Source organism: Aeromonas sp. sif2416, assembly GCF_019218665.1.
GTDB classification, from domain to species: domain Bacteria; phylum Pseudomonadota; class Gammaproteobacteria; order Enterobacterales; family Aeromonadaceae; genus Aeromonas; species Aeromonas encheleia.
Genome location: NZ_JAHUXC010000002.1, coordinates 228,411 through 342,790 on the forward strand (window position 1 = coordinate 228,411; position 114,380 = coordinate 342,790).

Below are 114,380 nucleotides of genomic sequence, written 5' to 3' on the forward strand. Positions count from 1 at the left end.
TTTAGCAGATTGCCCGGCCCCCTTCACCGGGCAAGCTCCCCTCTTCGTCTCTCCCCTGTGCCTGCCGGCACGGGCCCGCTACAATGAGTCTCCGTTTGCCCAAGACTCAGCACCATGACCAAGCCAGCCCCCGCCGTCCACGACCATCCCCTGATCGAACCCTTCCTCGATGCCCTCTGGCTGGAGCGGGGACTGTCTGACAACACGGTCGGCTCCTATCGCAGCGATCTGGAGAAGTTTGCGCTCTGGCTGGACGGGCAGGGCGGCTCCCTGCTGCTGGCCGGCATGGACGACATCCAGCACTACCTCGCCTGGCGGGTGGATCAGCAGTTTGCCCCCAGCAGCACCGCCCGCTTCCTGTCGGCCCTGCGCCGCTTCTACCAGTATCTCAACCGCGAAAAATTGCGCAGCGACGATCCTACCGTGCTGCTGGAGGGGCCCAAGCTGCCCAAGAAGCTGCCCTCCGATCTGAGCGAGGCCGAGGTCGATGCGTTGCTCACGGCGCCCCTGGTGGACGATCCGCTGGAATTGCGAGACAAGGCGATGCTGGAGCTGCTCTATGCCACCGGGCTGCGGGTCTCCGAGCTGGTGGGGCTCACCGCCGAGCATGTCAGCCTGCGCCAGGGGCTGGTGCGAGTGGTGGGCAAGGGCAACAAGGAGCGGCTGGTGCCCATGGGGGAGGAGGCCATCCACTGGCTGGAGCGTTACTACCGGGAGTCACGCACCCTGCTGCTCGGCGGCACCAGCTCGGATGTGGTGTTCCCCTCCAAGCGGGCGCAGATGATGACCCGTCAGACCTTCTGGCACCGCATCAAGCTCTACGCCACGCGGGCGGGTATCGCCGGGGAGCTCTCCCCCCACACCCTGCGCCACGCCTTCGCCACCCATCTGCTCAACCATGGCGCCGACTTGCGGGTGGTGCAGATGCTGCTGGGTCATGCGGATCTCTCCACCACCCAGATCTACACCCATGTGGCGAACGAGCGCCTCAAGACGCTGCACGGCGAGCACCATCCCCGCGCCTGAACCGGACTGCCGCCTCCTTGTGCCCGTGATGCCTGCTCGGCCACCCCGTTATCGCCGTCATAAAAAAGCCGCCCTATGTTGACCATGGGGCGGCTTTTTCAATCACAAGGCAGGATGAGCGGTTACTTGCCCTGCTGGGACTTGAGCAGATCGCGGATCTCGCTCAGCAGCTCCTGATCCTTGGTGGGACCGGCCGGGGCAGGGGCTTCCTCTTCCTGCTTCTTCTGCAGGGTGTTGACGGCCTTGAGCCCCATGAAGATGGCGAAGGCGATGATCAGGAAGTCGATGACGGTCTGGATGAATTTGCCGTAGGCGATGACCACGGCGGGCACCTCGCCTTCGGCGGCCTTCAGGGTCACGGCGAGATCGCTGAAATCCACGCCACCCAGGATGAGGCCGATGGGCGGCATGATGACGTCACCCACGAAGGAGGAGACTATCTTGCCGAAGGCGGCACCTATGATGATACCGACCGCCATGTCGATGACGTTGCCTCTGGCCGCAAAGGCCTTGAACTCTTTAATCAGACTCATGTTCCCCTCCAAAAATGGGTTCTGAGCGGCCGCTACCGCTCCTTTGATTTGAATAATAAATCAGCAGGAGAGCAGAGGGCTGGCCGTCGTGTCTCCTGTCGTCCCGATTAGCTTGCTGGGCCTCGGCCCAATTGGCAACCTGCATGAATGGGAATTTTTTACATCTGGCGCTATTAACTCATCGATAACTAAGCGGATTCTGGGGGGATTGGCCGGGAGATCTGGCTGGGCCTGGCGCCCTCCCTGGGAGGCGGCGGGGCAATCCGGCGGCTCGAGCAGATGCCCAGGATGCCGGTCAAGATCGAAGCCTCAGGGGAGAGCGGCGGCCTGCCGCGGCCATGAAAAGGGGCCATATATCATGGCCCCTGTGGTTAAACCTCGTTAGTTCCCGTTAGGGTGAAGGGGTTGGGCAATCCGGACAGGTCGGGCAGAGCGGACAGGTGGCGGTTGCCGAGTCTGTGTCACTGCCAAAGCCTAGCGGTGCTGTCCCCGTGGCGGTCACGGTATCGCTGAAGGCGATGGAGCCCGGGCTCTCCGAGCCAGCGCTGGCGGGCGTGTAGGAACCTGAATAGTCCTTGCAGTCGGCCGCAACCAGGGTGCCTATGTTATGCACATTGCCGCTGGGATCGTCGGTGACGGTGACATTGTTCAGGCTGAGAGGCGGTACGCCGCCCACCCCTGTGGTGTTGCAGACCTGGCCACTGTATTCGACCCTGACCACCAGTTGGTCACCCGTATCCACGACCTTGGTGCTGCAGGCCTTGGTGACGCGGATCCCTGGCTCTCTGTCGACGGTGGGGCAGGCGGCCGTGGTGGCATCGGTGATCGACTGCAGGCCACCATCGCTGGAGGCTGCCTTGACGCTGATGCCGTTGGTCGGCCCGTTACCGGCGGAGTCAAAGCTGCCGGTGTAGTTCTCCGATCCCCCTTTCGGTATTGAATCGAAGTTTGCGACCACGAAGTCATCGCTGGTATCGGCCGGGGTGCCGTTATCGTCGGTGACGACGACGTCATGGATGGTGCCAAAGCCTTCGTTGGTGACTGTGCCCTCGAAGCTGAAGGTAAAGCCGGTTTCAGCACTGTTGATATCACCGCTGGTACAGACTTTGGTGATCTCGACCTTGCACAGCTCGAAGTTATCCAGCACGAAGTCTTTCAGTGCCGCGGTGAAGGAGCTGGAGGAGCGGGTCTCGGCCATGAAGCTGCTGAAGCAGCCGTCGCTGCCCCCCACGATCTGGCTGAGGTTGATCCCCCCCTCGAAGAAGCTCTCGAAGGGGAAGGTTCCCTTGGTGCCACTCTTGGGGGTGTAGTCGCTCCACAGGCCGCTGACACCATTCGCCAGCGTGCTGGCGGGGACGGGCACGTTGCCCGTGTTGGTCAGGGCGCAGGCGAGGTTGGCGCCGCCCTGATTGGCGCAGACGACGTCGTTGGCGCCCGAGCCTTGCAGCCTGAGTCGCAGGTTGGTGGCGGCGCACTGCCCCGGCTGCGGGCTGTTGTTGGCGGCCTTGCTACAGGTCGGGTCCCAGGTCACCACGGCCAGGTAGGGAAACGCGTTGCTCGCCTGCGGGAAGTTGATGAGAACCAGGGTGTCCCCCACTGTGTGTTTACCGCTGAAACTGCCGTTGGGCAGGGCGGTGACCTTCTGTTTGAAGAACCAGAAGCCCATGAAGGCATCACCGGCATTGGCGATGCGATCGGCGCCAAAGTAGAGCAACAGATCGCTATTCTCGTTGTAGGCGGCGGCATAGGCGTGGGTCAGGTCATCCTTGTCGGGGACGGAGCCATCCTTCCAACTCCACTTGTCGATGTCCAGGATGTCTTTATCACCCCCGCCGAAGATGGTTCTGGGGGCTGTGTCCTGGATGATGCCGGTGAACTTGGTGGCTCCTCCGCTGTCGGGCGGGGTGTCCCAGTCATCGCTCATGACGGCACCGGTGTCGATGTTATCCTGCGGATTTGCATCCAGTTCGAACGGCGATTCTGCCGTGGCGGCCATGGTCAGTGCCGGTGCACAGAGCACCAGCAACAGGGCCATGAACTTTAGACCATGCTGCCAACAGCGCGGCCAAAGATTCATTGCTCGGGTATCCATGTTGCATTCCTCTTGCTTGTTGTTGTCCGTGTCGTCCGGCTCTCTTGGGCAGACGGATCGGCGCTGCATTGGTGCAGGCTTCGTTCCAAGATTTCAACCCATTGAAATTAAAATGAAAATGCTTGAGATGGGATGAGGGGAAGCGGGATCGTTGTTAGCGGAATGAAGCGGATTTTCATGCACGTTTGGCGCCGGTGCAGACTGAGCGCAAAAGGGGGTCTGTTGAGGCTGTCTCAGGGATGGAACAGAGGATGACGCCAGTTGGCGTGGTTCGCTGCCGCAGAGGCGGTGAAACTATGTAATTGGTTGATTTTGTTTTGTTTGTATTCATTTCATGAGATCGTCAGCCGTTCGTCCTGTTGTTCCATAAGCGCTAATAGGCTACTCGCTCGGCTAACATTCTTGGCCAGCATGGTTGATCTCACAGTAGCAGGGCGTCTTCAGCGCTCGTGCACCACTGGCGTCCAGCGGGCATAGTGCGGCGAGCATCCCCACGCAGCCGACCCAATAAAAGGGCGACGGCTCAGCCATCGCCCTCGAACCGACCGGTACTCTGGTCGCCATTATCAACTCATTACTCCACTGTCTGGATGGTGACCTCCACTTCGGCCTTGACCTCGTTGTCTTCGTCATCCTTCAAGGTGACCACCAGCGGATCCGGGTTGGTCGCCTGCAGGTTGATGTTGCCAAGATCGGCCAGACCAGGCTCGAGCTCCAGGATGAAGGCGCAGTCATAGTGCGCGCCGGGCAGGATAGTGCCGCCTGCGGTGCAGAGCGAGAAGGGTCCGAAGCCATCGGCGTCGGCCTCATGGGTGCTCACCCCGGGCTCATCGTAGAGGGTGAAGCTGCCCGAGACCCCGTTCCCATCCGCCACATTGACCCCCTTGAAGGTCAAGGCGGTGATGGTCAGGGTGTCTACCCCATTGTTGCTGATGCGGACAAAGCCGGCGGCCTTGAGGGCGAACAGCCTGGTGATGTCGGGTTCCTCATCGGTGAACGCCACAGTGGCATCGTCGCTGTCAGTCACTGTTACATCGTCCTCATCCTTGCCTGAGATGGTGGCCGTGTTGGTGTGACTGTCGCCAGCATTCCCCTGCAGTTCTTTGGATATGGTACAGCTGGCGTTGTGCCCCGGGCTGAGTACGAAGCCGACGAGAGTGGTGGGCGTGATCCCTACCCCGTCCTTCTTATTCACCATGCACAGGTTGGTCAGACTGCCGAATATGTCGTCCTCCAGGGTACTGAAGGTGACATTGTCCACGCCGCCGGCATCGACGGAGAAGGTGAAGGTATAGGCCACGGTGCGAGTCTCGGCGGAATCGCCGGTTTCGAGGACGCTGACGGGCAAGGCATCTTTTAGCAGCGTGATGGTCGACGCCACGTCATTGATGTTGACGGTGGCGCTGTCAGCCGCCGTCGCCTCGTCTCCTTCGTCGTCCAGGGCCTTGGCGGTCGCCTCGTTGGTATGCACATTGCCTTGGTTGCCACCCACAAACTGGGTGAAGCTGCACTCGAATGGAGTGGCCTTGGCCAATACCACGCCGCCGCTGCCCAGGTCGCAGGTGCCCTGTCCATCCAGATCGCCGAATTTGTCGTCCATCAGGCTGGTCAGGGTGAGCGGATCGTCATGATCGCCCGAGGTGTTGGTGACCTTGACGGTGTAGGTCACGTTGGCTCCCGGTTCCAGCACCTCGTCGGTGGAGGCCGTTTTCTCCACCGCTATGGTCGGCGGGAGGTTGGTGATCTCGACCGTTTTCGCCGGGCTGCAGTTGTTACCCGCCGCCTGGAAGCCAGCCGGGCAGGTACTGCCGCTGCCGACCGTGCCGCCATTCTTGTCCTTGAACAGGGCCACTATGTTGTCGACGTACTTCTCGGGGCTCTGATCGTCGGGCAGGTTGCGATCCTTGATATGCAGGGTGAACTGGCAACTGTAAGTGGCGCTGGGCAACACCTCCTTGGTCGTCGAGCCCGCGGCGGGTTTCGCGCAGGTGGTGCTGAGCAGGTAGATGCCGTCCGCAGCCCCGACGCTCTCGATGGATCCCCAGAGGTCCACGCTCTTGTCGTAGGTGCCATCCCCGCCAATGTCTATCTCATCCTTCAGGCTGGCGATATACAGGGAGGCGGCACTCGAGTTGGTAAAGCTCAGGTTGTAGGTGAACACGCCACCCGGCTCGGGCAGGCTGGCGGGGGTGACCGTCTTGGTGATCGCAGCCGGCTCAGGCCTGATGAACACGTTGATGGCGAAACTGTCGCAGTTACACTTGGATTTGGTGCCGGGCACAGCGCCGGGAGGGTTGGTGTCCGCACTGCAACTCAAGGTCTTCGATTGGTCCCAGGCCGCACAGTAGGTGAACAGGGCCCTGTTGGGATCGGTAGGGCTGGGCTGGCAGAGCATGGTGACGGGTTGATTCATGAGGGTGTACGAGTCGGTGCCGTTGGCCTTGGTGATATCGCCACAGGTATCCAGGAAATCGGTGGCTTTCACTTTTGGTTCCAGGTTCACATAGGCCACCTGGCCATTTTCCCCGGCGTCACTCGCCTTGGGCAGCAACAGGCTGCAGTTTGGTGCGCCGCCTTGAAGCTCCATCGGGCTCTTGGTTGTTCTCGGCAGGTAGAAGGTGGTGTCATACCGCACGCTGGCGTTGGTTTTGACGGTCACGTTGGCGTTGAAGGTGAACACCTGGCCGTTGACGCACTCCTGGTTCGGATTGACCGGAACCACTTGCGAGACCTCAATGTCTTTGGCCGTACAGTTGAGGCTTCCGCCGAAGGCGTCAGCCATGCATTTTTCCTGCTCCAGACCCGGGAAGATACCGGCCCAGGCCGGGGTGAGACTGGAGAGTCCCCCCAGCGAGGCCACCCCGAGCAAGGGGATCGCCAGCGATCTGAGCAGGCGATTGTGCGTACTTGGTTTCATAGCATTTTCCTCTTCCTATCCTTTGGTTTTTTGTTCCATTCCATTCGGCCGCGACTGCCTGAACCGAGGGGCTTGACTATGAGCAGAGGGGCGGTCCTATGCCCTGTGCGCGAAATCGTGGATAGGGGGCCACTTTGGTGAGGCTGGCATAGATCGACAGCCCAACCCCGAGAGGGGGAAATAACGTATCCATGTTGCATTCCTTTTGCTTCTTGCTTGTTGTTGTCTGTGTCGTCCGGCTCTGTTGAGCAGCCGGCTCGGCGCAGCATCGGTGCAGGCTTTGTTCCAAGAATTCAATTTATTGAAAAGTAAGGAAAAAGCAGAGGAAGGGGATGAGCGGAGGCAGGAGGGTTGTTAGCGGAATGGAGCGGATTTTCATACCGGCCCGGCGCCGGGGCAGACTGAGCACAAAAGGGGGGCTTTTGACGCTGTCTCAGGGATGGAACAGAGTGGGTCATGTCCCTTGCCTTGGCGGCTGGTTAATTCACTGGCGGTTCAAGGTATGTATTTGATTTTATTTTGTTTATTTTATTTTTTAAGCAAAGGGACTCGCTTTCTCCCCCTGTCTCATCGAGTGGCGTAAGTACGCCATCTATCCAATACTTTGCACATTGTTCAGCCGCCGCGTGGCGAGGTGTATTAGATGGAGATGCGTACGCTACTGTGTGTCAACACGAGTGGGGTGTGGTGCCCTTCGTCACAGGCATCCTCGCTCGGCTGGCGCTTCTGCTCGGCCTCGTCGCCGCAGGAAGCCTTCGGTCACTATGCACAACATGCGCCCAGGGTGGGCCTGGTGCTGCTGAATGAAGGCGCCACCGAGGCGCTGGAGGCGCTCTTTCGCCAGACCTGCGGCACCATGGTCTGGGTGGCGCTTGCCCCCCCTCATCTGCTCGCCCAGCCCAGGATGCAGGAGCTGCTCCTCAACTACTGCTTCGACTATCACAGCCTGCCGGTGGGGGATGAGCGCCTGCTGGCCGTGCTGGGACACGCGTTCGGCATCGCCTGCCTGAGGGGGAGCGTTCACCATCCTTGCCGTCATGGCAAGGAGACGGGGGGGCTGATCGGTGCCAGCCCGGTCATGCAGCAGATCATGAGTCGGGTGGAGCGGCTGGCCAAGGTCGACTCGTCGGTGATCCTGCAAGGGGAGAGCGGCACGGGCAAGGAGCTGGTGGCCCGCCAGATCCACCGCCACTCCCTGCGGGCGGATGGCCCCTTCGTCGCCATCAACTGCGGCGCCATTCCGCCCTCCCTGATCCAGTCAGAACTCTTTGGTCATGAGAAGGGGGCCTTCACCGGCGCCTGTCGGCGTCACATCGGCTGCGTGGAGATGGCGCACCATGGCATCCTGTTTCTCGATGAGATAGGGGATCTCCCCCTGCCGATGCAGGTCAACCTGCTGCGGTTCCTGCAAGAGCGCACCATAGTGCGAGTCGGTGGTGCTGGGCCCATCGAGGTGGACATCAGGGTGATAGCCGCGACCAACAGGGTGCTGGATCAGGAGATGGAGCAGGGACATTTTCGGAGCGACCTCTTCTACCGGCTCTGCGTGCTGGATCTGACGCTGCCCCCCTTGCGTGAGCGGGGGGAGGACATCATGCTGCTTGCCCAGTATTTTCTGACCAAGATGGGCGGCATCTTGAATCCGCGGGTACAGGGGTTCACCGCCGGCGCCATGCGCCAGATGTTGCAATATCACTGGCCTGGCAATGTGCGGGAGCTCAAGAACCGGCTGGAGCGGGCGCTGGTCCTGTGCGAAGGGCAGCGCATCGATCATCAGGATCTGGGGCTGGCCCTGCCGCAGGCAGAGGGAGGCATACGCCCCCTGAACCTGGTCAGGGCCGAGGCGGAGTGCGAGGCCGTGCGCCGGGCCCTGGTGCTCTGTGGCAACAATGTGACCGAGGCCGCCCGTCATCTCGGGATCTCCCGGCTTACCCTCTACCGGGTGCTGGAGCGCTCCACTCCCACTCTGCCGTCCGAGCCCCAGCTCTCCTGAGCAGGGGCGCGAGCCTCCTCGCCGTCCCTGCCGCTATGACCCGCTCGTCTCGGGCGTGTATGATACCGCCTTGCCATCGGCTCACCGTATTAGAAGACAGGATCGAATTCATGCCCCTGCAAATCCGTCGTCGTCCCCGAGTGGATGACGCTCACCTGCCCGATACCCTGCATCCTCTGCTGCGCCAGATCTTCGCCAGTCGCGGAGTCCTGGACTCCGCTCTGCTGGAGCGCAGCGCCAGCCAGCTGCTGCCGCCCCAGCGCCTGTTTGGCATGGAGCAGGCGGTGCCGCTGCTGGCCGCCGCCCTGATTGCCCAGAAGCGCATCCTCATCGTCGGCGACTTCGACTGTGACGGCGCCACCAGCTCGGCCCTGTGCGTGCTGGCGCTGCGGGCCATGGGGGGGAAGAGCATCGACTTTCTGGTGCCCAACCGCTTCGAGTTCGGCTACGGCCTCACCCCGGAGATCGTCGAGCTGGCGGTGGCCCGTGGCGCCGAGTTCCTGATCACCGTGGATAACGGCATCTCCAGCATCGCCGGGGTGGCCGCCGCCAAGGCCGCCGGCATGCAGGTGCTGGTCACCGATCATCACCTGCCGGGTCATGAACTGCCCGTTGCCGATGCGATAGTGAACCCTAACCAGCGTGGCTGCGACTTCCCCTCCAAGTCCCTGGCCGGGGTCGGGGTCGCCTTCTACCTGATGGCGGCGCTCAACACCCATCTGCGGCAGGCCGGCTGGTATGAGCGTCAGGGCATTCGCGCCCCCAATGTGGCGGATTACCTGGATCTGGTGGCGCTCGGCACCGTCGCCGACGTGGTGGCGCTCGATGGCAACAACCGCATCCTGGTCCATCAGGGGCTGCAGCGGATCCGGGCCGGCCGCTGCCGCCCCGGCATCCAGGCGCTGGTGGATGTGTCGGGCCGCGACGGTCGCCGCTTGTGCGCCGCCGATCTCGGCTTCGCGCTGGGCCCCAGGCTCAATGCGGTCGGCCGGCTGGATGACATGTCCCTCGGGGTCGCCTGCCTGCTGTGCGATGACATCAATCTGGCGCGCCAGCTGGCGGCGGAGATGGACAGCCTCAATCAGGAGCGCAAGGAGATAGAGCAGGGCATGCAGCAGGAGGCGCTCGCCACCCTGGAGCAGATCCGTTTTCGCGATGGCGAGGTGCCAAGTGGCATAGTGCTGCACAGAGACGAGTGGCATCAGGGGGTGGTGGGGCTGGTGGCCTCCAAGATCAAGGAGAAGTACTACAGACCCGTAATCGCCTTCGCCGAGAGCAGCGACACCGAGCTCAAGGGCTCCGGGCGCTCCATCCCCGGCGTGCACCTGCGCGATGCGCTGGAGCTGCTCGATACCCGCCATCCCGGTCTGATGGGCAAGTTCGGCGGTCACGCCATGGCGGCGGGGCTGACCCTGCCCAAGGCAAACATAGAGGCGTTCGGCCGGGCGTTTGAAGCCGTCATCGCCGAGCTGGTGACGCCGGAGCTGCTGACCGGGGTGCTGCTCACCGACGGCGAGCTGCTGCCGGACGAGCTGAGCCTGGAGCTGGCGGAGCTGATCCGCGCCTCCGGCCCCTGGGGTCAGGCCTTCCCCGAGCCGCTGTTCGACGGCGAGTTCGTGCTGGTACAGCAGCGGCTGGTGGGGGAGAAGCACCTCAAGATGATGCTGACCACGGACTCGGGCCGCGCGGTGGATGCCATCGCCTTCGGGGTCGATCTCAAGCGCTGGCCCGATGCCTCGGTGAAGCGGGTGAGACTGGTCTATCGGCTCGATGTCAACGAGTGGCGCGGCAACCGCAGCGTCCAGCTGCTGGTGGAGCATCTGGAAGCCGCCGGCGCCTAAGCCTCGTCTCTTCGTGTGCCACGCGAGCCAACGGCCACCCCAGGGTGGCCGTTGGCGCTCTGTATGCTCATATCTTGATGCCAGATTAACCGATAAAAAGGGTGTTAAGCATCAAGCCAAGCTAACCAATGGCAACGAAAGCCCAATAATGGCATGAGTTATGATATATTCGACTCATCTCGTTATTTGCCTTTTCAAGGTGCTGATCTCTTGCCACCCCTCGGCCGATTACCGACAGGGCTGATGGCCCTCGCCGTCGCCTGCCTGCTGTGGCTTGCCGCGTTCGCGGCAGGCGGGGTCGGTGCATCCGGTCAATCGGCAGCGAGCGAGCTGGCTGCCTCGATGCAGCTGCATCAGCCATCTGACTCCGGCCTCGTCGACAGCGTCAGCCTGCTGCCGGGCGGCCAGTGGCGGCTCGGTGTCGAGCAGGGGCGACGGCTGGAGAGTGGCGCCGCCCCTGAGCGTTACCAGATGCTGCTGGCCTGGTTCCAGCACGACATCCTCGGCCTGCTCTGCGGCCTGCTGTTCTTCCTCCCCCTCATCTACCTCAGGCGGCGGCCCGACTACTTCGGCCATCTGCACCAGCGGCGGCTGCTCTGCCATCACCTGCAATTTCGCTTCTGCCACGGCGACTCGCGCCCGGTTTGTCGTTAAGCGCGCGTTCGACCCCACATAGCTCTGATCTGAGTCATCGCAAGATGTCGGCACATGGCCGCTGTGCGTCGGCGCGCGTTGTGATCCCGTCCCCACCGGCATGATGGTCGCCCGGGACGGGCCTTGCCTGCGCAACCTGTGAGCCTGCCCGATGGAATATTATGTAACCCTGTTCATTCATTCGATTTTTGTCGAAAACCTGGCCCTGGCCTTCTTTCTCGGCATGTGTACCTTCCTGGCCGTGTCCAAGAACATCAACACCGCCTTCGGCCTCGGCATGACGGTGCTGGTGGTGATGGTGATCGCCATTCCCCTCAACAACCTGATCTACCGCCATATCCTGCGCCCGGAGAGCACCTTCCTCGGGGAGTTCGATCTCGGCTTTCTCGATTTCATCGTCTATATCGGGGTGCTGGCGGCGCTGGTGCAGGTGATGGAAATGGTGCTCGACAAGCACTTCCCGGCGCTCTATCACGCCCTGGGGATCTACCTGCCGCTCTTGACGGTGCACTGCGCCATCTTCGGCGGTGTGATGTTCATGGCCCAACGGGATTACGATTTTATCGAATCCGTAGTGTATGGGGCGGGTTCCGGGCTGGGCTGGCTGCTGGCCATCGTCGCCATCGCCGGCCTGCGCCAGAAGATGAAGTATTCGGATGTGCCCGAGGGGCTGCGGGGGATAGGCATCACCTTCATCGTGGCCGGCCTGATGTCGCTCGGCTTCATGTCCTTCTCCGGCATCTCGCTCTGAGTCATGCACCCGCTGACGGCCACTTTGCAGGCCGTCAGCCCAGATGCCTGACCATGTTGTAACCCGTGATGCTGAAGCCCAGCTCCTGATAGAGCGCCAGCGCCCGCGGGTTGTCATGGGCCACCCTCAGCTTGATCTGGTGGATGCCCAGCGCCTGCAAGCTGGCCTCCAGTGCCGCCATGGCGGCCTTGCCATAGCCCAGGCCGCGCCGGGACGGCGTCATGTAAAAGTCGCAGATAAAGGTTTCGCCCTGAGCGGTGTCGATGGCGTGCCAGAGGTAGCCGAGTGGCTGGGTATCTATGTCGAGCGCGCCGTCATCGGCCCTCGGCCCGCCTGCGGGCACTATGCAGAGCAGGTGGTGGTTTGGCGTGGCAACCCCCTGGGGCAGGGACTGGTGCAGGCTCTGTTCGGCCTTGTGGCGGGCGGTGGGCAGATCATGACCATGATTGCTGGCGAGATCTTGCGCGTAATCCTCGATGAAGTAGGCGCAATAGACGGGGTAGTGCTGCTCGCTCATGGGGAGCAAACGGACGAGGGGGGTCGGCATCCTGCGGATCACTCAAAGAGAAAATGAGCGGTCACGTTAACCCGCTAAGGGGGAGCAGGGCAAACAGTGTGGCCAAGACTGATGGCAATGGGAGTGATCGAAGAGCACCCATAAAAAAGAGCGCCCCAGGGCGCTCTTTTGTTGATGAAGGAGGGAGGCAGTCTGGCCTCTCTTCCTTGCGAGGTTATTTGACCTCTTCGCCCTTGGCTTGCAGATCCGCATGGTAGGAGGAGCGCACGAAGGGGCCGCAGGCGGCGTGGGAGAAGCCCAGCGCCATGGCGACGTCTTTGAGCTCGTCGAACTCTGCGGGCGGCACGTAGCGCTTCACCGGCAGGTGGTGGCGGCTCGGCTGCAGATACTGGCCCAGGGTCAGCATGTTGACGCCGTGCTCGCGCAGATCGGTGAGCACCTGCACGATTTCCTCGTTGGTCTCGCCCAGACCCATCATGACGCCGGACTTGGTCGGCACATGGGGGTGCATCTCCTTGATGCGGCGCAGCAGCTCCAGCGACCACTTGTAGTCGGCGCCGGGGCGGGCGACGCGGTACATGCGCGGGGCGGTTTCCAGGTTGTGGTTGAACACGTCCGGCGGGGTCTCGCGGAACACCTCCAGCGCCTGCTCCATCCGGCCACGGAAGTCCGGGGTCAGGATCTCGATGCGGGTCTGGGGGCTGTGCTCGCGGATCTGCTTGATGCAGTCGGCGAAGTGCTGGGCACCGCCGTCACGCAGGTCGTCGCGGTCCACCGAGGTGATGACCACGTATTTCAGCCCCATCTCCTTGATGGTGAGCGCCAGCTTGTGCGGCTCGTCGGGATCCAGCGCCAGCGGGCGGCCGTGGGCCACGTCGCAGAAGGGGCAACGACGAGTACAGATGGCACCCATGATCATGAAGGTGGCGGTACCGTGGTTGAAGCACTCCGCCAGGTTGGGGCAGGAGGCTTCCTCACAGACCGAGTGCAGCTTGTTCTTGCGCAGCGTGCTCTTGATGTGCTCGATCTTCTGGCTCGACGGCGGCAGCTTGATCCGCATCCAGTCCGGCTTGCGCAGCACTTCCTCGTTGGGATCCGGCATGAATTTCACCGGGATCAGGGCCATCTTGTCGCCATCGCGCAGCTTGACGCCCGGCTCCATACGAACGGGTTTGCTCATGATTCACTCTCGGTGTTTGTTATTGTCAGGTTGATAGCCGCAAGGGTCATTTTCATACCCTCGTGGCCGCATGCCACGGGCTCGCTCATGGGGCTTCGTCGACATGGCTGATGCTCTGATAACCAATCAGGCTGGCCAGTTCGGCCACCAGAATGGCTTGCGCCTCGGCCACGCTCTGCGGGCCGCCCAGGGCGCTGGTCTGGGTCATGGCCATGCCCGCATAGCCGCACGGATTGATGCGCAGGAAGGGGGTCATGTCCATGTTGATGTTCAGTGCCAGCCCGTGAAACGAGCAACCCTTGCGGATGCGCAGGCCCAGCGAGGCCAGTTTGGCCTCCATGCCCAGCTCGTTCTGCACGTAGACGCCGGGGGCATCGGCCTTGGCATAGGCTTCGATGTCGCTCCTGGCCAGGGTCTTGATGATGGCGGTCTCCAGACAGGTGACCAGCTCCCGTACCGAGAGCTTGCTGCGGCGCACATCCACCAGCACATAGAGCACCAGCTGGCCGGGGCCGTGATAGGTCACCTGGCCGCCGCGATCGCTCTGCACCACCGGGATGTCGCCGGGGGCGAGCAGGTGCTCGGCCTTGCCTGCCTGACCCTGGGTGTAGACGGGATCGTGCTCCACCACCCAGAACTCATCCGGGGTATCGCTGGTGCGACCGTCGGTGAAGGCCTTCATGGCATCCCATACCGGCTGGTAGGGGCGGCGGCCCAGCTGTCTGACTAGCAGCTGTGGCTGAGCGGGGATCTGGGGTGACATCTTTTCCTCACAGGCTGGCGCTTGAGTCGGCACCATGGGTCAGCTCTCGGGGGTGACGCAAAATCAATCGCCCCTGGCGGGGCGAGAGAGAAATTACAGTACGTATTTCACCAGCTCGATCTTGCCAAGGGCGTGGTACATGGCTTCGATGTGCTCTTTGCTCTGGGCGGTGACCGTCACTCGAACCGAGTGATACTTGCCCTTGGAGCTGGGTTGGACAACGGGACTGTAAGTACCGGGGGCGTGCTGCTGCAGCACTTCCACCACCTGGTCCGGCAGGGTCGGGTCGGCAATGCCGAGCACCTTGAACGGGAACTTGCAGGGGAACTCCAGCAGTTCATCAAACTTGGTATTCATTTACTCACCTTTTGGCGTCGTCGTGAAACGACTTCATCTTTAATCTTGTGTGGCCTGGTGGCCGATGGCCCATCGGGGCCGCCAGTACGAGTCAATATGGGCACGGCCCACGCCGGGATCAAGGCCCGGGCTGGTCGACAAGACATGGAGATGCTGCTTTTTACCACAAATCGACAGTCGGCGGAACCTGCAGTTTGCAGGGGTATTCGCTGGTTGAACCAGCCAATAACAGAGCGGCGCCATAAGCGCCGCTATCATGTCACTATTTTTCGCTGTGGCTTACTTGAACCAGCTGGAGACCAGCATCACCAGGTAATCCCACAGGCGGCTCATCAGCCCGCCTTCCTGCACTTCTTCCAGGGCGACCAGCGGGACCTGCTTGATCTCCTTGTCGCCTTGCTTCAGGTAGACGGTACCGACCCGTTGGCCCTTGGCCAGCGGTGCCTTCAGCTCGCTCTCGAGCTGGAAGTCGGCTTTCAGGTTGTTGCCTTGACCGCGGGTGACCAGCACGGATACGTCCTTGTCGACGCCGAGTTTCACTTCAGACTTGTCGCCCATCCAGATCTTCTGGGTGACCAGCTCGGTGCCGGCCTTGTAGGGGGTCAGGCTCTGGAAGAAACGGAAGCCGTAGGTCAGCAGCTTCTTGCTCTCGGCGGCGCGGGAGCCTTCGCTGCTGGCACCCAGCACCACGGCGATCAGGCGCATGCCTTCGTTGTTGGTGGCGGAGGAGACCAGGTTGTAGCCGACCTGGCTGACGTGGCCGGTCTTGATGCCATCCACTTGCAGGGATTGATCCCACAGCAGGCGGTTGCGGTTGTGCTGGGTGATGCCGTTGAACACGAACGACTTCTGGGAGTAGATCTTGTACTCCTCCGGCAGATCGCGGATCAGGGCCTGACCCAGGCGTGCCATGTCGTGGGCGGTACTGTAGTGGCCTTCCGCATCCAGACCGTGCGGGTTCTTGAACTGGCTATCGTTCATGCCGAGCTTGGCGGACCAGGAGTTCATCAGGCTGGCGAAGGAGTCGGTGCTGCCGGCCAGGAATTCGGCCATGGCGACGCAGGCGTCGTTGCCGGACTGGATGATGATGCCCTTGTTCAGATCATCGACCGAGACCTGCTTGCCCACCTCGATGAACATCTTGGAGGAGTCGGAGTAGTTCTTGGACCAGGCGTTCTGGCTGATGGTCACCATGTCGGTGCGCTTGATGTTCCCCTTCAGCAGCTCCTGGCCGATGATGTAGGAGGTCATCATCTTGGTCAGACTGGCGGGCGGCAGACGCTCTTCGGCGTTCTGCTCGGCCAGCACCTGACCCGAGTAGTAGTCGATCAGAATATGGGCCTTGGCGGAGATCTCAGGCGCGGCGGGAACGACCATGGGGGCGGCGTTTGGCGTCGGCAGGCCGGCCTGGGGGACGTCTCTGGTCGGTACTGGCTGGTTGGCGTCCGGCGTCGGCACCGGCTGGTTGGCCTGAGCGGTGGCGCTTAACAGGGAGGCCAGAATAACGGAACGGGCAAATTTGGACATCTTGGAATTCCTGGAGCCTGGATGGGTTGTACCCAAGTTAAAAAAAGCGGGTTTCACTATACCAGATGCGCTCGCCGGTCATAGCCCGGCATGCGATCTTGAACGGGTTTTTATCCATAACCCGTGCCGTCACGCCGGGATACGACGTGACGGCGCGGGCCATGGTGGCGCCGATGATCAGGGGACGATGAAGGCCTGCTCCAGCCCCCCCTGCCGGATCTGCTCCAGCAAGGTGCTCTGCTGATCGGCCGCGACCGGCCCCAGCAGCACGCGGAAGAGGGCGTCGTGCGCCACCACCTGGTAGGGCACGCCATAGCGCTGGGTCATCACCTTGCCCAGGGCCTCGGCCCTGGGTTGGGAGCCACTGGCCAGCACCTGGATCATCTTGCCCTGGCCGCTGGCGGCCTTGGGGGCAGAGAGGGTGCTGGTCGCCGTGGCGGCGGGCTTGGCGGGGGCTTCGGCCTGAGCGGTGGCCGAGGGAGCCGCAGGCTGGGGATCTCCCAGGAAGGCGCCCTGCTCGGCGGGCGCCGCCGGCTGCAGGGGCTGCATCGGCGTCATGGGCACCATCTCGACCATCTGATCCGGCCTGTCGTTGATGAGATCCAGTCGAACTCGCGCCTCACCCCCTTCTATCATCCCCAGCTGCTGGGCGGCGGCATGGGAGAGATCGATGAGGCGATCGCTGTCGAACGGGCCGCGATCGTTGACCCGCACTATGGTCTCCAGCCCGTTGTCCAGGTTGGTGACCCGCACATAGCTTGGCAGCGGCAGGTTGCGGTGGGCGGCGCTGAACAGCTTGCTGTCCAGCACGTCGCCGTTGGCGGTCTTGTTGCCATCGAGCTCCAGCGCCAGCCAGCTGGCGGTGCCTTCTTCTTGATAGTTCTTGATGTCGCGCCACACCTCGTACTTCTGCTTGCCGATCCAGTAGTCCCGGTTGCCGCTGGCGCTCATGGGTTCGGGGCGCGGGATGGCGCCGGTCGCCTGCGGGATCTCGATCACCGGCGGTTTTTCCTGCGAGGCGGGTTCCTGGGGCAGGGGCTGCTCCGGCTGGCTGCTACAGGCGGCCAGCAACAAGCTCAGGCTGAGCGGGAGAAGTTTGTGGCTGTAATGCATACGCTTCCTGGATTGCTTGACTGAGTTGATGCACCGCCATCGCATACAGAGGGCTGCGGTTATAGCGGGTGATCACATAAAAATTGTGGCGCGCGACCCAGTATTCCGGTCCGTCGGCCTGTTCCAACGCCAGCAGTTTGACCGGCGTGTCCGGTGCCAGCGGGGTGGCGAGCTCGATGCCCGCCGCGGCCAGCTCGGCCCACTGCTGCCTGAGCTCGGGCTCGGGCCGAAGCAGGGTACCTACTGGAGCCAGTCCGATCAAGGCGGGTTCGACGGCCGACTCCCCCCAGCGCCAGCGATGCTGGGCAAAATAGTTGGCCACGCTGCCGATGGCATCCACCGGGTTGGCAAACAGATCCCGCTTGCCATCCCCGTCAAAGTCCACCGCGTAGTGGCGGTAGCTGGACGGCATGAACTGGCCCATGCCCATGGCGCCGGCATAGGAGCCCTTGAGGCGGGTGAGCGGCCACTTCTCCTCTTTGGCCAGCAGCACCAGCTGGGCAAACTCCTTGGCGAAGAACTCCTCGCGCGCTGGGTAGTGAAAGCCCAGGGTGTAGAGGCTGTCGAGCACCGAGTGGCGGCCCATCTGGCGGCCATAGAAGGTCTCGATGCCGATGATGGCGACGATGAGGGCGGCGGGCACTCGATAGGTCTGCTCGGCCCGCGCCAGCACCTCGGCGTGACACTGCCAGAAGTCGACCCCGTTGCGGATCCTGTCCTCGGTCACGAACAGCGGGCGGTAGCGGTGCCAGGGCTTGGCCTCCCAGGGCCGGCCTATGGTATCGAGGATCTCCTGGCGCAACTGCGCCTGGGCGGCGGCGGCCTGCAGCTCGGCCAGCGGCACGGCTTGCTGCTCTGCCAGCCGCTCCAGTCGCTCGGACTCCGGGGCTGCACTCGTCGTCAGCGCCCAGCAGCAGAGCATCCAGCCCCATCTCATCAGGCGAGCAGCCTTCTATGGGTCTGAATGGACATCAAGATGCCGAAGCCGGCCATCAGGGTCACCATGGAGGTGCCGCCGTAGCTCACCAGCGGCAGGGGGCCTCCACGACAGGCAGAATATATCCACCTCATCAGGCCAGTAGCCTTCTATGGGTCTGAATGGACATCAAGATGCCGAAGCCGGCCATCAGGGTCACCATGGAAGTGCCGCCGTAGCTCACCAGCGGCAGGGGCACCCCCACCACCGGCAATATGCCGCTCACCATGCCCATGTTGACGAACACATAGACGAAGAAGGTGAGGGTCAGGGCGCCGCCGAGCAGGCGCTCGAAGCTGTTCTGGGCCTGCATGGAGATGAACAGGCAGCGGCTGATGATGTACAGATAGATCACCAGCAGCAGGGCCACGCCCACCAGGCCGAACTCCTCGCTGAACACCGCGAAGATGAAGTCGGTATGGCGCTCCGGCAGAAACTCCAGCTGGGACTGGGTGCCCTGCAGCCAGCCTTTGCCGAACACGCCGCCGGAGCCGATCGCTATTTTGGACTGGATGATGTGGTAGCCACGGCCGAGGGGATCCTTCTCCGGATCCAGCAGCATCAGCACCCGCTGGCGCTGATAGTCGTGCATCAGGAAGAACCAGAGCACCGGCATGAAGGCGGCGATGAGCAGCACCGCCAGGCCGATCAGCCACCAGCTGATCCCCGCCAGGAAGATGACGAAGAAGCCGGAGGCCGCCACCAGGATGGAGGTGCCGAGATCGGGCTGGGCCGCGATCAGCAGGGTCGGCAGCAGCACCATCACCAGGGCGATCAGCACATGGCTGAACTTGGGGGGCAGGGAGTGCCGGCTGAGCCAGGCGGCCACCATGATGGGCATGGAGAGCTTCATCACCTCGGAGGGCTGGAACTTCATGAAGCCGAGATCCAGCCAGCGCTGGGCCCCCTTGCCGATGTGGCCGAACACATCCACAGCGATGAGCAGCAGCACTACCACGACGAACAGCGGCACCGACCAGCGCGCATAGAGGGAGGGCGGCAGCTGGGCCAGGCCGATCATCAGGCCGAAGGCGAGGCCGCCGCGCACCAGCTGGCGCACTATGGAGTCGAGATCCTGGCCCGAGGCGGAGTAGAGCACCACCATGGAGAGGGTCATCAGCGCCAGCAGGCCGAGCAGCAACGGCAGGTCGATGTGCAGTCGGTACCAGAGGCTCTGTTGGCGAGCGGAGTTACTCATGATGGGAGAAGCCCTCGTGCTGCATGGATGGCCTGGGGTGGCAAGATGCTCTGCTGGTGTGCGGAGTTACTCATTGGGGGACGGCCTCGCTCTGATCCGGGCTAAGGGTGGGCGGCTTGCTGGGGGCGGGCGGCAGCTGGGGCTCCGGCGGCAGCAGGTAGGCATCCAGCATGTGACGGGCGACAGGCGCGCCCATGGAGCTACCACCACCGGCGTTCTCCAGCACCAGGGCGACCACCGCCTTGGGCGCCTCGAATGGCGCGAATGCGACGAACAGCGCGTTGTCGCGGTGCTCCACCTTGGTGGTGGCCGCGTTGTAGACCTGGTTCTCTTTCAGGCCCACCACCTGGGCGGTACCGGACTTGCCCGCCGCCTTGTAGGGGGTGTTGGCGAAGGCGCGACGGCCGGTGCCCTCATGGCCGTTGATGACGCGCCACATGCCGTCCTTGGCCACCTGCCAGTAGGTGTCGCTCTTGGCGGCGATGGCCACGTTCGGGTTGATGGGGGCGTTGACCACCCCGTCCGCCGAGGCGGTGCTCTTGAGCAGGTGCGGCGTCACGTCGTGACCGTTCTGGGTCAGTATGCTGATCGCCTTGGCCAGCTGGATCGGGGTGGAGCTCCAGTAGCCCTGGCCGATGCCGATGGAGATGGTGTCCCCCTGATACCAGGGCTGACGCCAGCGTGCCATCTTCCAGTCACGGGACGGCATGACGCCCTTGGTCTCCTCGTACAGATCGACGCCGCTGTACTGACCGAAGCCGAACTTGGTCATGTAGGCGTGGATCTTGTCGATGCCGACCCGGTAGGCGAGATCGTAGAAATAGGTATCCGCCGACACCTCGATGGCGCGGTAGACATCGAGCCAGCCATGGCCCCAACGGCGCCAGTCGCGGAACTTCTTGGTGGTGCCCGGGATGGAGAAGCTGGGGCCGCCGAAGTAACGGTAGTTGGGAGTGATGGCCCCCTCGTTCAGCCCCATCACCGCCATCATGGGTTTGACGGTGGAGGCGGGGGCATAGATGCCCTGAGTGGTGCGGTTCACTAGCGGGCGGGCAGGATCGTTGAGCAGCGCCGAATAGTTGGTGTTGGAGATGCCGGTCACGAACAGGTTGGGGTCGTAGCTCGGGCTCGACTCCATGGCCAGGATGGCGCCGGTGTTGGGATCCATCATGACGATGGCGCCCCGGCGACCGGCCAGCAGCTCCTGCGCCTTCAGTTGCAGGCGGATGTCGATGTTGAGGTAGATGTCCTTGCCGGGCTCGGGGGGCTGGAACTTGAGGGTGCGCACCACCCGGCCGCGGTTGTTGACCTCGACCTCCTGATAGCCCGCCACGCCGTGCAGCTGATCCTCGTAGAACTTCTCCACCCCCTGCTTGCCGATGTCTTTGGTGGCGGCATAGTTGGCGAGTTTTTCCTCTTTATCGAGGCGCTCCACGTCGCGGGTGTTGATCTTGGCCACATAGCCGAGCGCATGGGTCAGGGTATCGCCAAACGGATAGTAACGCTTGAGATAGGCCTCGATGCTGGCGCCCGGGTAGTTGTGCTGGTTGACCGAGAAAAGGGCGACCTGATACTCGGTCAGCTTCTCGAACAGGGGGACCGGCTTGAAGCGGCGCTGACGCTTGACCTCCGCCAGGAACTTTTCCTTGGTCCCCTCCGGCAGCGCCAGCAGGGTGATCAGCTCGTCGGCGGTCTTCTCCAGATCGCCGGTCTCTTCGGGCACGATTTCCAGGCTGTAGACAGGGCGGTTCTCCGCCAGCAGCACGCCGTTGGCGTCATAGATGAGGCCCCGTGGCGGCGCCACCGGTACCACCCGGATGCGGTTGTCGTTGGAACGGGTCTGATAGGTGTCGTAAGACTCTACTTGCAGGTAGTAGAGGTTCCCCAGCAGCACCAGCATGAGGATGACCATGCCGATGTAGGCGACCAGGGTGCGCCGGAAGAACAGCCGTCCCTCGGCACTGTGATCGCGCATCTCGATGCGATTCTTCAGCATGCCGTTACCTTATGGCCGATGAAGGGCAGCGACTGAAACCCGATGGGGCCGCTCCCTGTGACATGAATGAACATGGGGGGTGATGGACCAGAGACTCATGGCTCACTCCCTGTGATACGGATGATTGGTGGTGATGCTCCAGGCGCGATAGAGGCTCTCGGCCACCAGCACCCGCACCAGCGGATGGGGCAGGGTCAGCGGTGACAGCGACCAGCTCTGCTCGGCGGCGGCCTTGCACTCGGGGGAGAGACCCTCGGGCCCCCCCACCAGCAGTGCCACGTCGCGACCATCCAGCTTCCAGGCTTCCAGCGAAGCGGCGAGCTGCTCAGTGGTCCAGGGTTTGCCCGGGATGTCCAGGGTCACGAGGCGGGAGCGGCCGGCGGCGGCCAGCATGGCTTCCCCCTCCTTCTGCAGGATGCGGGGAATGTCGGCATTCTTGCCGCGTTTGCCTGCGCCTATCTCGACCAACTCGAATGGCATGTCTTTCGGGAAACGGCGACGGTACTCTTCGAAGCCACGCTCTACCCAGGCGGGCATCTTGGTGCCCACCGCAATCAACTGGATCTTCATCTTTTATTACACTTGCACCCTTTGTTACGCCTGCACACTCTATTGCGTTGGCACTTGGGCGCCGCCCCAGAGTTTTTCCAGTTGGTAGAAGTCGCGGTATTCGTCCTGCATCACGTGCACTATGACGACCCCCAGGTCTACCAGCGCCCATTCACCGGTGAGCTGGCCTTCCACGCTGAGCAGCGCGATCCCGGCGTGGCGGGCCTCGCTGGCCAGATGGTGGGCGATAGAGCTGACATGGCGACTGGAGTTGCCGGAGCAGATGATCATGGTGTCCGTGATGCTGGATTTGCCGCGTACATCCAGGGTGATGATGTCGCGACCTTTCATGTCATCGATCTTGTCGACGATAAAGGCGAGTAATTCTTGGCCTTGCAATGTCTTCTCCTATCTTCCGGCGCGCTTGTACAGCATGAGGGCGGCGGATTATATCATGGTCATTCCCGTTTCCCAGCTTGGTAAAGGGCAAGGAAGCCGGGGTCACGCCGACGGGCGGGGCCCTTGTTGATCACTATAGTGCGCAACCGGGCCAGACAATAGTCAGCCCGATGCCGGCTGCGCCTCAGGGTGTCGGCTCCGGAGCCAGGTGCCCGAGTGCGGGATTGTGGCATGGGCATGGCGACTCCTGTCTACGACATTCAGGGGGCGGGCTGGTAGAGCCCTTGCTGCCGTATGTAGCTGGCCACCGAGGCCGGCAACAGGTATCTGGGATCCTGACCCGCGGCCAGCAGGGCCCGCAGCCGGGTGGCCGACAGTTCTATGGGCAGGTTGTCCGCCAGCCAGATGTGGCCGTGGCGGTGGCGGTGCAGATCCGACAACTGCCTGCTCTGGTGGCGGGCCAGCAGACTGGCCACCTCGGCCGGGTAGTCAGGTTGCCAGCCCGGGCGCATGCTCACCACCAGGTGGGCATAGTCGAGCAGCTCCCGCCAGCGATGCCAGCCCGGCAGGCCGAGCAAGGAGTCCATCCCCATCAGGAAGCAGAGCGGGGTGTCCGGCAGCTCCCGTCGCAGTTCGATCAGCGTCTCTATGGTGTAGGAGGGGCTGTCTCGCCTGAGCTCCCGCTCATCCACCACGAAGCCCGGGGTCTCCGCCGCCGCCAGCCTGACCATGGCGAGGCGTTGCTCGCTGGTGCAGAACGGACTGGCTCTGTGGGGCGGGATATGGTTCGGCACCAGGCGCACCTCGGCCAGCCCGAGCGTGCCCTGGGCCTCGATGGCGGGTCTCAGATGGCCGATGTGGATGGGATCGAAGGTGCCGCCCAGGATGCCTATAGGCGCCTTCATCATGCTGAAGGCTCCAGCAGGGGCAGCGGCGCGCCATCGCGAAAACCGAGCGCCAGGGTCTGCAGCATCAGCCAGGCCCGCTCGGTATCGAAGCGGCGCTGGGCGTCGTCCAGCTGGGCCATCAGCTGCCACAGCTGCTGCAGCTTGGTGAAGGGCAGCCGGGTCAGGGCCTGCTGGATCAGCTGCTGGCGACTCTGCCAGATGCGCAACCGGGAGAAGTGCTCCACCAGCGGCTGACCGGCGCGGGCGGCCAGCGCCAGCTCGGTGAGCTGCTCCAGCTCGCGGCACAGGGCCCAGGCCAGCATGCCGGGCTCGGTGCCTTCGGCCCGCAGCGCCAGCAGGATGCGCTGGGCCCGGTTCACCTTGCCCTCCAGCAGGGTATCGATGAGCTGGAACGGCGTGAAATGGGCGTGACGTATGATGGTCTCTTGCAGATAGGCGACGCTGATGGGTTGGGGCGGCGCCAGCAGGGTCAGCTTCTCTATCTCCTGGCTCGCGGCCAGCAGGTTGCCCTCATAGGCGTGGCACATGAAGTTGATGGCGTCCGGCAGAGCCTTGAGGCCGAAACGCTGAAAACGAGCGCTCATCCAGCGTGGGAAGAAGCGGGGCTCGGGGTGGTTGACCGGCACATAGGTGCCGTTCTGGCTCAGCTTGTCGAACCAGGCTGCTTTCATCTGGGTCTGGTTGAGGCGATTGCCGCTCAGTACCAGCAGCAGGTCGGGATGCAGCTGCTTGCCGATCTCGGTGATGCGGGCGGCGAGATCCTTGTCGACCTTGGCGGGCAGTTCCAGCTCGATGATCTGGCGGGCCGAGAACAGGCTCATGGCCTGGCAGGCATCGTAGACCTGATTCCAGTCCAGCCCGGCTTCGACCACGAAGCTGTGGCGTTCATCGAAACCCTGCTTGCCGGCCACCTGCCGGATGGCGTCGATGGCCTCCAGCTTGAGCAGCGGCTCGTCACCAAAAACGAGATAGCAGGGCTTGAGCCCTGCTTTGAGATGGTCCGCAAACTGCTCGGGGTAGACTCTCATCAAGATACTCGCATCAGAACTTGACCTGGCTGAGCTGGCGGATCACCAGGTTCGCGGCCTGCTCCTGCATCTCCTTGCCGAGCTGCTCCTGCTCGCGAGACGAGGCGAGCGCCGCGTCCGGCTTGTTCAGGAAGCTGCGGTTGAAGGTGATGGGGAAGACCTGGGTCGGCTTGCCCGGCACTGTGATGCTGAACTGGGTGCTGTAACCCAGCAGGTACTCACGCTCCTGACCGATGGAGTCGACGGAGGCAACCTGACTGCTGCTGCGAACGCCTGCCAGGGTCAGCACCGGGATGCCTTCCTTGTCCGCCAGGGTCACTCCTGAGGCCTTGAGGCGGGTGGTCACCAGCCGGTAGAAATCGCTCTTGTTGTCACCGACCACCTTCATGGTCATCAGCTCGGGGGGGATAGCGGTGCCCCGCATCTGAAAACCGCAGGCCTGCAGCAGCAGGCCCGTCAGCGCGATGGCAATCCAGCGAGTAAGGGACATGCCCATGTGAATTCCTCTTTGAATGGCTGGAACGACGGCGGGCACCAGCCCGCCGCCGGATCATCAGTTGGCGACGATGTTGAGCAGCTTGCCCGGTACGTAGACCACCTTGCGCACGGTCAGGCCTTCGGTGAACTTCTGCACCGAGGCATCGGCCATGGCCAGCTTCTCGACTTCGGCCTGGCTGATCTCGGCCGGCACTGTCAGCTTGCCGCGCATCTTGCCGTTGATCTGCACCACCACCAGCTTCTCGGTCTCGACCATGGCGCTCTCGTCGGCCACCGGCCAGCTGGCTACGTCGATGTCCCCTTCTTTGCCCAGCATCTTCCACAGCTCGAAGCCGATGTGCGGGGTGATGGGGTAGAGCATGACCACGACCGCTTCCAGCGCTTCCTGCATCAGGGCGCGATCCTGCTCGCCGGTATCCAGCTTGGAGAGATTGTTCATCAGCTCCATGATGGCGGCGATGGCGGTGTTGAAGGTCTGGCGACGGCCCACATCATCGCTCACCTTGGCGATGGTCTTGTGCAGCTCGCGGCGCACCGCTTTCTGATCGCCGGTCAGGGCGGCCAGGTTCAGCGCGGGGGCGGCACCTGCACTGACGTGCTCGAAGGTCAGGCGCCACAGGCGACGCAGGAAGCGCTGGGCCCCTTCGACGCCGGAGTCGGACCACTCCAGGGTCATGTCGGCCGGGGAGGCGAACATCATGAACAGGCGCACGGTATCGGCGCCGTAACGCTCCACCATCAGTTGGGGATCGATGCCGTTGTTCTTGGACTTGGACATCTTGGTCATGCCGGAGTGGATCACCTCACGGCCCTCAAGGTCGGTGGCCTTGGTGATGCGACCCTTGTCGTCACGCGCCACCTTGACCTCGGTCGGGCTGACCCAGACGTTGCCGCCCTTCTCGTCCTTGTAGTAGAAGGCGTCGGCCAGCACCATGCCCTGGCAGAGCAGGCGCTTGAACGGCTCGTCGCTGTTGACCAGACCGGCGTCGCGCAGCAGCTTGTGGAAGAAGCGGGCGTAGAGCAGGTGCATACAGGCGTGCTCGATGCCGCCTATGTACTGATCCACCGGCAGCCAGTGGTTGGCGGCCGCGGGATCCAGCATGCCCTTGTCGTAGTCCGGGGAGCAGTAGCGGGCGTAATACCAGGAGGACTCCATAAAGGTGTCAAAGGTATCGGTCTCGCGGAACGCTTCCTGGCCGTTATAGGTGGTCTTGGCCCAGGCGGCATCGGCCTTGATCGGGCTCTGGATGCCATCCATCACCACATCTTCCGGCAGCAGCACCGGCAGTTGATCCTCCGGGGTCGGCACTACGGTGCCGTCGGCCAGGGTCAACATGGGGATGGGGGCGCCCCAGTAGCGCTGACGGGAGACGCCCCAGTCGCGCAGGCGGAAGTTGACGGTGCGCTTGCCCTTGCCGATCGCTTCCAGCTTGGTGGCGATGGCATCGAAGGCGGCCTGGAACTCGAGGCCGTCGAACTCGCCGGAGTTGAACAGCACACCCTTGTCGGTATAGGCGGCGGCAGCAACGTCCGGCACCTCACCCTCGGCGGGCTTGATGACGGCCTTGATCTCGAGGCCGTACTTGGTGGCGAACTCATGGTCGCGCAGATCGTGGCCGGGGACCGCCATCACGGCGCCGGTGCCATAGTTCATCAGCACGAAGTTGGCGACCCAGACCGGCACCTTGCGGCCATCCAGCGGGTGAATGGCGTAGAGGCCGGTGGCCATGCCCTTCTTCTCCATGGTCGCCATCTCAGCCTCGGCCACCTTGGTGTGCTTGCACTCCTCGATGAAGACGGCCAGCTCTGGATTGGTCGCGGCAGCCTGGGTGGCCAGCGGGTGACCGGCGGCGATGCCCACATAGGTCACGCCCATGAAGGTATCAGGACGGGTGGTGTAGACCTCGAGGTCGCCATCCTGATCGGCTATCTGGAAGTGGATGTTGACCCCTTCGGAGCGGCCAATCCAGTTGCGCTGCATGGTCTTGACCATCTCTGGCCAGCCGTCCAGGTTGTCGATGTCGTTGAGCAGCTCTTCGGCATAGTCGGTGATCTTGATGAACCACTGGGGGATCTCTTTCTGCTCCACCGGGGTGTCACAGCGCCAGCAGCAGTTGTCGATCACCTGCTCGTTGGCCAGCACCGTCATGTCGTTCGGGCACCAGTTGACGGAGGAGGTCTTCTTGTAGACCAGGCCCTTCTCGTGGAGCTTGGTGAAGAACCACTGCTCCCAGCGGTAGTAGTCCGGCTTGCAGGTCGCCAGCTCGCGATCCCAGTCGTAGCCGAGCCCCAGCATCTTGAGCTGGTTCTTCATGTATTCGATGTTTTCGTAGGTCCAGGGCGCCGGTGCCGTGTTGTTCTTGATGGCGGCGTTTTCTGCCGGCAGACCGAAGGCATCCCAGCCGATGGGTTGCAGCACGTTCTTGCCATTGAGCCGTTGATAACGGGAGATCACATCACCTATGGTGTAGTTACGCACGTGCCCCATGTGTAGACGACCAGACGGATAGGGGAACATGGAGAGGCAGTAGAACTTCTCTTTGTCTACTTTCTCCACGGCCTTGAAGGTTTTCTTGGCATCCCAGTGCTGTTGCACTGCTGGTTCTATGGATTGGGGAACGTATTGCTCTTGCATTGGTGACATCCGGATCTGTGAAATGAATAGATAAATCAGCTGGGAAATCCCGATAGAATACCCATATCCTGCGGCGGCAACAACCGCCAGCATCCGCCCCGCCTCGTGCCAGGCACGATCAGGGTTCAGCAGAGGAGTAACGACCATGGACAAACGTCGACAAGGGTACGAAGCCTTCATCGCTCAGCTTAAAAAGCAATGGCAGGAGACCGAAGAGTTCCAGGGGGAGCGCCTCAACCGGATGATCGACAAGGTGCAGGCCTATCTGGAGGCGGCCGGGGATCTGACCCAGGACGAATTGGCGCTGATCGCCGAGTATGTGAAGCGGGATCTTGGCAACTACGACGAGGGGCGGGCCGAGGCGCCGGAGTCCGCCTTCATGCTGGCGTTGAAGGATACCGCCTGGTCCTGGCTGGCGGACGTGACCGACCGGGCTCAGGTGGAGTGGAGTGAGCTGGCGGAGGAGCTGGAACACAAGGGCATCTACCGGGCCGGCGACTGGGTCGGGCTCGGGGTGCTGGTGTGCGATCACTGCGAATGGCGCCATACGGTGCTGCACCCGGAGCGACTCGGCACCTGCCCCGAGTGCGGCGCCAACGAGTATCACCGCGAGCCGCTGTCACCCTGAGTGCCGCCGCTATCCTTGCCAATGAAAAGAGGCGCCCCTGGAGGGCGCCTCTTTTATGGGCGAGCGTTGGCTCAGAGCTGACGCGCCCAGGGGTGGGCACGGGGGCGCAGCGTCAGTGCCAGCCCGAGCAGCAGGGCGGTCAGGCCGTACAGCGGCCAGCTGCCGAAGCGCAGATAGGGGGTCGAGCCGTGGGCCGGCCGCACCTCGGTGCGCAGCACCCCGGCCTCGAACTGCGGGATCTGGGCGATGATGCTGCCGTCGATCTCGGTGACTATGGTGATGCCGGTGTTGGTGTCGCGCAGCAGCGGGCGAGCCAGCTCCAGCGCGCGCATGCGGGCTATCTCCATGTGCTGCCAGGGGCCTATGCTGGTGCCGAACCAGGCATCGTTGGAGACCGTCAGCAGGAAGTCGGTATCCGGCTGGACGTTGCGGCGCACCTCGTCCGGGAAGATGATCTCGTAGCAGATGGCGGCGGCGAACTTGAGCCCCTTGGCGATCAGGTTCGGCTGCACCGCATCCCCCGGGCTGAAGGAGGACATGGGCAGGTTGAAGAAGGGGGCGATGGGACGCAGCCAATCTTCAAACGGCACATATTCCCCTATGGGCAGCAGGTGGTACTTGGAGTAGCGGTTCTTGTGCTCGTAGTGATAGGACTCCTTGCCGTCCAGATCCTGCACCCCCATGCCCAGCACTGTGTTGAAGAAGCGCTGCTGCACTGGATCGTAATGGATGATGCCCGCCAGCAGGCCGGTGTCGTTCACCTTCATCGCCTTGTCCAGGCTCTCCAGATAGCTGCCCATCTCCTTCTCGATGGCCGGGATCGCCGATTCGGGCCAGATGATGACGTCGGCATCCTGGTTCTCGCGGCTCAAGTCCTGATAGGTGCGCACCGTCGGCACCAGGGCCTCCGGATCCCACTTGAGGGACTGGGCTATGTTGCCCTGCACCAGCGCCACCTTGACCGGTTCGCCCCGGGTCACCCAGTTGAGCTGCATCAGCCCCTGGGCGGCGCCCACCAGGGCGACGGGCAACAGCAGCCAGGCCGGCTTGCGGCTCTGCCAGGTCAGCCAGAGCGCGGAGGTACACATCAGCAGCGCCAGCGTGATGCCCTGCACCCCGAGGATGGGGGCGAAGCCCTTGAGGGGGCCGTCGATCTGGGTATAGCCAAACCAGAGCCAGGGGTAGCCGGTCATCACCCAGCCCCGCAGCCAGTCGGCCACCAGCCAGAGCGCCGGGAAGGCGAGCAGCCAACGGCTCCAGTGGCGGCCGCTGAAGCAGCGGGCAAAGACCCAGCAGGCCAGGGTCGGGTAGAGAGAGAGATAAGCTGCCAGCCCCGCCAGCAACACGAAGGCCGCCGGCAGCGGTATGCCGCCGAACTCCGTCATGCTGACGTGGATCCACCACTGACCCGGCAGGAAGAGCCCCATGGCGTAACCAAAACCGCGCCAGGCGGCCTGTTTGGGGTTGGCCTTGTCCAGTAGTGCATAGAGGCCGAGCAGGGAGGGGATCACCAGAGGCCAGTAGCCGAAGGGGGAGAAGGCCAGCACGGCGAGTGCGCCACAAGCAAAGGCACATAGGCTTGTCAGAAGTTTCGATTTCACTGGGCTAGGGGCTCGAATTGGGCTGAATAAAAGTTAAGTGGCCGACATCTTAACCGCAAAGCGCGCCAACGGCGAGCCTCCCGACCATCGGGATTTCGACGCCGTATTGAGGCGGCGTTGATGGTGGCGAGCAGGCGAGACGGCAGTGCTGAAATGACAAGCGCCCCTGCAAGCAGGGGCGCTGAATCGTCAGATCATGATGACGCGGGATCAGGACTCGGGCTGGGCAGCCGCGTGATTCTCCGGGATCTTGACCTGAAGTTGCTGCAGGCGACGGCGGTCGGCATGCATGACCTTGAACAGGTAGCCGTCCAGCTCGATCTCCTCACCCTTCTTCGGCAGGTGGCTGAAGGCGTGCATCACCAGACCGCCGACCGTGTCCACCTCTTCATCGCTGAACTGGGTGCCGAAGAAGTCGTTGAAGTCTTCGATCTCGGTGAGGGCGCTGACCGAGAAGACCCGCTTGCTGATGCGGCGGATCTCTTCCTGTTCATCCTCGATGTCGTCAAATTCGTCGTCGATCTCGCCGACGATGAGCTCCAATATGTCCTCGATGGTCACCAGACCTGAGACCCCGCCGAACTCATCCACCACTATGGCCATGTGGTAGCGCTCCTCGCGGAACTCCTTGAGCAGCCGATCGACCCGCTTGCTTTCCGGCACTATCACAGTGGGGCGCAGGATCTGCTCGAGCTGCAGCGGCTCGCTGGCATGGTGGCCGCCGAAGCCGAATGGCAGCAGATCCTTGGCGAGCAGAATGCCTTCCACATGATCCTTGTCTTCGTTGATCACCGGGAAGCGGGAGTGGCCGGATTCGATGATGACCGGCAGGAACTGGTCCACCGGCTGGGACTTCTCTATGGTCACCATCTGGGAGCGGGGGATCATGATGTCACGCACGCGCAGCTCGGCTATTTCGAGCACGCCTTCGATCATGTCCTTGGTGTCCTGATCGATGAGGTCTCGCTCCTCGGCATCGGCGATCACGTCCACCAGATCGTTACGGTCTTTTGGCTCGCCCTGGAAGAGTTGGCTGAGTTTGTCGAGCCAGGTTTTCTTCGGCGAGCCGGTACTAGGGTGTTCGTCGGTCATTTTTTCTCTTGGTTACTCATTGAACATAGGGGTTCTTGGCTGTGCTAAGTGAGGATGGCCGCAGTCTGTTTCAATACTGTGACCCGCCTCCTCGGCACTCATTCTTCATCGTCAATATTAGGTGTTGGGAAGCCGAGTTTCTGCCGGATGTCGCGCGCCTGCGGTGCGCCATCGCCTCGGCTTTCCGTTCGCCTTCAGGCCTCGACCTCATCGTCAAGATAGGGGTCGGGGAAGCCGAGTTCCTGCATGATGTCGCGCTCCAGCGCCTCCATCTCTTCGGCTTCCTCATCCTCGATATGGTCATAACCTAGCAGATGCAGACTGCCGTGCACAACCATGTGAGCCCAGTGCGCGTCCAGGGTTTTACCCTGCTCTGCGGCCTCGGCCTCGACCACCTGGCGACAGATCACCAGATCGCCGAGCAGCGGCAGCTCCATGCCGGGAGGGGCTTCGAACGGGAAGGAGAGCACGTTGGTGGGCTTGTCCTTGCCACGGTAGGTGAGGTTGAGCTCGCGGCTCTCCGCCTCGTCCACCAGCCGTACCGTCACCTCGGCTTCATCCTGAAAGCCGAGGAGGGTGCCGTCGAGCCAGCCTTGCAGCTGGGCTTCGCTCGGCAGTCCTTGCTCGTCAGCACAGGCCAGTTGCAGATCCAGGGTCACGCTCATTGGGCACTCTCTTCTCTTGAATTGGTTTTATTGGACTTGGCCGGGAGGGACTCGGCCTGCGCGGCGTCGAACGCCTCGTAGGCTTGCACTATGCGGGCCACCACCGGGTGGCGCACCACGTCTTTGGATTCGAAGAAGTTGAACGACAGGCCATCGACCCCCTGCAGTACCTCCAGTGCGTGGCGCAGGCCGGACTTGGTGCTGCGTGGCAGATCCACCTGGGTGATGTCACCGGTCACCACCGCCTTGGAGTTGAAGCCGATGCGGGTCAGGAACATCTTCATCTGCTCGGTGGTGGTGTTCTGGGCCTCGTCGAGGATGATGAAGGCATCATTCAATGTTCTTCCGCGCATATAGGCGAGCGGCGCCACCTCGATGATGTTGCGCTCGATCAGCTTCTCCACCCGCTCGAAGCCCAGCATCTCGAACAGGGCGTCGTAGAGCGGACGCAGGTAGGGGTCCACCTTCTGGGAGAGATCCCCCGGCAGGAAGCCAAGCTTCTCCCCCGCCTCCACCGCCGGGCGGGTCAGCAGGATGCGGCGGATCTCCTGGCGCTCCAGGGCGTCCACCGCCGCGGCCACGGCGAGATAGGTCTTGCCGGTACCGGCCGGGCCTATGCCGAAGCTGATGTCGTGGCGCACTATGTTGGCGATGTACTGCGCCTGATTGGGGCTGCGGGGCTTGATGAGGCCGCGCTTGGTCTTGACCGTCACCTCCTTGCCATGGGGCTGGCTCGGCGCCTCGTCATCCTGCTCCAACTCTCTCTGTTCCAATACACGGGACTCCTGCACCGACAGGTGCACCATCTCGGGGGTGATGTCGGTCACCTTGCCGCCCTTGAGGGGCTGGGTTTCCACATAGAGGTGCTTGAGGATGACGGCGACGGCGTCCACCTGGGCCTGCTTGCCGAGCAGCTGGAAATGGTTGTCACGGTAGCTGATCTCTACGCCGAGACGGCGCTCCAGCTGCTTGAGATTGTCGTCGAAGGGACCGCACAGGCTGGCGAGGCGCAGGTTGTCGGCGGGCTCCAGGTGCAGGTTCAGGGTCGAGATGTGTCGGCTCAAAGTGTCCTCGTCTCAGCTGTTTCCCCCTCCGGCTGGCGGAGGGGGATCGGGAAATTAGTGGGGTCTGAAGGCCGCGACGCCCAGATCATCGGGCACGTTGTCGGGCCGGCGCGCCAGGATCTCGCTCGGCGCGGTGGCGATGCGCAGATTCATCTCGTCCTCACCACGGATGAAGAGACCGCGCAGGGAGTAGGGCCGCACGTCGGTGATCTCCACGTCGGCGAAGCCACCGATCAGGGTATGGGAGCCCTCGAAGTTGACCACCCGGTTGTTCTCTGTGCGGCCACTGAGCTGCATGGGATCCATCTTGGAGGGGCCCTCCACCAGGATGCGCTGCACCGAGCCCAGCATGGCGCGACCGATGAGCATCGACTGGTGATTGATCTGGTTCTGCAGCCGGGCCAGGCGGGCCTTCTTCACCTCCATGTCGACGTCATCCGGCAGATCGGCGGCCGGGGTGCCGGGGCGCGGGCTGTAGATGAAGCTGAAGCTCATGTCGTAGTTGATCTCCTCGATCAGCTTCATGGTGGCCTCGAAGTCTTCGTCTGTCTCGTTCGGGAAGCCGACGATGAAGTCGGAGCTCATGGTGATGTCGGGACGGACGCTGCGCAGGCGGCGGATCTTGGACTTGTACTCCAGCACCGTGTGCGGACGCTTCATCATGGTCAAGATACGGTCGGAGCCACTTTGCACCGGCAGGTGCAGGAAGCTGACCACTTCCGGCGTGTCCTTGTAGACCTCGATGATGTCGTCGGTGAATTCGATGGGGTGGCTGGTGGTGTAGCGAATGCGATCGATGCCGTCGATGGCGGCCACCAGTCGCAGCAGCTCGGCGAAGGTGCAGTGCTGGTCATCGAAGGTCGGGCCGCGGTAGGCGTTGACGTTCTGGCCGAGCAGGTTCACCTCGCGCACGCCCTGCTGGGCGAGCTGGGCGATTTCATAGAGCACATCGTCCAGCGGGCGGCTCACCTCCTCGCCACGGGTGTAGGGCACCACGCAGAAGGAGCAGTACTTGGAGCAGCCTTCCATGATGGAGACGAAGGCGGTGGGGCCCTCGGCGCGCGGCTCTGGCAGGTTGTCGAACTTCTCGATCTCGGGGAAGGCGATGTCTATCTGGGCGCCCCGGCCCTCCTGGACCTGCTTGATCATGGCGGGCAGACGATGCAGGGTCTGCGGGCCGAAGACGATGTCCACATAGGGGGCGCGCTGGCGCAGGCTCGCCCCTTCCTGAGAGGCGACGCAGCCACCCACACCTATCACCAGGCCTGGCTTTTTCAACTTGAGCTTCTTCCAGCGCCCGAGCTGGTGGAACACCTTCTCCTGCGCCTTCTCACGAATGGAACAGGTGTTGAGCAGCAAGACGTCGGCCTCTGCGGGCTCATCGGTCAGCTGATAACCATGGCTGGCGTCCAACAGGTCCGCCATCTTGGACGAGTCATACTCGTTCATCTGGCAGCCCCAGGTTTTAATGTGAAGTTTCTTGCTCATCGCTACTCTTGACTGTTTTTTGTAATCGACAGGGTCAAAGGACCGGGCATTTTACTCCGCAATCCGGGCACTGACTAGCGAATATCCAGCCCGCCAGTGGGGCCCTCCCTCCCGCCAGCACGGGCTTTGCCCCTGATTTGGCACGGCAATTCGCCGCCTGTCTCACTGTTTATCGCGCCCCCTTGCGGTATCATGCCCCCATTCGGTTTGGCCCCTCTATCCTTGTCCGGGGCGACCCCTTTCTCAGGAAACTCGCTATGCAACACTGTGATATCGCCATCGTCGGCGCCGGCATGGTCGGTGCCGCCACCGCCTGTCTGCTGGCGAGCCAGGGCCTCAACGTCCGGGTCATCGAGACCCAACTGCCGGCGCCGTTTTCCCCCGAGCAGCCGCTGGATCTGCGGGTCTCCGCCATCAGCCAGGCCTCGGTGGCCCTGCTGACCCAGGCCGGTGCCTGGCAAGGGCTGCAACAGATGCGGCTGTGCCCCTATCGCCGGCTGGAGACCTGGGAGCTGGACGGCTTCGCCACCCGCTTCGATGCCGCCGACCTCGGCCTGCCCCAGCTCGGCTACATCATCGAGAACCGGCTGGTGCAGCTCGCCCTGCTGAAGCGAATGGAAGATTTCCCCAACATCCAGACCCATACCCCGGCGGCGGTGACGCGGCTGCAGCAGAGCGCCGACCACGCCACCCTGCTGCTCGACGATGGTACCGAGCTGCAGGCGCGCTGGGTGCTGGCCTGCGACGGCGCCGAGTCGCTCACCCGCCGTCTCGCCGGGATCGGGGTGTCGCGCTTCGAGTATCGCCAGCACTGCATGCTGATCAACATAGATACCGACTTCGAGCAGGAAGACATCACCTGGCAGCAGTTCACCCCGAGCGGCCCGCGCGCCTTTCTGCCGCTGCCGGGCCGGCACGGCTCCCTGGTGTGGTACGACAGCCCGGCCCGCATCCGGGCCCTGTCCGCCATGAGCAATGAGGCCCTGACCGCCGAGGTGCGCCAGCACTTCCCGGCCCGGCTCGGCGGTTTCCTGGTGACCGGCAACGGCAGCTTCCCGCTGGTGCGCCGCCATGCCAACGACTATCACGCCGGGCGGGTGCTGCTGCTCGGCGACGCCGCCCACACCATCAACCCGCTGGCGGGGCAGGGGGTCAACCTCGGCTTCAAGGACGTGGCCTGCTGGGTCGAGTTGCTGCACAAGGCCGGCGGCGACTGGCACCAGCTCGCCCTGGCCGGGCGCTACGAGCGCCGGCGCCGTCCGGACAACCTGCTGATGCAGTCGGGGATGGATCTCTTCTACGGGGTGTTCAGCAACGAGATAGGGCCGCTCAGGCTCGCCCGCAATCTGGCGCTCACCCTGGCGGACAGGGCGGGCCCGCTCAAGGAGATGGCGCTACGCTACGCACTGGGGCTGGTATAAACAACGAGGGAGCTTGCACCATGAACAAGGCACTGCTGGTGATCGACTTTATCAACGATCTGGCCCACCCGGACGGGCGCATCGCCGCCTCGGCGGCCCATGTGCTGGAGCAGGATGCCATCACCCACGCCAATCAGGCGCTGGCCCATGCCCGCGCCCAGGGCTGGCTGGTGATCCTGATGAAGGTGGGCTTTGACGGAGGGTATCGGCTGCAGCCCAAGGGCTCCCCGATGTTTGGCCGGGCGCACCAGTTCGGCGCGCTGTCGCTGGCCGATAGCGGCACCGATTTTCATCCCGAGCTGGATGTGCAGCCCGGCGATCTGGTGCTGACCAAGCCCAGGGTCAGCCCCTTCTACGGCACCGCGCTGGAACCCGCCCTGCGGGCCAACCGGATTGATCATCTCTACCTGTGCGGGGTGAGCACCAGCTGGGCCATTCAGGCCGCCGCCCGGGATGGCCACGATCGGGACTACACCATCAGCATCCTGGAGGATGCCTGCGCCGCGGCAGATGCCATAGAGCACCACGGCTCGCTGCGGATGCTCGGCCGCATCGCCGAAATCATCAAGGTCGGCCAGCTGAGCTGAGCTCCCGCCGCCGCATTGCCCACGTCGCTCACATTTTATCCGCCAGCCCCTGTCGAGACGGGTCCGTTTCGAGGCATGATGGGACTTGGATCGGTGGCCACAAGGATGAGGGCATGGGTTATCAGGGCAGGATCGCGAGCTGGAACCCCCAGCGCGGCTTCGGGTTCATCAAACCGCAGCAGGGAGGGGCCGAGATCTTCGTGCATGTCTCCGCCCTGCACTTCGATGGCAGGGCCCCCGAGGTCGGGGAGCGGGTCTCCTACCATCTGGGGGTGGGCAAGGACGACAAGCCCCGCGCCCTGCAGGTGTACTTCCCCGATCGGCCCCTGTCGTTGGCGCAGGGAACCGGCCCCGCCAGCGAGCGGCCCTCGCCTGCGCGCAATGAATCTGTCGGCATGGCAAGCCGCTCTGATCGACCGGCGGCACCAAGACCCCGCCTCCTGCCCTCCTATAGGCGCAGGGGTGACTGGCGTGGCAAGTTGATTCCCCTGCTGGTGCTGGCAGGGCTGTTTTCCATCTACTCCCGCTTCTCGGCCGAGTCGGTCTCACCCTCCTCCGTTTCCTCTTTCAGTCAGGATGAGGTCAGCAGTTCCCATAGCACGCCACAGGCATCCACCTTTATCCGTCAGTGCGACGGCCGGGTCTACTGCTCCCAGATGACTTCCTGCGAGGAGGCGACCTGGTTCCTTGAAAATTGCCCTAACACCAAGATGGATGGCAAAGGGAGAGGGAATGGCATCCCTTGTGAACGTCAGTGGTGCGGCCATTGAGCCCTCGAGGTGGCAAGGGTCGCTCGGCTGAGCCGAGCGGCCCTTCTTTTGTTCGCCCCGTCGCCATCAGGGGGCGGTAATGGCCTCCGGGTGGGTCTCCCTGACCAGTTGCAGGAAGCGATCGCGGATGGGATCGGCGAAGGAGGGGTTCCACACCAGGCTGATTTCCCACTCCGAGTAAGGGCCAGACAGGGGGTAGAGGGTCACGTCCGGGCCGGCGATGAAGCTGACGCTGCGCGGCAGTATGGCATTGCCTATCCCGGCGGCCACCAGGGCCACCAGGGTCTGAATATCTTCCGCCTCCTGGATCATGCCGGTCAGCCGGTTGGCGCCGAGGAAGCTGGCGATCTGCTGGCTGAGGCCGGGGCAGCGATGGCCCACCATCTGCAGCAGCGGCTGATGGGTCAGCGCCCACTCCACATCGAAGCGGGCAGGATCCGGCCTGGTCATCTGGGTCGGCACGGCCAGCACCAGCCGATCGGTCAACAGCCGGTACTCCTGCAGCTGGGGCGCCTCTGGCCGCCGCATGAAGCCGAGCTGCAACTGCCCCGACAGCAGCCGCTCGTGCTGGATGGCCGAGGTCATGTCCTGCAGGTGCACCATCACATCGGGGGCTTGCTGCTTGAAGCGGGCCACCAGCGAGGGGGCCAGTGCGAAGCTCGACAGCCCGAAGCCCATCTTGAGCCGCCCGGCGACGCCGCTCGCCAGTGCCAGGGCATGGCGCTCGAAGCCCTTGCCGTGCTCGACCAGGGCGCTGGCCTGGGTGAGCAACTGGGCACCGATGGCGGTCAGCTCGGCGCCGTGACGGCCCCGGTTGAACAGGGTGGTGCCGAGCGTCAGCTCCAGCCCCTGGATCTGCTTGGTCAGCGCCGGCTGGGTGATGAACAGCCGGTGGGCGGCCTCCCGGTAGTTGGCCGTCTCGGCCAGCATCACGAATGCCTGCAGTTGCCTCAGGTCGAATTTCATTCCGTTTGGTTATCCAATGTGGCGATTTAGTGATTATAAATTATCTATCTGCCTTGTTCTAATGGTGTCGTAACGGGCCAACTGCTGGCTTGACCGGGAACGAGGAATCGCATCATGCACACCGAACGCTATCTGTTTTTGCTCAAGGGGAGGCTGATCATGGCCCAGCCGTTGGCCGCCCCGGAGACGGGCGAGCTGCTGATCAGCCTGTTGCAACAGGGCTTCGTGCTCGCCCCCTTGCAGGTGTGGGCGAGCGACACCGAGCAGGCGCTCGCCTGCTACGAGGCGGGGGCCCAGCGCCAGGCACTGGCCGCCTCCCTGTCCGGCGCCGAGTCCCTGCTGGCGGGGGCGACCCCATGAGCGCACAGATCTTGCGGGCCAGGGCGCTGCTGCTGGACATGGATGGCACCCTGATCCACTCCACCGGCGAGGTGGAAACCGTGTGGCGACTCTGGTGTCGTCGCCATCAGCTGGCGCCTGAACCCCTGTTGGCAATGTGCCATGGGGTGCGGGCGCGGGAGGTGCTCGGGGCCCTGGCGCCGCATCTGGACCTGGCGGTGGAGCTAGCCCTGCTCGACGAGTTGGAGATCCGCCACACGGGGGCGGCTGAGCCGATCGCCGGGGCCCGCACCCTGCTGGCGAGCCTGCCGGCCGCGCGCTGGGCACTGGTCACCTCGGCCAGTCAGCGGGTGGCGCGGCACCGGTTGGCCAGCGCCGGCTTGCCGCTGCCGAGGCTGTTGATTGGGGCCGAGGATGTGGTGCGGGGCAAGCCGGATCCCGAGCCCTATCTGCTTGGCGCGAGCCGGCTCGGCCTCGCCCCCGCCGATTGCCTGGTGTTTGAGGATGCGGCGGCGGGCATACAAAGCGCCCTGCAGGCTGGCTGCCAGGTGGTGCAGATCGGGGGCGATAAACTGCTCGATAGCCGGGTGAGGGCGCGGCTGCGAGACTGGCGGCAGATCCGGCTGAGCGAGGATGAGACCGGCCTGCAGCTCCATTTTCCGAACCGCCTGCTCGACTGAGGCCGGGCCCCGACTCTCGCCCTCATCCGCGCGGGTATCAGGGGGCGTGCGGCTCCGCGCCGGGGGAGGCCGCAGCCTCCCCCGGCTGGCCGTTCGGCGCCTCGTCCCTGTGCTGCTCCACCCGGTTGCGGCCGTTGTGCTTGGCCAGATAGAGCGCCCTGAGCGGTGGGTCCTGGGTAAAGAGGGCGGCGAGCAGATAGCCGATCAGGCCCCCAGCCAGCCAGGAGGCGAGGCCAGGGGCGGGTAACGCAGCATGATGCCGAGCAGGACGGCATTGGCAGGCCAGAAGGCCGCCAGCAGGTTGGGAGGGCGGGTGAAGATGCCGACGAGCGAAAACAGGAGGATGATGGTGGCGACGGACAGCAGGACAAACAAGGGGTTGAGAGTGGACAAGATGCGCTGGTGTGTGGCCTCTCCCATGCGGCTCTCCTGATGGCGGGTGGTTTGCCCTGAGTATGGGGGCAGCTGGGAAACTGTGCGCGGACGGGGTGAGAAAACGCCCCCTGGTTGAGGGGGCGTGGATACCTAGCCGAAGACCCGGAAGCGGACGTCGTCGTCGATGAAGGTCTTGTCACCGGCCGGTTGCTTGATGCTGCCGAAGGGCATCTGGGCGCGCAGCAGCCAGCTGGCGGGCAGATCCCACTCCTTGCGGACGGCCTCGTCGATCAGCGGGTTGTAGTGCTGCAGGGAGGCGCCGATCCCCTCCTGTGCCAGGGCGGTCCAGACCGCAAACTGGGCGATGCCGGTGGCATGCTCGGACCAGATCGGGAAGTTGTCGGCATAGAGGGCAAACTTTTGCTGCAGATCCTCAATGACGGCCCTGTCTTCGAAGAACAGCACTGTGCCGAAACCGGCACGGAAGCTGCCATCCACCTTGGCTTCGCTCTGGGGATAGGCTTCGGGCGGGACTATCTTCTTCAGTTCCGCCTTGACGATGTCCCACAGCTTGTGGTGCTCGGCCCCAAACAGGATGACGGCACGGGAGCTCTGGGAGTTGAAGGATGAAGGGCTGTGCTTGACGGCATCCTGGATCAGGGCGGTCAGCTTTGCCGGTGAATGAGGAACCTGGTCACCCAGGGCATAGATGGTACGACGTACTTTGATCTGTTCGATAAACGGACTGCTCATAACATCTCCTTGATGTGATAAATCATCATCGCCAGGGGTGGTCTTAGAGGCCATCTGGCTCCGATCTCTCGAGTCATGGACTATATCACCCTCTGCCCAAGAAACCCTCAACGCAGGGTGATGACTGTTTCTACTTTTTATTGATATGCATATGCAGAGAGTGGCATCGCCCATCTGCCATGGTTGATATGCTTTTAATCAATAAACTTGGTAGTTAATGATTTCAATCATTTTTTTTAAAACACTTTCCACCATAGAATCGCTCTCGTATGACATTTTATAGAGGGCGGCATGGCAGGAGAGATCATCAAACAGCGTTACTACTTCCTGACCCCGCTCTCGTTTCTCCTCGGCATACTGGTGCTGGTTGCCACCCTGCTGCTGGCCGTGGCCAGCTACCTGCGCAGCATCGACAAGACGGTGGCCGGCTACGGCCACATGATCAGCTCCATCGAGGCGGCCCTGCTCCACGAGCTGGTGCTGGCCAATCGGCGCCAGCTGGCTGTGCTGGAGGCCTCCCTGGACAAGGCCGCCATCGCCCGTGGCGAGCCGGCCGACAACCCTCTCTGGGCCATCGCCCATCAGATCAAGCGTGACAGCCACTACATCCACTTCTACAGCGTGCGATCCGACCGGATCAGCAGTTACCCCCGCCTGGATCTGCCGGCGGCATACCGGGCCGATCAGCGGCCCTGGTATAAGGTGCTCTCGATGCCGGGGGACGAGCTGGTCTGGTTCGGCCCCTACGCGGAATTTGGCACCCAGCAGCGGATCCTGACGCTGATCAAGCGAGTGAGGGACGCCGACGGCCTGCTGCTCGGCCTGCTGATGGTGGACATGTCGTTCAACAGCATCCAGCAGGCGCTGCGACGGGCCATGGGGGAAAACCAGGCGGCCATCTACCTCAGCCAGCGTGGGAGCGGGCGGCTGGTGGTGGGCCACAATCTGGCGTTGTTGCCGAGCGGGCTCTCGAGCAGACCTGAGCCCGACGGGATCGGTCTGGACGTGATCCAGCAGGGTAGCCATCTTAGGCTCGAGCTGGCCGACATCGACTGGGATCTCAACATCTATCTGCCCCCCGCCCTGTTTCACGACAGCCTCTACGAGGCGCTGCTGTTGGTGGTGTTGCCCCTGAGCCTGATGCTCGCCACCTGGTTTTGCAGCATCCATTTCCTGGTGCGGATCTTCCGCCAGGAGCAGGCGCTGGTGGCAGGCTCCCTGGATGGCATAGTGAGGGATCCGCTGAAGGTACGCCGACCGGCTCGCCGCAAGCCCTGGTTCGTGCACGGCAGCCTGGGGGAGATCGATCTGGTCAGGGCGAGTCTGCTGGAGGGGCAGGATGCCCTGCTGCACGATCCCCTCACCGGCATCATGAACAGGCGTGCCTTCGATCAGCACAGGCTCAGGCTGGAGCAGGAGCAGATCCCCCACTGGCTGGTGCTGCTGGATCTGGATTGCTTCAAGCAGATCAATGACAACTGGGGCCACGGGGTGGGGGATTCGGTCCTCTGCCGGGTGGCGAATACCCTGGCGGCTGAGCTGGGGGAGGGCCGGGTCTACCGCATCGGTGGCGATGAGTTCGCCGCCCTGCTGCCCTGGGAGCAGGGGGAGGTCGAGGGTCGTCTGACCTATCTGCTGGCCCGGGTGCGGGCGTTGCAATGGCGCGAATTCATGGGGCCCGTCACCCTGAGTGCGGGGGGCGCCCACTACCCGCAGGAGCAGGGCACCTTGTTCGAGCGCGCCGATGAACAGCTCTATCGGAGCAAGCGACAGGGACGGGACTGCTGGCATCTGTCACCCACTCAACCTGCCCCCAAAGGGGAGGTGGTGACAGTATCTGTCTGAGCGCCATCATGAGAAAGAGAGCCTGAATGCCTGAGAAAGGGGTCACAGCGGGGATGATTTCCCATGTGACCTTTTTTTTTAATTAATTTTCAGTCTGTTAGCTTGTTTGATTGCGTCATGTCGCGAAGGAGAGACAGTCTGCCTGCCGGCGGAGAGGCCGTTATTTCAGTAGCGGAGTCCGGGGCGCTTTGTATAGTGCAGGGAAAAATAATCAATCAGTCATCAGGTTTGACAGGAGTACCCCATGGAGATGAACAAGCACGGCATGAGCGCAATGGCGCTGTTGGGCGCGCTGCTGTTGGCGAGCGGCCCGGTGCTGGCCTCTGAAACCCTCAACACCATACTCGGTGGCGGTGCTGGTGGCGTCGCGGGCACCATGATCGGCAAGCAGTTGGGCGGTGATACCGGCGCTCTGGTCGGTGCCGCAGTCGGTGGTGCGGCTGGTGGTGCGGCCACGGCCAACAAGGGCAACAAGAACGAGGCCGCCCTGGGGGGCGCCGTCGGTGCCCTGGGTGGTGCCGCCATCGGCAAGAGCGTGGGCGGCAGCACCGGCCAGCTGATCGGTGCCGGCATCGGCGGGGCCGGTGGCTCTGCCATAGGTGCCAAGACAGGTGACGGCCACAAGAGCAACAACGATCGCTATTACGACGACGGGCACTCTCACAGGCACCACAAGAAATACAAGAAGCACAAGAAGCACAGATGGCACGACGACGACTGATCTCATCCGTGGGGTGAGCCAGTGGTTCGTGACAAGAATGCCAGTCAAGCCTGACTGGCATTTTTCGTTGCGGTATGGCTGCGGTATCCGGGCCGTAAAACATCCGGCACCTTGGTCCAAAGTCCCCGGTGGAAGACAGACGAACAAAGTAATGATCAAAACATCAATACTATTAATATTTTAGCAATATAAAGGAGTTAGGTTAGCCGGACCTCTTACTCAACAAGGTTATTCTCATGTCTATCCCAACACCTCGCCTCCTTAGCCTGGTGCTCTTTTCTCCCCTGTTACTCTCGGCCTGCAATGACAATGAGTCGACATCCCAGCCTGATACCCCACCACACCTGTTCAACGAGCCCAGGGCCTTCGATCTCGAGGCGCATCGTGGCGGCCTCGGCCTTGTCTCGGAAAGCACCCTGGCTGCCTTTACCAATGCCCTGGAGATGGGGGTCACCACATTGGAGATGGACACCCAGATCACCCGGGATGGCATAGCGGTCGTGACCCATGATCGCAAGATCTCGGACAAGAAGTGTCTGGATACCCGGCCCGCCAGCGAGGGGGATCCCCAGTACCCCTACGTGGGCAAATACATCAAGGATCTCACCCTGGCGCAGGTGAAGACCCTGGACTGCGGCTCCCTGCCGCTTGCCGATTTTCCCGAGCAGGTGCTGGTCCCCGGCGCCACCATGCCGACCCTGCAAGAGGTGTTCGCCCTGGTGAAGTCCTACCAGGCCGATCAGGTGCTGCTCAACATCGAGACCAAGGTCGAGGCGGCCGCACCGGAGGAGACGGCCCCCCGGGAGATCTTCGTCAAGACGGTGCTCAAGGATATCCGTGACGCCGGCCTGATGCGGCAGGCGACCATACAGAGCTTCGACTGGGGTGCGCTCATGCTGACAAGGGAGCTCGAACCCAGCCTGCCCATCATAGCCCTGACCAATGGCCAGCCATTCCTGCAGGTTGGCATGCCGGGCGCCTCTCCCTGGTTGGGGGGGATCGACATCGATGACTTCAATGGGGATCTGGTGCAGGCCGTGGCCTCTTTCGGTGCCAACGCCATCTCTCCGGTGCACGGGGATCCCCAGGGGGGTCGCTACGGGGATCCTGGCTATGTGGAGTACACCACCCCGGATCTGGTCGATGCGGCCCATGCCGAGGGCATCAAGGTGATCCCCTGGACGGTCGACGATGAGGGCACCATGAACCGCATGCTGGAGAACGGGGTCGACGGCATGATCACCGACTACCCGGATCGGCTGCGGGTGGTGATGGAGGTGCGGGGCATCCCGTTGCCACCCTCTGTCTCTCCGCGTTGAGGCGCGATGGAGGCCGTGCCAGCAGGCATGAGTTCGGCCATGTGCGGATAGTGCAGAGATAGGCGCAGAAATAAGCACAGAGACAAGTGCAAAGAGACGAGGTGCAACCGCAGCTTGGTCTCGACCCCGGCTCTGATCGGGAACAATAGAAGAGGGGAGGCATGGTGCCTCCCCTCTCTTTTTCGCTTCTATTTCGCCGCCATGTCACAGCCTTGGGATCCCATATCCCTTGGCTGGCCCCTGGCAGCCTGTTGATTCGCCTGAGTGCCCTGAGTCAGACCAGCCGGTGCTGGCGTCGGCCCTCGGCGAAGGCGTTGATGTTGTCGATCAGCTGATCCGCGAGGCGCTGCATCGACTCCTCGCTGGCCCAGGCTACGTGCGGGGTCAGGATGAAGTTCGGGTACTGCAGGGCCTGCATCAGCGGGTGGTCCGGGGGCGGCGGCTCCTGGCTCGCCACGTCGAAGCCGGCGCCACCGAGTCGGCCGTTGGCCAGCGCCATCAGCAGCGCCTGCTCGTCCACCAGGCCGCCGCGACCGACGTTGATGAGCAGGGCCCCCGGCTTCATCATGGCCAGTTCCCGCGGACCTATCAGGTGGCGGGTGTAGGGGGTGAGCGGGCAGTGCAGGCTGATGACGTCCGCGCTCTGCAGCAGTTCGTCCAGCGGCAGCCGATCCTCGTCTGCCGCCGCGCCGACCTGGCTCTGGGCGTAGCGCACCTCCATGCCGAGGGCGCTGGCCCGCTGCCCCAGGGCCTGCCCCAGGGTGCCCTTGCCGATGATGCCGAGCCGCTTGCCGTGCAGATCCGAGATGGGGTGATCGAAGAAGCAGAACTGGCCGCTCTGTTGCCAGCGCCCCTCCAGCAGGGACTGGCGCCAGGCGAACAGGTTGCGCGACAGGGCCAGCATCAGCGCCATGGCGTGCTCGGGGACCGAGGGGCCCGAGTAGTTGCGGATGTTGCACACGGCGACGTTGGCGGCGCGGCATGCCTCCAGATCCAGGTTGTCGCTGCCGGTGGCGGCCAGGGCGATCAAGCGCAGCTCCGGCAGCTGGGCCAGCTCGGCTTTGCCGATACGCACCTTGTTGATGATGGCGATGCTGGCGCACCTGAGCCGCTCCACCACCAGCTCAGGCGTGGTGTGCGGGTAACTTTGCCAGTGATGGGGAAAGTCGGGACGACGCAGGTTGATACCGGCGTCCAGGGTGTCGCTGTCGAGAAACACGATTTGCTGCATTAAGCCTCCTGCCATTCTCTGCCACTGCAGAGTCGCCATGATGCCAAAGATGGGGGGGCGGGGGCCAGCCCGATGAGCTGGGCTGGTGGCGGATGGCGCGTCGGAAGCCGCTCATCCCCCGGCCGGGGAATATCAGATCCAGCCGAGGTGGGTCAGCCAGCCCTGGATGCGGGCCGGTGTCTCGTCCAGCTCCATCAGGGCGTAGGGGCGGTAATTGAGCTTGTGGCTGCGCCGGCTCTCGCTGCGCCTGGCCTCGGCCGCCAGCAGCGGCCAGCGACCGCCGTCCTCCTGATAGAGATCCAGGGTGGGGACGCTGGCCTGGGCCACCTGTTTGGCCAAGGTCTGGTTGCTCAGCTGGTTGGGGAAGAAGCCATCCAGCAGCACCAGCGCATCGGGGGCGGGCAGTTGTTCGCTGGCGATGAGGTTGGCGGCCCAGGCCGCGCTGGTGCCCTGGGCCAGCAGCAGCTTGAAGCCCCCCTCCTGCCACTTGGCGTCACTCAGCTTGACGATGCGCTCGGCAAATTGCTGGCGAAACTGGTCGATGGCCTGCTGCTTCTTCTCGGCGGCCGGATCCAGCTCGGTCTGCTGGGGGGAGGGCAGCAGCAGCAGGGTGTCGAAACCGAGCCGGCCGAGGGCCCGAGTCAGCTGCCACAGCTGGCCGCTGCGCTGCCAGTCCGGCAGCAGGATCGCCAGTCCCAGGTAGTTGTCGCTGTCGTGCTTGGCAAACAGCACCCGCTGCTTGTCTATCTGGGCGCTGTCCGCCACCCCCTTCCAGTCGCTCTCCTGCCAGTGATCGAGCGGGGCTGGGGGCGAGATCTCGCTGGCCGGCGAGAGGGTGCTCGTCAGCAGGGTCAATATCAGCAGTGGTAAGGATAATCTGGCCATGATGCGCTCCCCGGTTGAGTGGGTTAGCGGCGCCGGGCCGGTTTTCTGAAGGAGGATCTGCGAGAGCAGGCTGGGAGAGGGAAGGGCTTGCCCCTCCCTCTCCGTTGGCTCAGCGGCGGGTAAGCCTCTCAAGCTGCCTGTCGTGCAGGGGGGAGAGCAGCAGCAGGGCGCTGATGGCGCCGATCAGGGCGAAGAACATGTCGGACTGGGTATCCCAGGGATCCCCCTGGGTGCCGAGGAACTCGTCGGCGCCCTGACCCAGCGCCAGTGCGGCGCCCCACTCGATCAGCTCGTAGCTGGCACTGATGGCGAGCACCACGCTGAGTACCAGGAACACCAGCATGCGCTTGCCCTGCACATGGTGGCCGCGCAGCAGTATCTCCCGGCAGGCCAGGGCGGGGATGAAGCCCTGGCAGAAGTGGCCAATCTTGTCATAGGGGTTGCGGCTGAGTTCGAACCACTGCTGCAGATCGAAGCCGAGCGGCACCCGGGCATAGGTGTAGGCCCCTCCCAGCATCAACACCGCCCCGTGCAGGAAGATGCCGAGGTAGAGCAAGGTGGTGAGCGGGAAGCGTTCATTGCTCAGCCACAGCAGCGGCACGACGATCAGCACGGGGGCGACCTCCAGCAGCCAGGTGACCCTGTCATAGGGTTGCCAGCCGGAGATCACCAGCAGCACCAGGGTGAGGGACAGCAGCAGGAGTTTTTGATGGGATGTCATAGCGGACCTGTGGTGAGGGAGAAACATGACTTCATTATTTAGCCGGATCCCGCGTCGGGCGAAAGGGGGCCGACTGAATTCTCCCCAATGTCCGGGGCCTTGTCACTGACCGGGGCTGAATGTGGTGCTTGCCCGCGCCATGGACAAAAAAAAGCGAGCCAGGGGCTCGCTTTTTTCAGCACGGGGTTCGAGCAGTCGGATCAGTTGACGCGACGCTTGAACTCGCCGGTACGGGTATCGATCTCGATCTTGTCACCGATCTCTACGAAGGCGGCCACGGCCAGCTCGTAGGTGGTGCCCTTCAGGCGGGCAGGCTTGGTCACTTTACCGGAGGTGTCGCCACGGGCGGCCGGCTCGGTGTACTCGACTTCACGGACTATGGTGGTCGGCAGTTCGACGGAGATGGCTTTCTCGTTGTAGAAAGTCACTTCGCAGATGTCTTCCATGCCGTCAACCATGTAGTTCAGCGCGTCACCCAGGTTGTCTTTCTCGACGTCGTGCTGGTTGAACTCGGTGTCCATGAAGACGTACAGCGGGTCGGAGAAGTAAGAGTAGGTGCACTCTTTACGCTCCAGCTGAACGACTTCCAGCTTGTCGTCGGCCTTGAATACGGTCTCGGTGGCGCTGCCGTTCAGCAGGCCTTTCAGCTTCATCTTGACCACGGCGGAGTTACGGCCGGATTTGTTGAATTCGGCTTTCTGGACCACCATCGGCTCGGTACCGATCATGACGACGTTACCAGCGCGGATTTCCTGTGCGGTTTTCATGTAAAAAATTCCTGTGCGTATACGGGCAGATAAAAACTGCCAGATTATATACGGCTTTCTAAAAATTTCACCAGCCGAGTGACGAGATCCCCATCGGCAAGCAACTTCTGTGACCAGGTTCGCGCATGTTGTTGCGAAATAGTGTCGTATTGCGGCCATTGAGCCCAGAGTTCGCGGACATCGTCGCCCTGGTTGAGGGCATGGTTGAAGGCGCGCAGCCACTGGGCTGCCTGGGGCGGCAAGTCGGCCAGATAGTGGTCGAGAAAGTCGTCCAGCTTGGTCAGGTGGGCGAGATCTTCCTGGGGGTAGATGTGCCACAGGAAGGGCCGGGCCGCCCACTGGGCGCGCACGAAGGAGTCCTCGCCGCGCACCAGGTTGAGATCGCAGCTCCACAGCAGCCGATCGTAACCGGCCTGATCCGTCATCGGCAGCAACTTGATGGCGAGCTGGCCCGAATGCAGCAGATCCCCGGCCTGGGCGGTGGGGAGGACGTGCTCCAACCCGGCGCCACGCAGCACATCCCCCAGTGAGCGCCCGAGCGGCAGCAGCAGGGTGACCGGGGTCGGGCCCTGGCACCAACGCTCGACCAAGCTGATGAGCGCCGCGCTCTCGTAGGTAAACAGGCTGACCCTTAGTTCGTCTGCCGCTTTGGGTGCCAGCCCCAGGCTGGCCCAGTAGGCGTCGAGCCCCGCCTGATCTTGCTGCCAGCGCTCCCGCTCGGCGATCAGCCCCCGCTCGCACAGCAGGCCGCCGGTCCTGGTGGTGAAGCCCGGGAAGAAGAAATACTTGTCGAGGCTCCGATTGCCGACCCGCTGCGGCGAGGCGAGGCCGTGGCACTCCTCGACCCAGCTCTCGGCACTGAGATACTCCAGATTGATCCAGCAGGGGGGCGGGGTCTGGCCGGCCATGGCATGGGCGAAGGCGGTGGGCAGCTCGCAGGCGAACGCCTCTATGACCACCCGGGCCGGGATCACGGATGGCGGCAGGCTGGGGCGCCAGTGCTGGATATAGATACCCTGCTGCCACTGGCCGTCCAGCTCGGGATCCAGCCCGGGGCAGATGCGGGCGAAGCTGGTCAGATCGTCCACCCAGAGCCGTACCTTACCCAGCCCCTCCTGCTCCAGCTGGCGGGCGAGCCGCCAGGTGACGCCGATGTCGCCGAAGTTGTCCACGACGCAGCAGAAGATGTCCCAGTCAAAGGGGGGCAGAGGGAGAGGCGAAGAGGTCGTCATGGGCGGGTCACCGGATACGCAGAAGAGATAAAAAAACCGGTGTGCAGGTTAGCACACCGGTGGATTGGCTTCTAACCGTCAGCGAGTGACGGATGCTAGAGGGCGGGTTTACTCCTTGCCGTAGACGTTATTTTCCTGCTCACGCACCCGGATGAAGGTGGTGCGCTTGGTCAGCTCCTTGAGCTGGCTGGCGCCCACATAGGTGCAGGTGGAGCGCACGCCGCCGAGGATGTCGCGCACCGTGTTCTCGACCGGGCCGCGATAGGGCAGCAGCACCATCTTGCCCTCGGAGGCGCGGTAGTCGGCGACGCCGCCGGCGTGCTTGTCCATGGCGCTGGACGAGCTCATGCCGTAGAACTTCATGAAGGGGGAGCCCTCCACGTCCACCACCTCGCCGCCGCACTCCTCGTGGGCCGCCAGCATGCCGCCCAGCATCACGAAGTCGGCACCGCCGCCGAAGGCCTTGGCCACGTCCCCCGGGCAGGTGCAGCCGCCGTCACCGACGATCTGGCCGCCGAGGCCGTGGGCCGCATCGGCGCACTCTATGATGGCGGAGAGCTGGGGATAGCCGACCCCGGTCTTGACGCGGGTGGTGCAGACCGAGCCCGGGCCTATGCCGACCTTGACGATGTCGGCGCCGGAGAGGATCAGCTCCTCCACCATCTCGCCGGTGACCACGTTGCCAGCCAGGATCACATGATCCGGGCAGGCCTCGCGGATCTTGCGCAGGAACTCGACGAAGTGCTGGGAGTAGCCGTTGGCCACGTCCACGCAGATGAAGCGCAGGGCCGCCGACATGGCCAGGATCTGGCGGGTCTTGATGAAGTCCTCTTCCGAGGTGCCTGTCGACACCATGACGTGGCCGAGCAAGGCCGGGTCTGTCTCGTTGACGAAGGTCTGCCACTGCGCGAGGCTGTAGTGCTTGTGTACTGCGGTCATCATCTCGAAGCCAGCCAGGGTCCTGGCCATGGCGAAGCTGCCGACGGTGTCCATGTTGGCGGCGATGACGGGCACGCCCTGCCATTGGGTCTGGGTATGTTTGAAGGTGAACTGACGGGTCAGGCTGACTTGGGAACGGCTCTTGAGAGTGGAGCGCTTGGGGCGGAACAGGACATCCTTGAAACCTAGCTTCAAGTCTTCTTCGATACGCATGACGAATTCCTTATTGAGCCTTGTTGAAAGTCACTTTTGCAGTGGGCAAATTTTCGGCAGGCGCAAAAAAACCGCAGGTTTTCGAGGCCTCCGGTTTACAACAGTCTAGGGAAAAATCGCCTCAGAACAAGACTGATAATTCACTCATCGTTGTGGTAGCCTTTGGCGTCACAACCTGAGCGCGGCAGCAGGGTCATCCAGCACCGCTGTGCCGCGTCGCTCCCCACCTCATCTCCCCCCTTAATATTCTCCCATGGTCAGCGATTGTTGCGCCCTGAGCCTGCGGCCTGTCTGGCTTCCCGACTTTATCCACGGCGTGCTTTTTGCCAGTTGACAGTCGCCAGCCTGCTGCCCACTCTGGCAGGGCGGACCATTGCCGGTCCGCGCCGACGAGGAAGACACCGTGCCCGGATCACATAAATTTCGCTGGTTGTTGCTGGCCAGCCTCTGCCTGTCGCCTGGCGTCTGGGCGGCCCCGACCGTCTATGGCTGGATCGAGAAGGGCTTGATCATGCCAGATGGAGTGGCGGTGAAGATGAAACTCGATACCGGCGCCCTCACCTCGTCCCTGGATGCGCGCTCGTTGCAGCACTTCAAGCGCGATGGCAAGCCCTGGGTGCGCTTCACCCTGGAGCTGACCGACGCCAACACGGACAAGGTGGTGCGTCAGACCCTGGAGCGCCCGGTGGAGCGCAGCGTGACGGTGCGTGGCGCCGGCGGCATGGAGCAGCGACCCACGGTCAGCATGTCCATCTGCCTCGGCGACAAGGTCTACAAGGAGTGGTTCACCCTGCGGGATCGCAGCGACATGATCTATCCGGTGCTATTGGGGCGGCGCCTGCTGGCCGAGCTGGGGCCGGTGGATGCGAGCCGCACCTTTACCGTCCAGCCCAGCTGCGACTAGGCGGTGCCGGCTTAGGGCGAAGGCCCATAGCGCAAGGTTGACGGCCCACACAGGGCCGTCGTCATTTGTGCTCGGCCGGCTGGGGCCGGGTCGCGAGCCAGATGCTCACCTCCAGCCCGCCATGGGGCCGGTTGTGCACATCCAGATCCGCGCCATGCAGCTCGGCGATGCGGCGGACTATGGCCATGCCGAGCCCCACCCCGTCCCCCTGCTGGGGATTGACCCGGAAGAAGCGCTCGCACAGCCGGGAGAGGGCGGCGGTGGGGATGCCGGGGCCGCTGTCCCTGATGTCGACCCTGACCCTGTTGCCTTCCGCGGTGATCACCACCGCGATCTCGCCCCCTGCCGGGGTGTAGCGCACCGCGTTGTCGATGAGGTTGCCAAACATCAGATCCAGCAACACCGCCTGTCCCATCACCTGCAGGTGCTCGGCCCCCTCCAGCGAGAGCTGCTGCCCCTTCTTCAGGGCGAGGGGGGCCAGGGCGGCCAGGGTGCCTTGCAACTGCTGGCTCAGATCCAGCTTGTGTAGCGCCAGCGCCTGCTGATTGTCGATGCGGGCCTGGGTCAGCAGCTGGCGGATCAGCCGATCGCTGCGATCGAGTGCCAGCAGCATCTTGCGCAGCGCCTGCTCGCGGCTGGCATCGTCCTCCGCCGCCATCAGGTTTTCGCTGTGGATGCGCAGCACCGCCAGCGGGGTGCGCAGCTCGTGGGCCGCCTCGTTGGTGAACTGTTTCTCCCGCTCTATGGTGTCGGCCAGGGTGTGCATCAGCCGGTTGATCTCCCCCACCAGCGGCGTCAGCTCCTCGGCCTTGATGGCCAGGTTGAGCGGGCTCAGGTTGGCGGGATGGCGTTCGCTGATGGCTTGTGCCACCTGGCGCAGCGGAGCCAGCCCCGCCGAGATCAGCCACCACAGCAGGCCGAGCAGGAAGGGCAGGGTGATGAACAGCGGCAGCATGGTCAGGGTGGCCATCTTGCTGGCCAGCTCGCCGCGCTCGTCATCCCGCTCCGCCACTATGAGCCAGGTGCGCTGCTCCTCGTTGTAGAGGGTGAAGGTGCGCCACTCGTGGTGATCCTTGGTCTCGCTGTTGAAACCGCGCTCCAGGGTGGTCAGCGGCTGGGTCGGCGCACTCGGCGAGCGCAGCAGGATGGCGCCTTGCTCGTTCAGCAGCTGGAAGTAGAGGTTATGCTCGAACTCGTGGCCGAAGGGGGTGAACTCGTTGTCCTCCCCCAGATGACTGAAACTGCGTTTTTCTTGATGCGGCTCGTCAGGAATGGCCTGTTCCCACTCTTCGTAGACGGCCCCATCGCTGGGCAGCTCGCCGCTCTGCTCCAGATAACGGCTGAGCAGCTGGTTGGTGATGCGGGCGGACTGGGCGAGACGGGCATCGAACAGCTCCTCCATCTCGTGGTTGGCTTCCAGGTAACCGATGAAGCCGCTGACCGCCAGGCTGACGCTGACCAGGGCCAGGACCCCGGCGAGCAGGAAACGGCGAATGGAACTGGGGCGTCTCATCGTGCGGGTATCCGTGTGGCCTGATCAAGCTGGGGGATGATGTAGCCGACGCCGCGGATGTTGCGGATAAGCTCCGAGTAGAGCTTTTTACGCAGGTGGTGGATGTGCACCTCCACCGCGTTGCTCTCGGCCCCCTCGTCCCAGCCGTAGAGGCTCTGTTGCAGCTGCTCCTTGCTCAGCACCCGGCCGCTCTGGCTGATGAGCTCCAGCAGCAGCTTGTATTCGTGGGGGGTGAGCCTGACGGGCTCGCCCTGATAGGTGACCTGTTGCGACTCGGGGTAGAGGAGGATGTCGCCATACTCCAGCGTGGCCTGCGCCTGGCCCTTGCTGCGCCGCGCCAGGGCGCGCAGCCGGGCATTGAGCTCCTGCAGGGCGAAGGGCTTGACCATGTAGTCGTCGGAGCCCGCATCCAGCCCGACCACCCTATCGTCGAGGGCATCGCGGGCGGTGAGGATCAGCACGGGCAGCTGGTGCCCCTCCCGGCGCAGCTTGCGTAGCAGGCTGATGCCATCGATATCGGGCAGGTTGAGATCCAGGATGAGGGCGGCAAACTCTTCACTCTTGAGCACCGACAGGGCGGGCAGTCCCTGCTGCAACCAGTCCACCGTATAACCACTGTGGCGAAGGGCATCCACCATGCCATCCCCCAGCATCACATCGTCTTCCACCAGCAGGATCCGCATTATTATTCTCCCTTAAACGACGCAGCCCACCAGCATGAGCATGCAAAATCTGCGACCACCAGGATCCGCATCGTCATTCTCTCTGAAACGACGCTGCCCACCAGTATGCAAGCGGGTGGGCAGAGTTGAAATAACTGTTTGGTTCAGCGTGTTTTTATAACTTGGCGAGGCGTTCGCGGATCTCCCCTCGTCGCCCTTCGTCAGCCACTTCACGGCCCGGGCGACTCGGCGCGGCCAGCGCCTTGTCGAGATAGGCCCTGGCTTCGGCCTTGCGGCCCTGATCGAGCAGGAAGTCGCCGTAGAAGTAGTTGGGGTCGATGCCGCTCGGGTTGATGGCCAGTGCCTGCTTGAGCAGTTGCTCGGCCTTCTCGTCATCGCCAAATCCTACCGGCCAGCCCGGCACCTGATAGTAGAGCGACCCCAGGCTGGTGTAGGCGGAGCCTTCCAGCGCCCTGGGATCCTGCTTGATGGCTATCTCCAGCTTCGCCTTGGCCTCTTTCACCAGGCTGAGGGCCCCCAGTCCGCCCTTGGCGCCGGCCCAGGTGCTCTTGACGATGGCCGACCAGATCAGCAGATCGGTACGAAAGGCCTCCTTGGCGCTGGCCTGATCGGCCTGGCTGCTCAACTGCTCCAGGCAGCTCTCCTTGGCCTTGCCGGTCTGTTGATACTGGCAGTGGGCCCACTGCTGCTGGATGCTGGGCAGGGTGTCGGCGGCCTGGGCCAGACCGCTCCCCAGGGTGAGTAGCAAGAGGGCATGGCGGCTAAACAGGGTGCGGGAAATGCTGTGCTTCATCTTAAGGTTCCTTCTCTGTCATGACGGCAGTGGGGCTGCCTGACTTGCCCGCGGCGGGCGGGACCGAGTGGCGGGCATAGCGCTCTATGATGGGTCTTTGCCTGGCCAGCGCCTTGTCGACGAGACCGGGCAGCAGGCCGTTGAGGCGCACGAACAACTTCTCCGGCCAGCCGAGCCAGCTGCGGCGAGTCTCGTTGCACAGGGCGATGACGGCAGCCTCGGCCACGTCCTGCGGGCTGTCGGTGCGGGTGCCGAGTGCGGCGTTCATCTCGTAGGCGGCTTCCGAATTGAGATGGGTACGGGTGGCGCGCGGAGCGAAGTGCAGCACCTTGACGCCGGTGCCTTCCAGCTCGCGTCCCAGCGCCTCGCTGAAGCCGCGCAGGGCGAACTTGCTGGCACAGTAGACGCTGTAACCCGCATAACCGATACCGCCAAAGCTGGAGCCGATGTTCATCACCACGGCGGGCTTGCGCAGCCTCGGCAGCAGGGCGCGGGTGAGCTGGATCGGCGCCTCTATGTTGAGCCGCAGTTGGCGTTCCACCTGTTCGATGCTCTGATCCTCCAGCCAGGCAAACTGGTTGCAACCGGCGTTGTTGATCAGCACATCCAGCCCTTCATCCAGTGCGGGGTGTTGCAGCAGGCGCGCCCGCTCCTCAGGGGAGCTCAGATCAGCGACCACGATCTGGTGACGTTCCGGATGGGTCAGCTCCTTGCAGAGGCGCTCCAGTGTGCTGGCCCTGCGTCCGTGCAACAACAGGTGTGCCCCCTGCGCCGCCAGCTCCTGGGCCAGCGCTTCGCCGATCCCGCCGCTGGCGCCCGTGAGCAGCACCTTTTTTCCTTCAAGCTTCATCGTGTCTCTGCATCCGTTAGTTGATAGAGCATGTCGGCGTAGAGGCGGTAGACCACCCTGGCCGAGTGAATGATGGCGGCCTGATCGGCGGGGTCTTCCAGCCGGTTCATCAGGGATTCGAAGAACTTGAGATGATCCTGATCCAGCGCACCGTGGGAGCTGAGGTAGCTCATCGCCTGGGGCGGCAGGCCGAGGCCGCTCTTGAGCTGGTCCGCCACTGTCAGGGCGATGGCGACGCTGGTGCCTTCCAGCACCTGCACCATGCCGAAGAATCCCATGGGGTTGCCGCGCTGGATCTGGTCATAGAGAAAGGCCACCATCAGCTCGATGGGCAGGCCCGGCTGGCCGTGGCGCACCGCCTCGGCATCACCACCGCAGGCGCGGATGTCATTGAGGATCCACTCTTGATGGCCGTATTCCTCGTCGATGTACTCCTTGATGGCCTCTCGTAGCCACTCATGCTCCTGCCCCAGCTTGCCGCCGGTGGCCATCAACAGCGGCACCGTGTGACGCACGTGGTAGTAAGCCTCTGCCAGGAAGGCGAGGTAGATCTCCCGGCTGATATCGCCACGGCGGCAGGCTTCGATGATGGGGGCGCGGAACAGATGCTCACGCTCCTGGGCGGTGGCTTGTTGCAGGGTCTGGTAGAAGCTCATGAGCGCTCTCCTGTGAGGCATTGGCTGATCTGCCGGGAAAAGTGGTGATAGATCCGTTCGCGACGGGGGCGACCGTTGGCGGTCAGCAGCTCCGGATGTTGATCCAGTGCCACCGGCAGCCAGTGGTGAATGCGGGCGTAATCGGGCAGGCGCTGGTTGAGCTGCTCGATCTGTTGCGCCAGTTGGGCATCTGCGCCGGGCAGCGGCTGGATCAGCGCCACGTTGGCGGGCTGGCCATCGCCGAAGATGACGATGCGGAGGATGGCGGGGCAGAGCTGAGCCTGGGCCTCGACCCATTCGGGGGAGAAGTTGCGGCCAAAGGCGGTGATCTGCAGGTTCTTCTTGCGCCCCGTGATGTGCAGGTAGCCCTGCTCATCCAGATGACCGAGATCGCCAGTGGCAATCTGGCTGGGGGGTGGCTCGTCCGTGCCCAGGTAGCCGAGCATGGCGGCCCCTTCCACCAGGATCTCGCCGTCGGCGGCGATCGCTATCCTGCAATGTGGCAGGGGCTGACCGACGCTGCCGAGGCGGTGTTCCTCCGGGCCATTGAGTGCCACGACGGAGCCGCATTCTGACAGACCGTAGCCTTCATAGACCGCCATCCCCAGCTCGCGGGCGTGGCGGATAAGCTCGGGGGCGACCTTGCCCCCGCCCACGGCGATGAAACGCAGGGTGGCGAGGCGCTCGGCGAGCGCCCCATTGGCGCCGCACAGTGCGAGCAGCAAACGCAGCAACTCGGGCACCAGCACCAGGCTGTGGCTGGGCCAGTGCAGCAGGGCCCGGCCCAGGGTGGCGGGATCCAGCTTGCTGGAGCCTTCGAACCCCAATTCCTTGAGTGAGGGGATCTGGCTGCAGGCACCGGTAAGCAAGGGCACATAGAGGCCGGTCAGGTTCTCCAGCAGGGTGGTCAGCGGCAGCAGGGTCAGGTGTTTCTCGACCCGCGCTGGCGCGACGCGTCTTGCCAGCGAATCGCAGACCGCCATCATCTGTTCAAGGGAGAGGCAGACCCCCTTGGGCTGCCCTGTGCTGCCGGAGGTGTAGGTGATCTTGGCGGTGCCGACTGGCAAGGGGGGCACCTGTGCCGGCTGCTTGCGCCACAGCGGCTGCTCGCCGACCGACAGGGTCAGGGGCTCGCAGGCCTGCCAGCCCGGATGCTGGGGTCCTACCAGGGCATCGGCCCCGCTGCTTGCCAGCAACCAGGCTTGTTGCTCCGGGCTGAAGAAGTGAGGCACCGGGATGACCACGATCCCGGCCCGGGTGCAGGCCAGATCGATCAGCGCCCAGGGCAAGCCGTTGTCGAGCTGCAGCGCCAACCGAGCGATGCCGGCCCGCTGCAACCGGTCGGCCAGGCGCTGGATCTGCTGCCACAGGGTCTGGTAATCCAGCACTCCCTGGCGGCCCTGCAGCGCTGGTTGCTGTGGCGTCAGGCTGGCGTGGCGGGCGATGGCGTCGAACAGGCTCATTGGGCGCACCTCTTGTCACCGTCATGGTCGGCATGGCTAAAGAGGATGGGCATGGGCCCCAGCAGGTTGAGCAGCAGGCTGCTCTGGGCGAGCACGTCTCGCCCATGGTTGATGTCCCCGGCCATCACCTTGGGCTGGCAGCGGTAGTATTCCCCCCAGGCGCTGGCGTCCTCACCCACCTGATGGGCCTGGGCGGGGGCCAGCTCCACCGGGTTGAGGCGCAGGCGGGCAAAGCTGTTGCGCAGCTTGGCGGTACCGGTGAACACCACGTAGTCGAGGGCGTTGTCACACAGCAGGCGGCACAGCGCCGCAAACATCAGGCGGGCATTGCCCGGTTCGCTGCAGGCCAGATTGCCCACCTCGATGATGCGGTTGCGGGCCGGACGTACCCCGAGGCGGGTTTCGATGGCGGCCTCGATGGGCTGCTCCAGATACTGCTCAAGATAGAGGGGGCATTCACTCCCCCCTGTGCTGGCGTGGTTGAGGCCGCAGGCGCCGACCAGCATGCCGTCTGCCCGATAGAGGCCGAGCAGGCAGGGCAGAAAATGGGGAATGTGGGCGTTGAATTCGAGGCCGTAGGCGGCCTGGATAAAAGCTTGCAGCGCCATGACCTGCGGCGGGGATTCGGCCAGGGTCAACCTGTAGGGGGCTTGGATCTCTATGGTCATGGTTGGCTCCTTCTCTTGCGATGGGTTGAGAGTAAGAGGGCAAACTTAAGAGACCCTTAAGGAGCAAAAAAAGTTGTCAGTAGGGCGGCGGGCAGGCAATCTGCGCGGCTGTCACCCATGAGGATCCGCCATGTCATCAAGCGCCAGCTGCCCCCTCTGCTTGGCTCGCCACAGCTACCCGCTGCCCGTCGCCGGCAAGCATTACCATCGCTGCCAAAGCTGCGAGCTGGTCTGGCTGGATCCGGCCTGCCATCTGGCGCCGGCGGCGGAGAAGGCGGTCTACGACGGGCACGACAACCAGGTGGACGATCCCCGCTACCGTGCCTTCCTGATGCGGGCCTTCGGCGAGGTGCTGGCCCGGGTGCCGGCGCCGGCCTCCGGCCTCGACTTCGGCTGTGGCCCCGGCCCCGCGCTGATCGCCATGGGGCGGGAGGCGGGCTACGAGATGGCGGGCTACGACAAGTTCTACGCCGACGAGCCTGAGCTGCTGACAAGGCAGTACGACTTCATCACCAGCACCGAGGTGATCGAGCACATCGCCGATCCGCGCAGCGCGCTGGACGGGCTCTGGGATTGCCTCAAGCCCGGCGGCATCCTGGTGTTGCAGACTCAGCGGGTGCTCGGTGACGAGCGCTTCAGGAGCTGGCGCTACCGCCACGATCCAACCCACATCGTCTTCTTCGCCGAGGCCTCGTTTCGTGCCCTGGCGGCTCGCTGGCAGGCGGCGGTCTGTTTCCCCCATGCCGATGTGGTCGTCATCACCAAACCCTGAGTGGGCCGTTTTCATTTGGCCATGAGTTGGGCATGCTGGGAGCCTGTTACCAAGGAGCTGGTATCCCCATGTCCATTCCCCATCTCTCGCTGCAAGACGCCCGTCATCTGCAGCTCGCGGCCCAGGGCCTGCTGACCCCGCCCAAACGCAAGGCGGGCCCCGCCGACCTGCTGGCCTGCATCCGCCGCATGGCGCTGCTGCAGATAGACACCATCCAGGTGGTGGCACGCAGCCCCTATCTGGTGCTGTTCAGCCGGCTCGGTCACTACGATCCCGCCTGGCTGGATCAGCTGCTGGCGCGGGGTGACATCTTCGAGTACTGGGCCCACGAGGCCTGCTTCATCCCCCGCGAGGATTACCGGCTGCTGCGTCATCGCATGCTGGATCCCGCCGCCATGGGCTGGAAGTTCTCGGCCCAGTGGCTCAAGACCCACGGCGACGAGATAGAGCGGATAGTCGAGCGCATTCGCCAGCAGGGCCCGGTGCGGGCCATCGACTTCGAGCGCAAGGGGCAGAAGGGCAACGGCTGGTGGGACTGGAAGCCGGAGAAGCGACACCTGGAGGTGTTGTTCACCGCCGGAAGGCTGATGGTGAGCGAGCGGCGCAACTTCCAGCGGGTCTACGATCTCGCCGAGCGGGTGCGCCCGGGCTGGGACGATGAGCGGGATCTGCCGAGCCCTGAGCTGGCCCGGCGCGACATGGTGCGCGCCAGCTGCCGTGCCCTCGGGCTGGTCAAGACCGGCTGGGTGGCGGACTACTACCGGCTGCGCCGTGGCAAGTACGATGCCCTGCTCCATCAGCTGGCGGACGAGGGGGAACTGCTGCCCGTGCGCGTCGAGGGGTGGCAGCACGGCGCCTTCGTCCACGCCTCCCTGGCCGATGAGCTGGTGCAGGTGCAGGCCGGCACCCTCAAGGCGACCCACAGCGCCGTGCTGTCACCCTTCGATCCCCTGGTCTGGGATCGCAAGCGGGCCAGCGAGCTGTTTGGCTTTGACTACCGCATCGAGTGCTACACCCCGGCGCCCAAGCGCCAGTACGGCTACTTCGTGTTGCCCTTGCTGCGCCGCGGCAAGCTGGTGGGGCGGCTGGATGCCAAGGCTCATCGCAAGGAGGGGCTGTTCGAGGTCAAGAGCCTCTATCTGGAGCAGGGGGTCAGGGTGAGCGCCAGCCTGGCGCAGGATCTGGCGAAGGCGCTGCAAAAGCTGGCGGATTGGCATCAGACGCCCGCCCTGCGCATCGGCAGCATGCCGGCCCCCCTGCGGGCCCTGTGGCCAGCGCCGCGCCCTTGGCCCGCAGGCTAAACGACGGCCAAACAAAAACCGGGCACTGGGCCCGGTTTTATCATGTGTTGCTGGCAACTGAAGGATTACTGGAGTACCAGCACCATCAGCAGGCCGACCGTGATGGCAGACACCAGGAAGGCGAAGCCATAGAACACATAGTGGTGCAGCTTGGTGGTGTGGATCCCAAGGTCGTGCAGGCCGTGATAGATGCGGTGCATGCCGTGCCAGATCGGCAGGGCGATGATCACCAGCAGGATACAGGCACCCCACCAGGAGCTGGCGAAGGCGAGCACGCGCTCGTAGCTCATGGTCTCCACGTCCATGATGCCCATGGGCACCAGCAGACCGGTAATGAGGACAATCACCGGCAGCAGCATGGCGACCACCATGCCACCGGCACCAAACAGACCCCAGTAAATAGGTTCGTCAGAACGTCTCATGGTTTTCTCCTCAGGCGACGATGATCAGGACAAGCAGGGATACCACTGCCAGCGCCACATACTGGACGATGACGATCGGCTTCTCCGGCACCAGGTCTTCGCCACGGAAGATGCGCATGGCCTTGGGCGCCAGGGCGAACCAGGTCTTGGCATGGAACAGGCAAGCTGCCAGGGCGATGACATGGAACAGGATGGCGATTGGGCTTTGCAGGGATTCCAGCCAGCCGTTAAACGCTTCCTGACCCTGTACCAGTCGCAGCAGACCCCACATCAGCACCACGGCGTAGATGGAGACGAAGATACTGGTGCCTTCACGGATCATGTAACCGGTGTAGAAGGCGTTCTTCAGCCACCAGTCTTTCTTCATTTCGCGCACGTAGGGCTTACGTTTGCTATTGGTGTTGTTCATGGTCTCACTCCTGGTCTCAATCCGGCTTGAACATGGCGATCATGTAGTCCTTGGCGCTCTCGACCTTGCCAAGCTGGATAGCGGCGGCCGGATCCACGCCCTTCGGACAGACATCGGAACAGTAGCCCACGAAGGTACAGCCCCAGACACCCTCGTCCTGGCTGATGATCTTCATCCGCTCCTTGGACGCGCCGTCGCGGTTGTCGGCGTTGTAGCGATAGGCCAGAGCCAGTGCCGCCGGACCGGTGAACTTCTTGTTGATGCCGTACTGCGGGCAGGCGGCGTAGCACAGACCACAGTTGATGCACATGGAGAACTGGTGATACTTCGCCATGTCGGCCGGGGTCTGGGTGTACTCGCCGTCACACAGGTTGCGCGGTTCGCTCGGGATGATGTAGGGCTTGATGCTCTCCAGCTTCTCGATGAAATCGGACATGTCGACCACCAGATCGCGCTCGATCGGGAAGTTGTTGAGCGGCTCGATCTTCATCTTGCCCGGCAGATAGTCGCGCAGGAAGGTCTTGCAACCCAGCTTCGGAATGCCGTTGACCATCATGCCGCAGGAGCCGCAGATCGCCATCCGGCAGGACCAGCGGAAGCTCAGGGTAGAGTCCAGCTGATCCTTGATGTACTGCAGCGCATCCAGCAGGGACATCTCTTTCAGGTAAGGCACCTGGAAGGTCTGCATCCAGGGCTCGTTGTCCTGCTCCGGTCGGTAGCGCAGGATCTCAATTTCGATCATCTCAGCCATTCTTCTTAGCCTCGTCTTGTTTCTCACCCTCGGAACCGTACACACGCTTGGCCGGTTGGGATTTAGTGATCTTCACATCGGAGTAATCGATGGTCGGGGCGCCTTCCTGGTTGTAGAAGGAGAGGGAGTGCTTGAGGTAGTTCACGTCATCCCGCTCTTCGTAACCGTCCAGACGCTGGTGGGAGCCACGAGACTCTTTGCGGTTGATGGCGGAGTGGGCCATGGCTTCGGCCACGTCCAGCATGTAGCCCAATTCGATGGCGTACAGCAGATCGGTGTTGAAGACAGAGGACTTGTCGTTGATCTTGACCTTCTTGTAACGGGCCTTCAGCTCGTTGATCTTGTCGATGGTGCCTTGCATCAGCTCTTCGGTACGGTAGATACCGACCCCGGCTTCCATGGACAGGCCCAACTCGTTGCGGATATCGGCCGGGTTTTCGGTGCCGTCGATGTCGAGCAAGGAGAGGTGCTGCTTGATCAGCTGCTGTGCCTTGGCGGCCAGCGCCTCGGTGTTGCCATGAGTCTGGGTCTTGGCAAACTCACCGGCGTGCTCACCGGCCACCTTGCCGAACACTACGATCTCGGACAGGGAGTTGGAGCCCAGACGGTTGGCACCGTGCAGACCGACGGAGGCACACTCGCCCAGGGCGTACAGACCCGGCATGCGAGTGGCGCACTGGCCGTTGGTCTCGATGCCACCCATGGTGTAGTGGGCGGTCGGACGAACCGGGATAGGCTCCTTGACCGGATCCACACCCACATAGGCCTTGGCCAGTTCGCAGATGAAGGGCAGACGCTCCTTCAGGTACTTCTCGCCGAGGTGGCGCAGGTCGAGGTGAACCACGTCGCCCATCGGGCCCTGGATCACGCGGCCTTTCTGCTGCTCTTGCCAGAATGCCTGGGAGAGGCGATCGCGGGGACCCAGCTCCATGTGTTTGTTCTTCGGCTGGCCGACCGGGGTTTCCGGGCCCAGGCCATAGTCTTGCAGGTAGCGGTAGCCATCCTTGTTGAGCAGGATGCCACCCTCACCACGACAACCTTCGGTCATCAGGATGCCGGTGCCCGGCAGGCCGGTCGGGTGATACTGGACGAACTCCATGTCGCGCAGCGGCACACCGTGGCGGTAGGCCAGGGCCATGCCGTCGCCGGTGACGATGCCACCGTTGGTGTTGTAGCGATACACGCGGCCGGCGCCACCGGTGGCCAGAATGACGGACTTGGCCTGGATGAAGCGGGTGATGCCGTTCTGGATGTCGAAGGTCAGGACGCCCTGGACGCGACCGTCTTCCACGATCAGATCCATACAGAAGTGCTCATCGAAGCGCTTGATGGTCGGATACTTGATGGAGGTCTGGAACAGGGTGTGCAGGATGTGGAAACCGGACTTGTCGGCGGCGAACCAGGTGCGGGGGATCTTCATCCCGCCGAAGCGGCGCACGTTGGCCTTGCCGTCCGGCTTGCGGCTCCAGGGGCAGCCCCAGTGTTCCAGCTGGATCATCTCGTTGGTGGCATTGTTGACGAAGTAGTCGACCACGTCCTGCTCACACAACCAGTCGCCACCGGACACGGTGTCGTTGAAGTGATTTTCGAGGGAGTCATCCTCACGGACGACGCCAGCGGCTCCGCCTTCTGCCGCCACCGTGTGGCTGCGCATCGGATAGACCTTGGAGATCAGGGCGATCTCCAGCTCCGGGTGTGCTTCTGCTATGGCGATAGCGGCACGCAGGCCACCACCACCGGCACCGATGATGGCGACATCGGTCTTGATAATATCCACATCTGCCTCCTTAGGGATAGATTTGCTGGGCACGATTTTGCTCTATGAAAAAAATTCAGGCTTGATGCAAGTCAAACTGCTTTGTTTTAGTGCTTGGCAATGGTGGTTTTTATTAAAACCACCCCATTCCTTGGATAAAAATGCCGTCATTATCGCCATCCATCAGTGATCTGGATCAGCCGTAATCATTGCTCGGATTATTTTAACTCCAAGATTGTACGTAGTTTTCTTTCAAAAAAATGAGAAATGCCTCTCTTTTTAGGTATTACCCCTAAAGTTTTTAAGTTTTTTATCAAAAATATTTAATAATAATTATTCTCACGAAGCAGGGGTCAAAAAGGCTTCAAAAAAGTAATGCGAATATAGTTGGAGAGGGACACGTATGCGTCAGGATGTTAACCGAAGGGAGAGGCAGATCACAGAGATGGGGGGAGTGAGGGGGGATTATAACTACTGAAACCAAAAGACTTTATATAAGAAGGGGCCTGTATGGCCCCTTTTTGTTTTAACGGTATCAGATGCGGAACATGCCCACCTGATTGTTGAGTTCACCTGAAATATTTTTGAGTTGGGCCGACAGGTTGCGGGAGCTGTCGGCATCCACGGCCAGCTCATCGGAGACGTCCTTGACCGCCTGGATGTTGCGGCTGACCTCGTCGGTCACCGCCCGCTGCTCCTCGGCGGCGCTGGAGATCTGGGTCGCCATGTCGGAGATCTGATTGATGGAGGTGGTGATCTGCTCCAGCGCCTGGGTGGCATCGTTCGCATCCTCCACGCTGTTCTGCGCCAACAGCTGGCCCTCGTGCATGGTGCTGACGGCGCCCTGGGTGTTGCGTTGCAGCGTCTCTATCATGCTGCGGATCTCGACGGTGGAGCTGTGGGTACGCTGGGACAGTACCCGCACCTCGTCGGCCACCACGGCGAAGCCGCGGCCCTGCTCACCGGCCCGGGCGGCCTCGATGGCGGCGTTCAGCGCCAGCAGGTTGGTCTGCTCGGCGATGCCCTGGATGGTGGAGAGGATGGTGTTGATCTCCTGCGCATTCTTCTCCAGCTCCTGGATGATACCGGAGGCCTGCTTGACCTGGGTGGCGAGATCCGTGATGGAGCGCTGGTTGCGGGCGATCACCTGCTTGCCGTGTTCACAGCTGCTGGAGGAGCTGCGGGCCGCATCCGCGGTCTGCTCGGCGTTGCTGGCCACCTCCACCGCGGTGGCGGACATCTCGTGCACCGCGGTGGCGATCTGGGAGATCTCGTTCTGCTGGCGCGCCAGACCCTGGTTGGACTTCTCCGCCATGTCGTGGGACGACCTGGCCTGCTGGTTCAGCTGCCCGGAGGAGTTGGAGATGTCCTGTACCATCACGTGGATCCGCTCGATGAAGGTGTTGACGTGTCTGGCGACCGTGCCCACCTCGTCTTCCCGCTCGATCTTGATGCGGCGGGTCAGGTCGCCGTTGCCGCGGGAGAGATCGGCAATCGCCTCGCCGAGGGTCTTCAGCGGTGCCAGGGAGCTGTTGATGGCGACGTAGGAGAAGCCCGCGACGATGAGAATGGTGAGCAGCCCCTGCAGCAGGGCGGAGCTGACCATGCGGGACACCGACTGATAGGCAACCGCCTCGTCCACCACTATGCCGAAGTACCAGTTGGTGTTGGGGATCTCGGTGAGATCGAACACGCTGGCCTTGCCGCTGATCTCCATCTCGGAGATGGTGTTGTCATGGGCCAGCTCGTTGACCTTGGCCGCCGTCAGCTCGGGGGAGAGGGCGGTGGCGGGCTTGAGGGTCAGCGCCTTGTCCGGGTGGGCTATGATGGTGCCGTTGCTGTCCACCAGGATGGCGTAGGTGCCCTCGGAGTTCATGGCCAGCACGTCGCGCACCAGCCCCTCGATGGAGACGTCACCGGCGATCACCCCCTGGGTGTTGCCACGGGTGAAGGGCTCGGCGATGGTGATGATGAGGTTGCCCGACGCGGCATCGGCGTAGGGGGCCGTGATGGCGAGCTTGCCCGCCGCCATGGCGTCCTTGTACCAGGGACGCTGGCGCGGATCATAGCCGGCCGGCAGGCTGGTCTGCTTGCTCTGGATCATCCGGCCATCCTGGGTGCCCACGTAGACCAGATCGAAGTTGCCCGCGTTCATGGACTGGGCCAGGTGGCTGATGGGCTCATCCTCCTTGGCGAAGGCCTCCTTGGTGGAGCTCACCATGCTGATGCGGGCGTCCAGCCAGCGGGAGATCCCCTTCACGTTGGAGGCCGAGCTGTCGTCGATGAAGCTCCAGATCAGCCGCTGGGTTTCGCTGCGCAGCTGGGAGGTGTTGTACCAGACCTGCAGGCCGGTGATGACCAGGATGATGGCCCCGATGGCGAGGACCAGCTTGTTCTTGATGGATAGATTCATGTGTACATCCTTGTGAGCGTCAATCTGAGATCTGGGTGTGGTCTGTTATTGTTATGAGCCAATACTGTATCGGCTGAAATTGGACTTTATGTATCCCGATGCGCACGAAATTTAGCATCTATTTTTGACGTTCTATGGCCCGCCAACCCGCGTCGATACTCAGCTGAATCGATCTGGTCGGTTGGTGAAGATGCCATCGACACCCATGGTCGCCAGCGCCCTGGCATCGGCCGGCTCGTCGACCGTGTAGACCAGCACCTTGAGCCCCCGTCGGTGCGCATCCGCCACCAGCCCGGCATCGACGAAGTCCACATCGCAGTTCAGTGACCAGGCCCCCAGCTGCTCGGCAAAGCGGGCATGTTGCAACGGCAGGTTGGCGGTCAGGGCGCCAAGGCGCAGCTCGGGCCGTAACCGGGCGAAGCGTGCCAGCTCGGGATGATGGAACGAAGAGACAACCCACTGGGCCGGGGTGAAACCGAGCTCGCGCTCTGCCCGCCGGGTCAGGGCCGCCACCGGCTCGGCGGTATGGGCGCCCTTGAGCTCGATGTGCAGCTCGCAGCGCCCCGCAATCAGGGTCATCACCTGCCACAGGGTCGGAATATGTTCCCCTTCGCCCGCATCCAGTCTTGCCAGATAGGCGCGAGATTGCTGGGCGAGCACGCCGTGGCCATCGGTGCAGCGCTCCAGCCGCCGATCGTGGAATACCCAGAGCTCGCCGTCTGCTTGCTGCACGTCGAGCTCGATGGCGCTTACCCCGAGTTCGATGGCCAGCGCCATCGCCTTGAGGGTGTTTTCCGGCGCCAGCCCGCTGGCGCCGCGATGGGCAATGATCTGCATGCTATGGCTCCTGTGTTGCCTGGATGACGCGCGGGCTCAGCCCCGGCTCATTCTGATATCGATCTGCTGGTGCGGCAATCCCGGCCCCTGCTGCCGCAGCTTCTCCAGCACCAGCGAGTGAACCTCATGGGTGCATGACGGACATGGGGTGATCCCGCTCATCCCCGACTCATCCTGATATCGATCTGCTGGTGCGGCAATCCCAGCCCCTGCTGCCGCAGCTTCTCCAACACCAGCGAGTGAACCTCATGGGTGATCGGCATGCGGTGATCCATGTTGTTGACGTAGAGGCGGATCTCGTAGATCAGCGCCGAGTCGGTGAACTCGACCAGGAATACCTCGGGAGTCGGGGTATCCAGCACCAGGCTGGACTCCTGCACGCACTGCTCCAGCAACTGCTGCACCCGTTTGGGCTCCTGGCTCAGGCCGATGCGGATACGCAGCTTGACCCGGGTGATGGCATCGGACAGGGACCAGTTGATGAACTGCTCGGTGATGAAGGCCTTGTTGGGGACGATGATCTCCTTGCGATCCCAGTCGACGATGGTGGTGGCGCGGGTCTTGATCTTGGTGACTGTGCCGGTCAGATCGCGAATGGTGACGGTGTCGCCGAGCCGGATCGGCTTCTCGAACAGGATGATGAGGCCCGAGACGAAGTTCGCGAAGATCTCCTGCAGGCCGAAGCCCAGGCCCACCGACAGCGCCGCCACCAGCCACTGGGTCTTGGACCAGTCGATGCCGAGCATGGAGAAACCGGTGAGGGCACCTATCAGGATCACCATATATTTGCTGACGGTGGTCAGCGCGAAGCCGGTGCCGGGGGAGAGGCTAAGGTGCTGGAGCAGGGTGAGCTCCATCAGCCCCGGCAGGCTGCGGGCGGTGACCACGGTCAGGATGAAGGCGAAGGCGGTCAGCATCAGATCCTGCAGGGTAATGGCGGAGAGCTGCTCTATGCCGGCCACCTTGCTGCTCACCTGCCACACCTCGATGCTGCTGAGGAAGCTGAAGGCCGAGTTGAGATCCGACCATTGCACCACCACCAGCATGGTGAAGCCCAGCATCAGCAGGGTGCGCACCAGCCCCAGCGACTGGGCGCTGATGGTGTCCAGATCCAGCTCGGGCTCCTCCACCACGTCCGGGATCTCGGAGCTGAGATCGTCCTCGTCACGTTCCCGCTGGGCCAGGATCTCGGCCCGCTTGCTCTTGGCGCGATCGAAGGCGAGGCGGCGGCGCTGGATCAGCATCCAGCGATGGGCCAGGTAGTAGACGAGCAGGCAGCCGAGCCCCAGCAGCAGGCTCAGTTCCAGCTGGCGCAGCAGGGTGCGGGAGGTATAGAAGTAGCCGAACAGGGAGCCCAGCACCGCCAGCAGGGGAGCCAGCATCAGGCTGTTCCAGATGAAGTGGTGCAGCAAATGGGGCTTGGTCATGTCGGCCTGACCCCAGGTCAGCGGCAGCTTCTCCCGGTTGAGGCGGGCGAAGAACAGCAGCAGCCAGAGCGCCCCGACGATGAAGGCCAGCCGGCCGAGGGAGTCGTAGAAGGCGTGCTCCTGATAGCTGTTGGCCATGCCCTGCACGAAGAAGCTCGGGATCAGCACCAGCAGCAGGGTGCGGAACTGGCCCCAGACCCGCTGCACCGGCTCTTTCGGCCAGCGAAAATGCAGGATCAGGATCCCCTTCTCCAGGGTCAGGTGGCGGACCACCAGCAGGGCCAGCAGCAGAAACCAGATCTCGCCGAGGCCACGGGCCACCGCGACCGCGAACGGATATTGCCAGGCGCCGTCCAGCAGGCCGCGCATCATCAGCGCCATGGCCGGCAGCGGCAGGGCGGCGAGCAGGGAGCGCACCAGCAGACGGCTGGTGAGGCTGAACTTGTCCTGGGTCACCTTGCCGATGCGCGGGGCTATGTACTGGCTGTACTCTGTCAGATGGCGGGCCAGCTTGGTCCAGCACCAGGCCAGCACCAGCAGGCCGAGCCCGGCCAGGGTGAGGTTCATGGGGTTGTTTTCCACTATGGCCCTGGGCAGCTGCAGCCAGTTGGCGGGATCGATCAGCAGGCTCAGCGCGGTGGGCACCCCGAGCAGCACGGTCGGGGTGAGCGGGCGCACATCCGGCATCCAGAACAGGTGGCTGGCGCTGATGTCCCGGATCTCGTCGATCTTGCTGTTCTGGCGGCTGTAGAGCAGCTTGAGCCGGGTCTGCTCCTGGATCAGGGTGTCGGAGGCGTCGTTGAGCCGGGTCAGCAGTTGCCGTCTGGCCTTGAGCAGGTTGTCGAGCACCGCCTGCTGGGCGCGATCCAGGGTGATGTCATCGCCGCTGAGCAGGTTGTCGCGGATCTGGTCGGGATCCTTGAGGGCATCCTGCTCGGTCTCGTACTGGTACTTCGCCATGCGCGCCTTGACGATGGCGGACTCCAGCTTCTCCAGCGGGAAGTAGTTGGGCAGATCGGCCAGCTTGCTGCGCAGGTTCTCGCCGTAGGCGTTGCTGATCTGCAGCCATTCCAGCTGCTCGCGCACCGAGTTGACCAGATCGTTGAGCCCGGACAGGGACTTGTCGATGTCCCGCTGTTCGTCCTGCACCCGTTCGATCTGCTCCTCCAGGGCGCCGAGTTGCAGGGAGAGCGCCTGATTCTGCTGTTGCTGCTCCTGCAGCAGGGGCAGATCCGAGGTGAGCTGCCGGCGCAACCGCTCGCTCTCCGCCAACGCCTGCTCCGTCTTCTCCCGCCGCAGCAGGTTCTGTTGCGTCAGCAGGCTGTTCTGCCACTCGTCCTCATCGGTGATGGCGAGGTTGAGCTCCTGCAGCTTCAGCTTGCCGAGATCGTTGCGCTGCTGGGCGGAGAGCTGCTCCAGCTCCAGCATCTGGATCCGGTCAGACAGGCTCTGCTCCTTGAGGCGGGTGGCCAGTTGATGGGCCTCCTGCAGGCGATCCGACTCGTTGCTGAAACTCAGGCGATCGAGCTGGGCGCGGGTCTGCAGCAACTGCTTGCGCAGCTCGTCGACCCGCAGGTGATACTCCTGGCCCGTGCTCTCCAGCTGATTGAGGCCATCCATCACCGCCTGGCGCTCCTTGCGCAGGTTGATCTGGCGGTTGCTGCTCAGGCTGATGGCCTGGCGCAGTGCCTCCTCCTTGAGGGAGGAGAGGGGCGGGCGGGACTGGGGCTGATAGTTGTGCAGGCTCTCCTTGAGGCGGGCCGACTCCTTGGGATAGTCGATCAGGATCTGCTGGTAGACCTTGCCCTGCTCCCGGTAGCGCTGGGCGTCCCTGGCGTATTGCAGCGCCTGCTGGTAGCTCTCCCGCAGCTGCTGGTTTTCCGGGGTGTCGGTCTTGGGCACGCCTTGCAGCAACTCTTCAACCTGAGTGATGGCGTCATCGGCCTGTGCGAGCGAGGGGAGAAGGCTGAAGCAGATCAGCAGACAGAGCAGGCGTTGCAACATGGCGCACGTTTCCGTTCATGAGAAGTCGCCTTAGCCTAAAGCAGGGGGTGGGGCGGGTAAAGTCTTCCATATTAATGATCTGTAACATAAATAACGGGTGATCCGGGTCTTGTTTGGCTATTATTCTGGCCGTTCCCCTCAGTTGAGCAGTTTATGTCCACAGTCGATCTGGGCACGGCCCCCCTTTCCCGCCTCTTCCTGCGTTATGTCACCCCGACCGTGGCGGCCATGCTGGTCACGGGTGTCTATGTCACCATAGATGGCATCTTCGTCGGCCATATCCTGGGTCAGGACGGCCTGGCCGGCATGATGCTGGCCTACCCCATCTGCGCCGTGCTCTATGCGGTAGGGGCGCTGATCGGCATGGGCTCCTCGTCGCTCGCCTCCTTCTACCTCGGCAAGGGGGAGCAGGCGAAGGCGCGCCACATCGTCGGCAATGCGCTGGTGATGGTGCTCATCGCCTCGGCCGTGCTCGCCTTTATCGGCATCAATTACGGGGATGAGATGCTGACCTGGATGGGGGCCGAGGGGGTCATCTTCGACGCAGGACTCGCCTATCTGCAGTGGTATGCCTGGCTCGGGACCTTCGCCGTGCTCTCCATGGCGTTCACCGCCCTGCTGCGCAACGACGGGCGACCCGGCCTCACCACCTGGATCCTGGTGGGCGGCGGCGTGCTCAACGTGCTGCTCGACTACCTGCTGATGGCGGTGATCCCCTGGGGGCTGGCGGGGGCGGCCATCGCCACCATGCTCTCCCAGGCGGTGACCGGCGGCCTCTGCCTGTGGCACTTCTTCACCCCGCGCAGCCAGCTGCGCATTCGCTGGGATACTTTGGTGCCGGACTGGCGGCTGATGGGGGAGACGCTGCGACTCGGGGTCTCGAGCTTCCTGATGTACCTCTACCTGTCGGTGGTGCTGGCGCTGCACAACAAGGCGCTGCTGTCGGTGGGGACCTCGCTGCACGTGGCCGCCTACGGGGTGATCAGCTACAGCGAGGCCTTCTTCTATCTCATCTTCGAGGGGATCGCCATGGGCATCCAGCCCATCGCCAGCTTCAACGCCGGGGCGGGCAACTGGCAGCGGGTGCTGCGGGTGCGCAACCTGGCGCTGGGGGTGACCCTGTTGGTGGCGCTGTGCGGCATGATCCCGCTCTATCTCTGGCCGGAAGGGGTGGTCTATCTGTTTGCCGGCGACAACGCGGCCCTGCTGCCGGTGGCAAGCCTCGGCATCTGGCTCTACTTCTGGGGACTGCCGATGGAAGGCCTGCTGCTGGTGGGGGCTACCTACTTCCAGGCCATCAATCGGGCCCGCATCGCCTCCCTGCTCACCGGGGGCAAGCTGGTGCTGATCGGCGGTTTCCTGTGGGGCTTCTCCTCCCTGTGGGGGGTGGCCGGGGTCTGGCTGGCGCTGCCCACCTGTAGCAGCCTGTTGGTGCTGGTGATGTGGCGGGCCATGCGCAAGGAGGCGGGCCTGCATGCCGGTGTGAGCTGAAGGCGACCGCCAGCGGACCCTGGGTGACGGATGTGAAAAAGAAGAGGCAGCCCAGGCTGCCTCTTCTTTTTTATGACGTGCTTATGACGTGAGCCGGCTCAGGGCTTGAAGGCCCCGATAAAGATGGCGGGATCGACACGGGCATCGTTGAGGCTGACGTTCCAGTGCATGTGGGGACCGGTGGCGCGACCGGTGGCGCCGACCCGGCCGACGATGCCACCCCTCGGCAGACTCTGGCCCAGCTTCACGTCGACCTTCGACATGTGGCAGAACATGCTGATCAGCCCCTGGCCGTGATCGACGAATACCGTATTGCCATTGAAGAAGTAGTTGCCGATCAGGATCACCTTGCCCGCGGCCGGCGCCTTGATCGGGGTGCCGGCACCGACCGCGAAGTCGAGGCCGGAGTGGGGGTTGCGCTCCTCGCCGTTGAAGAAGCGGCGCAGGCCGAAGGGGCTGGAGAGCGGCCCCTGCACCGGCTTGTCGAACAGCAGGTTGCTGGGCTGGGTAGGGCTGAAGGTCTGATAGGCCTGGGTTTGCTCCGCCAGCTCGCGGTTGATGCGCACCATGTCCTCGGCCAGCGGGTTGACCTGGCGGCCGTTCTTCAACTTGATGTGCTGCTCACGATAGTGCTTGGGCTGGACCAGGAAGCTGAGCCGGCGGCCATCGCCTACCACCAGGGACTGAGGGCCGGTGGCGCTCTTGAGCGGGATGCCGACTATGGCTATCCAGCGACGGCCCTCCTCACGCACGACCAGCACCGGCTTGTCCTGATAACGGACGCTGGGCGCCTCTGGCCCGTCCCCCAGTGCTACCACGGCCACGCCACCCGGCACCGGATGATTGAGCAGGCGGCTGATGAAGCCTGGATCGGCATAAAGATGAGTGCTGCCCAGCAGCAGGACAAGGAACAACAGGCGGCGCATGGCGGCTCCATCGAATGAGAGGGGTGGAATCAAAGGGGGAAAATGATGCCACATTCCCGCCGGGCTGTCCGCAGCGTCGGACGACGGGGACGAGCAGTGGCGTCATTTGTTGTCCGGATGTTGCCTGGAAGCGAGCAGGCTCGGCCAGCCTGTGCTATTTACTAATGCATCACTAGATATTGGTCGTTGAATGACACCTATTGTGACAAGGAAGACAGGCTCTGGCAGGGGAACGGTAGTCGCCAGCGGCATCCAGGGCTAGACGGAGGTTGTGATGAAGACGAATGCTCTCTTTGTGCTTGCACTCGCCATGGGCGGGCTGGTATCTGTCCCCGCCGCCGCCTTCAACGGCACTATTACCATCAATGGGGAAGTGACTGCCGGCACCTGCGCCATCGCCGTCAATGGCGGCAACGCATCGGCCACAGTGACCCTGCCCACCGTCAGCACCAACGCGCTCGGCAGCATAGGCCAGACCGCCGGTGCCACCGGTTTCAACCTCGCGCTCACCAGCTGCCCGACCACGGGCTCGGTGCGGGCCTACTTCGAAAACATCGGCGTGGCCCAGGCCACGGGCAACCTCAGCAACAAGGCCGTCGCGGCGGGCGGGAAAAACCCGGCTCAGAACGTGGAGGTCCAGATCCTCTCGGCCAACAGCACCCCCATCGACTTGAGGACCAATACCGGAAACAACGTGTTGGTCGACTTCAGCGCGACCGGCGGGGCGACGCTCTATTACAGCGCCCAGTACATCGCCACCGGCGCCGTGGGGGCCGGCCTGGTCTCGGCGGACCTCATCTACTCGCTGGATTACCACTGAGTATCGCCTCCATGAGTCTGCCCCGGGGCCTTGGATGGGCAAGGCTGTGGCGCTATGGCTGGGGCATGGTGTTGCTCGTTGCCTGGCAGGCCTGGGGCTATGTCCAGATCTCGGGTACCCGGGTCATCTACCCCGCCTCCGCTCGTGAAGTCACGCTGGAGCTGACCAACAAGGGCAACGTGCCCGCACTGGTGCAGGTCTGGATGGATGCCGGCGACCGCCGCATCCGGCCCGGTGTCGAATCGGTGCCATTTTTGATCACCCCCCCCATCACTCGGATTGATGCCCAGCGCGGCCAGTCGCTGCGCCTCACCTATGTGGGGCAGGGGCTGCCACAGGATCGCGAGTCGGTGTTCTGGCTGAATGTGCTGGAGGTTCCGCCCAGCGCCAAGTCCACCCAGGCAGGCCAGAATCTGGTGCAGCTCGCCTTTCGCTCCAGGATCAAGATGTTCTATCGCCCCGAGGGGTTGGCAGGCAACGTCGAGCACTCCGCCAATCACCTGAGCTGGCGCCTGATCCGGCAAGGGGAGGGCTATGCCTTGCGGGCCAGCAATCCAAGCCTGTATCACGTCAGCATCAGCAATCTCGAGCTGCAGACGACCCAGACCAGGCGCTACAGCAATCTCAGTGGCGGCATGGTGTCGCCGGGAGGCAGCGCCGATTTTCCCATAGATCGCCTGTCGGGTTCGGTCCATGCCAAGGCGGTGACCTTCTATTGGCTCAATGATTATGGGGCCCGCGAGGTGGGTCGATTCGTCTTCAACTGATCCCGTTTTGGCTCTTGAGGGGGAGGTGTGCCGTGTCAGCCAGTCATCATCCCCAGCATTCAATGTCTCGTGCCAGCGCCCCGGGGGCTGGAGTCCGGAGGGCGGTTAGTGGCGGGCTGCTTGCGCTGCTCTATCTCTGGTTCACTTGGGCCCAGGCCGGTGAGGTGGCGTCTGCCCCCATCACCGAGACGCCCGCCCCGGCGGCCGATGTCGAGTTCGACAGTCAGCTGCTCGACAGCCTGGGGGTGAACATCGATCTGGCGCGCTTCGCCAGTGCCGACTTCGTGCCCCTTGGCCTCTATCAGCTCGACATCATCATCAATGGCAAGGACAAGCTGAGCCAGCAGGTGGAGGTGCGGGCCGGCCCCGATCCCAAGACCCCGCGGTTTTGCTTCACACCCGGTCAGGTAACGCAATGGGGGCTGCTTGTCGACCAGTTGCCCAATCAGCCGTCGGTCAAGCTGCAGATGCAGAGTAACTGCATCCGGGTCGAATCCCTGGTGCCTGGTGCTAGCTTCAGCCTGGATCTGCCCAGCCTGAGCGGGGCGCTCAGCCTGCCGCAGGCCTATGTCGGCCGGGTCCGGCGTGACTATGTCGGGCCGGAGCAGTGGGTACAGGGGATCAATGCGGCCTTCATCGGCTACAACGCCAATCTTTATTACAGTGAGCTGAGCGGGACCGACGATCAGTTCAGCAACAGCGTCAATCTCAACACCGGCGTCAACCTGGGGGCCTGGCGTCTGCGCCATAACGGCTCCTGGCAGGGCAGTGACGGCGGCAGCTATCAGTCGCTCAACAGCTATGTGCAACGGGATGTCACCACACAGAGGGCTCAGCTCACCCTGGGTGAGTACTTCACCCCGGGGGACAGCTTCGACAGCGTGCCTTTCACCGGGGTGCAGCTTGCCAGTGACGATGCCATGCTGCCCGATTTTGAACGGGGCTTTGCCCCCGTGGTGCGCGGGGTGGCCCAGAGCAATGCCAGGGTCACCATCCGTCAGGGCAGCGCCCTCATCTATGAAACCCAGGTTGCTCCCGGCGCATTCGCCATCGACGATCTCTATGCCACCAGCTTCGCCGGCGATCTGGACGTGACCATCACTGAGGCGGATGGCAGCGAGCGCAGCTTTACCCTGCCATTCTCCTCCGTGGTGCAGATGCTGCGGGACGACACTTCCCGCTTCAGCCTGACCCTGGGCCGTTACCGCAACGAGGCCGGCCCGGATGGCCCCGACTTTCTGCAGGGCATCTATCGCCGCGGCTATTCCAACACCCTGACTCTGTACGGCGGCAACATAGCCGCCGAGGACTATGCGGCCCTGCTGGGGGGCGCCGCCATGGGCTCCGACTATGGCGCCCTGGCGCTCGACGTCACCGGCTCCTGGGCGCGGGATCTGCCCGCCGCCTCCGAGCTGCCCCCGTCGCTCTCCGGGCAGAGCTACCGCCTGACGTACAGCAAGCAGATGGATCTGACCCAGACCTACTTCACCCTGGCCGCCTACCGTTTCTCCAGCGAAGGCTATCTGGATCTCAACGATGTGGCGGCGGCCCAGAGCCAGACCCTCGATCAGCTGCAGCGGGAGCGCAATCGCTTCCAGCTCAACATCAACCAGCCAGTGGGGGAGTGGGGGGATCTCTATTTCAACGGCATCAGTCGCGACTACTGGGGGGCCGAGGCCGAGAGCAGCAGCTTCCAGCTCGGTTACAACCGGGGGTTTGACTGGGGCAACCTGACGCTCTCGGCCAGCCATTCGCTGGACGATGGGGTCGGCGATCAATACATGCTGAGTCTCAGCATCCCCATCGGAGATAGACTCGGTGCCCCGCGCCTGAGCAGCACCGTCTCCTATCAGGAGGGGCAGGGTTACAGCGCCAGGCTGGATCTCAACGGGGGCTCCCGGGACGGGCGTTTCTACTACGGGCTCTACGGCAGCCAGAGCCAGGGGGATGGGGCGGGCTATCAGGGCTATGGCGCCAATGCCCAGTATCAGACGGCGGCAACCCAGCTGGGGCTGAGCACCAGTCAGGGGGAGGGGTATTCCCAGTATGTGGCCTCGGCCAAGGGGACACTGCTGGTGCATGAAGAGGGCTGGGTGCTGGGACAAACTCAGGGGGAGACGATGGCGCTGGTGGAGGCCAAGGGCGCCCAGGGGGCCAGGGTCAGCCACGGGATTGGTAGCGAGGTGGATGGGGATGGTTACGCCGTGCTGGCCGGGCTCAACCCCTATCGCACCAACATCATCGGCCTGGATCCGAGCGGCCTGCCGCTGGATGTGGAGATAGATGGCAGCGCCCAGATGGTGGCCCCCCGCCGTGGCGCCATCGTCAAGCTGGCGTATGAGACCCATGTCGGTCAGCCGTTGCTGCTCAAAGTCCAGCGGACGGACGGCAGTGTCCTGCCATTCGGGGCCGAGGTGGTCGACGGCGCCGGTCGCTCGGTCGCCGTCGTCGGCCAGGGGGGGCTCATCTTCGTGCGCGGTGAGCAGGCTATCCTCTACGTCCAGTGGGGGAAGGAGCCAGATCAGCAGTGCCGGCTGGATTATCGCGTGCCCGAACCAGATCCTGCGGTGCCCTACCAACAGGTCGCCGCCCGCTGCCTCACCATGGAAACAAACTCATGAGACATTTCACTCTGTCATGTCTGGCGCTGGGCTCCCTGCTGTGGTGGCCTGGTTGCGAGGCCGCGCTCAACCTGATGCGCACCCGGCTTATCTATGCCGGTGGGGCCAGCGAGGCCAGCCTGATGGTTCACAACCAGGGGGAGGCACCGACCCTGCTGCAGGCCTGGGTCGATGGGGGCGACGAACAACAGGGGCCGGCCGACGTCTCGACCCCCTTTCTGGTGCTGCCTCCCATGATGCGGCTGGGGCCGGACAAAGGGCAGGCGCTGCGCGTGTTGGGTGCCGATCTGAGGGCGCTGCCCCGGGACAGGGAGTCGCTGTTCTGGCTGAATGTGCTGGGCTTGCCGCCCAAGGCCGCAAGCGCGGGCGGCAGCGTGCAGCTCGCCTATCGCACCCGCATCAAGCTGTTTTATCGCCCGGCCGGGCTCGCCGGCTCCGCTGCCGGGGCGGCGGAGCGGCTCATCTGGCACGAGCTGGCGGGCACCGGGCTGAGGGTGACCAATCCCACCCCCTTCCACGTCAGCCTGAGCGAGGTGCTGCTCGAGTCGAGGGGGCAGAGCTTCAGCTGGCACGAGGCCGGCGTGATCCCGCCCTACGGCATCTTGCCGATCCCTATGCCTGGGGCGGCACTCGCGGGTGCCAGGGGGCGGCTGCGCTGGATCGACGACGATGGCAACTATCACGAGCAGGGGTTTGTGCTGAACCAGCAGGGAGGGCAGTGATGGGCGAGCAGACGGAGAACAACAGCGTGGGTCGAGTAAAGAATAGTGGCCTGATGGCCGGTGTCTTGTTATTGGGTTGCCTGCTGTGGCTGCCCAAGGCTCATGCCGTCAACGGCCAATGCACCAGCCCCTTCGTGGCGACCGGGCCCATTACCACCACAGGGACTCTCTATCAGCCCGGAGATACCGGTATTGCCACCGCCTTCTCGACCACCAGCTCGGCTACCTGCGATTGCACCGGGATCTCGGTAGGATTGCTGGTGACTGTTTATTATCAGGCCACGACCAGTCTGCCCACCGTCTCCGATCCTCTGGGGACCCTGATCAAGCTCAACTCCTATTTTGGCCTCAAGGCCGAGTTCAATGCGGCTGGCACTTATCGGACGGTTCCTTTCAATGCCACTTCCAGCGGGTTGTTGGCCGTCTGCATCGGCAACGTGGTGAATCTGGCATTGGGTGGGATCGACGTCAACGGCGGCCGCTATACCCTGAAGCTGCTCAAGGGGGTCACGGGCACCCAGACCTTCAGCGGCACCGTCGCCTACCTCTTCGTGCGGCGCTCCAGTGCGCCCGATACCAGTCCGGCCAATGCGTTCAGCCAGCTGGCGATGAACATCAGCGTCACCTCGACCCCGAGCTGCCAGTTTCCGGCTGGCACCAGCATCCCCATCGATCTCGGCGCCGTGGCGCAGAGCGCCTTCATCGAGGGCGAGGTGCCCAGAGGCTACACGCCCCGCAGCGTCAATGTGAGCGTCACATGCAGCCAGATCCCGAGCGATTATGTGGTGCCGCTCAGCTACCGCTTCGGGGGGGCGCTCACCAGCCAGAATCGTTTCATCACCACCAGCCTGGCTGGGGTCGGGGTGGGCATGCTCGAGCAGGGCAGCCCAACCCCTATTCCATTTGATACCGCCATCGCGGTACCCTACTCGGCGGCTACCCACAACACCAATTATCAGGTGAGGCTGTACCCGACCCGGCTGCCGGGCCAGGTCGTGCGCACCGGCGCTTACACCGGGACCATCATGGTCACGGTGAGCGTGCCCTGAGGGAATAAGCTTTCGTTTTATTTTTGCAACGAGGTCGACGATGAACAGTGACAACCGCCTGCGCAGCGAACCCAAGCGTCACCCCATGGGGCGAGGCTGGATCTGGATCCGCACCGGGTTCGACATCTTCAACAAGGGCATGGGGGCCAGCGTGGCCATGATAGTGCTCTGGTTCCTGGTGGGCATGCTGTTGGAGCAGTTACCGGCGGGCAGTTTTATCTCCCAGTTGCTGTACATGGTGTGGGGCGCCGGCTGGGTGGCGGTGGCGCAGCGGGGCTATGGGGGGCAGCCCCTGCAGTTTGCCGACTTCTTTGCCGGTTTTCGTCACAAGCTGACGCCCCTGATCCTGGGGGGGCTGCTGGTGCTGTCGCTATTCTGCCTGCTGCTGCTTGCCTGCTTCGCCCTGCTGCACCTGTGGGATCTGACCGGCTTGCTGTCTCAGGATCCTGAGACGCTGACGGTGACACCCGAGCAGGCGCAGGGCTTCATGCTCTGCCTGCTGCTGTTCCTGGCCTTGCTGGTCCCCCTGCTGATGGCGATCACCTTCGCCCCCGCCCTCATCTTCTTCCACGAGGTGGGGGTCTGGCAGGCGGCCAAGCTCAGCTTCGCGGGCTGTCTGCGCAACATGTGGCCCTTCCTCTGGTGGGGGCTGCTCGGTGCCCTGTTGCTGCTGCTTGGGGCGGCGCTGTTTCTGGTCGGCCTGCTGGTGGTGCTGCCAGCCATCAACTACTCCATCTATGCGGCCTACCGTGACATCTATCTGGAGGAGCTGGATGCCGCTGATGCCGAGCCGCCCGCCAAGGCGTTCGGTTTCGAGGCATAAGCCAGCACAGCATGACAAGGGGCCCGCGGGCCCCTTTTTATTGTCTGTTTACTCTGATTGCCACAGGGGATCGTCCGCCATGCTGGCGATGAGAAAGTCGAGGAAGCTGCGCAGCAGGGGAGACATCTGCTTGCGGGTGCCGTAGACGGCATAGACCCCGAGTCGCTTGGGCTGCCACTGGGTCAGCAGCGGCACCAGGGCGCCGCTCGCCAGCTGGGCCTGCACCGAGTAGCTTGGCTGCAGGCTGATGCCCGCCCCATCCAGGGTCGCCGCCAGCAGCAGGTTGGAGATGTTGGCGCTGAGGTTGCCACTCACCGGCACGGATTCCGGGCCAGCGGGCCCCTGAAATTCCCACAGGCTCTTGCCGAAGTAGGTGTAGGTGAGGCAGTTGTGCAGCGCCAGATCCTGCACCTGCTGCAGAGGTGCGTGGCGCGCCAGGTAGGCCGGGCTGGCACAGACCACCGAATGGCAGGTGCCGAGGCGGCGCGCCACCAGGTTGGGATCCAGATCGTTGGTGATGCGCACGGCGAGATCGATCCGCTCCTCCACCAGATTGACTGTCCTGTCCAGCAACAGGATGTCGATGGCGGTGCCGGGATAACGGGCAAGGTAGTCGTTGGCGGTCTGGACCAGCAGGGCTTCCGCCAGGGAATAGCTGCTGGTGATGCGCAACTGCCCTTTGGGGGCCTCCTGGCTTTGCACCGCCAGCTGCTCCATCTCCTCGCCCAGGGCCAGCATGGTCCTGGCCCGGTTCAGCGCCTCCTCACCCGGCCCGGTGAGGCTCAGCCGGCGGGTGGTACGGTGCAGCAATCGGGCCCCCATCCAGCGCTCCAGCTCGGCCAGATAGCGCGACACCATGGCGCGCGACATCTCCAGCTTGTCCCCGGCACCGCTCAGGCTGCCCTGCTCGACCACTGCGACGAAGACCCGCAGTGCCGTCAGTCGATCCATGTTACGCCCTCCAATATGCTCGATTTGTGCAACAGTGATGTGCTCATTATGCGGTATTTGTACCGATAAAGTTTCAATAAACTGTGTTCATTCGATGACAAGCGACCTTATGAGGAATACCCGATGAACACAGCACTTCGTACCCTGACCCTGGCCAGCACCCTGCTCAGTGGCGCCGCCCTGGCGGGCCCGCTGACCGTGACCGTCTACAACCCGGGCGAGCAGGGCATTTTCCCGGTCTCCTCCGAGCTGGTGAGCGGTGATAAAGAGGCCATCCTGATCGACGCCCAGTTCGGGGTGAATGACGGCAAGGCCCTGGTGGATCTGATCAAGCAGAGCGGCAAGAAGCTGACCACCGTCTATATCAGCGGCGGGGATCCCGACTTCTATTTCGGGCTTGAGCCCATCAAGGCCGCCTTCCCCGACGTCAAGATCTTGGCCAGTCAGCACGTGGTCGACCATATCAGGCAGACCAAGGATGCCAAACTGGCCTATTGGGGCCCGATCCTGGCCGAGCAGGCGCCCAAACAGTTGATCGTGCCGGAAGTGATGACCGCTTCCCAGCTGACCCTGGAAGGGAAGACGATCGAGATCAAGGCGATGAACACCCCGAGTGCCTACCTCTGGGTCCCCTCCATCAAGACGGCGTTCGGCGGCGTGCCGGTATACAGCGGTACTCACGTGTGGATGGCAGACAGCCAGACCAAGGCGGCGCGGGCGCACTGGGTGCAGACCCTCAATGAGCTGCTGGCCCTGAAACCGGAGCGGGTCGTGCCGGGCCACTTCCTCGGGGCCGAGCCCAAGGGCGCCGAGGCGGTGACCTTCACCCGCGACTATGTGCAGCGCTTCGAGCAGGTGCTGGCCAAGTCCAAGGGGTCGGCCGAGCTTATCGACGGTTTGAAGCAGGCCTTCCCGGCCCTGCCGGTCGACGACGGCCTGGCCATCGGTGCCAAGGTCAATACCGGCGAGATGAAGTGGTAATGGCCTGAGTCCATTTCCCTGTGTTTTTTACCGGGCAGCAGCTGCCCGGTTTTTTCAATTGATGGCGCCGGAGTGAATCCATGAACGAAACCACCTTGCATTATGTGTACGACCCCCTCTGCGGCTGGTGCTATGGCGCAGCCCCCCTGCTCGCGGCCGCGGCCGGGATCCCCGGCCTTAGGATCGCGCTGCATGCCGGCGGCCTCTGGCTGGGCCCGCGTCGGCAGCCGATGGGAGAGGCGCTGCGCGACTATGTGCGCCCCCATGACGAGCGGATCCAGGCCCTGACCGGCCAGCCATTTGGGACACGCTACTTCGACGAGCTGCTGCTGAGCGAGGGCCTGTCCCTCGATTCCGAGCCGCCCATTCGCGCCATCCTGGCGATCGACGAGCTGGGGGGAGATGGCCTGATGCTGCTGCACCGCATCCAGCAGTGCCACTATCGCGACGGCCGCTGGGTGGGCTCCCTGGACAACCTGGGCGAACTCGCGGCGGAGCAGGGCATCACGAGAGGCGCGTTCGAGCTGGCCTGCCAGAGGGTGGATCTGGCCGGGCATCTGGCGGAGAGCCAGCGCTGGTTGCGCCGCCTCGGCGGTCAGGGGTATCCGACCCTGGGGTTGATGCAGGGCGAGCGGATCACCTCGTTGCCGACCGCCTCCTTCCTGGGGGATCCGGCCGCTTTTGCTGCCCATCTCGTTCAGGCGATCGGGCAGGGACACGCCTAGTCATGAGAGATCTGGTCTGAACAGTGCCTTTCAGAGCCATATTTGCTCATGCTTGGAGCCGTGCTGACGATATAGGATGACGCAGCTAAAAATATCCATTTATGGATAGTCATCATGTCGGGCATGAATGTCCCGAATGTGTCTCTTGTCGGCAAGGATCTTCACCATGTTCAAAAACATGTCTATTAGCCAGAAACTGAGCGGTGGGTTCGCCGTCTTGGGCGTCCTGATCGTCGCCCTTGCTTGGTTTTCCGTGTCCCAGTTGTCGGGTCTGTATCGTGACAGCACCGAGATCACCGGCAACCTGATCCCGAGCATGCAGGCCGCCAACCAGATGGAGATCGCCCTGCTGGATGCGCGACGGGCCGAGCTGAACATGGTGATAGCGGCGCGGGAAGATCTGCAGGAAATCGCGCTGCACGACAAGACCTACCAGGCGGCCAGGCAGGAGTTCGACGCCGCGGCCCAGTCCTATGGTGCCATGCCGTTCACCTCGGGGCAGGAGGAGCAGGAGTTCATGGCCCTCAAGGCGGCGGCCAGCCAGTACTTCACCTCCCATGAGCAGCTGATGGCGGCCCTGCACAAGGGGGATCTGGAACGGGTCATGTCCCTGCGCAAGGGGGAGACCCTGGTCGCGCTGGAGGCCGTCAGCAAGCAAGCTTTGCTGCTGCGCAGCATCAACGACAACGCCGCCCGTGACATGACCACCACCATCAAGGGGGTGTATGAAGATTCCCGGCTGCTCAACATCCTGGTCGGCTCGATCGCCGTGCTGTTCGTGGTGGTGGTGGCCTGGCTGCTGACTAGGCTCATCCGCAATCCGGTCATGCTGTTGCTGGCCCAGACCCAGAAGGTCTCGGCGGGGGATCTGGCGACCGAGCTGAGCCTGGCTCAGTTCAACAATGATGAGCTGGGGCAGCTGGCCAGGGGCTTTGGCGAGATGCAGGGACGCCTGCGGGACCTGGTCAGCGAGGTGTCCGGCTCTGTGGTGCAGCTCAGCTCGGCCGCCGAGGAGATCAGCGTGGTCGCCAGGCAGTCGGCATCCAGCATGAACAACCAGCAGCATGAGCTGAACCAGCTGGCGACGGCCATGAACGAGATGCAGGCCACGGTGCAGGAGGTCTCCCGCAACACCAACGACGCGGCGGGGGCGGCCACCCTGGCCAGCAGCACGGCCGAGCAGGGCGCTCATACCGTCAACGACTCCATAGTGCGGATCGAGCAGGTTGCGACCGCCATCGAGAGCACGGCCGAGGTGATCCGCCAGCTCGGCGACGACAGCCGCAACATCGGCATGGTGCTGGAGGTGATCCGCGGCATCGCCGAGCAGACCAACCTGCTGGCCCTGAACGCCGCCATCGAGGCGGCCCGGGCGGGTGAACAGGGGCGCGGATTTGCGGTGGTGGCCGATGAGGTGCGCACCCTGGCGAAGCGAACCCAGGATTCCACCGCCCAGATCAACACCATCATCTCCGAGCTGCAGCAGCGGGCGGAGCAGGCCGGCAGCACCATGGCGCAGAGCCAGGCGCTGATGCAGGCGACTGTCGGCACGGCGCGGGAGGCGGGGGCCTCCATCACCGAGATCAGCGGCTCGGTCGAGAGCATCTCCCACATGAACATCCAGATAGCGACGGCGACCGAGGAGCAGGGGGCGGTGAGCGAAGAGCTCAACCGCAACGTGGTCAACATCAGCCATGCCTCGGAGGAGGTGGTGGCCGGGGCGACCCAGATGGCAAATGCCTGTCAGGATCTCAATCTGCTGGCGACGCAGCTGCAGGAGATGGTGCGTCGTTTCCGGGTGTGAGCACCCGTTGATGATGGCCCTTAGCGCGGCCCGGATCTCGTATCCGGGCCCGTTTTGTTTTGCTGTGCCGGGCCGGATCTTCCCGTTTGATGCTCATCCCTTGTCCCCCTGCCCGTTCTTGGGCATCCTAATGGCCCCATTGATTGGCCGGATTCTGGATGTATGAACCTTCGCGATCTCGAGTATTTGGTAGCGCTGGAAGAGGAAAAACACTTTCGCAAGGCGGCGGAGCGCTGCTTCGTCAGTCAGCCGACCCTGAGCGGCCAGCTGCGCAAGCTGGAAGATGAGCTGGGGGTGATCCTGATCGAGCGCACCTCCCGCAAGGTCTTGTTCACCCCCGCCGGCGACGCCATGGCCCGGCAGGCCCGCAAGGTGCTCAAGGAGGTGCGCGAACTCAAGAGCATAGGCCAGCACTTTGCCGAACCCATGTCCGGTGAGATCCACATCGGCTTCATCCCCACCGTCGGTCCCTACCTGCTGCCCCACATCATTCAGGATCTGAGGGAGCACTTCCCCAAGCTGGAGTTCTACCTCTACGAGGAGCAGACCCAGGCGCTGCTCAAGCGGCTGGAGGAGGGGGGGCTGGATTGCATCATACTGGCCGAGCTGGAGGGGATGGAGGGATTCGGCTCTATACCGCTGTATCAGGAGCCCATGTGGCTCGCCGTGCCCCAGCAGCATCCCGAGGCGCAGGCTAAGGCGGTGCCGCTGCACAACCTTAAAGGCAAAAAATTGCTGATGCTGGCCGACGGCCACTGCCTGCGGGATCAGGCTATGGGGTTCTGTTTTGCCGCCGGGATCGGCGAGGATCAGCGCTTCAAGGGCACCAGTCTCGAGACCCTGCGCAACATGGTCGCGGCCGGCAGCGGCCTGACCCTGATCCCCCGCCTCGCCGTGCCGGCCAACCAGGAGGAGGGGGGCGTCAGCTACCGCCCCGTGGTGGATCCGGTGCCGGGCCGCACCATCTCGCTGCTCTATCGCCACTACTCGGTGCGCCGGCCCTGCTTCAATGAGCTGGCCACCCGCATCTCGTCACTGATACGGCCGCAACTCGGTTAAGCCGCCCAGCTCCCCATAAAAAAACCGGCGCCTTGGCGCCGGTTTTTGTCATCTAAGGGTTCTGCTTAGAAGATGTCGTCGGTCGAGACCGGGCCATCGCTGCTTGAGCCATCGCCACCATAGACCTGATTGCCATCGGAGAGCTGGCTCGCGTAGCGGGTCGGCTCAGTCCCTTCCTTGAAGAACTCCTCCATGGTGCTGCCATCGGTACGATTGGTCAGCAGGCCGGTCTCGCGATCGATGCGCACCTGCATGACCCCCTCCGGCACCGGCATCTTGCGCTCGGGCACCTGCTTCAGCGCCGTCTTCATGAAGTCGATCCAGATGGGCTGCGCCGCACCGCCGCCGAATTCGGCCCGGCCCAGACCGCGCTGGTGGTTGTCAAAACCGATCCAGGAGGTGGCGACCAGGTTCGGGGTGTAGCCGGAGAACCAGGCATCCCGCGATTCGTTGGTGGTCCCGGTCTTGCCCGAGATGTCGTGACGCTTGAGGTCACGGGCCGCACGCCAGCCGGTACCACGCCAGCCATTGCCACCCCAGATGGCGGTGGTCAGGGTGTCGGTGACCAGGAAGGCACTCTGGGCACTGATGGTCTGGGGAGCCATGTTGTTGGGCACCACAGGGTCGATCGGGCACTGGGCCTTCCAGTCAGGGACTGTATTGGCATAGGCGTCGGCGCTGTCGAGCCCGGCGGCGGCCAGCACGCCGCAATCACGGCAGGCGGCGGCCGGATTGGCCTGATACAGGGGGGTGCCAAAGCTGTCGGTCACTTCGGTGATGAAGTAAGGGGTCACCTGGAAGCCGCCGTTGGCCAGCACCGAATAGCCACGCACCACTTCCAGCGGGGTGAACTCGGCGGCGCCCAGCGCCAGGGATTCGTTGGCGGAGATGTGATCGCGCGCGAAGCCGAAGCGGGTCAGGCCATCGATGTAGGTATCCAGCCCGATGGCGCGCATCAGGCGCACCGACATCACGTTCTTGGACTTGGCGAGCCCCAGCCGCAGGGTGGTGGGGCCTTCATAGATGGCCGGGGAGTTCTTGGGCTGCCACATGGGGCCCTTGGCCGGATCCCACTGGTTGATGGGCGCATCGTTGATCAGGGAGGCCAGGGTGTAACCCTGCTCCAGCGCGGTGGCATAGAGGAAGGGCTTGATGTTGGAGCCGACTTGGCGGCGCGCCTGATCGACCCGGTTGAACTTGGACAGCTCGAAGCTGAAGCCGCCGACCAGCGCCTCTACGGCCCCGTCCTGCGGGTTCATGGCGACCAGGGCGGCGTTGACGTCGGGGATCTGGGAGAGCAGCAGCTCTTCCCCTTTCTCCCGCACCCAGATCTGGGCGCCGACTTTCAGCACGTCCCGTGCCGATTTCGGCGCGTAGCTCTGGCGATCATCGGTGATGAAGGTGCGCGCCCACTTGATGCCGTTCCAGCCGAGCTCGGCCTGCTTGCCATTCTTCAGCACCAGGGTGGCGCTCTTGTCGCCGACCTTGGTGACCACGGCCGCCATCAGCGGCTGGTAAGTCGGTTGCTTGGCCAGGTGGGCCATGATCTGGTCGTAGTCCCAGCCGGCTTCACCCGCCTTCCACAGCAGCGCGGTCGGGCCGCGATAGCCATGGCGGGTGTCGTAGTCGAAGACCCCGTCCAGCAGCGCCTGATGAGCGGCGCGCTGGCGTTTGGCGGTGACAGTGGTGTAGACGTGCAGCCCCATGGTGTAGGCATCCTCACCAAACTGCTCCACCATCTTCTGGCGCACCATCTCGCTCAGATAGGGGGCATTGAGGGTGGTCTCGGCACCGTGATAACGGGCCTTGATCGGCATCTTGGAGGCTTCGTCAAACTGGGCCTGGGTGATCTTGCCGGTCTCCAGCATGCGGCCCAGCACCACGTTGCGACGGGCGAAGGCGCGCTCGGGCGAACGGATGGGGTTGAGCATGGACGGCGCCTTGGGCAGACCGGCGATGATGGCGATCTCGTCAAGGGTCAGGTCTTTGACATCCTTACCGAAGTAGACCTGAGCGGCGGCCCCGACCCCGAAGGCGCGGTAGCCGAGCGGGATCTTGTTGAGATAGAGCGTCAGGATCTCGTCCTTGGAGAGATTCTGCTCGATGCGCCAGGCCAGGAACACTTCCTTGACCTTGCGCACCAGGGTCTTCTCGTTGCTCAGGAAGAAGTTGCGCGCCACCTGCTGGGTGATGGTACTGGCGCCCTGACGGGCCTGACCGGAGACGGCCCAGACGGTTGCGGCGCGGATGATGCCGATGGGGTCTATCCCGGGGTGCTCATAGAAGCGCGCATCCTCGGTGGCGAGGACGGCATCGATCATGGACTGGGGCATTTCGTCCAGGCGCAACGGGATGCGACGGATCTCGCCAAATTGGGAGATCAACTCACCGTCCCGGCTATACACCTTCATCGGGGTGGCCAGCTTGATATCGCGCAGTGCGCTCACATCCGGCAGCTGGGGCTTGATGTAGAAATAGATGCCGATGAGGCTGGCAACACCCAGCACAGCACCCAGCATCATCACAATAAACAGGCGAACGAGCCATTTCAGCATGGAAGAACTACCAATCGTCTTAAAATTAGCCAACGGGCGCAGAGTATAGCCTTTTTACCCCCGCAGATTCGAGGTTTTCCTGACCAAAGAGCCGGGCCTCGAGGAGAGGCGCGAGGGTAGCATTCCATGACGTAATTACCAAGGGGCGCTGGCCATGGCGGAAAGGAGAGGTGCATCAACTTTTGACATAAACTTTATGACATTGATAGATAGAGCATTATATTGAGGTAAGCCATCACCTTCTGATGAGCTGACCTACAATCAGTCCTAAACCCAATAACGCATGGATGTGTATATGTTTGGGCTATTCAGCAAAGGATCCCTCCTCTCCTTGGCGGGCATTGACTTTGGTAGTCAAACCATCAAGGCCGTCACCCTCACCGGACGTCCCGGCAAGGTGCATCTCGAATCGATCGCCGAGATCGCCATGCCCAAAGGCACCCTGGTCGATTACCAGTTGCAGGATATCGAGCGCGTCAGCCAGTCCCTCAAGTCACTCAAGCGACTCATTCAGGGGGAGTGCCAGCAGGTGGCGACCGCTGTGACCGGCTCCAATGTCATCACCAAAGTCATCCAGGTCGATGCCAACATCAACGACAGCGAACTCGAGAGCCAGGTTCAGATGGAGGCGGAGCAGATCATCCCGTTTCCGCTCGATGAGGTCAGCCTGGACTTTGAGATCCTCGGCCTGACGGCCGACGCGACCCGCCAGGAGGTGTTGCTGAGTGCGGCTCGCACCGAGAGCGTCAACGGCCGGGTCAGCGCCCTGACCGAGGCCGGCATGAGCACCAGGGTGGTGGATGTGGGGGCCCATGCGCTGGGGCGCGCCGTGCTGGCCTGCCTGCCCGAGTTGCAGACGGGGGACAAACCGGTCGGGATCGTCGACATCGGTGCCAGTGCCATGACCTTTGCCGCCCTGATCAGGGGCCAGGTGATCTACTCCCGCTTGCAAAACTTCGGTGGCGATCAATACAGCCAGGCCCTGGCATCCTTTTACAGCATGACGCTGGATGACGCCGAGCAGGCGAAGGTCCAGGGTACCCTGCCTGCCGATCACGAGCAGGATGTGCTCATACCCCATCTCAATACCCTGATACTGCATATCAGGCGCAACGTGCAGCTGTTTTGCAGCTCGTCGGGCAACAAGGAGTTGCCCAAGCTGGTGTTGACGGGCGGGGGCAGCTTACTGCCGGGCCTGGTCGAGCAGATGGGCACGGATCTCCATTGTGAAGTCTTTCATCCCGATCCCTTTGCCCTGCTCGGCAAACCCAAGGGGGAGAGGGGACTGGCTCATGGCGCCAAGTACATGGCCGCCCTGGGTCTGGCACTGCGGAGCTTCACACCATGTCAAATATAAACCTCCTGCCCTGGCGGGTGGCCAGGGCCCAGCGTCAGAAGCAGCAGTTTGGCGCCATGATTGGCCTGTTTCTGGCGGGGACGGCCGCCCTGGCCTTTGCCATCGACTGGCTGGTGGTGCAGCAGATCGGCCATCAACAGCAACGCAATCAGCGGCTGCAGCAGGAGATGACCATACTCGATGCCCAGCTAGGCGAGATCCGGCTGCTCCAGGCACGACGCAAGGAGCTGATCGACCGCATGCAACTCATAGAGCAGTTGCAGACGAGGCGCAATGTACCGGTGCGCCTGTTCAACCAGCTGCCCATGCTGGTGCCCAACGGGGTCTATCTCAATACCCTCGCACTGCAAAACAACCGCATCGATGTCAACGGCAAGGCAGAAGCCTATGGCCGGGTAGCCAGCATGATGCGACGTATCGATGGCTCAGGCTGGCTGGGGCAATCACAGATCAGCACCATCTTCACGGCAGACTTGGCTCCCATTGCACTCAGCCAGTTCTCCATGATGTTCCAGATCGCCACGCTCCCCCAGAACGTGGCTAAGGGGCAACAATGAATCTACAACAGCTCAATGAACTGGATCTCAACGACATGGCGCGTTGGCCCAAGGTCGCCAAGGGGATCTTCATCCTGATCTGCTGCGCCTTGCTGGGCGGCGCCATCTATTACTATGTTATCGCCAACTCCCTGACGGCGTTGCGCCAGGAGGCCGGTAAAGAGACCGAACTGAAGGCGCAGTTCGAGAGCAAGGCCATGCTGGCCGCCAATCTGGAGGCATACCGCAAGCAGATGGTGCAGTTGGAGCATCTGGTCGATGCCCAGCTCAAACAGCTGCCCAATACCCATGAGGTGGCGGGGCTGCTGGATGACATCAGCTTCATCGCCACCGATAACGGGCTCCAGCTGAACAGGATCAACTGGGAGGCCGAGGTCCAGCACGAATTTTCGACCGAGCTTCCCATGCGTATCGAGGTGGTGGGGACCTACCACGAGCTCGGCAAGTTCACGGCCGACATGGCGGGCTTGCCCCGTATCGTGATCCTGGAATCATTCCAGCTCAATCAGAGCAAGGAGCAGGGGGAACTAATCGGCATGTCCATGCTGGCCAAGACCTACAAATACAACGGCAAAACCGTGGGGCAGAAGCCATGAGCATGAGAGCGATCAGCGTCCTGTTGCCGGTGCTGCTGCTGGCGGCCTGTGGCGGTCAGGAAGACATGGATGAATATGTGCTGCAGACCAAGGCAAGGCCGCCCATCCCCATCGAGCCCTTGCCGGAAATAAAGCCGTTTTCCCCTATGGCCTACCAGCGTAGCGATCAGCGCAGCCCCTTTATTGAGCCCCAGCCCGAGACCAGCTCCAAGGTGGATGGCAAGGTCAAACCCGAGTGTGCCCAGATAGTGGCCAATCGCGAGAAAGAAGTGCTGGAGCGCTATTCGCTGGCCAGCCTGAGCATGCAGGGATCAATTGGGAGACAGGGACAATTATGGGCGCTGATCAGAACCCCGGATGGACACGCCATGCGGGTCGGACTTAATCAATACATGGGGCTGGATCAGGGAAGGGTCATCAAGATCACCAATACCCATGTTGACTTGATGGAGACGGTACCGGATGGCAAAGGATGCTGGGTCACCCGAGAAACACAGCTGGCCATGGCCAATCTCGACGCAAAACTATGATCAGGGATGAGCAGAGATGAGAACAACAATAAGCAGGATGAGCGGTGTGGCGCTGCTGTGTCTGGGCGCATGCAATCAGGTGTGGGCGGTGGCGGCGCTGCAAGAGGTCAAGGTGAATCCACTGTTGGCCGATCAGCTCGTGCTGGAACTGAGCTTCAGCGAGCCGGTGAGTGGCTTTACCGACAGACTCTCCTATGAACCCAATCAGCTATTGCTGCATGTGCCCGGCGCGGTAGGAGCACTGACGGTCAATCCCTTGCCCATCAAGCAGCAGGGGGTGGACAGCCTCAAGGTGGAGGGCAAGGGAGAGGGGTTGGATATCAAGATAGCGCTCGATCAGCTGACCCCTTATCAGGTCCATCAGCAGGGCAACAAGTTACTGGTGTCATTGGGGGAAAACGCCAGCCAGCCAGTCGCGGCGGTTGCTTCTCCTGCTGCAACTCAGTCGGCGCTGGTCAAGAGCCAGCCGGTCACTCAGTCGGCCTTGATTGATACCCAGCGGATCGCCCAGAACCAGTCCCAGTATCAACCTCAGCCCCAACCCGTCTCGGCGCCGGTGGCAGTACCCGTTGCAGCCAACAAGCCGGTGCTGTCCGTCTCGCAGGCGAACACGGGGGGAGCTTATTTCAATTCGGTCAAAGGGGTGGACTTCCGCCGTGGCAAGGAGGGGCAGGGGGAGTTTCTGGTGACCCTGGACAACAGCTCGGCGGCGGTGGATGTCAGCAGCCGCGGTCAGAAGGTGCTGGCCAAGTTCCACGGTACCCGGGTACCGGATGAGCAGCTCAACCTCATCAACGTTCAGGATTTCGCGACCCCGGTCTCTCAGGTGGAGGTCTTCCGTCAGGGTAACGACACCCTGTTCGAACTCTCGGTCAATGGCCAGTTTGATTATCGCTACGATCAGGCCGACAAGATGTTCATCATAGAGGTGAAAAAACGCGTCGCCACCACTGCCGCTAAGCAGTACCAGGGCAAGCCGATCTCCCTGAACTTTCAGGATATCCCGGTACGGACCGTGCTGCAGATCATCGCCGACTTCAACAATCTCAACCTGGTGACCACGGACTCCGTCTCCGGCAACATCACCCTGCGCCTCGACGGTGTGCCCTGGGAGCAGGCGCTGGACATCATCCTCAAGGTCAGAGGGCTGGATAAACGGCTGGATAACAACATCCTGCTGGTGGCCCCGGCGGACGAGATAGCCGCCCGTGAGAAGCAGCAGTTGGAGAGCCGCAATCAGGTGGCCGATCTGGCGCCGCTCTACACCGAATACATGCAGATCAACTATGCCAAGGCGGCGGAGGTGGCGGCGCTGCTCTCCTCCGAAAGCACCAAGCTGCTCTCCCCCAGAGGGGCGGTGAGCGTGGATGAACGCACCAACGTGCTGGTGGTCAAGGACACGGCGGACGTCATCGGCAACGTCAAGCGGATGCTGGATATCCTCGACATCCCGGTCAAGCAGGTGGTGATCGAGGCGCGCATGGTGACTATAGATGACGGCTTCGACGAGGCGCTGGGTGTGCGCTGGGGGGTGACCAAGACGGATGGTCACGGCAATGGCACCTCGGGTACCATAGAGGGCAATGATGGTTCGGGCAACAATGCCAGTACCTCGACCATAGTGCGGCCCGGCATCGAAGATCGGCTGAACGTCAACCTGCCGGTTACCAACGCGGCCGGCACCCTGGCCTTCCAGGTCGCCCGCCTGGCCAATGGCACCCTGCTGGACCTCGAGCTGTCGGCGCTGGAGAAGGAGAGCAAGGCTGAGATCATCGCGAGTCCCCGCGTCACCACGGCCAACCAGAAACCGGCGCTGATCGAGCAGGGGACCGAGATCCCCTATGTGGAGTCGTCGTCCAGTGGCGCGACCTCGGTGACCTTCAAGAAGGCGGTGTTGAGCCTCAAGGTCACGCCGCAGATCACCCCGGACAACAGAGTCATTCTGGATCTGACCGTGACTCAGGATACCAAGGGGGAGACCGTGCCGACCGGTACCGGTGATGCCGTCTCCATCAATGCCCAGTCGATCACCACCCAGGTGCTGGTCAACAACGGTGAGACCCTGGTGCTGGGGGGGATCTATCAGCAGACCATCAAGAGCGATGTCACCAAGGTGCCGCTGCTGGGAGATATTCCCGGCCTTGGCTACCTGTTCAAGAAAACCACCAGCGAGAACAAGAAACGTGAACTGCTGATTTTCGTGACCCCGCGGATAGTTACGGATACCCTCTGAATGCTTTACATGTGAGGGTAAAACACATATAACCTTACGCCCCGATGAGGCTGGGGCGTAAGGGCTGCGGTTGCCAGTCCTGATTTCTATTGAGATAATCCCCCTCCTGATCCATCGCAAGATAAGGTTCATAGGTACCCCGGTCGACTGTTTACCGGGGCCATACAGTTTGTAATTACTAACGAAAAGACATGGCTGAGAAACGCAATATTTTCCTGATAGGTCCCATGGGTGCGGGCAAGAGCACCATAGGTAGACATCTGGCAGAACAACTGCACATGGAGTTTTTCGACTCAGATCATGAGATTGAGCGCCGCAGTGGTGCCGATATCGGCTGGGTGTTCGATGTTGAAGGCGAAGAGGGTTTCCGGATCCGCGAAGAGAAGGTGATAGGTGAACTCGCCGAGCAGCAGGGTATCGTGCTGGCTACGGGCGGCGGCGCCATCATCAGTCGCGAAACCCGCAACAAACTCTCTGCGCGTGGCATCGTGGTCTACCTCGAAACCACCATTGAGAAGCAGCTGGCACGTACCCAGCGCGACAAGCGTCGTCCCCTGCTGCAAACCGAAGAGCCCCCGCGTGAGGTGCTGGAGCGTCTGGCGCAAGAGCGCAATGCCCTGTATGAAGAAGTGGCTGACTTTGTCATCCAGACGGATGATCAGAGCGCTAAAGTTGTTGCCAATCAGATTGTTAAGTTGATTGGCATGTAATCAATAGAGGACGTCCATGGAAAGGTTGAAGGTCGAACTGGGTGAACGCAGCTATCCGATCGAGATAGCTGCAGGTCTGTTGCAACACCCCGAGGTGCTGACGCAGACCATCAAGGGCAAGCGGGTCATGATAGTGACCAACACAGTAGTGGCTCCCTTGTATCTTGAGCAGCTCATTCAGCTGTTGTCCGGTTTTCAGGTGGAACACCTGATCCTGCCGGATGGCGAGGCCTATAAGACCTTGGCGACCTTCGAGCGGATCATGTCTGCTCTGCTGGAAACCAACCATGGTCGTGATACCACCCTCATCGCCCTGGGGGGTGGCGTGATAGGTGACGTTGTCGGCTTTGCTGCGGCAAGCTATCAACGTGGCATTCCGTTCATTCAAGTGCCTACCACGCTACTCTCCCAGGTTGACTCCTCCGTCGGCGGCAAGACCGCCGTCAACCACCCTCTTGGCAAGAACATGGTGGGCGCCTTCTATCAGCCCAAGCATGTCGTCATCGATACCGACTGCCTCAAGACCCTGCCCGTGCGTGAATTTGCCGCCGGCATGGCCGAGGTGATCAAGTACGGCATCATCTGGGATGCCGAATTCTTCTCCTGGCTCGAAGCCAACATGGTGCGTCTGCAGCGGCTCGAGACGGGCGCGCTCTCCTACGCTATCCGTCGTTGCTGCGAGATCAAGGCCGACGTGGTGGGGCAGGATGAGACCGAGCACGGCGTGCGCGCCCTGCTGAACCTGGGTCATACCTTCGGCCATGCCATCGAAGCCGAGAAAGGCTATGGCAACTGGCTGCATGGCGAGGCGGTGGCCGCGGGCATGATGCTGGCAGCGGCAACGGCCGAGGCGCGTGGCGAGCTGAGCGCGGCTCAGGTCGCGCGGATCCGGGCCCTGCTGCTGGCGGCCGATCTGCCGGTGCAGGCGCCGGCCGAGATGGATTTTGCGGCCTTCATTCGCCATATGCGCCGTGACAAGAAGGTGCTGGAGGGCAAGCTGCGGCTGGTGCTGCCGGTCGGGATCGGCCACGCCCAGGTGGTGGCCGATGTGACGGATGCCCAATTGATGGCGGTGATCGAGTCTGGTCGTGACCAATAAGTTACTGAAATTCCCTTCCCAGCGGCAGCTGGTTGACCGGCTGCTGCACCTGATTGAGTTCAATCACCCCTTCATCTTTCTCTCCGGCAAGGCCGGCAGCGGCCGTGGCACCCTGTGCGAGTCTCTGCTGGGCCAGCTGCCGGACCAGGTGCGGGTGGTGAGCCTCATCGGCAGCGCCGCCATGAAGATAACGGACGTGCGCCAGCTGCTGTTGCAGCAGGTGGTGGCCAGGCCGCTGTTCAATCCGCAGGATGCGCTGGCCGACAGCTTCTTCCGCATGCTCGAGGGCAAGTCCTCGACCCTGCTGCTGCTGATCGAGCGCGCAGACGAGCTGCCTGCCGAGCTGGTCGGGGAGTTGTGGGCGCTCTGTCGCCATAACGACACCCTCGAGAATCCCCACAAACTGGCGATCCTGCTCTCGGGCAATGACGCCTGGTGTCGCAGCCGAAAGGGGGCGCTCAAGGGACGGGCTATGCCCGCACTCGAGCTGGAAGTCGCGCCCCTGAGCGCACCGGAGCAACGCATCTTCTTGTACGAGAAGGCCAAAGAGCTCAAGATCCCGGCGGCGCTCTTGCCCAAGTCGAAAGTTGAAGAGATGCTGAGTGCGGCAAACGGACACCCGTCCGCCATCATGCAGTCATTGGAGGATATCATGACCGACAGAAGGCCCAAGAAGCGTCAGGCCGAGTTGCCCGTCAAGAAAATAGCGACCGTGCTGGCCCTGGTCGCCGCCGGTTTGCTGGCCCTGAGTTACCTGCCGTTTTTTGATGGCAAGGGGTTCGATGAGGCGGGCAAGGATGACTCCCAGGCGTCGTCCCAAGGGACGGCCCTGCCCGATCCCGTCGCCAAGGATCCGCTCAGTGTCGGTGGCACCAGCGCCGCCCAGACCACCAGCGGTAATCAGGTGGCGCGAGACTGGCAACCCGAGGCCAAGCCGCTGCCCAAGAAGGTCGAGAGCGAGACGGTCACGACCGAGTCGACCAATTACGAGGGGCGCCGGGTCGTCATCTCCGACGAGGTGGTCGAACAGTTGATGAAGCAGCCCAATGTCAGCGGTGCCCTGCCCACGGCGGTGGTGGACGAGCTGACAGGCGCCGGCTCCCAGGCAGTTTCGACCCAGGGACTGGTGGCGCAAGCCAGCCAGCCCACCACTTCGGCCAAGAGCCAGAGTGGATCTGCGGCGGCTCAGGCGGCGCCCAAGCCTGCCGTGACCGCGGTCCCCGTGGCGGCGCCGGCCCCCAAGGTGGCGCTGACGCCGGCCGCGACCCTGAACCAGAAGGCCAAGAATCACTACAGCATCCAGCTGATGGGGGCGAGCAACACCCAGGCGGTCGATGCCTTTGTGGCCGAGCATGGGCTGGCTGGCAAGGTCTGGGTCTACAAGACCCGCTTCCGTGGCAGCCCCTGGTACGTGGTGGTACAGGGGGATTATGCCAGCAGCACCCAGGCCAAGGCGGCGATCCGCAAGCTCACTCCTGCCTTGCTCAAGGGACAACCCTGGCCCAAGTCGTTTGCCCAGATACAAAAAGAGTTGAAGCAATAGCCATTCAGCCCGGGAAGGGGGTAGAATCGTCCCCCCTTTTTGGGCAATGCCTTCTTAACACCGGATTTCCATGAAAAAAACACGCGCGTTTTTAAAATGGGCCGGGGGAAAATATTCCCTGGTCGAAGAGATAGCCGAGCGCTTGCCGGCCGGGCGTGTGTTGCTGGAGCCCTTCGTCGGGGCTGGCTCAGTGTTTCTCAACACCGATTACGATGCCTATGTGCTCAACGATATCAATCCGGATCTGATCGGTCTCTACAACCATCTCAAGCAGAAGCCGGACAACTTCATCCGCGAGGCGCGCAAGCTGTTCGTGGCCGAATACAACCACAAGACTGCCTACTACCGGCTGCGCACCCAGTTCAACCAGACCGAGGCCGGCTTTGAGCGGGCCCAGCTGTTCCTGTTCCTGAACCGCCATGGTTTCAACGGCCTCTGCCGTTACAACAAGAAGGGCGGCTTCAACGTGCCGTTCGGTTCCTACAAGAAACCCTACTTCCCGGAGAAGGAGCTGTGGGCCTTCGCCGAGAAGGCGCAGAAGGCCACCTTCATCTGCGAAAGCTATGCTGATGCCATGGCCAGGGCGGAGGAAGACTGGGTGATCTACTGCGATCCCCCCTATGCGCCGCTCTCCACCACGGCGAGCTTCACCAGCTACTCGGCCGGCGGCTTCACCCTGGACGATCAGGCCCTGCTGGCCCGGTTGGCGCGCCACACCGCTGCCCACAAGGGGGTGCCGGTGCTCATCAGCAATCACGATATCGAGCTGACCCGCGAGCTCTATCGCGGCGCCCGGCTGGACGAGATCCTGGTCAAGCGCACCATCAGCCGCAATGGCAGTGGTCGCAACAAGGTGGCCGAGCTGCTGGCGCTCTACCCGCCCGGCATAGCCCCCGAGCAGGGCCACTACCCGAGCGATGCCGAGCTGGTTCCTCTGGGTTGATCCTCTGGCGGCACCTTCGGGTGCCGCCAGCGTTTTCGGGCCAGGAGAGCGTTTTTGGTGGCTAGCCGCTGGCCTCTGCGGTGTCCTCCCCGCGCTTGAGTCGTTTTCATCGGATATTGGCGGTAACGCTGGCGGTCCACTTTCTCTTCCCCCTGTTCGGGCTGTTTTCGGTGGATATGGACGGTAAAGCCGATGGCTTGCGCTTCCTCCCAGTGTTCGGGTCGTTTTCATCGGATATTGGCGGTAACGCTGGCGGTCCACTTTTTCTTCCCCCCGTTCGGGCTGTTTTCGGTGGATATGGGCGCTAAAGCCAGTGGCTTGCGCTTCCTCCTGTGTTCGGGTCGTTTTCATCGGATATTTGCGGTAAAATTGCGCCGCTTTTTCTGCCAAGCTGCCAATGGATGACGCTGATGAAAGACTTTCTGATTGCCCCCTCGATCCTCTCCGCCGACTTCGCCCGTCTGGGTGAGGATGTCGCCAAGGTACTGGCCGCCGGTGCCGACGTGGTGCATTTCGATGTGATGGACAACCACTATGTCCCCAACCTGACCATAGGCCCCATGGTCTGTCAGGCCCTGCGCGACTACGGCATCGAGGCGCTCATCGATGTGCACCTGATGGTCAAGCCGGTGGATCGCATCGTCCCTGACTTCGCCAAGGCGGGTGCCAATCTGATCACCTTCCACCCGGAAGCGTCCGATCACGTCGATCGCACCCTGGGGCTCATCAAGGAGCAGGGCTGTCAGGCCGGCCTGGTGCTGAATCCTGCCACGCCGCTCACCTGCCTCGAGTACGTGATGGACAAGCTGGATGTGATCCTGCTGATGTCGGTCAACCCGGGCTTCGGTGGCCAGAGCTTCATCCCCGGCACCCTCGACAAGCTGCGCCAGGTGCGTCGCCTGATCGACGAGAGCGGCCGCGACATTCGCCTCGAGATCGACGGTGGGGTGAAGGTGGAGAATATCCGCGAAATCGCCGAGGCCGGTGCCGACATGTTCGTGGCCGGCTCCGCCATCTTCGGCAAGCCAGACTACAGGACCGTCATCGACCAGATGCGCACGGAGCTTGCCCATGTCAAGCGCTGAGCGTGATTTTGATCTGGTGCTGTTCGATCTGGACGGCACCCTGATCGACAGCGCCCCCCAGCTGGCGCTGGCGGTCAACCGCACGCTCGGCGAGCTGGGGCTGGCCGAGGCCGACGAGGCCGTGGTGCGTACCTGGGTCGGCAATGGCGCCGACAAGCTGATCCAGCGCGCGCTGGATTACCGCGCGGCCCCCGAGCTGTTCGCCAGGGCGCGCCCCCTGTTTGACCAACACTACCAGGCCTGCCTGCTGGAAGGACTGGCCATGTACGACGGGGTCGCCCAGAGTCTGCGCCGCCTGCAGCGGCTCGGTTACCGCCAGGCCGTGGTGACCAACAAGCCGAGCCACTTCGTGCAGCCCATCCTGGATGCCCTCGGCATCAGCGATTGTTTTGCGCTCTGGCTGGGGGGCAACTGTGTGGCCCAGAAGAAGCCGAGCCCGGCGCCGTTGCTGCACGCCTGCCAGGAGCTGGGCATCAGCCCGTCGCGCACCCTGATGGTGGGCGACTCCGAAAATGACGTGCTGGCCGCCCAGGCCGCCAGCATGAAGGTAGTGGGGCTCACCTACGGCTACAACTATGGCCGCCCCATCGCAGATTCCCGCCCGGACTGGGTATGCGAGCAGTTTGCCCAGCTCGATGCCCTGCTGGTTGAATAACAAGGATCAGAACACTCATGGCTAAACCTATCGTATTGAGCGGGGCCCAACCCTCGGGCCAGCTGACCATCGGCAACTACATGGGCGCCCTGCGTCAGTGGGTCAACATGCAGGATGACTTCGACTGCCTCTATTGCATCGTCGATCTGCACGCCATCACCACCCGCCAGGAGCCTGCCGCCCTGCGCAAGGCGTGCCTGGACGCCGCCGCCCTCTATCTGGCGGTGGGCATAGATCCGGCCAAGAGCACCGTCTTCATCCAGTCTCATGTGCCGCAGCACGCCGAGCTCGGCTGGATCCTGAACTGCTACACCCAGATGGGCGAGCTGTCGCGCATGACCCAGTTCAAGGACAAGTCCGCCCGTTTCGAGAACAACGTCAACGTCGGCCTGTTCGGTTATCCGGTGCTGATGGCGGCCGACATCCTGCTCTATCAGGCCAATCAGGTGCCGGTCGGCAACGATCAGAAGCAGCATCTGGAGCTGACCCGCGACGTCTGCACCCGCTTCAACAACCTGTACGGCGAGGTGTTCACCCTGCCGGAGCCCTTCATCCCGACCGACGGCGCCCGGGTGATGAGCCTGCAGGATCCGACCAAGAAGATGTCCAAGTCCGACGACAACGAGGCGAACTTCATCGGCTTGCTGGAGGATCCCAAGCAGATCGTCAAGAAGATCAAGCGGGCGATGACCGACTCCGACGAGCCGGCGGTGGTGCGCTTCGATCCGGAGAACAAACCCGGGGTCTCCAACCTGCTGACCCTGATGTCCGGCGTGACCGGCCGCTCCATCCCGGAGCTCGAGCAGCACTTCGAAGGCAAGATGTACGGTCACCTCAAGAGCGAGACCGCCGATGCCGTGGTCGCCCTGCTGGAACCCATCCAGGCACGCTTCCGCGAGCTGCGTCAGGATGAGACTCATCTGCAGGCTATTTTGGCCGCCGGCGCTCAAAAGGCGCGGGAAAGGGCTGAAAAAACACTGGTCAGCGTATATGATGTAGTCGGCTTCGTTCCTCGAGCCTGACATACTGGGAAGGTGTAGTAGAAGAGAGCTGGGTATTCGCCTGGCTTTCTTTGTTTTACCGACCCCTTATTCGTGAATTCATCTTCCAATTTCAAACGCGGGTTTCTGCCCCAAGAGCAAGCATGTCCGTCGAACCAAATATCGTGAGTGAAGTACTGGATGACAAGGGTCACTGGCTGCGCAAGTTTCGCAAGGCCAAGAACCTCAACACCCTGCAGCTGATGGTCTCCAATGCCATCGACAAGCACCACAAGATCCCTGCCGTCGCGGCCGCCATCTACCTGGCCGAATGCCAGCGCGAGCGCGAGCTGGAGCAAGGGCGCTATCTGGATCGTTAATCCCCTGTCCCCGGTTGTTGCCCCATGCTGTTGTTGATCGATAACTACGACTCCTTTACCTGGAACCTGGTGCAATATTTTGGCGCCCTGGGGCAGGAGGTGGTGGTGAAGCGCAACGACGAGCTGAGCCTGGATGCTATCGCCCGGCTCGCCCCCCGTTATCTGGTGATCTCCCCCGGTCCCTGCACCCCCAATGAGGCGGGTATCTCGCTGGCGGCCATCAGCCGCTTCGCGGGCCAGCTCCCCATCCTTGGCGTCTGCCTCGGCCATCAGTCTCTCGCCCAGGCCTTCGGCGCCAGGGTGGTGCGCGCCCGTCAGGTGATGCACGGCAAGACCTCCCTCATTCGCCATAGGGGAGAGGGCGTGTTCAAAGGATTGAAGGATCCGCTGCGGGTCACCCGCTACCATTCGCTGGTGGTGGAGCGCGAGAGCCTGCCCGACTGTTTCGAGGTCACCGCCTGGAGCGAGCACGCCGATGGCAGCGTCGACGAGATCATGGGGCTGCGCCATAAACACCTGCCACTGGAAGGTGTTCAGTTCCATCCGGAGAGTATTCTGAGCGAGCAGGGCCACCAATTGCTGGCCAACTTTCTGGCCGGTTCCTGAGAAAATCGTGATGCTCATCCCAGAATCGGAATGAGCCCAAAAATATTTTCCCTGACACTTTATTCACCTCTCCCCCTGCCCAAATTATCTCTTGCCAACACCCCCTGAGCCGTTATGCAATGCGGTTGCCTAAAATCTCACAGGCAATCGAACATTGTTCCCTGTAACTCGGCTTGTTGCAGACTTTTAGCTTTTTTTCTGTGACAATGCCGATGTGTTTACATGGATTTAACTTTTGAGCGGTGGATTATTCTGTCGCCAGATCGAAGGAGAGCAATATGTCAGAGTTGTTGGCAGTGACACGTGAAGTGTTTGATGAAGTGATGGTTCCCAACTATGCGCCCGCCAAGATCATCCCGGTGCGTGGTGAAGGGTCACGTGTCTGGGATCAGGAAGGCCGTGAGTATGTCGACTTCGCGGGCGGGATCGCCGTCAATGGCCTGGGCCATTGCCATCCCAAGCTGGTCGAAGCCCTGAAAACCCAGGGCGAGAAGCTGTGGCACCTCTCCAACGTGATGACCAACGAGCCGGCCCTGCGCCTGGCCAAGAAGCTGGTCGCCGCCACCTTCGCCGACAAGGTCTATTTCTGCAACTCAGGTGCCGAAGCGAACGAGGCGGCCCTCAAGCTGGCCCGTCGCTATGCCATCGAGAAATTCGGTGCCCACAAGACCCAGATCATCGCCTTCCATCAGGGTTTCCACGGCCGCACCTTCTTCACCGTCAGCGTCGGCGGCCAGGCTGCCTACTCGGACGGCTTCGGTCCCAAGCCCGCCGACATCACCCATGTCACCTACAACGATCTGGCCGAGTTGGCCTCGGTCATCTCCGACAATACCTGTGCCGTGGTGATGGAGCCGCTGCAGGGTGAGGGTGGCATCATTCGTCCCACCGACGAATTTGCCAAAGGGGTGCGCGAGCTGTGCGACAAGCACAACGCCCTGCTGGTCTATGACGAGGTGCAATCCGGGGTCGGTCGTACCGGCGAGCTGTTTGCCTACATGGGTCTGGGCGTCACGCCGGACATCCTCACCAGCGCCAAGGCGCTCGGCGGCGGCTTCCCCATCGGCGCCATGCTGACCACTACCGAGATCGCGGCTCACCTGAAAGTGGGTACTCACGGCTCCACCTACGGCGGCAACCCGCTGGCGTGCGCCGTGGCCGAGGCGGTGATCGACGTGGTCAACACCCCGGCGGTGCTGACGGGTGTCAAACAGCGCGAAGCCCTGTTCCGTGCCGGCATCGAAGCCATCAATGCCAAGTACCACTGCTTCAGCGAAGTGCGTGGTCAGGGTCTGCTGCTCGGCGCCGTGCTGAACGATGACTTCAAGGGGCGCTCCCGCGATTTCCTGCTGGCCTCCATCGATCAGGGGCTGATGGCGCTGGTAGCGGGTACTAACGTGGTGCGCTTCGCTCCCTCGCTGGTTATCCCGGAAGCAGACATCAAGGAAGGTCTGGCCCGGTTCGAGAAAGCGGTCGCTCAGGTGGTTAACGCCTGATCCAAGTTGAGGTGGGGAGCCCTCCCGGCAGGAGCCGGGACCCCACCTGTCGTCAATGAAAGGGAGTTGTCATTATGTTGGTTATCCGTCCTATCGAGCAGCGCGACTTCGCCGGCCTCAAGACCTGTGCCATCGAATCCGGTACCGGCATGACTTCATTGCCGGTCAACGATGAGCTGCTGCAACGCAAGATCGATGCCTCGACCCAGACCTTCCTGGACAAGCCTGCGGGCAAGGGAGACTGCCTCTACTTCTTCGTGGCCGAAGATCTGGAAACCGGCGAGATGGTCGGCACCTGTGCCATAGACGCGGCCGTTGGCCTGTCCCAGCCCTTCTACAACTATCACATCGGCAAGGTGGTGCACTCTTCCCCCAAGCTCGGCATCTACAACGTGGTCGAGACGCTCACGCTGTCCAACGACTACACCGGCAACTCCGAGCTGTGCACCCTGTTCCTGCGTGAATGCGCCCGCGAGGGGCTCAACGGCCGGCTGCTGTCCAAGCACCGTTTCCTGTTCATGGCCGAGCACCCTGAGCTGTTCGACCAGACCGTGTTTGCCGAGATGCGTGGCGTCTCCGATGGCGACGGTCACAGCCCCTTCTACGAGTGGCTGCAGACGCATTTCTTCTCGATGGACTTTCCCACCGTCGACTATCTCACCGGCATCGGCAAGAAGCGCTTCATCGCTGAGCTGATGCCCAAGTACCCGATCTACGTCAACCTGCTCAGCAACGAGGCGCGGGCCGTCATCGGCCAGACCCACGAGAAGACCCGCCCGGCCATCAAGATGCTGCAGGACGAAGGCTTCGTGAATCGTGGCTACGTCGACATTTTCGACGCCGGCCCCACCGTCGAGTGCGATGTGAAACACATCCGCAGCGTGCGCCGCAGCCAGAAGCTGCGGGTGCTGGTGGGCGAGCCCATCGGTGGTCACACCTATCTCATCTGCAATGCCCGTTTCGAACAGTATCGTGCCTGCTACGGCAACATCCGGGTCGATCTGGACAAACACGAAGCCATCATCCCGCCCAAGATGGCGGCCGCCATCAAGGTGGCGAATGGCGACATGGTCCGGGTCGTCGACCTGGAATGATTGGAATACCACAGCATCTGACGCAGGTGGCCACGGCGGCCTGCGCACCACAGGGAGTGAATGGATTATGTCTTTAGTGCAACTGATCGATGGGCACTGGCTTGCCGGTGAAGGCAAGGCATTCGAGTCAAAGGATCCGGCCAAGAACCAGGTTGTCTGGCAAGGCCTGGCGGCCAGCGCCGCTCAGGTGGATGCCGCCGTCAAGGCCGCCCGCAGCGCCTTCTACCATTGGTCCGACTTGAGCCTCGACGATCGCCTCGCGATAGTGCGCCGATACGCCGACTTGCTCGGTGAGCACAAGGAGGCGCTGGCGCTGACCATAGCCCGCGAGACCGGCAAGCCGCTGTGGGAGACCCGCACCGAGGTGGCTGCCATGCAGGGCAAGATCGCCATCTCCATCCGCGCCCATGACGAGCGCACCGGCACGGTCGAGAACCCCATGCCAGGCGCCAAGGCGTTTGTGCGCCACAAGCCCCACGGCGTGGTCGCGGTATTCGGCCCCTACAACTTCCCGGGCCATCTGCCCAACGGTCACATAGTGCCTGCGTTGATTGCCGGTAATACCGTGGTGTTCAAGCCCTCCGAGCTGACCCCCATGGTCGCCGAGGCCATGCTCAAGCTGTGGCAGGAGGCGGGGCTACCCAATGGCGTGTTGAACCTGGTGCAGGGCGAGGTGGAGACCGGCAAGGCGCTGGCCGGCAACCCGGACATCGACGGCCTGTTCTTCACCGGCTCGTCCCGCACCGGCCACTTCCTGCACCAGCAGTTTGCCGGTCAGCCCGGCAAGATTCTGGCGCTGGAGATGGGCGGCAACAACCCGCTGATCGTCAAAGACGTGAGCGATGTGGACGGCGCCGTCCATGCCATAGTCCAGTCCGCCTTCATCACCTCGGGCCAGCGCTGCACCTGCTCGCGCCGCCTGTTCGTGGAGCGCGGTGCCAAGGGGGATGCACTGGTCAAGCGGCTGGTCGAGGTGGCCGGTCAGATCAAGGTCGGTCTCTATGATGCCGCCGATCAGCCCTTTATGGGCGCCATGATCAGCGAGCGGGCGGCGCTCGGCATGGTGGAGGCGCAGGCCAGCCTGCAGCGACTGGGGGGCGAGAGCCTGCTGGCGCTCAAGCATCTGGAGGCGGGTACCGGCTTCGTCTCCCCCGGCATCATAGACGTGACTGCCGTGGCGGCACTGCCGGACGAAGAGTACTTCGGCCCGCTGCTGCAACTGATCCGTTATGACGACTTCGACGCCGCCATCGACCAGGGCAATGCCACCAGCTTCGGCCTGTCGGCCGGCCTGCTCGGTGACAGCGAGGCGGACTGGCAGCACTTCTTCAAGCGCATCCGCGCCGGCATAGTCAACTGGAACAAGCCCATCACCGGCGCCTCCAGCGCCGCGCCGTTCGGTGGCATAGGTGCCTCCGGCAACCACAGAGCGAGCGCCTACTACGCCGCCGACTACTGTGCCTATCCAGTTGCCTCGGTGGAAGACAGCAAGGCCGCCATGCCGGATCAGCTGTCGCCTGGCCTGACGTTCTAGGAAAGAGGCAGATATGAACAGGCAGGTGCTGGCCGACTACTGTACCCATTGCCCGGTCGCCTCGGTGGAAGACAGCAAGGCGGCCATACCGGATCAGCTGTCCCCCGGCCTGACCTTCTAACAACCATGAAAGGGCATCCCTGGGTGCCCTTGTCTGTACCCGCAATCAAAGGAAAGAGAGATGCAAAAGGATATCGACACCCTGTTTGGTCATCTGTGGGATAACTACATTCAAGTCACCCCGAGTGCCCACAAGGTTCATCAACTGCTGGGGGGCGGCGCGCCCATCATCAACGATCATGTGGCGTTTCGTACCTACAACCTGCCCAAGCTGGGGCTGGAGAAACTGGCTGCCCACTTCCGTGCCCTGGGCTACGAGGAGAAGGGCGAGTACGTCTTCAAGGCCAAGAAGCTCTACGCCAAGCACTTCGAGCACCAGGATCCGGACGCTCCCAAGGTGTTCATCAGTGAGCTGAAGGTGGAGGAGCTCTCCCCGGCGGCCCAGGCCATCATCCACAAGCTGGCAGATCAGGTGCCCGATCATCTGACCGATACTCCGGCATTCCTCTATACGGGCGCCCCCTGGCAGGTCTCCTGGGCCGATTACCAGACCCTGCTGGCGGAGAGCGAGTATGCGGCCTGGATGGCAGCCTGGGGCTATCGCGCCAACCACTTCACGGTCAACATCAACCGCTTGAGTGACTTCGACACCATAGAGCAGGTCAACGGGGCCCTCAAGGCGGCGGGCTTCGTGCTCAATACCGTGGGCGGCGAGGTGAAGGGGGACCCACAGGTGATGCTGGAGCAATCCTCCACCATGGCCGACAAGGCGGACGTGCCCTTCAGCGACGGCGTGCGCACCATACCGAGCTGCTTCTACGAGTTCGCCCGCCGCTACCCCCAGGCCGATGGCGTGCTCTATCCTGGCTTCGTCGAAGCCTCGGCGGACAAGATCTTCGAATCTACCAACGCCATGTGATGACTCCGAACGCAAAAAACGCCCCGCATGGGGCGTTTTTTTATGGTGCCGGCGCCGGTCGGCATCGTCTTTGCCTCACCTCTTCGGATGGTTCCGCTCACGCGCATGCGCGCTCATGGGCTCAGAGGTCGGCACAGGGGGTTATTTCGCGTCATGGCGTGGAATATCCGTTGTCAGATGTATCTAATTGGTCTCCAGCGGATACGATTCATGGGCGGACGGCTTATTCTATCTCCTTGAAATAATACGGAAGACACTAATGAGTTTGCGGCCTTGTGAATGGAATATATCGGCTTGGATCAGCAGATGATTATACAGAGTAGTTCAGGTCCGCTTTATAAAGGGTTTATCAAATATGTGATCCAGCCCTTGACCCATCCCAATAAACATATCTTTAAATCCAGAATTGACATGTTATTGTAGTTTTGGGCGACATAGTATGTAAAGCATACTGATATGCAGTCGATGTAATTCAGCTGTTTATGAAGTGAATCGGACTCACGAAATAACACTCTAGAGTCAATATATGGAAAACCAACACAAATATCAGATCCTGGTGCCATTTATAGAGCCTGTTGGAAACCAGTCTGTGCCTTCGGTCAACTATTCCAAGACGATGGGGTCGAGCGATAGCTGGATTGGTTGTGGATATATAAACCGGAACGGAAAATCGAAGGCGCTTGCCAATGTCAGTTTTCCTTATTTTTCATTGGTACTGGTGCTGGATGGCAGGGGAACTTATATCGATGAACAGGGCCAGCAATATTCTCTTGGCAAGGGCAGCGTCTTCTTGCGCAGACCCGGCCAGCGCCATTCCAGCCATTGCGAGAGCCTGCCCGCTTGGAAAGAAGTCTATCTGGATTGCGACCGGGCTCTGTATGAACACCTGGCTTCATTCCTGATCCCTGAGCACTGCGCCGTCGTCTTTCAAACGGCCAGCCCGCTGGAGGCCATCGATCACTTCTCCGGTTTCATGGAGTTTGTGAAGAACGCCAGCGAGCTGGATATGCCCAGCGTTTATATCAAATTCATCGAGCTGCTCGGCGCCCTCTTTAATGGCTCGATGAATCATCCTGAGCACCATGAAAACAACATGGTCAATCAGGTCAAGCTGGCACTGGATGAACTCTGTCATCAGCGCATAGATTTAAAACTGTATTGTGATGAGCTGGGGCTGAACTATGAGGTATTTCGCAAGGAGTTCAAGGAGCAGACCGGACTGTCGCTGATGAAATATATCGTCAGGTGTCGGTTGGATAAAGCCTGCACCCTGCTGAGAACGACCAATCTGCGGATATCCGAGATCTCCAACGAACTGGGCTATTCATCGCAATACGAATTTTCGAATCAATTTAAGCGTTATTTCAATCTATCTCCAAGGCAATACAAACAAGGCATTAATTAAATCCTGTCGGTTGGGTTGTGATTGCTGCCTTCACCATGATTTATTCTGTTAAATGAGAGAGCTGTCCATGATTGCTTATATGGCTGTGCCCATCGTTTTTATAACGATGTATATGATCATAAAGAACTATCAGACTCATACCACCTTGACGATTTCCGGCCTGCTGATGCTGACCGTGGGCGCCGTATTCACCCAGGGTGGCATTGCCGACTTTATGGGGGCACAATATAAATTCAGTTCGACGGGATCCACCTTCTTCGACCTGTTCGGGGCCTTCAGCGCCATCATGTCGGAGCGCACCGCGACCATTGGCATGATCGCCATGACCTCGGCCGGCTTCGCCTCCTACATGAGCAAGATTGGCGCCGCCGACAGTCTGGTCAAGGCCTGCGCCAAGCCACTGCAGCTCATCAACAAGCCTTATCTGATCCTGGCCCTGGCGTTCATCATAGGGCAGACCCTGAACCTGGTGATCCCGAGCCCGGCCGGGCTGGCCATGCTGCTGCTCATCTCTTTCTATCCGATCCTGCTGCAAGCCGGGGTCAGCCCGCTCTCGGCGGCCGTAGTGATCGGCACCTGCGGTTCTCTCGATCTGGGCCCGGGCTCCGGCAACTCCAACGTCGCGGCCGAGCTGCTGGACATGTCGATCACCGAATACTTTGCCAGCACCGAGATCCTGGTGGCCATACCGGTCACCCTGACGGTGGCGGTTACCCATTTCTTCGTGCAGAAGTGGTTTGACAAGCGTGATGGCCACAAGCGTTCACAGACCGAGATCAAGGTCGCCGGCGAGCAGGACGATCGACAGGGCGCCCCTTACTCGCGACTCTATGCCATGCTGCCCTTCCTCCCCCTGGCGCTGCTGCTCATCTTCTCCGACATTGGCATTGCCAGCGTCAAGATCAACGCGCCCATCGCCATGTTTGCCTCCTTGATCATGATCGTGGTGATCGATGCCTTCAGGGTGAAGAGTCTGCAGCTGGCGCTCGATCACTCCTTCGAGTTCTTCAAAGGCATGGCAGGGGCGTTCAGCACCGTGGTCGTCCTGATCGTGGCCGCCACCATGTTCACACTGGGGCTGGATGCCATCGGTGCCGTCAACGCGATGAAGTCGATGATCCTGGCGGGTGATGTCCACTATCTGCTGATCACCCTGTTCGGCATGCTGATCATCGCCTTTACCGCCATGTTGACCGGATCAGGCAGTGCCGCCTTCGTCAGCTTCTCCAACCTGGGTTCCGAGCTGTCGGCCGCGGCCGGTGTGAAATCGGTGCTCATGCTGGTGCCCATGCAACACGCCGCCGGTTTTGGCCGCTCCCTGTCCCCCGTCGCGGCCGTGGTGATTGCGGTGGCGGTGGCGGCCAATGTCAGCCCGTTCGAGGTGCTGAAGCGGGCGTTGATCCCCTGCATCGTCGGTATCTTCTCCACCCTGTTCTACACCCAGCTTATTTTCTCTTAATGGTGCCATAAAATGACCACATGCTACGATCCGACGAGCTATACCCTGAACCGCAACGGGTTCGATAATATCTACGAAGACACCCATATTTATCAGACCTGGTTGGACATAGAGGCCATTCTGGCGAAGGTGCAGATTGAGCTCGGCATCATCCCAAAGGCAGCGGGGGAGGTGATCATCCAGCACTGTGATATCGGGCTGCTCGATCGGGATAATATCATCCAGGGTTATATCAAGACCAAGCATCCGCTGGTGCCTGTCCTCAATGAATTGGGGCGCATAGTGGGTGATGAGGCCGCCAAATATATTCACTACGGCATCACCACCCAGAATATTCAGCAGACGGCCGAGCTGTATCTCTGCAAACGATTCAATCAGGAATTTATTGCCCTCATCGACAAGATGGTGGTCAATATAGGCGAACTGAAACGGCGGAATAAAGACGTCGTCATCGCTGCCAGGACCCATTCCAGGCATGCGCTACCCATACTGCTGAATACCAAGTTCGCCGTGTGGGAAGACGAGCTGTTGAGGTGCAAGGATATTCTGGTCGGCTCGGCGCCAGGCATCTTCCAGGTCATGATGGGGGGCGCCGTGGGGGGCTTCCATACCCTGCCAGAGGTGGGGCCCAGCATGCAGGCGCGGATCGCCGAGCTGCTGGAGATGGGGGAGATGAAGATCCCGAGCCGCTCTATCCGGGTGCATATGTGCCAGTACGTCAACAACTTGACCCTGATTGCCCAGAGCTGCGCCAAGATAGCCGAGGAGGTCTACATCAGCTCGTCCGAGGAGTACTCGGAGATGAGCGAGGGCTTCTCCGAGGGTCAGATAGGGAGTAGCACCATGCCCCAGAAGATCAACCCGGCCCTCTGCTACGGCATCATCGGCAACGCGCGCATCCTGTTCAACCTGCCCAGCACCATGCTGAACATGGCCGTTCGCCCCTTCGAAGCCGATGGCTGCAGCAACCTGATCATCGACAACTCACTGCGGGAGGCGAATCTGCTGACCCATGAAATCATGTTGAAGACGGAGGCGCTGTTGCAGGATCTCTTTATTGACCGTGCGGCCATGCAGCGCAACCTCGATATTACCCAGGGCATGATCAGCGCCGAGAATGTGATGATGGCGCTGTCGAAAAAAGGATTGGGGAAGGCGAAGGCCCATGAGGCCGTATATGACATCATCATGCGGGCCAAGAAAGAGGCCATCTCTTTCAGCGAAGCTTATATTCGCCAGCCTGAGCTGCATGCATTCCTGTCTGTCGACGAATTTGAAAAGGCGATAGCCCCGCGATCCTATGTCGGACTGGAATATTGCTGATAGCCATTCCCCGCTAATTAAATAACCCATTTTATATTTCCCCTTCTTCCTGACATATCCGGCAGGAGGGGCATCCATATACATTTTTTACGCAGAACAGTTGGAGTAAATAATGAAACTTGCTGTAAAACTGAGTGTGGTCTCACTGACATTGGCCTCCGCGGGCGCACAGGCCCTGACCCTGGATTATCGCCATGAATACAAGGCCGATAGCGAGACCCAGGCCAATCGCCTCAAGCTATCCCATGCCACGGAGGATGGCCTGTTCTTCAGCGTCGAGGGCAAGATGGCGGAGGGCTCAGACGTACAGGCGGACGGCTTCAAGGACGGCAACGGCAACTGGAGCGGCAGCGGCAGCGAGTGGGAAGTGGGCAAGAAGTTTCAGGTCACCGACAAGCTGGCGCTGGCGCCGGCCATCAACCTGGATGTGGGGGATTCCTATATCGGCTATCGCGTCCAGGTGAAGTCGTTCTACACCATCACCGACAACTGGTTCACCACCCTGCGCTGGCGTGGTGGTATCCAGAAGGATGAGAAGCCGACCGCCGCCGACAAGAATTACAACCAGCTCAACTGGGAGCTCGGTTATAAGGGAGAGGGCTTCACCATCACCGGGGACTACGAATACAAGTTCACCAATTACGAGGACTACAAGGGCGATCACAGCAATTGGCTGTATAACGTCGTCGTCGCCGTGCCCATCAACAAGCAGTGGGTGCCCTACACGGAAATTGGCTATGTGCCGCGTTATAACAGCGAGCACGACAACGACGAGATGGAAATGCGTTACCGCCTCGGCATCAAATACAACTTCTAAGCCAGGCTGAAGGTTTGAGTCACCGGCTTTCTGTTGCCGCAGACCTCATAGGGAGGTCGGGCACGGAAAGCCGGTTCATTTATTTCCCCCTCCACTGGTCTCCACCAGACTTCATATCATGACGACATGGGCGGCCGGCATGGGGCTGCTTGCCTCTTCGCGAGCCCCATCGCGCTATCTCCTGTTTACACCAGCAGCAGTTCGCCTTCGGTGGCGAGCACAGTCGCCATGCCGGCGGCCTTGCCCGCCTGGATGCCGATCCGGGTATCTTCGAACACCAGGCAGTTGGCCGGGTTGGCGCCGAGTCGTTCGGCCACTCGCAGGAAGGTGTCGGGATGGGGTTTGTGGTTGGTCACGTCGTCGGCGCTCACCAGCACCGAGATATAGGCATCGAGACCGGTACTTCGCAAGATACGCTCGGCCTGATTGCGCGGTGAGCCGGTGCCTATGCCCATGGGGACCTTGCCGTGGTGCTGCCTGACCAGCTCCCACATCTGGGGGAAGACGCCGGCCTTGTCGATCTGCTCCATGTAGAGCGCTATCTTGCGGCGGGCGAAGGCCTCGATGTCGATGCTCAGCCCGTGCTGCTCGGCCAGTATGGCGACGATCTTGCGGGTGGGAATGCCGCCATATTCATTGAGCTCCTCCCGATCGAACGGCAGGCCGAACTCGGCACTGGTCAGCGCCCAGGCATCCAGATGCAGGGGCATGGAGTCCACCAGGGTGCCATCCATATCGAAAATCAGGGCGTCGTATTGCTCAAAACGGGACTGCTCGGCCATGGGGGCCTCCTCTCGGGCTAAAGGGCTACAGTACCAGATCCGCCGGCGTTATGCCGCAGGGGAAGGCACCGGTCCGGACTGAGGGGCATGAGCCCGGCCTGCGGCCGGGGCCCGATGACGGCGTGGCGGCTCAGGGGCGCTGGCGTTCGGTCTGGGCCTCCAGCTCCTTGCCGAGGAAGTAGTTCAGGAAGGTGCGGATCACCGCGATGATGGCGAGCCGGATCAGCTCCTCCTTGCTCGGCGCCACCGTGGTGGCCAGGATATCGGCGGCGAGCTGAAACTCCAGCGCCAGAATGAGCCAGCTGCCGAAGCAGAGCCGGATGCGGGGAAAACCGGGTTCGTGATCCCGCACCCGCGCCGCCAGCCAGAGGGTCTTGCCAAGGCCAATCACCACGCAGGCGATGGAGATGATCTCCAGCAGCAGCTGGAACAGCTCGACCCCGTGCATCATGGCCTCTTTCAGGCTCGCTATCTCAAACACTCGGGTCACCTCCCTGATTCAAAAGAGACACTTTTAACACGGCATGGGGGTCGGATCCAACTCAGAGCCTCTTGAGCTGCATGGCGACCTGCGCGATGGCATGACGGGCCGCAGGGCTTATGCCCGCCAGCTGGAAGAAACCGTGGATCACCCCGAGCTGTCGCTGACAAGTGGCGGCAACACCGGCTTGCAGCAGTTTGCCATACAGGGCCTCGCCCTCGTCGCGCAGGGGATCGTATTCGGCCGTCAGGATATGGGTCGCGGGCAGGCCGGCGAGCGCCGGGTGATGGAGCGGGCTGGCCTCGGGGTGATCGACCGGCAGCGCGCCTAGATAGGCGCGACAGCCGCTTTGCAACATGTCGGCGGTGATGAGGTAATCCTCGCCACAGTCGCGATAACTCTGGCTCTCGCCACTGGCATCCAGCATGGGGTAGATGAGCAGCAGGGCGGCGGGGAGGGGGGCGCCCATGGCCTTGAGCCGCAGGGCGGTGACCAGCGCGAGATGGCCGCCGGCACTGTCACCGGCCAGCGCCAGCCGCCGCGGGTCGACTTGCCACTCTTTCAACCGCACCATGATGGCGAGGGTCGCCGCCAGCGCATCGTCATGGGCCGCCGGGTAGACATGCTCGGGGGCGAGGCGGGTGTGGACCGCAAAGATCGGCGCATTGGCACGGTTGCACAGCATCCGCATCTGGCGGTCATGGGTCTCGAAATCCCCGCTGACGAAGCAGCCGCCATGAAAGTAGATGAGGGCGGGATGGGAAGCCTGCGCCCCCGGTGTCGGTCGATAGAGCCGCACGGCATACTGGGACTCTTGCCACTCCTCTATCTGTCCGACCTCCTCCCGCGCCCCTCCCAGCACGGCCGAGGCAAGATAACCCTCGCGGCGGGCCTGCCAGCTCAGTGCGCTGGCGTTGGGGCGACCGGCGGCGATAAAGCCGGCCACCATCTCGGCGATGGCCGGCTCCAGAGAGACTTCCATGGACACTCCACAATAACTGTATATAAAAACAGTGATTATTCGCCTCTGGGCTCCAATGGCAATAGGGCTGATGTGAGACGGTTCACAGACTCAGGTTTTGATCAGCTTGAATTCAATCACATAGAGCGGCGGCAGGGCGGGGTAGATGTCCCGGATGACGGTTTGGAGCTCGGTGAGGGTCATGTTCTCCTGGCGGGCGTGCTCGTCGCTTAGGGCATCGAAGGCGACGGGGGCCACCGACAGCACCTCTATGGTGCCGAAGGGCTGCAGCTCCGGGTTGGTGAAGAGCGCCAGTCGCTGGCCTGGCTGCCAGTCGGCTTCGCTCTCGTCGCGGATGGTGATGGTCTTGCGGCCCGCCTGGATGTCCTCCACGAAGCGGCTGAAGAAGGTGAACTTGGGATAGGGCTGGATTTGGGGTGGTACAGGCATGGGGTCTCCGTTGGGGGTGAGGGGTCGAGATAGGCGCGCAGGCCGGCAAGGTCGGCGCGTGGGCCCATTCTAGAGGGGGCCGGGGTTGAACGCTGCACTTTTTGCCTGATGACGTTGGGCGACAGGCCAGGGAGGGGCTCTCTGCGTCGCTGCCATTTTGCTGGCCTCATCTGAACTCGGATGTGCGATGATGGGGCCCCCCTTTATTGACATGTAACAAAATGGGGAGGGGGAAGCTGTGGTCTGATGGAGAGGGTTGCACCCCGCTGCCCGGGGGCGACGAGCGAAAGGAGCGAGTGTGAATTCCGAGTTGATCTGGGTCCTCTGCATGCTGGTGGGCGCCATTTATCTGTTTATTACCAACAAGGTCCGCATGGACGTGGTGGCCTTGTCGATCGTCATCCTGTTTGTGCTGAGCGGCATCCTGACCTTGCCGGAGGCGCTGGCGGGCTTCAGCGATCCCAACGTCATTCTGATCGCCGCCCTGTTCGTGGTGGGGGAGGGGCTGGTGCGTACCGGCATCGCCTACCAGGTGGGAGATGCGCTGGTCAAGGTGGCGGGCAGCAGCGAGACCCGGATGCTGGTGCTGCTGATGGTGGCGGTGGCGACCCTGGGGGCCGTGATGAGCAGCACAGGGGTGGTGGCCATCTTCATCCCCGTGGTGCTGAGCGTGGCGAACCGGATGGGGATCCCGGCCGGGCGGCTGATGATGCCGCTCGGCTTTGCCGGCCTCATCAGCGGCATGATGACGCTGGTGGCGACCCCACCGAACATGGTGGTCAACAGCGAGCTGATGCGCCACGGCATCCAGGGCTTCGGCTTCTTCGGTTTCACCCCCATGGGGGTGATCGTCCTGGGGATGGGCGTCCTCTACATGTTGCTGATGCGCAACTCGCTGGTGCGCGAGGGGGAGGAGGGCAAAGGCAAGTCGACGGGGCGCAGCACCATGCGCGACCTCATCCGTGATTACCGGCTGGCCGGTCGGGCCCGTCGGCTGGCGATCCGGCCCGACTCTCCGCTGATCGGCCAGACCCTGGACGAGCTGCAGCTGCGCGCCCGCTACGGCGCCAACGTCATCGGGGTGGAGCGCTGGCGCAAGTTCCGGCGGGTGATGGTGACCGTCTCCGGGATCACCGAGTTCCAGGCCAAGGATGTGCTGCTGATCGACATGTCCGATCCCGAGGTGGACGTGCGCGAGTTCTGCGCCGAGGCCAGGCTCGAACCCATGATACTGCGCGGGGAGTATTTCTCCGATCAGGCGCGGGAGGTGGGCATGGCCGAGGTCTCCCTCATTCCGGAGTCCCGTCTGCTCGGCAAGAGCATCCGCGAGGTGGCGTTTCGTTCTCACTATGGCCTGAGCGTGGTGGGGATCCGCCGCCACGGCGAGGCGCTGACCGGCAAGCTGGTGGACGATCCGCTGCAGATGGGGGACTGCCTGCTGGTGGTGGGTAACTGGAGCCTCATTCGCCAGCTGCAGACCCGCAGCCGCGACTTCCTGCTGCTCGGCCTGCCGGCTGAGGTGGATGAGATGGCGCCGGCCCGCAGCCAGGCCATTCACGCCCTGATCTGCCTCGGCGTCATGATAGCGCTGATGGTGACGGATCCCGTGCCCAACGTCATAGCGGCGCTCATCGCCTGCCTGCTGATGGGCAAGTT

At 62.5% G+C, this 114,380-nt stretch carries 105 protein-coding genes (1 of these 105 only partly in view); 51 read left to right on the top strand and 54 right to left on the bottom strand.

Features of this window, described 5'->3' with window-relative positions:
* Positions 1-114: 114 nt before the first annotated feature.
* Entirely contained in the window at positions 115-1,026 is a 912-nt protein-coding gene (xerD, locus tag KW821_RS04405; RefSeq protein WP_218290563.1) for a site-specific tyrosine recombinase XerD, read from the top strand.
* Between the two features lie 122 nt (positions 1,027-1,148).
* On the opposite strand, the gene mscL is transcribed toward xerD, so the two are convergent.
* The 3 genes from mscL to KW821_RS04420 form a co-directional block, all read right to left on the bottom strand.
* Positions 1,149-1,559 (bottom strand): large-conductance mechanosensitive channel protein MscL, encoded by a 411-nt coding sequence (gene mscL / locus KW821_RS04410; protein WP_033131098.1) that lies wholly within the window; start codon positions 1,557-1,559, stop codon positions 1,149-1,151.
* 391 nt (positions 1,560-1,950) lie between these two features.
* Positions 1,951-3,594 (bottom strand): hypothetical protein, encoded by a 1,644-nt coding sequence (locus KW821_RS04415; protein ID WP_218290564.1) that lies wholly within the window; start codon positions 3,592-3,594, stop codon positions 1,951-1,953.
* 631 nt (positions 3,595-4,225) lie between these two features.
* Positions 4,226-6,568 carry a hypothetical protein gene (locus KW821_RS04420; protein ID WP_218290565.1) on the bottom strand — a complete coding sequence of 781 codons (2,343 nt, stop codon included), beginning with the start codon at positions 6,566-6,568 and terminating at the stop codon, positions 4,226-4,228.
* Between the two features lie 649 nt (positions 6,569-7,217).
* On the opposite strand from KW821_RS04420, the gene KW821_RS04425 reads away from it, so the two are divergent.
* The 4 genes from KW821_RS04425 to nqrE all read left to right on the top strand — a co-directional run bounded on the left by KW821_RS04425 (position 7,218) and on the right by nqrE (position 11,807).
* Positions 7,218-8,561 (top strand): sigma-54 dependent transcriptional regulator, encoded by a 1,344-nt coding sequence (locus tag KW821_RS04425; protein ID WP_232018907.1) that lies wholly within the window; start codon positions 7,218-7,220, stop codon positions 8,559-8,561.
* A gap of 110 nt (positions 8,562-8,671) precedes the next feature.
* A complete protein-coding gene (gene recJ, locus KW821_RS04430) occupies positions 8,672-10,402 on the top strand; it encodes a single-stranded-DNA-specific exonuclease RecJ (protein ID WP_218290566.1) in 1,731 nt (576 codons plus the stop codon).
* A 243-nt stretch (positions 10,403-10,645) separates the two neighbouring features.
* Positions 10,646-11,056, top strand: coding sequence for a hypothetical protein (locus KW821_RS04435; protein WP_256353322.1), 411 nt, complete (start codon positions 10,646-10,648; stop codon positions 11,054-11,056).
* Positions 11,057-11,207: 151 nt separating this feature from the next.
* Positions 11,208-11,807: an NADH:ubiquinone reductase (Na(+)-transporting) subunit E gene (nqrE, locus tag KW821_RS04440; RefSeq protein ID WP_042652767.1), complete on the top strand. Its 600-nt coding sequence runs from the start codon at positions 11,208-11,210 to the stop codon at positions 11,805-11,807.
* A 34-nt stretch (positions 11,808-11,841) separates the two neighbouring features.
* On the opposite strand, the gene KW821_RS04445 is transcribed toward nqrE, so the two are convergent.
* From KW821_RS04445 to leuS, 16 genes are all read right to left on the bottom strand, one after another.
* Positions 11,842-12,354 (bottom strand): GNAT family N-acetyltransferase, encoded by a 513-nt coding sequence (locus tag KW821_RS04445; protein WP_218290567.1) that lies wholly within the window; start codon positions 12,352-12,354, stop codon positions 11,842-11,844.
* A 184-nt stretch (positions 12,355-12,538) separates the two neighbouring features.
* Entirely contained in the window at positions 12,539-13,504 is a 966-nt protein-coding gene (gene lipA, locus KW821_RS04450) for a lipoyl synthase (protein ID WP_042652765.1), read from the bottom strand.
* Positions 13,505-13,589: 85 nt separating this feature from the next.
* The gene (lipB, locus tag KW821_RS04455; RefSeq protein ID WP_218290568.1) at positions 13,590-14,267 is read right to left on the bottom strand and encodes a lipoyl(octanoyl) transferase LipB; all 678 of its coding nucleotides are present in this window, start codon (positions 14,265-14,267) and stop codon (positions 13,590-13,592) included.
* 93 nt (positions 14,268-14,360) lie between these two features.
* Entirely contained in the window at positions 14,361-14,624 is a 264-nt protein-coding gene (gene ybeD / locus KW821_RS04460) for a DUF493 family protein YbeD (RefSeq protein ID WP_042652763.1), read from the bottom strand.
* 279 nt (positions 14,625-14,903) lie between these two features.
* Positions 14,904-16,151, bottom strand: coding sequence for a serine hydrolase (locus KW821_RS04465; protein WP_042652762.1), 1,248 nt, complete (start codon positions 16,149-16,151; stop codon positions 14,904-14,906).
* A gap of 177 nt (positions 16,152-16,328) precedes the next feature.
* Positions 16,329-17,264, bottom strand: coding sequence for a septal ring lytic transglycosylase RlpA family protein (locus KW821_RS04470; protein ID WP_218290569.1), 936 nt, complete (start codon positions 17,262-17,264; stop codon positions 16,329-16,331).
* Positions 17,206-18,201 (bottom strand): lytic murein transglycosylase B, encoded by a 996-nt coding sequence (gene mltB, locus KW821_RS04475; RefSeq protein WP_371315811.1) that lies wholly within the window; start codon positions 18,199-18,201, stop codon positions 17,206-17,208. Before mltB ends, KW821_RS04470 begins: the two co-directional genes overlap by 59 nt.
* A complete protein-coding gene (locus tag KW821_RS04480) occupies positions 18,201-18,335 on the bottom strand; it encodes an FtsW/RodA/SpoVE family cell cycle protein (RefSeq protein WP_106887594.1) in 135 nt (44 codons plus the stop codon). The genes mltB and KW821_RS04480 overlap by 1 nt, the downstream gene beginning before the upstream one ends.
* Positions 18,335-19,438 carry a rod shape-determining protein RodA gene (gene rodA / locus KW821_RS04485; RefSeq protein WP_042652759.1) on the bottom strand — a complete coding sequence of 368 codons (1,104 nt, stop codon included), beginning with the start codon at positions 19,436-19,438 and terminating at the stop codon, positions 18,335-18,337. The genes KW821_RS04480 and rodA overlap by 1 nt, the downstream gene beginning before the upstream one ends.
* A gap of 70 nt (positions 19,439-19,508) precedes the next feature.
* On the bottom strand, positions 19,509-21,434 hold the full coding sequence (gene mrdA / locus KW821_RS04490) for a penicillin-binding protein 2 (RefSeq protein ID WP_218290570.1): 1,926 nt from the start codon (positions 21,432-21,434) through the stop codon (positions 19,509-19,511).
* Between the two features lie 102 nt (positions 21,435-21,536).
* The gene (rlmH, locus tag KW821_RS04495; RefSeq protein ID WP_042652757.1) at positions 21,537-22,004 is read right to left on the bottom strand and encodes a 23S rRNA (pseudouridine(1915)-N(3))-methyltransferase RlmH; all 468 of its coding nucleotides are present in this window, start codon (positions 22,002-22,004) and stop codon (positions 21,537-21,539) included.
* 39 nt (positions 22,005-22,043) lie between these two features.
* Positions 22,044-22,382: a ribosome silencing factor gene (gene rsfS / locus KW821_RS04500; protein ID WP_042652756.1), complete on the bottom strand. Its 339-nt coding sequence runs from the start codon at positions 22,380-22,382 to the stop codon at positions 22,044-22,046.
* Positions 22,383-22,642: 260 nt separating this feature from the next.
* The gene (nadD, locus tag KW821_RS04505; protein WP_218290571.1) at positions 22,643-23,290 is read right to left on the bottom strand and encodes a nicotinate-nucleotide adenylyltransferase; all 648 of its coding nucleotides are present in this window, start codon (positions 23,288-23,290) and stop codon (positions 22,643-22,645) included.
* Positions 23,287-24,318: a DNA polymerase III subunit delta gene (holA, locus tag KW821_RS04510; RefSeq protein ID WP_218290572.1), complete on the bottom strand. Its 1,032-nt coding sequence runs from the start codon at positions 24,316-24,318 to the stop codon at positions 23,287-23,289. Before holA ends, nadD begins: the two co-directional genes overlap by 4 nt.
* A gap of 13 nt (positions 24,319-24,331) precedes the next feature.
* Positions 24,332-24,814, bottom strand: coding sequence for an LPS assembly lipoprotein LptE (gene lptE / locus KW821_RS04515; protein ID WP_218290573.1), 483 nt, complete (start codon positions 24,812-24,814; stop codon positions 24,332-24,334).
* Positions 24,815-24,871: 57 nt separating this feature from the next.
* On the bottom strand, positions 24,872-27,451 hold the full coding sequence (gene leuS, locus KW821_RS04520) for a leucine--tRNA ligase (RefSeq protein WP_218290574.1): 2,580 nt from the start codon (positions 27,449-27,451) through the stop codon (positions 24,872-24,874).
* A gap of 145 nt (positions 27,452-27,596) precedes the next feature.
* Between leuS and KW821_RS04525 the strand changes: the two genes are divergently transcribed.
* Positions 27,597-28,079, top strand: a complete 483-nt coding sequence (locus KW821_RS04525) for a zinc ribbon-containing protein (RefSeq protein WP_218290575.1) — start codon at positions 27,597-27,599, stop codon at positions 28,077-28,079.
* A gap of 71 nt (positions 28,080-28,150) precedes the next feature.
* Here the strand turns inward: KW821_RS04525 and lnt are convergent, their stop codons facing one another.
* The 5 genes from lnt to miaB all read right to left on the bottom strand — a co-directional run bounded on the left by lnt (position 28,151) and on the right by miaB (position 33,989).
* Positions 28,151-29,680, bottom strand: coding sequence for an apolipoprotein N-acyltransferase (gene lnt, locus KW821_RS04530; RefSeq protein ID WP_218290576.1), 1,530 nt, complete (start codon positions 29,678-29,680; stop codon positions 28,151-28,153).
* Positions 29,681-29,890: 210 nt separating this feature from the next.
* Positions 29,891-30,772, bottom strand: coding sequence for a CNNM family magnesium/cobalt transport protein CorC (gene corC, locus KW821_RS04535; protein WP_042652749.1), 882 nt, complete (start codon positions 30,770-30,772; stop codon positions 29,891-29,893).
* 194 nt (positions 30,773-30,966) lie between these two features.
* Positions 30,967-31,437: an rRNA maturation RNase YbeY gene (gene ybeY, locus KW821_RS04540; protein WP_218290577.1), complete on the bottom strand. Its 471-nt coding sequence runs from the start codon at positions 31,435-31,437 to the stop codon at positions 30,967-30,969.
* Positions 31,434-32,501, bottom strand: a complete 1,068-nt coding sequence (locus KW821_RS04545; protein ID WP_218290578.1) for a PhoH family protein — start codon at positions 32,499-32,501, stop codon at positions 31,434-31,436. The genes ybeY and KW821_RS04545 overlap by 4 nt, the downstream gene beginning before the upstream one ends.
* A gap of 54 nt (positions 32,502-32,555) precedes the next feature.
* The gene (miaB, locus tag KW821_RS04550) at positions 32,556-33,989 is read right to left on the bottom strand and encodes a tRNA (N6-isopentenyl adenosine(37)-C2)-methylthiotransferase MiaB (protein ID WP_218290579.1); all 1,434 of its coding nucleotides are present in this window, start codon (positions 33,987-33,989) and stop codon (positions 32,556-32,558) included.
* Between the two features lie 257 nt (positions 33,990-34,246).
* Between miaB and KW821_RS04555 the strand changes: the two genes are divergently transcribed.
* The 3 genes from KW821_RS04555 to KW821_RS04565 all read left to right on the top strand — a co-directional run bounded on the left by KW821_RS04555 (position 34,247) and on the right by KW821_RS04565 (position 36,767).
* Positions 34,247-35,410 carry an FAD-dependent oxidoreductase gene (locus tag KW821_RS04555; RefSeq protein WP_218290580.1) on the top strand — a complete coding sequence of 388 codons (1,164 nt, stop codon included), beginning with the start codon at positions 34,247-34,249 and terminating at the stop codon, positions 35,408-35,410.
* A 20-nt stretch (positions 35,411-35,430) separates the two neighbouring features.
* Complete coding sequence (locus KW821_RS04560) at positions 35,431-35,997, top strand: cysteine hydrolase family protein (protein WP_042652744.1); 567 nt, start codon at positions 35,431-35,433, stop codon at positions 35,995-35,997.
* A gap of 113 nt (positions 35,998-36,110) precedes the next feature.
* Complete coding sequence (locus KW821_RS04565; RefSeq protein ID WP_218290581.1) at positions 36,111-36,767, top strand: cold shock domain-containing protein; 657 nt, start codon at positions 36,111-36,113, stop codon at positions 36,765-36,767.
* Between the two features lie 66 nt (positions 36,768-36,833).
* Here the strand turns inward: KW821_RS04565 and KW821_RS04570 are convergent, their stop codons facing one another.
* A complete protein-coding gene (locus KW821_RS04570; RefSeq protein ID WP_218290582.1) occupies positions 36,834-37,733 on the bottom strand; it encodes a LysR family transcriptional regulator in 900 nt (299 codons plus the stop codon).
* A gap of 114 nt (positions 37,734-37,847) precedes the next feature.
* Here KW821_RS04570 and KW821_RS04575 point away from each other — a divergent pair, with 114 nt between their 5' ends.
* Together KW821_RS04575 and KW821_RS04580 are read left to right on the top strand one after the other, a co-directional pair.
* Positions 37,848-38,093: a hypothetical protein gene (locus KW821_RS04575; protein ID WP_042652741.1), complete on the top strand. Its 246-nt coding sequence runs from the start codon at positions 37,848-37,850 to the stop codon at positions 38,091-38,093.
* Entirely contained in the window at positions 38,090-38,752 is a 663-nt protein-coding gene (locus KW821_RS04580) for an HAD-IA family hydrolase (protein ID WP_042652740.1), read from the top strand. The genes KW821_RS04575 and KW821_RS04580 overlap by 4 nt, the downstream gene beginning before the upstream one ends.
* Positions 38,753-38,956: 204 nt before the next feature.
* Here KW821_RS04580 and KW821_RS04585 read toward each other — a convergent pair whose 3' ends face one another.
* Positions 38,957-39,172: a hypothetical protein gene (locus tag KW821_RS04585; RefSeq protein WP_042652739.1), complete on the bottom strand. Its 216-nt coding sequence runs from the start codon at positions 39,170-39,172 to the stop codon at positions 38,957-38,959.
* A gap of 105 nt (positions 39,173-39,277) precedes the next feature.
* Entirely contained in the window at positions 39,278-39,880 is a 603-nt protein-coding gene (locus KW821_RS04590) for a nitroreductase family protein (protein ID WP_042652738.1), read from the bottom strand.
* Between the two features lie 291 nt (positions 39,881-40,171).
* On the opposite strand from KW821_RS04590, the gene KW821_RS04595 reads away from it, so the two are divergent.
* The 3 genes from KW821_RS04595 (at position 40,172) to KW821_RS04605 (ending at position 43,765) form a co-directional block, all read left to right on the top strand.
* Complete coding sequence (locus tag KW821_RS04595) at positions 40,172-41,725, top strand: diguanylate cyclase domain-containing protein (protein WP_218290583.1); 1,554 nt, start codon at positions 40,172-40,174, stop codon at positions 41,723-41,725.
* A 244-nt stretch (positions 41,726-41,969) separates the two neighbouring features.
* Positions 41,970-42,446 carry a glycine zipper domain-containing protein gene (locus tag KW821_RS04600; RefSeq protein WP_042652736.1) on the top strand — a complete coding sequence of 159 codons (477 nt, stop codon included), beginning with the start codon at positions 41,970-41,972 and terminating at the stop codon, positions 42,444-42,446.
* Between the two features lie 236 nt (positions 42,447-42,682).
* Positions 42,683-43,765 carry a glycerophosphodiester phosphodiesterase gene (locus KW821_RS04605; RefSeq protein WP_218290584.1) on the top strand — a complete coding sequence of 361 codons (1,083 nt, stop codon included), beginning with the start codon at positions 42,683-42,685 and terminating at the stop codon, positions 43,763-43,765.
* A 274-nt stretch (positions 43,766-44,039) separates the two neighbouring features.
* Here the strand turns inward: KW821_RS04605 and KW821_RS04610 are convergent, their stop codons facing one another.
* From KW821_RS04610 to KW821_RS04635, 6 genes are all read right to left on the bottom strand, one after another.
* Complete coding sequence (locus tag KW821_RS04610) at positions 44,040-44,996, bottom strand: D-2-hydroxyacid dehydrogenase (RefSeq protein WP_218290585.1); 957 nt, start codon at positions 44,994-44,996, stop codon at positions 44,040-44,042.
* Positions 44,997-45,128: 132 nt separating this feature from the next.
* Positions 45,129-45,881 carry a DUF3530 family protein gene (locus KW821_RS04615; RefSeq protein ID WP_218290586.1) on the bottom strand — a complete coding sequence of 251 codons (753 nt, stop codon included), beginning with the start codon at positions 45,879-45,881 and terminating at the stop codon, positions 45,129-45,131.
* A 109-nt stretch (positions 45,882-45,990) separates the two neighbouring features.
* Entirely contained in the window at positions 45,991-46,602 is a 612-nt protein-coding gene (locus KW821_RS04620; protein WP_218290587.1) for a DUF2238 domain-containing protein, read from the bottom strand.
* 200 nt (positions 46,603-46,802) lie between these two features.
* Positions 46,803-47,369 carry an elongation factor P gene (gene efp / locus KW821_RS04625; protein WP_042652731.1) on the bottom strand — a complete coding sequence of 189 codons (567 nt, stop codon included), beginning with the start codon at positions 47,367-47,369 and terminating at the stop codon, positions 46,803-46,805.
* Between the two features lie 44 nt (positions 47,370-47,413).
* Entirely contained in the window at positions 47,414-48,601 is a 1,188-nt protein-coding gene (gene earP / locus KW821_RS04630; RefSeq protein ID WP_218290588.1) for an elongation factor P maturation arginine rhamnosyltransferase EarP, read from the bottom strand.
* A gap of 108 nt (positions 48,602-48,709) precedes the next feature.
* Positions 48,710-49,753 (bottom strand): GMP reductase, encoded by a 1,044-nt coding sequence (locus tag KW821_RS04635; RefSeq protein ID WP_218290589.1) that lies wholly within the window; start codon positions 49,751-49,753, stop codon positions 48,710-48,712.
* Between the two features lie 436 nt (positions 49,754-50,189).
* On the opposite strand from KW821_RS04635, the gene KW821_RS04640 reads away from it, so the two are divergent.
* Positions 50,190-50,657 (top strand): ATP-dependent zinc protease, encoded by a 468-nt coding sequence (locus KW821_RS04640; RefSeq protein ID WP_218290820.1) that lies wholly within the window; start codon positions 50,190-50,192, stop codon positions 50,655-50,657.
* A 61-nt stretch (positions 50,658-50,718) separates the two neighbouring features.
* Here KW821_RS04640 and KW821_RS04645 read toward each other — a convergent pair whose 3' ends face one another.
* From KW821_RS04645 to KW821_RS04675, 7 genes are all read right to left on the bottom strand, one after another.
* A complete protein-coding gene (locus KW821_RS04645) occupies positions 50,719-52,170 on the bottom strand; it encodes an ATP-binding protein (protein WP_218290590.1) in 1,452 nt (483 codons plus the stop codon).
* Positions 52,167-52,853: a response regulator gene (locus KW821_RS04650; RefSeq protein WP_218290591.1), complete on the bottom strand. Its 687-nt coding sequence runs from the start codon at positions 52,851-52,853 to the stop codon at positions 52,167-52,169. Before KW821_RS04650 ends, KW821_RS04645 begins: the two co-directional genes overlap by 4 nt.
* A gap of 154 nt (positions 52,854-53,007) precedes the next feature.
* On the bottom strand, positions 53,008-53,646 hold the full coding sequence (locus KW821_RS04655; protein WP_218290592.1) for a tetratricopeptide repeat protein: 639 nt from the start codon (positions 53,644-53,646) through the stop codon (positions 53,008-53,010).
* A 1-nt stretch (position 53,647) separates the two neighbouring features.
* Positions 53,648-54,496, bottom strand: coding sequence for an SDR family oxidoreductase (locus tag KW821_RS04660; RefSeq protein WP_218290593.1), 849 nt, complete (start codon positions 54,494-54,496; stop codon positions 53,648-53,650).
* Complete coding sequence (locus tag KW821_RS04665) at positions 54,493-55,152, bottom strand: TenA family transcriptional regulator (RefSeq protein ID WP_218290594.1); 660 nt, start codon at positions 55,150-55,152, stop codon at positions 54,493-54,495. The genes KW821_RS04660 and KW821_RS04665 overlap by 4 nt, the downstream gene beginning before the upstream one ends.
* Positions 55,149-56,615 (bottom strand): AMP-binding protein, encoded by a 1,467-nt coding sequence (locus KW821_RS04670; RefSeq protein WP_218290595.1) that lies wholly within the window; start codon positions 56,613-56,615, stop codon positions 55,149-55,151. Before KW821_RS04670 ends, KW821_RS04665 begins: the two co-directional genes overlap by 4 nt.
* On the bottom strand, positions 56,612-57,283 hold the full coding sequence (locus KW821_RS04675) for a thermostable hemolysin (protein WP_042652721.1): 672 nt from the start codon (positions 57,281-57,283) through the stop codon (positions 56,612-56,614). Before KW821_RS04675 ends, KW821_RS04670 begins: the two co-directional genes overlap by 4 nt.
* A 130-nt stretch (positions 57,284-57,413) precedes the next feature.
* On the opposite strand from KW821_RS04675, the gene KW821_RS04680 reads away from it, so the two are divergent.
* Complete coding sequence (locus KW821_RS04680; protein ID WP_218290596.1) at positions 57,414-58,055, top strand: class I SAM-dependent methyltransferase; 642 nt, start codon at positions 57,414-57,416, stop codon at positions 58,053-58,055.
* Positions 58,056-58,123: 68 nt separating this feature from the next.
* Complete coding sequence (locus KW821_RS04685) at positions 58,124-59,356, top strand: winged helix-turn-helix domain-containing protein (RefSeq protein WP_218290597.1); 1,233 nt, start codon at positions 58,124-58,126, stop codon at positions 59,354-59,356.
* Positions 59,357-59,421: 65 nt separating this feature from the next.
* Here the strand turns inward: KW821_RS04685 and frdD are convergent, their stop codons facing one another.
* From frdD to mscM, 7 genes are all read right to left on the bottom strand, one after another.
* Positions 59,422-59,778: a fumarate reductase subunit FrdD gene (frdD, locus tag KW821_RS04690; RefSeq protein ID WP_025326128.1), complete on the bottom strand. Its 357-nt coding sequence runs from the start codon at positions 59,776-59,778 to the stop codon at positions 59,422-59,424.
* Between the two features lie 10 nt (positions 59,779-59,788).
* Positions 59,789-60,187 carry a fumarate reductase gene (locus tag KW821_RS04695; protein ID WP_042652718.1) on the bottom strand — a complete coding sequence of 133 codons (399 nt, stop codon included), beginning with the start codon at positions 60,185-60,187 and terminating at the stop codon, positions 59,789-59,791.
* A 16-nt stretch (positions 60,188-60,203) separates the two neighbouring features.
* Positions 60,204-60,938, bottom strand: coding sequence for a succinate dehydrogenase/fumarate reductase iron-sulfur subunit (locus KW821_RS04700; protein ID WP_042040876.1), 735 nt, complete (start codon positions 60,936-60,938; stop codon positions 60,204-60,206).
* On the bottom strand, positions 60,931-62,715 hold the full coding sequence (gene frdA, locus KW821_RS04705) for a fumarate reductase (quinol) flavoprotein subunit (protein WP_042652717.1): 1,785 nt from the start codon (positions 62,713-62,715) through the stop codon (positions 60,931-60,933). Before frdA ends, KW821_RS04700 begins: the two co-directional genes overlap by 8 nt.
* Positions 62,716-63,229: 514 nt before the next feature.
* A complete protein-coding gene (locus KW821_RS04710) occupies positions 63,230-65,107 on the bottom strand; it encodes a methyl-accepting chemotaxis protein (protein ID WP_218290598.1) in 1,878 nt (625 codons plus the stop codon).
* Between the two features lie 159 nt (positions 65,108-65,266).
* Positions 65,267-65,944, bottom strand: a complete 678-nt coding sequence (locus KW821_RS04715; protein WP_218290599.1) for a glycerophosphodiester phosphodiesterase family protein — start codon at positions 65,942-65,944, stop codon at positions 65,267-65,269.
* 158 nt (positions 65,945-66,102) lie between these two features.
* Entirely contained in the window at positions 66,103-69,375 is a 3,273-nt protein-coding gene (gene mscM / locus KW821_RS04720) for a miniconductance mechanosensitive channel MscM (RefSeq protein WP_218290600.1), read from the bottom strand.
* 153 nt (positions 69,376-69,528) lie between these two features.
* On the opposite strand from mscM, the gene KW821_RS04725 reads away from it, so the two are divergent.
* Positions 69,529-70,866: an MATE family efflux transporter gene (locus KW821_RS04725; RefSeq protein ID WP_218290601.1), complete on the top strand. Its 1,338-nt coding sequence runs from the start codon at positions 69,529-69,531 to the stop codon at positions 70,864-70,866.
* Positions 70,867-70,964: 98 nt separating this feature from the next.
* On the opposite strand, the gene KW821_RS04730 is transcribed toward KW821_RS04725, so the two are convergent.
* Positions 70,965-71,792 (bottom strand): peptidoglycan DD-metalloendopeptidase family protein, encoded by an 828-nt coding sequence (locus KW821_RS04730; protein WP_218290602.1) that lies wholly within the window; start codon positions 71,790-71,792, stop codon positions 70,965-70,967.
* 274 nt (positions 71,793-72,066) lie between these two features.
* On the opposite strand from KW821_RS04730, the gene KW821_RS04735 reads away from it, so the two are divergent.
* The 6 genes from KW821_RS04735 to KW821_RS04760 all read left to right on the top strand — a co-directional run bounded on the left by KW821_RS04735 (position 72,067) and on the right by KW821_RS04760 (position 78,594).
* Positions 72,067-72,612 (top strand): fimbrial protein, encoded by a 546-nt coding sequence (locus KW821_RS04735; RefSeq protein WP_218290603.1) that lies wholly within the window; start codon positions 72,067-72,069, stop codon positions 72,610-72,612.
* A gap of 11 nt (positions 72,613-72,623) precedes the next feature.
* Entirely contained in the window at positions 72,624-73,379 is a 756-nt protein-coding gene (locus tag KW821_RS04740) for a fimbria/pilus periplasmic chaperone (RefSeq protein WP_218290604.1), read from the top strand.
* A gap of 164 nt (positions 73,380-73,543) precedes the next feature.
* Entirely contained in the window at positions 73,544-76,000 is a 2,457-nt protein-coding gene (locus KW821_RS04745; RefSeq protein WP_371317593.1) for a fimbria/pilus outer membrane usher protein, read from the top strand.
* Positions 75,997-76,722 carry a molecular chaperone gene (locus tag KW821_RS04750; protein ID WP_218290605.1) on the top strand — a complete coding sequence of 242 codons (726 nt, stop codon included), beginning with the start codon at positions 75,997-75,999 and terminating at the stop codon, positions 76,720-76,722. The genes KW821_RS04745 and KW821_RS04750 overlap by 4 nt, the downstream gene beginning before the upstream one ends.
* Positions 76,722-77,771: a fimbrial protein gene (locus KW821_RS04755; protein WP_218290606.1), complete on the top strand. Its 1,050-nt coding sequence runs from the start codon at positions 76,722-76,724 to the stop codon at positions 77,769-77,771. The genes KW821_RS04750 and KW821_RS04755 overlap by 1 nt, the downstream gene beginning before the upstream one ends.
* Before the next feature lie 40 nt (positions 77,772-77,811).
* Complete coding sequence (locus KW821_RS04760; protein WP_218290607.1) at positions 77,812-78,594, top strand: BPSS1780 family membrane protein; 783 nt, start codon at positions 77,812-77,814, stop codon at positions 78,592-78,594.
* Positions 78,595-78,642: 48 nt separating this feature from the next.
* On the opposite strand, the gene KW821_RS04765 is transcribed toward KW821_RS04760, so the two are convergent.
* Positions 78,643-79,545, bottom strand: a complete 903-nt coding sequence (locus KW821_RS04765) for a LysR family transcriptional regulator (RefSeq protein WP_218290608.1) — start codon at positions 79,543-79,545, stop codon at positions 78,643-78,645.
* A gap of 123 nt (positions 79,546-79,668) precedes the next feature.
* On the opposite strand from KW821_RS04765, the gene KW821_RS04770 reads away from it, so the two are divergent.
* The 4 genes from KW821_RS04770 to oxyR all read left to right on the top strand — a co-directional run bounded on the left by KW821_RS04770 (position 79,669) and on the right by oxyR (position 84,114).
* Entirely contained in the window at positions 79,669-80,526 is an 858-nt protein-coding gene (locus KW821_RS04770; protein WP_042652705.1) for a Vmh family MBL fold metallo-hydrolase, read from the top strand.
* 80 nt (positions 80,527-80,606) lie between these two features.
* Complete coding sequence (locus tag KW821_RS04775) at positions 80,607-81,251, top strand: DsbA family protein (protein WP_218290609.1); 645 nt, start codon at positions 80,607-80,609, stop codon at positions 81,249-81,251.
* Positions 81,252-81,417: 166 nt separating this feature from the next.
* Entirely contained in the window at positions 81,418-83,055 is a 1,638-nt protein-coding gene (locus KW821_RS04780) for a methyl-accepting chemotaxis protein (RefSeq protein ID WP_218290610.1), read from the top strand.
* 162 nt (positions 83,056-83,217) lie between these two features.
* Positions 83,218-84,114, top strand: a complete 897-nt coding sequence (gene oxyR / locus KW821_RS04785) for a DNA-binding transcriptional regulator OxyR (RefSeq protein ID WP_218290611.1) — start codon at positions 83,218-83,220, stop codon at positions 84,112-84,114.
* Positions 84,115-84,179: 65 nt separating this feature from the next.
* Here the strand turns inward: oxyR and KW821_RS04790 are convergent, their stop codons facing one another.
* A complete protein-coding gene (locus tag KW821_RS04790) occupies positions 84,180-86,669 on the bottom strand; it encodes a penicillin-binding protein 1A (protein WP_218290612.1) in 2,490 nt (829 codons plus the stop codon).
* Between the two features lie 295 nt (positions 86,670-86,964).
* Between KW821_RS04790 and tapM the strand changes: the two genes are divergently transcribed.
* The 22 genes from tapM (at position 86,965) to KW821_RS04900 (ending at position 110,050) form a co-directional block, all read left to right on the top strand.
* Entirely contained in the window at positions 86,965-88,026 is a 1,062-nt protein-coding gene (gene tapM, locus KW821_RS04795) for a PilM family type IVa pilus assembly protein TapM (RefSeq protein ID WP_305729936.1), read from the top strand.
* Complete coding sequence (tapN, locus tag KW821_RS04800; protein WP_218290614.1) at positions 88,014-88,583, top strand: PilN domain-containing protein; 570 nt, start codon at positions 88,014-88,016, stop codon at positions 88,581-88,583. Before tapM ends, tapN begins: the two co-directional genes overlap by 13 nt.
* The gene (tapO, locus tag KW821_RS04805; RefSeq protein ID WP_218290615.1) at positions 88,580-89,179 is read left to right on the top strand and encodes a type 4a pilus biogenesis protein PilO; all 600 of its coding nucleotides are present in this window, start codon (positions 88,580-88,582) and stop codon (positions 89,177-89,179) included. Before tapN ends, tapO begins: the two co-directional genes overlap by 4 nt.
* Before the next feature lie 2 nt (positions 89,180-89,181).
* Complete coding sequence (locus tag KW821_RS04810; RefSeq protein ID WP_042652697.1) at positions 89,182-89,709, top strand: pilus assembly protein PilP; 528 nt, start codon at positions 89,182-89,184, stop codon at positions 89,707-89,709.
* 16 nt (positions 89,710-89,725) lie between these two features.
* Entirely contained in the window at positions 89,726-91,942 is a 2,217-nt protein-coding gene (locus tag KW821_RS04815) for a type IV pilus secretin PilQ (protein ID WP_218290616.1), read from the top strand.
* A 191-nt stretch (positions 91,943-92,133) separates the two neighbouring features.
* On the top strand, positions 92,134-92,652 hold the full coding sequence (aroK, locus tag KW821_RS04820) for a shikimate kinase AroK (protein ID WP_218290617.1): 519 nt from the start codon (positions 92,134-92,136) through the stop codon (positions 92,650-92,652).
* Positions 92,653-92,668: 16 nt separating this feature from the next.
* Positions 92,669-93,751, top strand: coding sequence for a 3-dehydroquinate synthase (gene aroB, locus KW821_RS04825; protein WP_218290618.1), 1,083 nt, complete (start codon positions 92,669-92,671; stop codon positions 93,749-93,751).
* Positions 93,741-95,294, top strand: a complete 1,554-nt coding sequence (locus KW821_RS04830) for an AAA family ATPase (protein WP_218290619.1) — start codon at positions 93,741-93,743, stop codon at positions 95,292-95,294. Before aroB ends, KW821_RS04830 begins: the two co-directional genes overlap by 11 nt.
* Positions 95,295-95,364: 70 nt before the next feature.
* Positions 95,365-96,237: a Dam family site-specific DNA-(adenine-N6)-methyltransferase gene (locus KW821_RS04835; RefSeq protein ID WP_042652692.1), complete on the top strand. Its 873-nt coding sequence runs from the start codon at positions 95,365-95,367 to the stop codon at positions 96,235-96,237.
* Between the two features lie 410 nt (positions 96,238-96,647).
* Positions 96,648-97,322 (top strand): ribulose-phosphate 3-epimerase, encoded by a 675-nt coding sequence (gene rpe, locus KW821_RS04840; RefSeq protein ID WP_218290620.1) that lies wholly within the window; start codon positions 96,648-96,650, stop codon positions 97,320-97,322.
* Positions 97,309-97,977, top strand: coding sequence for a phosphoglycolate phosphatase (locus tag KW821_RS04845; protein ID WP_042652690.1), 669 nt, complete (start codon positions 97,309-97,311; stop codon positions 97,975-97,977). The genes rpe and KW821_RS04845 overlap by 14 nt, the downstream gene beginning before the upstream one ends.
* A 17-nt stretch (positions 97,978-97,994) precedes the next feature.
* Complete coding sequence (trpS, locus tag KW821_RS04850; RefSeq protein WP_042652689.1) at positions 97,995-98,999, top strand: tryptophan--tRNA ligase; 1,005 nt, start codon at positions 97,995-97,997, stop codon at positions 98,997-98,999.
* 122 nt (positions 99,000-99,121) lie between these two features.
* Positions 99,122-99,337 carry a hypothetical protein gene (locus tag KW821_RS04855; RefSeq protein WP_042652688.1) on the top strand — a complete coding sequence of 72 codons (216 nt, stop codon included), beginning with the start codon at positions 99,122-99,124 and terminating at the stop codon, positions 99,335-99,337.
* Positions 99,338-99,361: 24 nt separating this feature from the next.
* On the top strand, positions 99,362-99,943 hold the full coding sequence (locus KW821_RS04860; RefSeq protein ID WP_218290621.1) for an aminodeoxychorismate synthase component II: 582 nt from the start codon (positions 99,362-99,364) through the stop codon (positions 99,941-99,943).
* Positions 99,944-100,221: 278 nt separating this feature from the next.
* Complete coding sequence (locus KW821_RS04865; RefSeq protein ID WP_218290622.1) at positions 100,222-101,439, top strand: aspartate aminotransferase family protein; 1,218 nt, start codon at positions 100,222-100,224, stop codon at positions 101,437-101,439.
* 74 nt (positions 101,440-101,513) lie between these two features.
* The gene (gene astA, locus KW821_RS04870; RefSeq protein ID WP_042652685.1) at positions 101,514-102,533 is read left to right on the top strand and encodes an arginine N-succinyltransferase; all 1,020 of its coding nucleotides are present in this window, start codon (positions 101,514-101,516) and stop codon (positions 102,531-102,533) included.
* Between the two features lie 64 nt (positions 102,534-102,597).
* Positions 102,598-104,067 carry a succinylglutamate-semialdehyde dehydrogenase gene (gene astD / locus KW821_RS04875; protein ID WP_218290822.1) on the top strand — a complete coding sequence of 490 codons (1,470 nt, stop codon included), beginning with the start codon at positions 102,598-102,600 and terminating at the stop codon, positions 104,065-104,067.
* A 181-nt stretch (positions 104,068-104,248) separates the two neighbouring features.
* Positions 104,249-105,046: a DUF1338 domain-containing protein gene (locus tag KW821_RS04880; RefSeq protein ID WP_218290623.1), complete on the top strand. Its 798-nt coding sequence runs from the start codon at positions 104,249-104,251 to the stop codon at positions 105,044-105,046.
* Between the two features lie 526 nt (positions 105,047-105,572).
* Positions 105,573-106,451, top strand: coding sequence for an AraC family transcriptional regulator (locus KW821_RS04885; protein ID WP_218290624.1), 879 nt, complete (start codon positions 105,573-105,575; stop codon positions 106,449-106,451).
* Between the two features lie 79 nt (positions 106,452-106,530).
* Positions 106,531-107,910 (top strand): C4-dicarboxylate transporter DcuC, encoded by a 1,380-nt coding sequence (gene dcuC / locus KW821_RS04890; protein ID WP_256353346.1) that lies wholly within the window; start codon positions 106,531-106,533, stop codon positions 107,908-107,910.
* A 12-nt stretch (positions 107,911-107,922) separates the two neighbouring features.
* Complete coding sequence (locus KW821_RS04895) at positions 107,923-109,233, top strand: lyase family protein (RefSeq protein ID WP_218290626.1); 1,311 nt, start codon at positions 107,923-107,925, stop codon at positions 109,231-109,233.
* A 112-nt stretch (positions 109,234-109,345) separates the two neighbouring features.
* On the top strand, positions 109,346-110,050 hold the full coding sequence (locus tag KW821_RS04900) for an oligogalacturonate-specific porin KdgM family protein (RefSeq protein WP_218290627.1): 705 nt from the start codon (positions 109,346-109,348) through the stop codon (positions 110,048-110,050).
* Between the two features lie 185 nt (positions 110,051-110,235).
* On the opposite strand, the gene KW821_RS04905 is transcribed toward KW821_RS04900, so the two are convergent.
* The 4 genes from KW821_RS04905 to yqfB all read right to left on the bottom strand — a co-directional run bounded on the left by KW821_RS04905 (position 110,236) and on the right by yqfB (position 112,724).
* Positions 110,236-110,832: an HAD family phosphatase gene (locus KW821_RS04905; protein WP_042652679.1), complete on the bottom strand. Its 597-nt coding sequence runs from the start codon at positions 110,830-110,832 to the stop codon at positions 110,236-110,238.
* A gap of 130 nt (positions 110,833-110,962) precedes the next feature.
* Entirely contained in the window at positions 110,963-111,313 is a 351-nt protein-coding gene (locus KW821_RS04910; protein ID WP_042652678.1) for a DUF1622 domain-containing protein, read from the bottom strand.
* Positions 111,314-111,374: 61 nt separating this feature from the next.
* On the bottom strand, positions 111,375-112,295 hold the full coding sequence (locus KW821_RS04915; RefSeq protein ID WP_218290628.1) for an alpha/beta hydrolase: 921 nt from the start codon (positions 112,293-112,295) through the stop codon (positions 111,375-111,377).
* A gap of 90 nt (positions 112,296-112,385) precedes the next feature.
* On the bottom strand, positions 112,386-112,724 hold the full coding sequence (gene yqfB / locus KW821_RS04920) for a N(4)-acetylcytidine aminohydrolase (protein WP_218290629.1): 339 nt from the start codon (positions 112,722-112,724) through the stop codon (positions 112,386-112,388).
* 298 nt (positions 112,725-113,022) lie between these two features.
* Here yqfB and KW821_RS04925 point away from each other — a divergent pair, with 298 nt between their 5' ends.
* Positions 113,023-114,380 carry the 5' portion of an SLC13 family permease gene (locus tag KW821_RS04925; RefSeq protein WP_218290630.1) on the top strand. Its footprint extends 475 nt past the window's final position, so 1,358 of the gene's 1,833 nt are visible here — the first part of the coding sequence; the start codon lies at positions 113,023-113,025; its stop codon lies beyond the right edge, outside the window.

Coding starts and splice junctions, on each gene's coding strand:
- xerD (WP_218290563.1), top strand. CDS start 115: ATGACCAAGCCAGCCCCCGCCGTCCACGACCATCCCCTGATCGAACCC.
- mscL (WP_033131098.1), bottom strand. CDS start 1,559: ATGAGTCTGATTAAAGAGTTCAAGGCCTTTGCGGCCAGAGGCAACGTC.
- KW821_RS04415 (WP_218290564.1), bottom strand. CDS start 3,594: ATGGCCCTGTTGCTGGTGCTCTGTGCACCGGCACTGACCATGGCCGCC.
- KW821_RS04420 (WP_218290565.1), bottom strand. CDS start 6,568: ATGAAACCAAGTACGCACAATCGCCTGCTCAGATCGCTGGCGATCCCC.
- KW821_RS04425 (WP_232018907.1), top strand. CDS start 7,218: ATGCGTACGCTACTGTGTGTCAACACGAGTGGGGTGTGGTGCCCTTCG.
- recJ (WP_218290566.1), top strand. CDS start 8,672: ATGCCCCTGCAAATCCGTCGTCGTCCCCGAGTGGATGACGCTCACCTG.
- KW821_RS04435 (WP_256353322.1), top strand. CDS start 10,646: ATGGCCCTCGCCGTCGCCTGCCTGCTGTGGCTTGCCGCGTTCGCGGCA.
- nqrE (WP_042652767.1), top strand. CDS start 11,208: ATGGAATATTATGTAACCCTGTTCATTCATTCGATTTTTGTCGAAAAC.
- KW821_RS04445 (WP_218290567.1), bottom strand. CDS start 12,354: ATGCCGACCCCCCTCGTCCGTTTGCTCCCCATGAGCGAGCAGCACTAC.
- lipA (WP_042652765.1), bottom strand. CDS start 13,504: ATGAGCAAACCCGTTCGTATGGAGCCGGGCGTCAAGCTGCGCGATGGC.
- lipB (WP_218290568.1), bottom strand. CDS start 14,267: ATGTCACCCCAGATCCCCGCTCAGCCACAGCTGCTAGTCAGACAGCTG.
- ybeD (WP_042652763.1), bottom strand. CDS start 14,624: ATGAATACCAAGTTTGATGAACTGCTGGAGTTCCCCTGCAAGTTCCCG.
- KW821_RS04465 (WP_042652762.1), bottom strand. CDS start 16,151: ATGTCCAAATTTGCCCGTTCCGTTATTCTGGCCTCCCTGTTAAGCGCC.
- KW821_RS04470 (WP_218290569.1), bottom strand. CDS start 17,264: ATGCATTACAGCCACAAACTTCTCCCGCTCAGCCTGAGCTTGTTGCTG.
- mltB (WP_371315811.1), bottom strand. CDS start 18,201: ATGAGATGGGGCTGGATGCTCTGCTGCTGGGCGCTGACGACGAGTGCA.
- KW821_RS04480 (WP_106887594.1), bottom strand. CDS start 18,335: ATGAGGTGGATATATTCTGCCTGTCGTGGAGGCCCCCTGCCGCTGGTG.
- rodA (WP_042652759.1), bottom strand. CDS start 19,438: ATGAGTAACTCCGCTCGCCAACAGAGCCTCTGGTACCGACTGCACATC.
- mrdA (WP_218290570.1), bottom strand. CDS start 21,434: ATGCTGAAGAATCGCATCGAGATGCGCGATCACAGTGCCGAGGGACGG.
- rlmH (WP_042652757.1), bottom strand. CDS start 22,004: ATGAAGATCCAGTTGATTGCGGTGGGCACCAAGATGCCCGCCTGGGTA.
- nadD (WP_218290571.1), bottom strand. CDS start 23,290: ATGATGAAGGCGCCTATAGGCATCCTGGGCGGCACCTTCGATCCCATC.
- holA (WP_218290572.1), bottom strand. CDS start 24,318: ATGAGAGTCTACCCCGAGCAGTTTGCGGACCATCTCAAAGCAGGGCTC.
- lptE (WP_218290573.1), bottom strand. CDS start 24,814: ATGGGCATGTCCCTTACTCGCTGGATTGCCATCGCGCTGACGGGCCTG.
- leuS (WP_218290574.1), bottom strand. CDS start 27,451: ATGCAAGAGCAATACGTTCCCCAATCCATAGAACCAGCAGTGCAACAG.
- KW821_RS04525 (WP_218290575.1), top strand. CDS start 27,597: ATGGACAAACGTCGACAAGGGTACGAAGCCTTCATCGCTCAGCTTAAA.
- corC (WP_042652749.1), bottom strand. CDS start 30,772: ATGACCGACGAACACCCTAGTACCGGCTCGCCGAAGAAAACCTGGCTC.
- ybeY (WP_218290577.1), bottom strand. CDS start 31,437: ATGAGCGTGACCCTGGATCTGCAACTGGCCTGTGCTGACGAGCAAGGA.
- miaB (WP_218290579.1), bottom strand. CDS start 33,989: ATGAGCAAGAAACTTCACATTAAAACCTGGGGCTGCCAGATGAACGAG.
- KW821_RS04555 (WP_218290580.1), top strand. CDS start 34,247: ATGCAACACTGTGATATCGCCATCGTCGGCGCCGGCATGGTCGGTGCC.
- KW821_RS04560 (WP_042652744.1), top strand. CDS start 35,431: ATGAACAAGGCACTGCTGGTGATCGACTTTATCAACGATCTGGCCCAC.
- KW821_RS04565 (WP_218290581.1), top strand. CDS start 36,111: ATGGGTTATCAGGGCAGGATCGCGAGCTGGAACCCCCAGCGCGGCTTC.
- KW821_RS04570 (WP_218290582.1), bottom strand. CDS start 37,733: ATGAAATTCGACCTGAGGCAACTGCAGGCATTCGTGATGCTGGCCGAG.
- KW821_RS04575 (WP_042652741.1), top strand. CDS start 37,848: ATGCACACCGAACGCTATCTGTTTTTGCTCAAGGGGAGGCTGATCATG.
- KW821_RS04580 (WP_042652740.1), top strand. CDS start 38,090: ATGAGCGCACAGATCTTGCGGGCCAGGGCGCTGCTGCTGGACATGGAT.
- KW821_RS04585 (WP_042652739.1), bottom strand. CDS start 39,172: ATGGGAGAGGCCACACACCAGCGCATCTTGTCCACTCTCAACCCCTTG.
- KW821_RS04590 (WP_042652738.1), bottom strand. CDS start 39,880: ATGAGCAGTCCGTTTATCGAACAGATCAAAGTACGTCGTACCATCTAT.
- KW821_RS04595 (WP_218290583.1), top strand. CDS start 40,172: ATGGCAGGAGAGATCATCAAACAGCGTTACTACTTCCTGACCCCGCTC.
- KW821_RS04600 (WP_042652736.1), top strand. CDS start 41,970: ATGGAGATGAACAAGCACGGCATGAGCGCAATGGCGCTGTTGGGCGCG.
- KW821_RS04605 (WP_218290584.1), top strand. CDS start 42,683: ATGTCTATCCCAACACCTCGCCTCCTTAGCCTGGTGCTCTTTTCTCCC.
- KW821_RS04610 (WP_218290585.1), bottom strand. CDS start 44,996: ATGCAGCAAATCGTGTTTCTCGACAGCGACACCCTGGACGCCGGTATC.
- KW821_RS04615 (WP_218290586.1), bottom strand. CDS start 45,881: ATGGCCAGATTATCCTTACCACTGCTGATATTGACCCTGCTGACGAGC.
- KW821_RS04620 (WP_218290587.1), bottom strand. CDS start 46,602: ATGACATCCCATCAAAAACTCCTGCTGCTGTCCCTCACCCTGGTGCTG.
- efp (WP_042652731.1), bottom strand. CDS start 47,369: ATGAAAACCGCACAGGAAATCCGCGCTGGTAACGTCGTCATGATCGGT.
- earP (WP_218290588.1), bottom strand. CDS start 48,601: ATGACGACCTCTTCGCCTCTCCCTCTGCCCCCCTTTGACTGGGACATC.
- KW821_RS04635 (WP_218290589.1), bottom strand. CDS start 49,753: ATGCGTATCGAAGAAGACTTGAAGCTAGGTTTCAAGGATGTCCTGTTC.
- KW821_RS04645 (WP_218290590.1), bottom strand. CDS start 52,170: ATGAGACGCCCCAGTTCCATTCGCCGTTTCCTGCTCGCCGGGGTCCTG.
- KW821_RS04650 (WP_218290591.1), bottom strand. CDS start 52,853: ATGCGGATCCTGCTGGTGGAAGACGATGTGATGCTGGGGGATGGCATG.
- KW821_RS04655 (WP_218290592.1), bottom strand. CDS start 53,646: ATGAAGCACAGCATTTCCCGCACCCTGTTTAGCCGCCATGCCCTCTTG.
- KW821_RS04660 (WP_218290593.1), bottom strand. CDS start 54,496: ATGAAGCTTGAAGGAAAAAAGGTGCTGCTCACGGGCGCCAGCGGCGGG.
- KW821_RS04665 (WP_218290594.1), bottom strand. CDS start 55,152: ATGAGCTTCTACCAGACCCTGCAACAAGCCACCGCCCAGGAGCGTGAG.
- KW821_RS04670 (WP_218290595.1), bottom strand. CDS start 56,615: ATGAGCCTGTTCGACGCCATCGCCCGCCACGCCAGCCTGACGCCACAG.
- KW821_RS04675 (WP_042652721.1), bottom strand. CDS start 57,283: ATGACCATAGAGATCCAAGCCCCCTACAGGTTGACCCTGGCCGAATCC.
- KW821_RS04680 (WP_218290596.1), top strand. CDS start 57,414: ATGTCATCAAGCGCCAGCTGCCCCCTCTGCTTGGCTCGCCACAGCTAC.
- KW821_RS04685 (WP_218290597.1), top strand. CDS start 58,124: ATGTCCATTCCCCATCTCTCGCTGCAAGACGCCCGTCATCTGCAGCTC.
- frdD (WP_025326128.1), bottom strand. CDS start 59,778: ATGAGACGTTCTGACGAACCTATTTACTGGGGTCTGTTTGGTGCCGGT.
- KW821_RS04695 (WP_042652718.1), bottom strand. CDS start 60,187: ATGAACAACACCAATAGCAAACGTAAGCCCTACGTGCGCGAAATGAAG.
- KW821_RS04700 (WP_042040876.1), bottom strand. CDS start 60,938: ATGGCTGAGATGATCGAAATTGAGATCCTGCGCTACCGACCGGAGCAG.
- KW821_RS04710 (WP_218290598.1), bottom strand. CDS start 65,107: ATGAATCTATCCATCAAGAACAAGCTGGTCCTCGCCATCGGGGCCATC.
- KW821_RS04715 (WP_218290599.1), bottom strand. CDS start 65,944: ATGCAGATCATTGCCCATCGCGGCGCCAGCGGGCTGGCGCCGGAAAAC.
- mscM (WP_218290600.1), bottom strand. CDS start 69,375: ATGTTGCAACGCCTGCTCTGTCTGCTGATCTGCTTCAGCCTTCTCCCC.
- KW821_RS04725 (WP_218290601.1), top strand. CDS start 69,529: ATGTCCACAGTCGATCTGGGCACGGCCCCCCTTTCCCGCCTCTTCCTG.
- KW821_RS04730 (WP_218290602.1), bottom strand. CDS start 71,792: ATGCGCCGCCTGTTGTTCCTTGTCCTGCTGCTGGGCAGCACTCATCTT.
- KW821_RS04735 (WP_218290603.1), top strand. CDS start 72,067: ATGAAGACGAATGCTCTCTTTGTGCTTGCACTCGCCATGGGCGGGCTG.
- KW821_RS04740 (WP_218290604.1), top strand. CDS start 72,624: ATGAGTCTGCCCCGGGGCCTTGGATGGGCAAGGCTGTGGCGCTATGGC.
- KW821_RS04750 (WP_218290605.1), top strand. CDS start 75,997: ATGAGACATTTCACTCTGTCATGTCTGGCGCTGGGCTCCCTGCTGTGG.
- KW821_RS04755 (WP_218290606.1), top strand. CDS start 76,722: ATGGGCGAGCAGACGGAGAACAACAGCGTGGGTCGAGTAAAGAATAGT.
- KW821_RS04760 (WP_218290607.1), top strand. CDS start 77,812: ATGAACAGTGACAACCGCCTGCGCAGCGAACCCAAGCGTCACCCCATG.
- KW821_RS04765 (WP_218290608.1), bottom strand. CDS start 79,545: ATGGATCGACTGACGGCACTGCGGGTCTTCGTCGCAGTGGTCGAGCAG.
- KW821_RS04770 (WP_042652705.1), top strand. CDS start 79,669: ATGAACACAGCACTTCGTACCCTGACCCTGGCCAGCACCCTGCTCAGT.
- KW821_RS04775 (WP_218290609.1), top strand. CDS start 80,607: ATGAACGAAACCACCTTGCATTATGTGTACGACCCCCTCTGCGGCTGG.
- KW821_RS04780 (WP_218290610.1), top strand. CDS start 81,418: ATGTTCAAAAACATGTCTATTAGCCAGAAACTGAGCGGTGGGTTCGCC.
- oxyR (WP_218290611.1), top strand. CDS start 83,218: ATGAACCTTCGCGATCTCGAGTATTTGGTAGCGCTGGAAGAGGAAAAA.
- KW821_RS04790 (WP_218290612.1), bottom strand. CDS start 86,669: ATGCTGAAATGGCTCGTTCGCCTGTTTATTGTGATGATGCTGGGTGCT.
- tapM (WP_305729936.1), top strand. CDS start 86,965: ATGTTTGGGCTATTCAGCAAAGGATCCCTCCTCTCCTTGGCGGGCATT.
- tapN (WP_218290614.1), top strand. CDS start 88,014: ATGTCAAATATAAACCTCCTGCCCTGGCGGGTGGCCAGGGCCCAGCGT.
- tapO (WP_218290615.1), top strand. CDS start 88,580: ATGAATCTACAACAGCTCAATGAACTGGATCTCAACGACATGGCGCGT.
- KW821_RS04810 (WP_042652697.1), top strand. CDS start 89,182: ATGAGAGCGATCAGCGTCCTGTTGCCGGTGCTGCTGCTGGCGGCCTGT.
- KW821_RS04815 (WP_218290616.1), top strand. CDS start 89,726: ATGAGAACAACAATAAGCAGGATGAGCGGTGTGGCGCTGCTGTGTCTG.
- aroK (WP_218290617.1), top strand. CDS start 92,134: ATGGCTGAGAAACGCAATATTTTCCTGATAGGTCCCATGGGTGCGGGC.
- aroB (WP_218290618.1), top strand. CDS start 92,669: ATGGAAAGGTTGAAGGTCGAACTGGGTGAACGCAGCTATCCGATCGAG.
- KW821_RS04835 (WP_042652692.1), top strand. CDS start 95,365: ATGAAAAAAACACGCGCGTTTTTAAAATGGGCCGGGGGAAAATATTCC.
- rpe (WP_218290620.1), top strand. CDS start 96,648: ATGAAAGACTTTCTGATTGCCCCCTCGATCCTCTCCGCCGACTTCGCC.
- KW821_RS04845 (WP_042652690.1), top strand. CDS start 97,309: ATGTCAAGCGCTGAGCGTGATTTTGATCTGGTGCTGTTCGATCTGGAC.
- trpS (WP_042652689.1), top strand. CDS start 97,995: ATGGCTAAACCTATCGTATTGAGCGGGGCCCAACCCTCGGGCCAGCTG.
- KW821_RS04855 (WP_042652688.1), top strand. CDS start 99,122: ATGTCCGTCGAACCAAATATCGTGAGTGAAGTACTGGATGACAAGGGT.
- KW821_RS04860 (WP_218290621.1), top strand. CDS start 99,362: ATGCTGTTGTTGATCGATAACTACGACTCCTTTACCTGGAACCTGGTG.
- KW821_RS04865 (WP_218290622.1), top strand. CDS start 100,222: ATGTCAGAGTTGTTGGCAGTGACACGTGAAGTGTTTGATGAAGTGATG.
- astA (WP_042652685.1), top strand. CDS start 101,514: ATGTTGGTTATCCGTCCTATCGAGCAGCGCGACTTCGCCGGCCTCAAG.
- KW821_RS04880 (WP_218290623.1), top strand. CDS start 104,249: ATGCAAAAGGATATCGACACCCTGTTTGGTCATCTGTGGGATAACTAC.
- KW821_RS04885 (WP_218290624.1), top strand. CDS start 105,573: ATGGAAAACCAACACAAATATCAGATCCTGGTGCCATTTATAGAGCCT.
- dcuC (WP_256353346.1), top strand. CDS start 106,531: ATGGCTGTGCCCATCGTTTTTATAACGATGTATATGATCATAAAGAAC.
- KW821_RS04895 (WP_218290626.1), top strand. CDS start 107,923: ATGACCACATGCTACGATCCGACGAGCTATACCCTGAACCGCAACGGG.
- KW821_RS04900 (WP_218290627.1), top strand. CDS start 109,346: ATGAAACTTGCTGTAAAACTGAGTGTGGTCTCACTGACATTGGCCTCC.
- KW821_RS04905 (WP_042652679.1), bottom strand. CDS start 110,832: ATGGCCGAGCAGTCCCGTTTTGAGCAATACGACGCCCTGATTTTCGAT.
- KW821_RS04915 (WP_218290628.1), bottom strand. CDS start 112,295: ATGGAAGTCTCTCTGGAGCCGGCCATCGCCGAGATGGTGGCCGGCTTT.
- yqfB (WP_218290629.1), bottom strand. CDS start 112,724: ATGCCTGTACCACCCCAAATCCAGCCCTATCCCAAGTTCACCTTCTTC.